General features: G+C 58.8%; 107 protein-coding genes and 5 pseudogenes (2 of these 112 only partly in view). 56 read left to right on the plus strand and 56 right to left on the minus strand.

What is annotated here, in order from left to right; translation table 11 throughout:
• The 5 genes from RHP74_RS11115 to RHP74_RS11135 form a co-directional block, all read left to right on the plus strand.
• Window positions 1-821: the 3' portion of a DUF3618 domain-containing protein gene (locus RHP74_RS11115; RefSeq protein ID WP_077748796.1), read on the plus strand. 4 nt of this gene lie to the left of the window's left edge; the window shows 821 of its 825 coding nt (coding positions 5-825); its start codon lies beyond the left edge, outside the window; the stop codon is at window positions 819-821.
• A 328-nt stretch (window positions 822-1,149) separates the two neighbouring features.
• Window positions 1,150-2,034 carry a manganese catalase family protein gene (locus RHP74_RS11120; protein WP_154911596.1) on the plus strand — a complete coding sequence of 295 codons (885 nt, stop codon included), beginning with the start codon at window positions 1,150-1,152 and terminating at the stop codon, window positions 2,032-2,034.
• Between the two features lie 65 nt (window positions 2,035-2,099).
• Complete coding sequence (locus tag RHP74_RS11125; RefSeq protein WP_154504182.1) at window positions 2,100-2,270, plus strand: hypothetical protein; 171 nt, start codon at window positions 2,100-2,102, stop codon at window positions 2,268-2,270.
• Entirely contained in the window at window positions 2,270-3,199 is a 930-nt protein-coding gene (locus RHP74_RS11130) for a ZIP family metal transporter (protein WP_311099387.1), read from the plus strand. Before RHP74_RS11125 ends, RHP74_RS11130 begins: the two co-directional genes overlap by 1 nt.
• Window positions 3,200-3,232: 33 nt before the next feature.
• The gene (locus RHP74_RS11135; RefSeq protein ID WP_077748800.1) at window positions 3,233-4,384 is read left to right on the plus strand and encodes a carboxylate-amine ligase; all 1,152 of its coding nucleotides are present in this window, start codon (window positions 3,233-3,235) and stop codon (window positions 4,382-4,384) included.
• A 285-nt stretch (window positions 4,385-4,669) separates the two neighbouring features.
• Here RHP74_RS11135 and RHP74_RS11140 read toward each other — a convergent pair whose 3' ends face one another.
• Window positions 4,670-6,376: an amidase gene (locus RHP74_RS11140; protein ID WP_010459085.1), complete on the minus strand. Its 1,707-nt coding sequence runs from the start codon at window positions 6,374-6,376 to the stop codon at window positions 4,670-4,672.
• A gap of 261 nt (window positions 6,377-6,637) precedes the next feature.
• Between RHP74_RS11140 and RHP74_RS11145 the strand changes: the two genes are divergently transcribed.
• Window positions 6,638-7,030: a GFA family protein gene (locus RHP74_RS11145; protein ID WP_010459086.1), complete on the plus strand. Its 393-nt coding sequence runs from the start codon at window positions 6,638-6,640 to the stop codon at window positions 7,028-7,030.
• Window positions 7,031-7,048: 18 nt separating this feature from the next.
• Here RHP74_RS11145 and phnE read toward each other — a convergent pair whose 3' ends face one another.
• Genes phnE through RHP74_RS11165 form a run of 4 tightly spaced genes read right to left on the minus strand, consistent with a single transcriptional unit; the run spans window position 7,049 to window position 10,279 of the window.
• Window positions 7,049-7,816 carry a phosphonate ABC transporter, permease protein PhnE gene (phnE, locus tag RHP74_RS11150; RefSeq protein WP_154911600.1) on the minus strand — a complete coding sequence of 256 codons (768 nt, stop codon included), beginning with the start codon at window positions 7,814-7,816 and terminating at the stop codon, window positions 7,049-7,051.
• Window positions 7,813-8,640: an ABC transporter permease gene (locus tag RHP74_RS11155; RefSeq protein WP_172790662.1), complete on the minus strand. Its 828-nt coding sequence runs from the start codon at window positions 8,638-8,640 to the stop codon at window positions 7,813-7,815. The genes phnE and RHP74_RS11155 overlap by 4 nt, the downstream gene beginning before the upstream one ends.
• Window positions 8,634-9,431 carry a phosphonate ABC transporter ATP-binding protein gene (locus RHP74_RS11160; protein WP_077748804.1) on the minus strand — a complete coding sequence of 266 codons (798 nt, stop codon included), beginning with the start codon at window positions 9,429-9,431 and terminating at the stop codon, window positions 8,634-8,636. The genes RHP74_RS11155 and RHP74_RS11160 overlap by 7 nt, the downstream gene beginning before the upstream one ends.
• Window positions 9,428-10,279, minus strand: coding sequence for a putative selenate ABC transporter substrate-binding protein (locus tag RHP74_RS11165; protein WP_010459090.1), 852 nt, complete (start codon window positions 10,277-10,279; stop codon window positions 9,428-9,430). Before RHP74_RS11165 ends, RHP74_RS11160 begins: the two co-directional genes overlap by 4 nt.
• A 640-nt stretch (window positions 10,280-10,919) precedes the next feature.
• On the opposite strand from RHP74_RS11165, the gene RHP74_RS11170 reads away from it, so the two are divergent.
• On the plus strand, window positions 10,920-11,282 hold the full coding sequence (locus RHP74_RS11170; RefSeq protein WP_010459091.1) for a DUF6124 family protein: 363 nt from the start codon (window positions 10,920-10,922) through the stop codon (window positions 11,280-11,282).
• 444 nt (window positions 11,283-11,726) lie between these two features.
• A complete protein-coding gene (locus tag RHP74_RS11175) occupies window positions 11,727-12,134 on the plus strand; it encodes a hypothetical protein (protein ID WP_155953754.1) in 408 nt (135 codons plus the stop codon).
• A gap of 79 nt (window positions 12,135-12,213) precedes the next feature.
• Here the strand turns inward: RHP74_RS11175 and RHP74_RS11180 are convergent, their stop codons facing one another.
• The 3 genes from RHP74_RS11180 to RHP74_RS11190 form a co-directional block, all read right to left on the minus strand.
• Window positions 12,214-12,810, minus strand: coding sequence for a hypothetical protein (locus tag RHP74_RS11180; protein ID WP_311099397.1), 597 nt, complete (start codon window positions 12,808-12,810; stop codon window positions 12,214-12,216).
• Between the two features lie 438 nt (window positions 12,811-13,248).
• A complete protein-coding gene (locus RHP74_RS11185) occupies window positions 13,249-14,382 on the minus strand; it encodes an aminotransferase class V-fold PLP-dependent enzyme (RefSeq protein ID WP_311099399.1) in 1,134 nt (377 codons plus the stop codon).
• A 416-nt stretch (window positions 14,383-14,798) separates the two neighbouring features.
• Complete coding sequence (locus tag RHP74_RS11190; RefSeq protein ID WP_311099401.1) at window positions 14,799-16,067, minus strand: outer membrane protein transport protein; 1,269 nt, start codon at window positions 16,065-16,067, stop codon at window positions 14,799-14,801.
• A 219-nt stretch (window positions 16,068-16,286) separates the two neighbouring features.
• Here RHP74_RS11190 and RHP74_RS11195 point away from each other — a divergent pair, with 219 nt between their 5' ends.
• Window positions 16,287-17,081, plus strand: a complete 795-nt coding sequence (locus RHP74_RS11195) for a transporter (RefSeq protein ID WP_229801855.1) — start codon at window positions 16,287-16,289, stop codon at window positions 17,079-17,081.
• A 109-nt stretch (window positions 17,082-17,190) separates the two neighbouring features.
• Here the strand turns inward: RHP74_RS11195 and RHP74_RS11200 are convergent, their stop codons facing one another.
• Both RHP74_RS11200 and RHP74_RS11205 read right to left on the minus strand, forming a co-directional pair.
• Window positions 17,191-18,849, minus strand: coding sequence for an arylsulfatase (locus RHP74_RS11200; RefSeq protein WP_311099403.1), 1,659 nt, complete (start codon window positions 18,847-18,849; stop codon window positions 17,191-17,193).
• A 313-nt stretch (window positions 18,850-19,162) separates the two neighbouring features.
• Window positions 19,163-19,611, minus strand: a pseudogene (locus tag RHP74_RS11205) (hypothetical protein).
• Window positions 19,612-20,160: 549 nt separating this feature from the next.
• On the opposite strand from RHP74_RS11205, the gene RHP74_RS11210 reads away from it, so the two are divergent.
• A complete protein-coding gene (locus RHP74_RS11210; protein ID WP_311099404.1) occupies window positions 20,161-20,649 on the plus strand; it encodes a hypothetical protein in 489 nt (162 codons plus the stop codon).
• Between the two features lie 135 nt (window positions 20,650-20,784).
• On the opposite strand, the gene RHP74_RS11215 is transcribed toward RHP74_RS11210, so the two are convergent.
• Window positions 20,785-21,033 carry a hypothetical protein gene (locus RHP74_RS11215; protein WP_077750078.1) on the minus strand — a complete coding sequence of 83 codons (249 nt, stop codon included), beginning with the start codon at window positions 21,031-21,033 and terminating at the stop codon, window positions 20,785-20,787.
• Window positions 21,034-21,240: 207 nt separating this feature from the next.
• Between RHP74_RS11215 and RHP74_RS11220 the strand changes: the two genes are divergently transcribed.
• The 6 genes from RHP74_RS11220 (at window position 21,241) to RHP74_RS11245 (ending at window position 25,722) form a co-directional block, all read left to right on the plus strand.
• Window positions 21,241-21,582, plus strand: coding sequence for a hypothetical protein (locus tag RHP74_RS11220; protein WP_010459105.1), 342 nt, complete (start codon window positions 21,241-21,243; stop codon window positions 21,580-21,582).
• A gap of 247 nt (window positions 21,583-21,829) precedes the next feature.
• Window positions 21,830-22,828, plus strand: coding sequence for an acyltransferase (locus RHP74_RS11225; protein ID WP_145310877.1), 999 nt, complete (start codon window positions 21,830-21,832; stop codon window positions 22,826-22,828).
• A 198-nt stretch (window positions 22,829-23,026) separates the two neighbouring features.
• Entirely contained in the window at window positions 23,027-24,016 is a 990-nt protein-coding gene (locus tag RHP74_RS11230) for an MBL fold metallo-hydrolase (protein WP_311099406.1), read from the plus strand.
• A 382-nt stretch (window positions 24,017-24,398) separates the two neighbouring features.
• The gene (locus tag RHP74_RS11235) at window positions 24,399-24,563 is read left to right on the plus strand and encodes a DUF2986 domain-containing protein (protein ID WP_311099408.1); all 165 of its coding nucleotides are present in this window, start codon (window positions 24,399-24,401) and stop codon (window positions 24,561-24,563) included.
• 90 nt (window positions 24,564-24,653) lie between these two features.
• A complete protein-coding gene (locus RHP74_RS11240; RefSeq protein WP_311099410.1) occupies window positions 24,654-25,244 on the plus strand; it encodes a DUF4157 domain-containing protein in 591 nt (196 codons plus the stop codon).
• Between the two features lie 19 nt (window positions 25,245-25,263).
• The gene (locus tag RHP74_RS11245) at window positions 25,264-25,722 is read left to right on the plus strand and encodes a metallophosphoesterase family protein (protein WP_311099411.1); all 459 of its coding nucleotides are present in this window, start codon (window positions 25,264-25,266) and stop codon (window positions 25,720-25,722) included.
• A gap of 93 nt (window positions 25,723-25,815) precedes the next feature.
• Here RHP74_RS11245 and RHP74_RS11250 read toward each other — a convergent pair whose 3' ends face one another.
• Window positions 25,816-26,880 (minus strand): alpha/beta fold hydrolase, encoded by a 1,065-nt coding sequence (locus RHP74_RS11250; protein ID WP_042932165.1) that lies wholly within the window; start codon window positions 26,878-26,880, stop codon window positions 25,816-25,818.
• Between the two features lie 281 nt (window positions 26,881-27,161).
• Between RHP74_RS11250 and RHP74_RS11255 the strand changes: the two genes are divergently transcribed.
• The 6 genes from RHP74_RS11255 (at window position 27,162) to RHP74_RS11280 (ending at window position 32,717) form a co-directional block, all read left to right on the plus strand.
• Window positions 27,162-28,097 (plus strand): Ppx/GppA family phosphatase, encoded by a 936-nt coding sequence (locus tag RHP74_RS11255; protein WP_311099413.1) that lies wholly within the window; start codon window positions 27,162-27,164, stop codon window positions 28,095-28,097.
• Window positions 28,098-28,227: 130 nt separating this feature from the next.
• Window positions 28,228-28,656: a DUF1801 domain-containing protein gene (locus tag RHP74_RS11260; RefSeq protein WP_311099415.1), complete on the plus strand. Its 429-nt coding sequence runs from the start codon at window positions 28,228-28,230 to the stop codon at window positions 28,654-28,656.
• A gap of 304 nt (window positions 28,657-28,960) precedes the next feature.
• The gene (locus RHP74_RS11265; protein WP_311099417.1) at window positions 28,961-29,965 is read left to right on the plus strand and encodes a 4-hydroxythreonine-4-phosphate dehydrogenase PdxA; all 1,005 of its coding nucleotides are present in this window, start codon (window positions 28,961-28,963) and stop codon (window positions 29,963-29,965) included.
• Window positions 29,966-30,006: 41 nt separating this feature from the next.
• Complete coding sequence (locus RHP74_RS11270) at window positions 30,007-30,885, plus strand: alpha/beta fold hydrolase (protein ID WP_010459117.1); 879 nt, start codon at window positions 30,007-30,009, stop codon at window positions 30,883-30,885.
• A 63-nt stretch (window positions 30,886-30,948) separates the two neighbouring features.
• A complete protein-coding gene (locus RHP74_RS11275; protein WP_311099419.1) occupies window positions 30,949-32,229 on the plus strand; it encodes an MFS transporter in 1,281 nt (426 codons plus the stop codon).
• Between the two features lie 152 nt (window positions 32,230-32,381).
• Entirely contained in the window at window positions 32,382-32,717 is a 336-nt protein-coding gene (locus RHP74_RS11280; RefSeq protein WP_010459119.1) for a hypothetical protein, read from the plus strand.
• A 141-nt stretch (window positions 32,718-32,858) separates the two neighbouring features.
• On the opposite strand, the gene RHP74_RS11285 is transcribed toward RHP74_RS11280, so the two are convergent.
• On the minus strand, window positions 32,859-34,544 hold the full coding sequence (locus RHP74_RS11285) for a diguanylate cyclase (RefSeq protein ID WP_311099421.1): 1,686 nt from the start codon (window positions 34,542-34,544) through the stop codon (window positions 32,859-32,861).
• A gap of 144 nt (window positions 34,545-34,688) precedes the next feature.
• Window positions 34,689-35,582, minus strand: a complete 894-nt coding sequence (locus tag RHP74_RS11290; RefSeq protein ID WP_145310866.1) for an AraC family transcriptional regulator — start codon at window positions 35,580-35,582, stop codon at window positions 34,689-34,691.
• Window positions 35,583-35,720: 138 nt separating this feature from the next.
• On the opposite strand from RHP74_RS11290, the gene RHP74_RS11295 reads away from it, so the two are divergent.
• Genes RHP74_RS11295 through RHP74_RS11305 form a run of 3 tightly spaced genes read left to right on the plus strand, consistent with a single transcriptional unit; the run spans window position 35,721 to window position 37,849 of the window.
• Window positions 35,721-36,464, plus strand: a complete 744-nt coding sequence (locus RHP74_RS11295) for an SDR family NAD(P)-dependent oxidoreductase (RefSeq protein ID WP_304818360.1) — start codon at window positions 35,721-35,723, stop codon at window positions 36,462-36,464.
• An 18-nt stretch (window positions 36,465-36,482) separates the two neighbouring features.
• Window positions 36,483-36,884, plus strand: coding sequence for a VOC family protein (locus tag RHP74_RS11300; protein WP_077750092.1), 402 nt, complete (start codon window positions 36,483-36,485; stop codon window positions 36,882-36,884).
• Complete coding sequence (locus tag RHP74_RS11305) at window positions 36,881-37,849, plus strand: saccharopine dehydrogenase NADP-binding domain-containing protein (protein WP_311099425.1); 969 nt, start codon at window positions 36,881-36,883, stop codon at window positions 37,847-37,849. The genes RHP74_RS11300 and RHP74_RS11305 overlap by 4 nt, the downstream gene beginning before the upstream one ends.
• Here the strand turns inward: RHP74_RS11305 and RHP74_RS11310 are convergent.
• A complete protein-coding gene (locus RHP74_RS11310; protein ID WP_010459128.1) occupies window positions 37,846-38,151 on the minus strand; it encodes a hypothetical protein in 306 nt (101 codons plus the stop codon). The genes RHP74_RS11305 and RHP74_RS11310 overlap by 4 nt on opposite strands.
• Window positions 38,152-38,323: 172 nt before the next feature.
• Here RHP74_RS11310 and RHP74_RS11315 point away from each other — a divergent pair, with 172 nt between their 5' ends.
• The 4 genes and pseudogenes from RHP74_RS11315 to RHP74_RS11330 all read left to right on the plus strand — a co-directional run bounded on the left by RHP74_RS11315 (window position 38,324) and on the right by RHP74_RS11330 (window position 41,389).
• Complete coding sequence (locus RHP74_RS11315) at window positions 38,324-38,704, plus strand: cytochrome c family protein (protein WP_077750094.1); 381 nt, start codon at window positions 38,324-38,326, stop codon at window positions 38,702-38,704.
• A gap of 629 nt (window positions 38,705-39,333) precedes the next feature.
• Complete coding sequence (locus tag RHP74_RS11320) at window positions 39,334-39,513, plus strand: hypothetical protein (protein ID WP_311099426.1); 180 nt, start codon at window positions 39,334-39,336, stop codon at window positions 39,511-39,513.
• 69 nt (window positions 39,514-39,582) lie between these two features.
• Window positions 39,583-40,791 carry an MFS transporter gene (locus RHP74_RS11325; protein ID WP_311099428.1) on the plus strand — a complete coding sequence of 403 codons (1,209 nt, stop codon included), beginning with the start codon at window positions 39,583-39,585 and terminating at the stop codon, window positions 40,789-40,791.
• Between the two features lie 118 nt (window positions 40,792-40,909).
• Window positions 40,910-41,389: pseudogene (locus tag RHP74_RS11330) on the plus strand (VOC family protein).
• 25 nt (window positions 41,390-41,414) lie between these two features.
• On the opposite strand, the gene RHP74_RS11335 reads toward RHP74_RS11330, so the two are convergent.
• The 8 genes from RHP74_RS11335 to RHP74_RS11370 form a co-directional block, all read right to left on the minus strand.
• The gene (locus RHP74_RS11335; RefSeq protein ID WP_077750097.1) at window positions 41,415-42,278 is read right to left on the minus strand and encodes a hypothetical protein; all 864 of its coding nucleotides are present in this window, start codon (window positions 42,276-42,278) and stop codon (window positions 41,415-41,417) included.
• On the minus strand, window positions 42,275-43,249 hold the full coding sequence (locus RHP74_RS11340) for an alginate O-acetyltransferase AlgX-related protein (protein ID WP_311099431.1): 975 nt from the start codon (window positions 43,247-43,249) through the stop codon (window positions 42,275-42,277). The genes RHP74_RS11335 and RHP74_RS11340 overlap by 4 nt, the downstream gene beginning before the upstream one ends.
• Window positions 43,246-43,899 (minus strand): alginate O-acetyltransferase AlgF, encoded by a 654-nt coding sequence (locus RHP74_RS11345; protein ID WP_172790682.1) that lies wholly within the window; start codon window positions 43,897-43,899, stop codon window positions 43,246-43,248. Before RHP74_RS11345 ends, RHP74_RS11340 begins: the two co-directional genes overlap by 4 nt.
• A gap of 8 nt (window positions 43,900-43,907) precedes the next feature.
• Complete coding sequence (locus RHP74_RS11350) at window positions 43,908-46,451, minus strand: NfrA family protein (RefSeq protein WP_311099433.1); 2,544 nt, start codon at window positions 46,449-46,451, stop codon at window positions 43,908-43,910.
• A complete protein-coding gene (locus RHP74_RS11355; protein ID WP_083377094.1) occupies window positions 46,448-48,562 on the minus strand; it encodes a glycosyl transferase family protein in 2,115 nt (704 codons plus the stop codon). Before RHP74_RS11355 ends, RHP74_RS11350 begins: the two co-directional genes overlap by 4 nt.
• A 12-nt stretch (window positions 48,563-48,574) precedes the next feature.
• Window positions 48,575-50,788 (minus strand): hypothetical protein, encoded by a 2,214-nt coding sequence (locus RHP74_RS11360; protein WP_311099434.1) that lies wholly within the window; start codon window positions 50,786-50,788, stop codon window positions 48,575-48,577.
• Between the two features lie 41 nt (window positions 50,789-50,829).
• On the minus strand, window positions 50,830-52,068 hold the full coding sequence (gene wecB, locus RHP74_RS11365; RefSeq protein ID WP_256664570.1) for a non-hydrolyzing UDP-N-acetylglucosamine 2-epimerase: 1,239 nt from the start codon (window positions 52,066-52,068) through the stop codon (window positions 50,830-50,832).
• Between the two features lie 606 nt (window positions 52,069-52,674).
• Window positions 52,675-53,562, minus strand: a complete 888-nt coding sequence (locus RHP74_RS11370; RefSeq protein WP_145310844.1) for a LysR substrate-binding domain-containing protein — start codon at window positions 53,560-53,562, stop codon at window positions 52,675-52,677.
• A 134-nt stretch (window positions 53,563-53,696) separates the two neighbouring features.
• Between RHP74_RS11370 and RHP74_RS11375 the strand changes: the two genes are divergently transcribed.
• From RHP74_RS11375 to RHP74_RS11390, 4 genes are read left to right on the plus strand one after another with little or no spacing between them, the layout of a single operon-like run.
• Entirely contained in the window at window positions 53,697-54,749 is a 1,053-nt protein-coding gene (locus RHP74_RS11375) for an agmatine deiminase family protein (protein ID WP_311099437.1), read from the plus strand.
• A 4-nt stretch (window positions 54,750-54,753) separates the two neighbouring features.
• Window positions 54,754-55,662 carry an N-carbamoylputrescine amidase gene (gene aguB, locus RHP74_RS11380; RefSeq protein WP_077750105.1) on the plus strand — a complete coding sequence of 303 codons (909 nt, stop codon included), beginning with the start codon at window positions 54,754-54,756 and terminating at the stop codon, window positions 55,660-55,662.
• 1 nt (window position 55,663) lies between these two features.
• Window positions 55,664-56,761, plus strand: a complete 1,098-nt coding sequence (locus tag RHP74_RS11385; protein ID WP_311099442.1) for an extracellular solute-binding protein — start codon at window positions 55,664-55,666, stop codon at window positions 56,759-56,761.
• Between the two features lie 23 nt (window positions 56,762-56,784).
• On the plus strand, window positions 56,785-57,903 hold the full coding sequence (locus RHP74_RS11390) for an agmatine deiminase family protein (protein ID WP_311100462.1): 1,119 nt from the start codon (window positions 56,785-56,787) through the stop codon (window positions 57,901-57,903).
• Window positions 57,904-57,952: 49 nt separating this feature from the next.
• Here RHP74_RS11390 and RHP74_RS11395 read toward each other — a convergent pair whose 3' ends face one another.
• Window positions 57,953-58,903 (minus strand): AraC family transcriptional regulator, encoded by a 951-nt coding sequence (locus RHP74_RS11395; RefSeq protein ID WP_311099444.1) that lies wholly within the window; start codon window positions 58,901-58,903, stop codon window positions 57,953-57,955.
• A 294-nt stretch (window positions 58,904-59,197) separates the two neighbouring features.
• Between RHP74_RS11395 and RHP74_RS11400 the strand changes: the two genes are divergently transcribed.
• The 6 genes from RHP74_RS11400 to RHP74_RS11425 all read left to right on the plus strand — a co-directional run bounded on the left by RHP74_RS11400 (window position 59,198) and on the right by RHP74_RS11425 (window position 64,455).
• On the plus strand, window positions 59,198-60,505 hold the full coding sequence (locus RHP74_RS11400; RefSeq protein ID WP_311099446.1) for a sugar ABC transporter substrate-binding protein: 1,308 nt from the start codon (window positions 59,198-59,200) through the stop codon (window positions 60,503-60,505).
• 196 nt (window positions 60,506-60,701) lie between these two features.
• A complete protein-coding gene (locus RHP74_RS11405) occupies window positions 60,702-61,475 on the plus strand; it encodes an L-iditol 2-dehydrogenase (RefSeq protein WP_304817203.1) in 774 nt (257 codons plus the stop codon).
• Between the two features lie 227 nt (window positions 61,476-61,702).
• Window positions 61,703-62,629 carry a Gfo/Idh/MocA family oxidoreductase gene (locus RHP74_RS11410; protein WP_311099449.1) on the plus strand — a complete coding sequence of 309 codons (927 nt, stop codon included), beginning with the start codon at window positions 61,703-61,705 and terminating at the stop codon, window positions 62,627-62,629.
• Between the two features lie 91 nt (window positions 62,630-62,720).
• Window positions 62,721-63,023, plus strand: coding sequence for a helix-turn-helix transcriptional regulator (locus tag RHP74_RS11415; RefSeq protein ID WP_010459152.1), 303 nt, complete (start codon window positions 62,721-62,723; stop codon window positions 63,021-63,023).
• 64 nt (window positions 63,024-63,087) lie between these two features.
• The gene (locus tag RHP74_RS11420; RefSeq protein ID WP_172790690.1) at window positions 63,088-64,071 is read left to right on the plus strand and encodes a zinc-dependent alcohol dehydrogenase family protein; all 984 of its coding nucleotides are present in this window, start codon (window positions 63,088-63,090) and stop codon (window positions 64,069-64,071) included.
• A 33-nt stretch (window positions 64,072-64,104) separates the two neighbouring features.
• Window positions 64,105-64,455 (plus strand): antibiotic biosynthesis monooxygenase, encoded by a 351-nt coding sequence (locus RHP74_RS11425; protein WP_172790691.1) that lies wholly within the window; start codon window positions 64,105-64,107, stop codon window positions 64,453-64,455.
• Window positions 64,456-64,514: 59 nt separating this feature from the next.
• Here RHP74_RS11425 and RHP74_RS11430 read toward each other — a convergent pair whose 3' ends face one another.
• On the minus strand, window positions 64,515-65,210 hold the full coding sequence (locus RHP74_RS11430; protein WP_186353611.1) for a tRNA (adenine(22)-N(1))-methyltransferase TrmK: 696 nt from the start codon (window positions 65,208-65,210) through the stop codon (window positions 64,515-64,517).
• A gap of 276 nt (window positions 65,211-65,486) precedes the next feature.
• On the opposite strand from RHP74_RS11430, the gene RHP74_RS11435 reads away from it, so the two are divergent.
• The 3 genes from RHP74_RS11435 to RHP74_RS11445 all read left to right on the plus strand — a co-directional run bounded on the left by RHP74_RS11435 (window position 65,487) and on the right by RHP74_RS11445 (window position 68,812).
• Window positions 65,487-67,346 carry an ABC transporter ATP-binding protein gene (locus tag RHP74_RS11435; RefSeq protein WP_304817207.1) on the plus strand — a complete coding sequence of 620 codons (1,860 nt, stop codon included), beginning with the start codon at window positions 65,487-65,489 and terminating at the stop codon, window positions 67,344-67,346.
• Between the two features lie 255 nt (window positions 67,347-67,601).
• Window positions 67,602-68,096 carry a cupin domain-containing protein gene (locus RHP74_RS11440; RefSeq protein ID WP_311099453.1) on the plus strand — a complete coding sequence of 165 codons (495 nt, stop codon included), beginning with the start codon at window positions 67,602-67,604 and terminating at the stop codon, window positions 68,094-68,096.
• Window positions 68,097-68,353: 257 nt separating this feature from the next.
• Window positions 68,354-68,812, plus strand: a complete 459-nt coding sequence (locus RHP74_RS11445) for a MarR family transcriptional regulator (protein WP_311099454.1) — start codon at window positions 68,354-68,356, stop codon at window positions 68,810-68,812.
• 14 nt (window positions 68,813-68,826) lie between these two features.
• On the opposite strand, the gene RHP74_RS11450 is transcribed toward RHP74_RS11445, so the two are convergent.
• The 4 genes from RHP74_RS11450 to RHP74_RS11465 all read right to left on the minus strand — a co-directional run bounded on the left by RHP74_RS11450 (window position 68,827) and on the right by RHP74_RS11465 (window position 71,199).
• Window positions 68,827-69,279 (minus strand): hypothetical protein, encoded by a 453-nt coding sequence (locus RHP74_RS11450; RefSeq protein ID WP_311099456.1) that lies wholly within the window; start codon window positions 69,277-69,279, stop codon window positions 68,827-68,829.
• Between the two features lie 109 nt (window positions 69,280-69,388).
• Window positions 69,389-69,817: a nuclear transport factor 2 family protein gene (locus RHP74_RS11455; protein ID WP_010459164.1), complete on the minus strand. Its 429-nt coding sequence runs from the start codon at window positions 69,815-69,817 to the stop codon at window positions 69,389-69,391.
• Between the two features lie 198 nt (window positions 69,818-70,015).
• Entirely contained in the window at window positions 70,016-70,495 is a 480-nt protein-coding gene (locus RHP74_RS11460; RefSeq protein ID WP_083377083.1) for a phage infection protein, read from the minus strand.
• Window positions 70,496-70,626: 131 nt separating this feature from the next.
• Window positions 70,627-71,199, minus strand: a complete 573-nt coding sequence (locus tag RHP74_RS11465) for a chorismate mutase (RefSeq protein ID WP_311099460.1) — start codon at window positions 71,197-71,199, stop codon at window positions 70,627-70,629.
• A 391-nt stretch (window positions 71,200-71,590) separates the two neighbouring features.
• On the opposite strand from RHP74_RS11465, the gene RHP74_RS11470 reads away from it, so the two are divergent.
• Window positions 71,591-72,436, plus strand: a complete 846-nt coding sequence (locus tag RHP74_RS11470) for an AraC family transcriptional regulator (RefSeq protein WP_311099463.1) — start codon at window positions 71,591-71,593, stop codon at window positions 72,434-72,436.
• 46 nt (window positions 72,437-72,482) lie between these two features.
• Here the strand turns inward: RHP74_RS11470 and RHP74_RS11475 are convergent, their stop codons facing one another.
• The 3 genes and pseudogenes from RHP74_RS11475 to RHP74_RS11485 all read right to left on the minus strand — a co-directional run bounded on the left by RHP74_RS11475 (window position 72,483) and on the right by RHP74_RS11485 (window position 74,706).
• The gene (locus tag RHP74_RS11475; protein WP_077750358.1) at window positions 72,483-72,992 is read right to left on the minus strand and encodes a YkgB family protein; all 510 of its coding nucleotides are present in this window, start codon (window positions 72,990-72,992) and stop codon (window positions 72,483-72,485) included.
• A gap of 363 nt (window positions 72,993-73,355) precedes the next feature.
• Window positions 73,356-73,526 (minus strand): annotated as a pseudogene (locus RHP74_RS11480) (LysR family transcriptional regulator); the annotation flags it as partial.
• 205 nt (window positions 73,527-73,731) lie between these two features.
• A complete protein-coding gene (locus tag RHP74_RS11485; RefSeq protein ID WP_311099465.1) occupies window positions 73,732-74,706 on the minus strand; it encodes a TerC family protein in 975 nt (324 codons plus the stop codon).
• A gap of 386 nt (window positions 74,707-75,092) precedes the next feature.
• On the opposite strand from RHP74_RS11485, the gene RHP74_RS11490 reads away from it, so the two are divergent.
• The gene (locus tag RHP74_RS11490; protein WP_311099467.1) at window positions 75,093-75,995 is read left to right on the plus strand and encodes a universal stress protein; all 903 of its coding nucleotides are present in this window, start codon (window positions 75,093-75,095) and stop codon (window positions 75,993-75,995) included.
• Between the two features lie 492 nt (window positions 75,996-76,487).
• On the opposite strand, the gene RHP74_RS11495 is transcribed toward RHP74_RS11490, so the two are convergent.
• Both RHP74_RS11495 and nhaA read right to left on the minus strand, forming a co-directional pair.
• Window positions 76,488-77,942 carry a TrkH family potassium uptake protein gene (locus RHP74_RS11495; protein WP_311099469.1) on the minus strand — a complete coding sequence of 485 codons (1,455 nt, stop codon included), beginning with the start codon at window positions 77,940-77,942 and terminating at the stop codon, window positions 76,488-76,490.
• A 364-nt stretch (window positions 77,943-78,306) separates the two neighbouring features.
• Window positions 78,307-79,503 (minus strand): Na+/H+ antiporter NhaA, encoded by a 1,197-nt coding sequence (nhaA, locus tag RHP74_RS11500; protein WP_145311107.1) that lies wholly within the window; start codon window positions 79,501-79,503, stop codon window positions 78,307-78,309.
• Window positions 79,504-79,751: 248 nt separating this feature from the next.
• On the opposite strand from nhaA, the pseudogene RHP74_RS11505 reads away from it, so the two are divergent.
• From RHP74_RS11505 to RHP74_RS11515, 3 genes and pseudogenes are all read left to right on the plus strand, one after another.
• Window positions 79,752-80,630 (plus strand): annotated as a pseudogene (locus RHP74_RS11505) (LTA synthase family protein); the annotation flags it as partial.
• Window positions 80,631-81,029: 399 nt separating this feature from the next.
• Window positions 81,030-83,762: a cation-transporting P-type ATPase gene (locus RHP74_RS11510; protein ID WP_311099471.1), complete on the plus strand. Its 2,733-nt coding sequence runs from the start codon at window positions 81,030-81,032 to the stop codon at window positions 83,760-83,762.
• Window positions 83,763-83,829: 67 nt separating this feature from the next.
• Complete coding sequence (locus RHP74_RS11515) at window positions 83,830-84,264, plus strand: universal stress protein (protein ID WP_311099473.1); 435 nt, start codon at window positions 83,830-83,832, stop codon at window positions 84,262-84,264.
• A 529-nt stretch (window positions 84,265-84,793) separates the two neighbouring features.
• On the opposite strand, the pseudogene RHP74_RS11520 reads toward RHP74_RS11515, so the two are convergent.
• Window positions 84,794-84,892, minus strand: a pseudogene (locus RHP74_RS11520) (LysR family transcriptional regulator); the annotation flags it as partial.
• Window positions 84,893-85,034: 142 nt separating this feature from the next.
• Between RHP74_RS11520 and RHP74_RS11525 the strand changes: the two are divergent.
• Complete coding sequence (locus RHP74_RS11525) at window positions 85,035-85,436, plus strand: RidA family protein (RefSeq protein WP_010459176.1); 402 nt, start codon at window positions 85,035-85,037, stop codon at window positions 85,434-85,436.
• Between the two features lie 86 nt (window positions 85,437-85,522).
• On the opposite strand, the gene RHP74_RS11530 is transcribed toward RHP74_RS11525, so the two are convergent.
• Entirely contained in the window at window positions 85,523-85,927 is a 405-nt protein-coding gene (locus RHP74_RS11530) for a DUF6632 domain-containing protein (protein ID WP_172790698.1), read from the minus strand.
• 397 nt (window positions 85,928-86,324) lie between these two features.
• On the opposite strand from RHP74_RS11530, the gene RHP74_RS11535 reads away from it, so the two are divergent.
• Window positions 86,325-86,867: a DinB family protein gene (locus RHP74_RS11535; protein ID WP_311099477.1), complete on the plus strand. Its 543-nt coding sequence runs from the start codon at window positions 86,325-86,327 to the stop codon at window positions 86,865-86,867.
• 181 nt (window positions 86,868-87,048) lie between these two features.
• Here RHP74_RS11535 and RHP74_RS11540 read toward each other — a convergent pair whose 3' ends face one another.
• Window positions 87,049-87,924, minus strand: a complete 876-nt coding sequence (locus RHP74_RS11540; protein ID WP_172790700.1) for a DMT family transporter — start codon at window positions 87,922-87,924, stop codon at window positions 87,049-87,051.
• 134 nt (window positions 87,925-88,058) lie between these two features.
• Here RHP74_RS11540 and RHP74_RS11545 point away from each other — a divergent pair, with 134 nt between their 5' ends.
• Window positions 88,059-88,913, plus strand: coding sequence for a LysR substrate-binding domain-containing protein (locus RHP74_RS11545; protein ID WP_311099479.1), 855 nt, complete (start codon window positions 88,059-88,061; stop codon window positions 88,911-88,913).
• A gap of 203 nt (window positions 88,914-89,116) precedes the next feature.
• Here the strand turns inward: RHP74_RS11545 and RHP74_RS11550 are convergent, their stop codons facing one another.
• From RHP74_RS11550 to RHP74_RS11570, 5 genes are all read right to left on the minus strand, one after another.
• Entirely contained in the window at window positions 89,117-89,416 is a 300-nt protein-coding gene (locus RHP74_RS11550) for a hypothetical protein (protein ID WP_077750366.1), read from the minus strand.
• A gap of 92 nt (window positions 89,417-89,508) precedes the next feature.
• Entirely contained in the window at window positions 89,509-90,228 is a 720-nt protein-coding gene (locus RHP74_RS11555; protein WP_311099482.1) for an NAD(P)-binding domain-containing protein, read from the minus strand.
• A gap of 343 nt (window positions 90,229-90,571) precedes the next feature.
• Window positions 90,572-91,132, minus strand: a complete 561-nt coding sequence (locus tag RHP74_RS11560; protein WP_311099484.1) for a hypothetical protein — start codon at window positions 91,130-91,132, stop codon at window positions 90,572-90,574.
• Between the two features lie 60 nt (window positions 91,133-91,192).
• Window positions 91,193-91,687, minus strand: coding sequence for a PaaI family thioesterase (locus RHP74_RS11565; protein WP_311099485.1), 495 nt, complete (start codon window positions 91,685-91,687; stop codon window positions 91,193-91,195).
• A gap of 80 nt (window positions 91,688-91,767) precedes the next feature.
• Window positions 91,768-92,772 (minus strand): LacI family DNA-binding transcriptional regulator, encoded by a 1,005-nt coding sequence (locus RHP74_RS11570; protein ID WP_083377072.1) that lies wholly within the window; start codon window positions 92,770-92,772, stop codon window positions 91,768-91,770.
• Between the two features lie 227 nt (window positions 92,773-92,999).
• Here RHP74_RS11570 and RHP74_RS11575 point away from each other — a divergent pair, with 227 nt between their 5' ends.
• The 3 genes from RHP74_RS11575 to RHP74_RS11585 are packed head-to-tail and all read left to right on the plus strand — an operon-like array spanning window position 93,000 to window position 96,522.
• Window positions 93,000-94,139, plus strand: coding sequence for a Gfo/Idh/MocA family oxidoreductase (locus RHP74_RS11575; protein WP_311100464.1), 1,140 nt, complete (start codon window positions 93,000-93,002; stop codon window positions 94,137-94,139).
• Window positions 94,136-95,233 carry a sugar phosphate isomerase/epimerase gene (locus RHP74_RS11580; protein WP_172792525.1) on the plus strand — a complete coding sequence of 366 codons (1,098 nt, stop codon included), beginning with the start codon at window positions 94,136-94,138 and terminating at the stop codon, window positions 95,231-95,233. The genes RHP74_RS11575 and RHP74_RS11580 overlap by 4 nt, the downstream gene beginning before the upstream one ends.
• Before the next feature lie 56 nt (window positions 95,234-95,289).
• Window positions 95,290-96,522: a nucleoside permease gene (locus RHP74_RS11585; protein ID WP_077750373.1), complete on the plus strand. Its 1,233-nt coding sequence runs from the start codon at window positions 95,290-95,292 to the stop codon at window positions 96,520-96,522.
• On the opposite strand, the gene RHP74_RS11590 is transcribed toward RHP74_RS11585, so the two are convergent.
• From RHP74_RS11590 to RHP74_RS11605, 4 genes are all read right to left on the minus strand, one after another.
• The gene (locus RHP74_RS11590; RefSeq protein ID WP_083377069.1) at window positions 96,507-97,199 is read right to left on the minus strand and encodes a bifunctional 2-polyprenyl-6-hydroxyphenol methylase/3-demethylubiquinol 3-O-methyltransferase UbiG; all 693 of its coding nucleotides are present in this window, start codon (window positions 97,197-97,199) and stop codon (window positions 96,507-96,509) included. The two genes, RHP74_RS11585 and RHP74_RS11590, sit on opposite strands and share 16 nt — an antisense overlap.
• 86 nt (window positions 97,200-97,285) lie before the next feature.
• Window positions 97,286-97,816, minus strand: a complete 531-nt coding sequence (locus tag RHP74_RS11595) for a glyoxalase superfamily protein (protein ID WP_311099486.1) — start codon at window positions 97,814-97,816, stop codon at window positions 97,286-97,288.
• A 314-nt stretch (window positions 97,817-98,130) separates the two neighbouring features.
• Window positions 98,131-100,386, minus strand: coding sequence for a TonB-dependent siderophore receptor (locus RHP74_RS11600; protein WP_311099487.1), 2,256 nt, complete (start codon window positions 100,384-100,386; stop codon window positions 98,131-98,133).
• A gap of 269 nt (window positions 100,387-100,655) precedes the next feature.
• Window positions 100,656-101,081: a hypothetical protein gene (locus RHP74_RS11605; protein ID WP_311099489.1), complete on the minus strand. Its 426-nt coding sequence runs from the start codon at window positions 101,079-101,081 to the stop codon at window positions 100,656-100,658.
• A gap of 154 nt (window positions 101,082-101,235) precedes the next feature.
• On the opposite strand from RHP74_RS11605, the gene RHP74_RS11610 reads away from it, so the two are divergent.
• On the plus strand, window positions 101,236-101,910 hold the full coding sequence (locus tag RHP74_RS11610) for a TetR/AcrR family transcriptional regulator (protein WP_311099491.1): 675 nt from the start codon (window positions 101,236-101,238) through the stop codon (window positions 101,908-101,910).
• A gap of 662 nt (window positions 101,911-102,572) precedes the next feature.
• Here the strand turns inward: RHP74_RS11610 and RHP74_RS11615 are convergent.
• Window positions 102,573-103,265, minus strand: a complete 693-nt coding sequence (locus RHP74_RS11615) for an RES family NAD+ phosphorylase (RefSeq protein WP_010459214.1) — start codon at window positions 103,263-103,265, stop codon at window positions 102,573-102,575.
• Window positions 103,259-103,663, minus strand: coding sequence for an antitoxin Xre-like helix-turn-helix domain-containing protein (locus tag RHP74_RS11620; protein ID WP_077750379.1), 405 nt, complete (start codon window positions 103,661-103,663; stop codon window positions 103,259-103,261). Before RHP74_RS11620 ends, RHP74_RS11615 begins: the two co-directional genes overlap by 7 nt.
• 195 nt (window positions 103,664-103,858) lie before the next feature.
• Between RHP74_RS11620 and RHP74_RS11625 the strand changes: the two genes are divergently transcribed.
• Window positions 103,859-104,329: an anti-virulence regulator CigR family protein gene (locus RHP74_RS11625; protein WP_145309503.1), complete on the plus strand. Its 471-nt coding sequence runs from the start codon at window positions 103,859-103,861 to the stop codon at window positions 104,327-104,329.
• A gap of 29 nt (window positions 104,330-104,358) precedes the next feature.
• Here the strand turns inward: RHP74_RS11625 and RHP74_RS11630 are convergent, their stop codons facing one another.
• Window positions 104,359-104,793, minus strand: a complete 435-nt coding sequence (locus RHP74_RS11630) for a GFA family protein (RefSeq protein ID WP_311099495.1) — start codon at window positions 104,791-104,793, stop codon at window positions 104,359-104,361.
• Window positions 104,794-104,839: 46 nt separating this feature from the next.
• Window positions 104,840-105,781: a carbon-nitrogen hydrolase family protein gene (locus RHP74_RS11635; RefSeq protein ID WP_077750451.1), complete on the minus strand. Its 942-nt coding sequence runs from the start codon at window positions 105,779-105,781 to the stop codon at window positions 104,840-104,842.
• Window positions 105,782-105,885: 104 nt separating this feature from the next.
• On the opposite strand from RHP74_RS11635, the gene RHP74_RS11640 reads away from it, so the two are divergent.
• A complete protein-coding gene (locus RHP74_RS11640) occupies window positions 105,886-106,575 on the plus strand; it encodes a helix-turn-helix domain-containing protein (RefSeq protein WP_010459223.1) in 690 nt (229 codons plus the stop codon).
• A 109-nt stretch (window positions 106,576-106,684) separates the two neighbouring features.
• On the opposite strand, the gene RHP74_RS11645 is transcribed toward RHP74_RS11640, so the two are convergent.
• The 6 genes from RHP74_RS11645 to RHP74_RS11665 all read right to left on the minus strand — a co-directional run.
• On the minus strand, window positions 106,685-106,972 hold the full coding sequence (locus tag RHP74_RS11645) for a cyd operon YbgE family protein (protein WP_010459225.1): 288 nt from the start codon (window positions 106,970-106,972) through the stop codon (window positions 106,685-106,687).
• On the minus strand, window positions 106,969-107,091 hold the full coding sequence (gene cydX, locus RHP74_RS11650) for a cytochrome bd-I oxidase subunit CydX (RefSeq protein ID WP_010459227.1): 123 nt from the start codon (window positions 107,089-107,091) through the stop codon (window positions 106,969-106,971). Before cydX ends, RHP74_RS11645 begins: the two co-directional genes overlap by 4 nt.
• Window positions 107,092-107,113: 22 nt before the next feature.
• Window positions 107,114-108,250 carry a cytochrome d ubiquinol oxidase subunit II gene (cydB, locus tag RHP74_RS11655; protein ID WP_311099499.1) on the minus strand — a complete coding sequence of 379 codons (1,137 nt, stop codon included), beginning with the start codon at window positions 108,248-108,250 and terminating at the stop codon, window positions 107,114-107,116.
• A complete protein-coding gene (locus RHP74_RS11660; RefSeq protein ID WP_311099501.1) occupies window positions 108,243-109,814 on the minus strand; it encodes a cytochrome ubiquinol oxidase subunit I in 1,572 nt (523 codons plus the stop codon). Before RHP74_RS11660 ends, cydB begins: the two co-directional genes overlap by 8 nt.
• Window positions 109,811-110,011: a cytochrome oxidase putative small subunit CydP gene (cydP, locus tag RHP74_RS31390; protein WP_331460111.1), complete on the minus strand. Its 201-nt coding sequence runs from the start codon at window positions 110,009-110,011 to the stop codon at window positions 109,811-109,813. The genes RHP74_RS11660 and cydP overlap by 4 nt, the downstream gene beginning before the upstream one ends.
• A 148-nt stretch (window positions 110,012-110,159) precedes the next feature.
• Window positions 110,160-111,427, minus strand: partial view of a sigma 54-interacting transcriptional regulator gene (locus tag RHP74_RS11665; RefSeq protein ID WP_311099503.1) — the 3' portion only. 58 nt of this gene lie beyond the right edge of the window; 1,268 of the gene's 1,326 nt are visible here — the last part of the coding sequence; the start codon falls outside the window, past its right edge; it ends in the stop codon at window positions 110,160-110,162.

The raw sequence follows: 111,427 nt of genomic DNA on the forward strand, positions 1-111,427 counted from the left end.
ACAGTGAATTCGACATCGAAGCGGCAAAAAGCCCTGAAGCCATCGAGCGTGAAATCGATGCTCAGCGGGCGAGTATCGGCAACATCGTCGATGCGCTGGAAAGCAAGTTCACCCCTGGGCAGATGTTCGATCAGGCGCTGACGATGATGCAAAGCAACGGCACGACATTCCTGACTAACCTGGGCACCAGCGTTCGCAACAATCCGGTTCCCGCCGTCCTGACATCCGTCGGTTTGCTGTGGTTGATGATGAGTCAGAATCGCCCGCCGTCACCCCGTCCAGGCTATCGCGTGGGTCCGGATCAAAACAAAGTCGGCGAGTGGGCCGACGGTCTGGCTGATGGCATCGACAGTGCCCGTGACCATTTGCACCAGACGACTGACACGCTCAAGGACGGTTATCAGACCATCAAGGGCAAGGCCGCTCACATGGGCGACAACCTGGGTGCTGCTACCGACACCATCAGTCATGCCGTGCATGATGCCAGTGACCGATTGGTCCGCAGTTCGCAGGTGCTGGGGACTCAATTCAGTCAGTTGTTGAAGGAGCAACCCCTGATGGTCGCCGCCGCGGGCATCGCGTTAGGTGCCATGCTGGGCGCGGCATTGCCTTCGACAGCGACCGAGCAACGCTACATGGGCAAAACCAGCGCCGGCCTGGCCGATAAGGTAAAGCAACAGGCGAGGGAGGGGTTCGAGGCTGTGCGCGACACCGTGACCAAAACCACCGATCACTCGGACGTAGAAACGAAACCGCAAGGGGAATACCACGCGGCCTCCGATACGCCAGCCGATCTGTCACGAGGTTTGGGCACCTCGTAATCCGGCGCTTCATAAAGGGCTGCAAAAAACAGCGGGAGGCCTGACACAGACCTCCCGTTTTTTTCCGCTTCTCAAGCGCCGTCGAACGATGAAAAACAGGTGTGACAGCGGTGGAGATCTGGCGACCGATAAAAGTTTGAATCGATTGATTGATCGCCGACGACTGGTGACAAACGCATGCCAAAACCCGCCGCCAATGCCGCCTGTCGCGAGTGGCCAATCTTTTTAAAATTTTCTCAGGCGCGGCACTTTCAGATAACTGTGGGCGGCGCATTTGGTCATTTGCCGGATGGATATCGACGCCCCTTCAGGCCTGAGGAGATTCGTCATGTTTCTACATAACAAACGACTTCAATACACCGTGCGTGTCGCCCAACCCAACCCGGGGTTGGCGAACCTTTTGCTCGAACAATTCGGCGGCGCCCAAGGCGAACTGGCGGCGGCGTCCCGCTACTTCACCCAGGCTTTGGCCGAGGATGATCCGGGAAGAAAGGATCTGCTAATGGACATTGCCACCGAAGAGCTCAGTCACCTGGAGGTCGTCGGATCGATCATCGTGATGCTCAACAAGGGCGCCAAGGGTCAACTGGCAGAAGGGGTGGACGAAGAAGGCGAGCTGTACCGCGCGATCAATGGAGCGGGCAATGACTCGCACATTACCAGCCTGTTGTACGGCGCCGGGGCACCGCTGACCAATTCGGCCGGAGTGCCGTGGTCGGCCGCGTATGTCGACACCATCGGTGAGCCAACCGCTGACTTTCGCTCCAACATCGCCGCCGAGGCTCGCGCCAAAATCGTCTACGAGCGCTTGATGAACATCACGGATGATCCCGGGGTGAAAGAGGCGCTGGGGTTTCTGATGACGCGCGAGATCGCCCATCAACTCTCCTTTGAAAAAGCCCTGCACGCGATCCAGCCGAACTTTCCGCAGGGCAAGCTTCCCGGCATGCCGGAATTCACCAACGTCTATTTCAACCTGTCTCAAGGCGAAGGCAGCACTCGCGGGCCATGGAACCAGGGCGAGGACTGGAATTACGTGGACGATCCACAGCCGGCAGTCGATGGCGGGGACGGCACGGCAAGTGTCCAGCTCAGCGCCGAAGACGAGGAGCTGTTGCTGGCCATGAAAGTCCGCACGATGTCTGACCCTGAAAGCGATCCGATCACGGGTGCTGACTTGGGGGCGGGCCTCTACGGAAAACCCGATGCGTGACGAGGGTCACCGCACGCCACCCGGCGTGCGGTTTTTTGTGGTGCTGGAGAGTTGAGGTGAACCCCATGAATTCCAATCCAGACGCTTTTTCCGCAGAGGCTACACAGGACTTTTATCGGCTGTTCAATACCACTGCAATGGCGTTCGAACGAGACGCTTTGCGGATATCAAAACAGATCCGGATGGCTGCGCCTGAAGCGACCCGTAAGCGCTCCAACGGAAAACAGGTGTCCTGATGTCGGACCATTCTTCGCCTGCAAGAGGCCCTTGGCGCGCCTGGTTTGCCCCAGGAAAAAGCGGCAGTTGGCTGAGCATTCTGTTCTGGTCAACTCTGGTGGGTGTCACCGCTCTGCTGCTGGTCAGCGGCTACAGCGCCTTGACCGGGGCGGATCGAGTCAACTTGCGGTATGCATTCCTGGGCGGCGTCTCGGGTTTCGGCGCGACCGCACTTGGCGCCGTTTTGGCCGTGGTCTTGCGTGACATTGCCGCACGGACTCAGGACATCATGCTGGGTTTCGCCGCGGGCATGATGCTCGCGGCCAGCTCGTTCTCTCTCATTCTTCCTGGTATCGCGGCGGCGCAGGCCATTTGCGGCAATAAGATGCTGGCGGCGTGTGTCGTGGTCTTTGGGTTGGGTTTGGGCGTGGCTCTGATGATCGGGCTGGATCGCTTTGTCCCACATGAGCATCAGAAGATTGGTCGCAAGGGCCCGCACGCACAGCGCATCAATCGAGTGTGGCTGTTCGTGTTGGCTATCACGCTACATAACTTGCCGGAAGGCATGGCCATCGGCGTCAGTTTTGCCAACGGGGACATGAAGGTGGGTCTGCCATTGACCACCGCGATTGCCATCCAGGACATCCCCGAAGGACTGGCCATTGCACTGGCGCTGCGAGTGACGGGTGTGTCGACGTTGCGGGCGGCGCTGATCGCGGTCGGCTCAGGGCTGATGGAGCCATTGGGCGCTGTCGTGGGACTGGGCATTTCCACCGGCTTCGCGCTGGGTTACCCGGTTGCCCTGGGCCTGGCGGCGGGCGCGATGATTTTCGTCGTCTCCCACGAGGTGATTCCCGAGACACACCGCAATGGCCACGAAACCCCGGCGACGCTGGGCCTGATGCTAGGGTTCGGGCTCATGATGTTTCTCGATACGGCGTTAGGCTAGGCTTGATTCAAGGGCAAGGTGAGGGGTGAGGCGATGGACAGGCACCTGAAGTTTGGCATTGAAGAGGAATACTTCATTACGGACCTGGCCACCCGGCGTATGGCCGAGAATCCTCCCGACGTATCGATTGAAGCGTGTCAGGGGGTGCTCGGCGATTGTTTCGCCCATGAAATGTTCAAGGGGCAGATCGAAGTCGCGTCCCCCATCTTCACCAGCGTCGCGCAAGCAGCGCAGTACCTGTTTTCTGCGCGCTCAAGGTTGCGGGGGACGCTCGAACGTCACGGTCTGGGACTGCTCAGTGCCGGCAGCCACCCGTTGAGCGATTGGCGTTTGCAGCACGCCACCGACCATCCTCATTTTGTTCAACTGTTTGAAGACTACCAGCGCGTGGCAAGGCGCAGCGTGCTGTCCGGCCTGCACGTGCATGTTGAAGTGCCAGGGCACGTGGACCGTATTCAAGTGATGAACGAGGTCTTGCCGTGGTTGCCGCTGTTGTTGGCACTGAGCACATCGTCACCTTTTTGGGACGGCGCCGACAGCGGCTTCATGAGCTACCGTCAAACGGCGTGTGATGAATGGCCGCGGATGGGCATTCCTGAATTCTTCGAAGATCAAAGCGCCTATGAAGCCTACGTCGCCATGCTGATCCGCACCGGCACGATCAAGCAGGCGGGCGATTGCTGGTGGGGCTTACGACCTGCCGCGAAATACCCAACGCTGGAGATGCGCATGACGGATGCCTGTCCGCGCCTGGATGACGTCTTGTGCATCGCCTCTTTGTTTCGCTTGCTGGTGGCCCATGCCATTGACCAACCTCGCCCGGGATTGAGTTATTCGCAAGTGTCACAATGGATCCTCAAGGAAAATCGCTGGCGGGCGAAACGGTCCGGCATCCACGCAGCCTTCATCGTTGAAGGCTACGATCGACCGTTCTCTGCGGCGCAATGGCTGTTCAGGGCGCAACAGATTCTTGGAGACACGGCGCAGAAGATGGGCGTGGAGGATGTGTTCGCCCAGGCCCGCCGGATTCTCCGGGACGGCACCAGTGCGGACCGGCAGCGGAGAGTGTATGCGCGAGCCTTGCGTGGGGGAGGGGATGTTGACGCCGCGTTGTCGCAAGTCGTGGATCAACTGCTGATGGAAACGTCGCAGGCGCCGTGCATCAGTGAAACGGCGCTCACCTAAGACCGAAGATAATCTCCAGCCGAACAAGCCCCCTGTGGCGAGTAATGCTGTTCACTTAAACGCAACGTCGTATCTGTGGCGAGGGAGCTTGCTCCCGTTGGACTGCGCAGCAGGCCCTTTTTGGGGGCGCTTCGCGACCCAGCGGGAGCAAGCTCCCTCGCCACAGGGTTCTTGTTCGACTGGAGATTGTCTTGGATCAGTGAAGGTTTGAGTTTTGGAGTCCGGGTGAATTGATGACAAGGCGGGATTGGAGCCTGCACTGGCCCAATCCCGCGCGCAGCTATTTCAGCCCTGCAACGGCGGTGTCCGAGGCGGGATCATTCGTTTGCTGCCGGCCGACTCAAACGCCGAAGCAAAGCGCAGCAGCGCTGAGTCGTCATAGGCACGACCGGCAAAGGTCAGCCCGACCGGCATGCCGATGTCCGGCATGACGCCCATCGGCACCGTGACCGTCGGCACACCGAGGTGGCGGATGGCGAGGTTGCCGTTGGCGACCCACACACCGTTACTCCACGCGATGTCCGCCGACTGCGGATCGACATCGGCATTTGCCGGCCCGACGTCGGCCACTGTCGGAAACAGCACCGCATCGAGCTTCAGCCGGTCCATCCAGTCTTCAAGGTCGATTCGACGTGTTTCTTCAAGCCCGCGCAGGCCGTCCGGCAGCGTGGTGATCTGATCCCACGGCGTGATGCCACGCTCGGCCATCTTCACGTATTCGTCCATGCCGGCGGCAAGGTCGTCTTCGCGATTGGGCAGGGTGCCCGGGTCATGCGGGAAGATCAGCGGCCCGTCGACATCGGCCAGGCGATTCAGTTTCGGATCACCGTTGGCCCGCAGAAAATCATCGAACGCCCAGGCCGACAGGTCCCACAACTCATGGTGCAGGAACTCCTTGGACACCAGGCCGCGGGTGAACACGGTCGGTGCGCCCGGACGATCGCCTTCGCAATTCGATACCAGCGGGAAGTCGACTTCGACCACCTCTGCACCAGCGGCTTCGAGTGCCCGCCGGGCGTCTTCCCAGAGACCGATCACGCTAGGGCGGGTATTGATTTTCTGCCCCGTCGGGCCACCGATGCCCGGCGCCTCGCTGGTGCCCGCGTCAGGGTCCGCGTTGATGTACATGCGCGGCACGCCGAAGCGTTTTCCAGCGAGCGCATCGGTGGTCGCGGCCAGCCCGGCGTAGGACGCGGGGCGCACCGACGCGACGCTCGGTATCGGCACCCAGGGTTGCAGCCGCCACAGATCGCCGCGTGTATCCGGGTCTTGCGCCACCACCACGTCGAGCACTTCAAGCAGGTCGGCCATGGTTCGCGCGTAGGGCACAACCACGTCCATCGTCGGCGTCAGCGGCCAGTTGCCGCGCACCGAAATCACCCCGCGCGAAGGGGTATAGGCGCACAAGCCATTGTTCGAGGCCGGACCGCGTCCGCTCGACCAGGTTTCTTCGGCAAGGCCGAAGGCCGCGAAACTGGCGGCGGTGGCCGTCCCGGCGCCGTTCGATGAGCCCGATGCGAAAGGCGCCGTCAGGTAGTCAGCGTTGTACGGGCTCTCGGCCCGGCCATAGACCCCGCGCTGCATGCCGCCATTGGCCATCGGCGGCATGTTGGTCTTGCCCAGGCAGATGGCCCCGGCGGCGCGCAGCCGTTCGATGGTGAAGGCATCGCGATAGGCAATCAGGTTTTTGAAGGCCGGACTGCCAGAGGCCGCGGTGAGGCCTTTCACCAGATAACTGTCCTTGGCCGTGTAGGGAATGCCATCCAGCGGGCCGAGCGTTTCGCCCTTGGCCCGACGGGCATCGGACGCTTGCGCTTCGTTGAGCGCCTCGGGGTTGCGAACCACTACCGCGTTGAGCGCGGTTGGCGTGTCGGGGCCGTCGTAGGCGTCGATCCTGGCAAGGTAGGCCTGGACCAGTTCAACTGCCGTGGTCTGGCCAGACTCCAGCGCCGCTCGCAATCGGGCAATGGACACTTCGGTGACTTCGATCATGCTGTTACCACTGACGGCTGATGGGGAAGGAGGTGGCGGTTGGCCTCTTGCCAGGTCTTGGGCTCAGGGGTATCACTTGTCTGAAAATGGGTGTTCATATCGATTTCTCGTTTCACGGCAATACACGACAGGGTCTGGACTTGAAACCTGGGCTGCCTATTTAGCACCAAGGAAGGCACGGAGGGAAACGGTGCAGCGGATTGTGCCGGTTACGACACCTTCTGTTCCATCCCGTCGTGTTTGATTCAGAGGAGATGCAACATGGACCGATTCACCGGTGGCTGCGTGTGCGGCAATGTTCGAATCGAGGCATCAGGACGGCCCTACCGGGTCGGCCTTTGCCACTGCCTCGATTGTCGCAAGCATCATGGGGCCCTTTTCAATGCCAGCGCGATCTTCCCTCAGGAGGCGGTGACGATCGAGGGCGAAACACGCGACTACGCCGGGCGGCATTTTTGTCCGCGCTGTGGATCGTCCGTTTTCGCACGCACCGCCGATGAAATCGAAGTGAACCTAGGGTCTCTCGATGCCCCTGATCAACTGACGCCAACCTACGAAAGCTGGATCGTGCGTCGCGAGTCCTGGTTGCCGGCGTTTGCGCTCATCAGGCACTACGAACACGACCGTGAGGGTACGGGGCGTTTGGAGGAGTAGGGCGTTCTGCGAAAGCAGTCAAGCCTTGACCCAGCGTTGACGGCTCCAGCTGCTCAATGAATCGACGGCGATCACCAGTAGCAACATGGCCAGGATTACCGTGCTGGCTTGAGCTTCCTGGAACAGGCTGAGGCTGACATACAGCATTTGCCCCAAACCACCGGCGCCGACGAATCCGAGCACACTGGCCATGCGAATGTTGTTTTCCCAGCGGTACAGGATGTACGCCAGCAGCTGCGGCAACAGGTTGGGCAGGGTGCCGTAACAGAACGCCGAGATGGCATTGCCGCCCTGCAGGCGGATGGCGTCGGCCGGTTCGGGCGGGGTGTTTTCCAGTGCTTCGGCAAACAGCCGGCCGAGTACGCCGGTGGTGTGCAAGGCCAAGGCGAGGGTGCCTGCATTGGGGCCGAGTCCAGCGGCCAGCACCATCAGCGCCGCCCATACCAGTTCCGGGACCGCGCGCAAGGCATTGAGGACCAGGCGCGATGCACTCTGCAACGGCCAGCCGAAACGCCCGGCCGCGGGCAATGCCAACAGTAGCCCGAAGACCGCCGCGAGCAGGGTGCCCAAGGCGGACATGGCAATGGTTTCCAGCGCGCCGTGACCGATGGCTTGCAGATGACCCGCGCTCAGGTCCGGGCTGAGGAAACGCTGCACATAGGCAGCCATCTGCTTCAGGTTGCCGGCGCTGCCGAGTTCGCCGAGGTCGATGCTTAGGTAGATGAACGAGGCGACTGCCGCAGCGCCAATGCTCAGGAGCAGCACCAGATTGATCAGGCGATTCATGTCAGCCTCCAGCGCAGCAGACGGCTGAGTTGATCGGCCAGCAGCACCAGGACGAGGAACGTCAGTAACAAACTGGCCACTTCACCTCCGGCGAACATGCGTAGCGACAGATCCATTTGCTGACCCAGACCGCCGGCACCGACAAAGCCCATCACCACCGAGGCGCGGATCGCGCACTCCCAGCGGTACACCGTGTACGACAGCAGCTCCGCCGCGACATTGGGCAAAATCCCGTAGCAAAACGCTGCCAGTCGACCGCTGCCTGAACGCAGTAATGCATGGGCCGGTCGCTGATCGACCGACTCGAAAATTTCTGCGTAGACCTTGCCCAACATGCCGCTGTAGGTAATCGCAATAGCCAATACCCCGGCGGTCGGGCCGAGGCCGACGGCGCGCACGAACAGCAGGGCCCAGACGATTTCCGGCACGCTGCGCAGGAAGATCAACAAACCGCGTACCGGCCAACGCAGCAGTTGGCCGCCGAAGCTTGGGTGACCGGCACGGGATGCGGCCGACAGCGACAGGGCGCGACTGGCCAGCAGGCTGGCAGGGACGGCCAATAGCAACGCCAGGGCCATACCGGCCGTGGCGATGGCCAGGGTCTGCAGAGTGGCTTGCAACAGCAGTTCGATGAACTCGGCGTCATGGGCCGGAGGCCAGAAGGCGGAAACAAACCGGCCCATCTCGCTCTGACTGTCACTCGCCACTAAAACGCCGAGGTCCAATTCGCTGAAGTGGATGCCCGGCCACAACAGGGCGAGCGCCAGCAGGGTGAGGAGCAAACGGGGCAGGGCGGCGGGATCGCGCGAGGCAGACGTCAGCATCGGGGAATCTGCACACTCAAGGACACTGGAGGCACCGGTGAGGTGTGCAATTGCTCATTGGCGTAGAGCGTGTCGAGCAGCTCGCGGTCGACGTCGCCGGCCGCAAGGTCGAACAGGATCTGCCCGTCACGCAGGCCGATGATCCGCGAAAAGTGCGCCAGGGCCAGCTCCACCGCATGCAGGCTGGCGATCAGGGTGACGTTGTGCTCCCGGGCGTGGCGGCAGAGCACCGAAAGCGTGTGTTCGGCCAGCACCGGGTCCATTGCCGAAACCGGCTCATCGGCCAGCAGCACCTCGGGCGCTTGATACAACACGCGGGCAATGCCCACGCGCTGTAGCTGGCCGCCGGACAGTTGCTGGCAGTGTGCGAACAGTTTATCGCCCAGGTCCAGCCTGGCCAGCGCCGCGCGGGCGCCCGGAATATCCAGAGGATGCATCAGGTTCAGCAGGCTCTTGCCCAGGCCCCATTGACCCAACTTTCCGGCCAGCACCGCGGTGACCACACGCTGGCGCGGTGGCAGGGGCGGCGATTGATGGATCAGCCCGATGCGTGCGCGCAAACGCTGGCGCTGCCGGGCAGACAGCTGCCACGCTCGCTCGCCGAGCACCTGCAACTCGCCGTTGTCCGGTCGCAACGCGGTGGCCAGCAAGTTGAGCAGGCTCGACTTGCCAGCGCCGGACGGGCCGATGACGGCAACCTGCTCGCCTGCACCGATGTGCAGGTTCACCTCTCGCAATGCCTTGACGCCGTTGGCATGGGTCAGGCTGGCCTGGGTCAGACGCAAGGTCATTTCAGCAGGTCGGCAGCGCGTGCGGCTTCCTCGATGCCTTTGTAATTGTCAGGGCTGGTTTCGATGAACCGGCTGGCCGCCTGCAAATCGAGAATTTCCTTGTCCTTCGGGTTCGCCGGATCGAGTGCCAGGAAGGCCGCCTTGATCTTCGCCGCCAGCGCCGGGTCGAGGGTCCCGCGCACTGTCCAGTTGTAGTCGAAGTAGGCCGGGGTGGTCGCGAACACTTTGACTTTGGCGGTGTCGACCTTGCCGGCAGCGACCAGTTTTTCCCACACGCTGGCGTTCAGCACCCCGGCGTCCACCTTGCCGGCCTGGACCCAGGCGACGGTGGCGTCATGGGCGCCCGAGTAGCCGACGCGGCTGAAGTAGGTTTCTGGCTTGATGCCATCCTTGAGCATGAAATAGCGCGGCATGAGACTGCCCGACGTGGAGGACACCGAGCCGAACGCGAAGGTCTTGCCTTTCAGGTCGGCGAGGGATTTGACGTTCGGGTCGGCGGTGATGAATTTGCTGGTGAACTGGGCATCCTGTTCGCGCTGCACCAGCGGAATGGCATTACCGGTTTTCAGGCGTGCCTGCACAAACGTGAAGCCGCCCAGCCAGGCCAGGTCGATGCGGTCGGTGGCCAGCGCTTCGACCACGGCCGGATAGTCGCTCACCGGCACGAACTCAACCTTCATGCCCAGCTTTTGCTCCAGATAAACGCCCAGCGGCTTGAACTTGCGCAGCAGTTCAGTAGGGGCTTCATCGGGAATCGCGCTGACTTTCAAGGTGTCGGCGGCCTGCGCCAACAGGCTGCCAAATGTCAGGGTAAGGCCGACGGCCAATGCCAGGGTACGCTTGAGCATGGAAGCTCTCCGGTGAATGAACTGAAAAATGATCGATGCGCCTGACGCAAGCTGAACTTGCTTGGCGCTTTGTGAGGGTAGACGAAGCGGGGGCATATTAACCGGTTTTGACCTAGTCAATATGTGTCGTGATGGACTGCACAACCATTGCTCGAACTGAACCTTGACCACGCCGTTGGCATTTAACCGGCATTTTAATCGCTCTCATTGTTTTCTGACGCAAACAGGCCTGCGTGTACGCTTTTGGGCGAGCGCTACGCGTCCCTGTTTTTTGAGTGCTTTAAACATGTTTGGGCGCGCGCGTTTAAAGACACTCGGCGTTACGTCCTAACGGCTACAACGCCTTGCGTCGTTGCCTACGCGTGCGCCAGAATCCGCCGGCTTGTGCGTCTAGGGCGTGGGTTCTATCGTGGTCTCGTCACTAAAAACAGTGATGGGTTTGGTAGACCCTCAGCATCGACGCATTGCGTCACCTTCAGCGGTCCTTTCTCAGGACTGCGATTTTATGGTGGCCATGCGTAGGGCTCCTTCGGGGGCGCCGGTTCCGATGCCCGGTCTACCAACCTCCGTATGGCCGCCACCCTCCGTTTGGTAGCGAGAGGGCGATGGCTCCTTTTTAAGTAGCATCGGAGTGTCATCCATGATCAAACCAACACCCAACCCACCGGACACCAATCCGGCATCCCCCTACGAATCCCTCGATTCCAGAAAACTCCACGAAGCCGCCGAACGCGCCCTCGACCACTACCTCAATCCGGGCGCCCACATCATGGCCAGCAACCACGAACCCGAACCGATGTTCCTCGCCAACCCGGCATACGACACCGAGTCCCTGCTGGCCAACGCCAGTGAATCACTGGGCTCGGCCACTACTATGCTCAGCAATTTTGCGGCGTTATTGGATAACTCACATCGCAAGACGCTGTTGGGGATTACCCAAGTGGTGATGTTGGGGGAGTTGGCGGTGAATCAGGCGTTGGATAAGGTTGAGGTGAAAGAGTAAGGGTGCACCCTCTGTGACGGTGGGTTAACCCGTCGTCACAGAGGGGAGGTGACTGTATCAGAATCAAAGGTCCGAACCGGAGGGCATTCGGTTATGAAAGATTTGCACAAAGTTGCCCAGCCTATTGCTCAGGTGTGTTCGTCCCTCTTCCTTCCCGTTCGAAGAACCGTTGCACTGGCGGGATGAGCGGGGCCGCATCGCCCCCTGACGCGAGGCCCCTGCAAAAAGTAACGACGAATTTGCCTCGACACATCCGGCGCTTTGGGTCGACTGCGGCTTTTCGTGACTGACTGCAGTCGGCCAATAGCTGACCTTGCAGATCGGCTGCCAGAAAGCCACTTTTCCACTGCTATGCTAACAACGTCTGTTTCTACGCCAGAGACGAGCACATGGCAGCACAAGGCATTTTTTATTCATTGCACATCGTCAGAGGAACGCCCCGCGATGCGACACTCACTTAAGCATTCGAGACTTCGTTTTGGCTTTTTGCTGACTGTTATCTCAATGGGGCTAACTGCTTGTTCCAGTAACGACAATATCAATACACCTGCCAAAGCCATTGCTCGACCACCGATCGATGATAGCGAGACGTCTTCTGTACGTGTCACTACCAGTTGGATACAACACTCGCTTAGTCAAGCTGAATGCCTGAAGCACGCTCAATCAGCGCTTACAAAAGCGAGATATTTTGTTGATGCCGGAGACAGGTCCGTTTTTGGGTTTCGTCAAGGGATGACTTTTTCGATCCGCTGCGACTACGAAGGCGTTGCATTTTTAGCAGTGGCTTATCGCCACAGACCCAGTGTTGAAACGCAGGATCGGATTTTGAATGAAATAACCAGGTTATTTTAAGGACTGGTGACAGGCAGCAAACGGCCAGGAGCAGCCAGTCAGATGTGTTTGGATAATCTGGAGTGATCCGGAGTACCGATTAATGCTTGCATGGGTTGAATGCCTCCAACTCCCCACGGGGAAGAGGTACTCCGATGTCCCATGGGGCATAGTTGTTCGGCAAGGGGACATTGGAAGACCAGTTTCCGGTTGCACGAACAAACAAGCCGTCTTGTACGGTAAGCAACGGTATGTGTTGGGACTGTAAATACCGAACTACTTGCGCCCTTTTTTTCACGTCCATTGCTCCTACAGTTTCGCCTAGGCTCAACGCGTAAAAATGCTCCGCCTCGAATAGGTGCACAGGCATCGTGTCCTGCTCCCCCCTCCAGATGTAACCGCATTGCACCTTGGGCGCGCGAAGTTCGCCAGCTTGCCGGTAGTGCTTATTGTCGAAAATTACCAAACGTAAACCACTACGCTCCGAGACAAGCAGCCCTTTTGTCGGTTCAGCTGGTTTCGTAACTCCATAGGGAACAGACATCCAGTTTGCCGGCACAACAAGTTCCGGCACTCCATCAAGTGCAAGGTCGCTCACCAGTTGAGAGGTAGCCTCTGGAGTTCCATAGGGCGCCTGGTACGCACATCCAGCAATCAGCGAGGTGGCAAAGGCCAGAGCAAACAAAACCTTCTTCATACGACCCTTCCTGAAAAGGCTCGTATTCAACACCAATTTCCCGTCTATCACCACTCGCCTATTTTGCAGAGCGCGGCAGCCACATCCGCATAAATGTCTCTAGTCAGAAGCCGCAATCGTTGGATTCAGATCAGTCGTCACATGCAGAAATTGGCCGTTAGCGACCTTGCGCGAAAGGCAGCTATGGGTCAATCCAAGTCATTCAGCCGCCAATCATCCACCCCGCGTAAGGCTTCGTTGGAACCCTTTTCTGAGAGCGCTGAAGAGTGCACGTGTCAGTAAGACGCGTGCACGGGCGTTCCCTTGTGGTTCTAACATGACGTCCGGGCGACTAGCGTCAAATTTGTCGAAGATTAGCGCCATGGGCCGGCAGTGCCCGGGGCAGGATGCCTTCCTGGAATTCACAAGTCCGGCAGTTGCTGCGGGCACGATGAGGGCTTAGTTAACCAACACCTCGTCCAATGCCTGCTCGAGGGTGCTGACCGTGCGCTCGATATTGTGCAGCTTTTCGAGTCCGAACAGACCGATGCGGAAGGTCTGGAAGTCGGCCGGCTCGTCGCATTGCAACGGCACTCCGGCGGCGATCTGCAGGCCGTGGTTGGCAAATTTCTTGCCGCTCTTGATGTCGGCATCATCGGTGTAGCTCACCACTACGCCAGGCGCCTGAAAGCCCGCTGCGGCCACGCTCTTGATGCCTTTGCCGGTCAACATTGCCCGCACCCGATCGCCCAGGGCCTGTTGTTCGTCGCGGACCTTGTCGAAACCGTAGGCTTGCGTCTCTTTCATCACTTCGTTAAATCGCGCGAGGGAATCGCTGGGCATGGTCGCATGGTAGGCATATCCGCCCTGTTCGTAGGCCTGCATGATCTGAAGCCACTTTTTCAGGTCGCAGGCGAAGCTGCTGCTTTGCGTCCGCTCGATGCGCTCGAGGGCCAACGAACTGAGCATCACCAGTGCGCAGCAAGGGGAGGCGCTCCAGCCTTTCTGCGGTGCGCTGATCAGCAGGTCGACTGCGCATTGCTGCATATCAACCCAAAGCGTGCCTGAGGCGATGCAGTCCAGCACGAACAGGCCACCCACCGCGTGCACGGCGTCGCCGACGGCCCGCAGGTACTCGTCGGGCAGGATAATCCCTGATGAGGTTTCAACGTGGGGGGCGAAGACAATCTGCGGCTTCTGCGCCTGAATGGCTGCCAGCACTTCGTCCAGAGGGGGCGGGGCGTAGGCCGCCTGGCGACCAGTCTCGACAGGTCGGGCTTTCAGCACCGTGGTGGCCGCCGGGATGTTGCCCATCTCAAGGATCTGGCTCCAGCGATAACTGAACCAGCCATTGCGTATCACCAGGCATTGCTGGTCGGTGGCAAACTGGCGCGCCACCGCTTCCATGCCAAATGTGCCGCTGCCCGGAACCACCGCAACAGCCTGGGCGTTGTAGACCTGTTTCAAGGTCCTGGAAATGTTCTTCATCACGTCTTGAAATGACTGCGACATGTGGTTGAGCGAGCGGTCGGTGTAGACCACTGAGTACTCGACCAACCCCTCGGGATCGATACTGGGATATACCTTTGACATGGGGTGACTCCTTTGGCAGAGATGTCAGTGGTATCGACCCTGCCCTAAGCCTTGGCAAATGACAAGATTACTCGGGATCGAATTGCGACTTCTGTCGAGCGGTTGGTATCACCTGTGGGCGGCAACGGGTTCTAACTGCGTAGATTGCGCACATGAAATACAACGGTAAAAAGCAGGCAATTACCGATAACGAGTAAAACGGTGCTACTGCCCCCAGTCCGGTTGGTCGACAACGATGGTGCAACGCGGCAATCAGGTTACAACCAGTCTGTCCACTGACTGCTTATGACCGATTACAGCCTGTCGCGAAGGGCAGCAACCGACCCATTGCAAACATTCATGTCTGCCTCTACAGAGGAATTTAGGGCTCAAAATGCGATTCATGGATTGAGTCATCATTTTTCGATAGCGGAACTTCAGAAACGCCACGTCATGTTGCCGGTCAGGGCTTGAATCCAGGCATCGTCGAACTGACCGGAGACTCGGTTGCCCGAGATCGACTTGGTCTGGTCCACCGGCATGTCGCCGAGCCAGACCATGGCCCAACTGACGTTGATGTCGGTGTCTTGGTTCAGAGCATAGGTGGCGCCTGTGGCGATGCGCCAGGACTCGCCCATAGGTACGATCACGCTGCGTTTGCTATCGGAGACAGCGCTGCTGTCGTAGGCCACGCCGACATTCCACAGCCATTGCTCGGTGGCCTGGTACTGCGCGCCAAGGGACAGGTGCCAGGTGTCCTTGAAACTGGCATCGACCGATTTCGACTGCGCGCCAAACGCCGTGGTGTCGACCTGTACGCCGATCTCACCGAATTCCGACCAGTCCTGCCAGTTGGCCGAGGCCAGCAAGGCCCATTGCCGGTCCAGTTGCTGGAACAGGCTGAGGGTCACGGTCTGCGGCACGGTGGTGTCGAGTTTGGTGTTGGTGTCGCTGATGCGTTCCAGCAAACGGCCGTCGCCTTTTACATCCAGCCGGTCTTCGAAGTCCAGGTCGACTTTGCTGGTGTAGGCCAGGCCAATGCGGGTGCCGGATTGCGGGGCATAGATCACCCCGACGTTGGCGCCATAACCCCAGGCACCATCCTTGTACTTGTACTGACCGTCAGCGCGATCGGTGAAACCGAAGGGAGAGCGGTCGATGGCGGTTTGCGCCTGCAACATGCCGTACATGGCCTTGACGCCAACGCCCACCGACCATTGCTCGTTGAAGCGATACGCCACGCTGGGCACCAGGGACAGACCCAGCAGGCTGGAGTTCTGCGCGAAGTAGCGGCCGGACCAATCGTTGTCGTAGTTGACCGCCAAGCCGAAGTCGCCGTACTGGCCGAAGCCGACGCTCCAATGTTCATCCAGTTCATGGCTGATGAAGAAACTGCCACCGGGGATCGGTTCGAGGGCATTGCCACTGCCGCTGCCGGCCACATTGCTGCCGGCGTCGCGATCGAAGCTCAGGTCGCCATACAGCACTTGCAAGCCGCCGGTGATCTGCGTGCCCGGCAGGTAACTCATACCCGCCGGGTTACTGGCGATGGTCGCTGGGCCTTGGGCCCGGGCGGCGGCACCGGCGTTGGCCAGGCCAGCGTTATCGGTGCCGATTTCGTAGAGCATGATGCCGCCGGCCCAGGCTTGCTGGCAGCACAGCGCGAGGAGCGTACAAGCAGGCAGGGCAGTGGTTTTGGTTGGCATGGTTAACCTCTATCCATTATCGAATTAACGTAGCGCACGCACACATGTCCATGGAGTAACAGCAGGCGTCCCACGCGCCTTCTCAAGTCGAATTGATACTAGTCGAGAAAACCTGAACTAAGCTCTCCGGGTCGCTTCGCATCGAGGCGGTACACCGCAGTGGTAGTGCATATTCTCGTTATCGAGAAGGAGCTACTGATGAGCAAAGTCGTCCACCTCATGCCTGTCATTGCCCTGGTAATTATCTGGCCCGATACCGGCAAAACTGCCGATAGCCAGGCCGAGCTGGCCAAACAATCACTGAACCCGGTTGCTGCGCTGTACAGCGTGCCGATTCAGTACAACTGGAACCAGAAACTCGGCCCCAGTGGCGAGGGCTACCAAAGCGTCACCAATATCCAGCCGGTGCTGCCCTTCACCCTCAATGACGAGTGGAACCTTATTTCCCGAACCATCCTGCCAGTTATCGATCAACACGGTCTGGTACCGGGTGGGCAGGCGGACAAGTCCGGGGTCGGTGATGTGACCCAGAGCTTCTTTTTTTCACCCAAACACCCGACCGCGAGCGGCTGGATTTGGGGGGCAGGACCGGTAATCCTGGTGCCAACCGGCAGTGATGAGCTGTTGAGTGGTGAGCAGTGGGGGGCGGGTCCTACCGTGGTTGCCCTCAAGCAAAGTAACGGCTGGACCCGCGGTATCCTGGCCAATCACATTTGGTCGCTGGACCAAAGCCCTCCCGATGACAAAGACAAAATCAACCAGACCTTCCTGCAACCGTTCTTCAGCTACACCACCCCTACCTACACCACCTTCGGCATCAACACTGAGTCCACCTACGACTGGCAAACCCGCGAATGGTCAGTGCCAATCAACCTGTTCGTGACCCAGCTGTTCAAAGTGGGTCATCAACCCATGAGCTTGCAAGTGGGCCCTCGGTATTGGGCTGAAAGTCCGAAAGATGGCGCACAAGGCTGGGGGTTTCGGGTGGCGTATACGCTGTTGTTTCCAAAATGATTCCAGCTCCGCTGATGCATCTGTAGGCGTCACGAGTGGTCGCTGCTCGCAAACGTCAAAATGGCGAAGTGGCGACCTCTGATGAAGCCGCCATGTTTCTCCTGTCTGATCAGTTACCTGCTGGCATCGGCAGGTTGATGCCTTCCTTTTTCAAGGTGTCACGCACGGATTGGAATTTCTGGTATTGCGACAGCTCGATCGGCCCGTCATAACCCATGCTTTGCAGTTTGCGTGGTGGGTAATCGACGTAGGTTTTCATTAGCTTCATGATCGCGCCTGTGATCGGCACCATCGTCCAGGTACGCTCAGTAAAGTTGTTCATGAACAGGTCATAGCGCTCTTGCGGGTCTTGCCACAAGTCAAAGACCTGCGGCACGGTAGCTACATATTTTTCTGCGCCTTTCCATCCCAGGTTAGTGTCCACCGCCAGGCCGCCAGTTTGCGCGCCATCATCGCCGCGCAGGTTGAATACGGCCTTGTAGTTTCCGACACGCGCCGCACCCGGGGACAGTTCGTTCTCGGTGAAGTAGAACCACTCCTTGCGCGGAGAAGGGCCACTGCCGGTGAGTACAGGGGTCATGTCGTAACTGTCGAAGATGATTGGCTGACCTTCGCGATCTTTTTCCGGCAGCTTCACGCCAGCGACAGAGGCGAAGGTCGCCATCAAATCCAGGCCACCGAGCAGCTCGTGGTTTTTTGTGTCGGGCTTGATCTTGTCTGGCCAGACGGCAATGGCGGGTACCCGGTTACCGCCCTCACGCACTGTGCCCTTGGTCCCGCGGAACGGGGTGTAGCCGGCGTCCGGATAAACATCCTGCCAGGCACCGTTGTCAGTGGTGTAAACCACAAGCGTGTTCTTATCCAGGCCCAGTGCCTTGAGCTTGTCCAAAATGCGGCCGATGTGGGTATCGAGTTCGACCACCGAGTCGGCGTACTTGGACTTAGACATGGATTTATGCACGAACTCCGGTGCAGGCATGTTCGGCTGGTGCACTTTCATGAAATTGACGTTGATGAAAAACGGCTTGTCCGATTTGGCTGCCGTGTCGAGAAACTCCAGGGCAGCTTTTTCGACATAGTTGTCAAAGAACGGAATGCCGACCACGCCGGGTTTTCCATCCACGACAGGCGTGTCCACGTACTGGCCGTTGACCTTGAATTCTTCTATCGGTTTTTCCCCGGCCTTGCCGGACAATGCGCCCTTGGTCACCCGTTGGAACATGGCGCGGGTTTCCGGGTCCATGTCCGGGAACCAGGTCGGATCGGCGTAGGTGTAAGCGTTGAGGTGATACAGGCCGACGTATTTCATCACGTCATAACCTTGCGCATTGGGTAGCGCATAATCGGCTTCGCCCAAATGCCATTTGCCGGTGAAATAGGTGTCGTAGCCACCGGTTTTCAGCACCGATGCCAGCGTCCACTCGGCTGCTGGCAGGCCACCGCCCTGGCCCTGGAAGGCCACGGTGGTCATGCCGCTACGATTAGGAATACGCCCGGTTTGCATGGCTGCCCGACCCGGTGTGCAGCTTGGCTGGGCATAAAAAGAGTAAAAAGTGACCCCTTCCGCCGCCAGCTCATCGATGCTGGGCGTCGGCATGCCTCGACCGACCCCACCGCCGTAAGGACCCAGGTCGCCATAGCCGGTATCGTCGGAGACGATAAACAGAATATTGGTCTTTTCCGTCTGAGCCGCATGGGCAAGTCCGTTCAGTGACAAAAGCGCAGCAAACACTATTGATAGTTTGAAACGATCCGATAGCTGTTCCATACCAGGATTCCTCGTTGTTTCATGGTGCTGGCAACCGGTGATGGTGCACATCAACATTGACCCATGGTGCATTGACCACCGAGTAATTAGCCTAGGTACTGCGTACAGAATCATTTCCCCCTGTGGCATGACCATGCACGGGTTAAGGCGCAGGAAGGAGTCTAGTGCGTTTTTTTTCAAATGAACGGGGCGATAGCCGTGTTTTGTTGGTGTATGTAACGCCAGGATTACAAACTGACTAGATACCAACCATGAACGCGGTAAACACAATCGCCACAAAGCGCGACTCGACTTAAAAATGACTACCGACGGTTCATCGAGTCGCGTGTGCAATATCGCCGCAGAAAATATCGGCGCTGCCATCCTCGGGTGAAGTACGCACGACAACGGCGTACTTGCCGGAAAGCAGGTCTGGCATTGTAATGGGCGCGCTTCTGTAAAAGGTCCATCCACCGGTGCCTGCATTGGGTTCGTGTTGACCTTATCGTTCATTGCGTACGCGACTGGCCCGGGTTGCTGGCAACTGCCTTTGTTGATGAAGGTGTAGATGCGCGGCGGCAGGATGGTCCCGTTTGGAACGCCGGTAATGTAGAAGTCAAAGTTGGTTTGATTGCCTTCGCCAGTCAATGTAGTCGTGGCGGTATGACCAGGGTTTTTATGGGTCGCTGCCAACGGAAGATTCATTGATTGGTGTGAGGAGCTGGTGCAGCCGAAGAGACTTGCGGTAGTCAATAGCACTGATAGGGGGAGACGGAGTTTCATTGCCAACCTCCAATATTGGAAGTAGTGCGGTGGGGGGACTATTGGGTATAGCTCAATAACGTCGCTGTGCGTTCTTGAACGTCTACTTTTATAGCCCGTTAAATCCCTGAATCCCCCCGGTTTATCAATCAGACGTTGTGAGCTCGCATGCTCACACGCTTGAGCACCTGCAAGTAGGTGGGTGGTTGCGGCACGATGCCGCGCTGGCGCTAAAGTGCATGCAATTTAGGCAAGCGGAAATAGGGCGCTGACGCCATCAGATGATGCTCAATATGAAAATTGACCCGGATCGGCGCCACGCAAGCGCGGGCGATCCAACACGGACTGTGTGGTTCAGGTACTGAGCAGTACGTCCGGGCTTGATTCCAGGCAGGCATGCTCCGCCATGGAGCGAATGTTTCTCACTGATCGAACAGACCTGCTGGCAATTGGCGGCTGCGAAGGACTCTGCGTCGAATTGCGTCCAGAAGGCCTTCAGCCACAACGTGACCATCCCGCGTAACCCGCAATCCGGTCAGCCAACCGGCTAGAAAGAAGAAAGGGACAGATTTGTTTTCTGTACTTTTGACCGGCAGCTTCTGGCCGAGAGTGTGTAAAAACGTCAGATTTGGTTTTCTATATCGACGCCAGGAGACCGTGCTGACATTTCGCAAACTGATCAAGTCCGTGACGTTTCCAGGAACAGTTAAAACCGCTCAGCAAGCTCTTAAAGCCCTTTGGATGGGGCAAAAAAGACCGGTTTTTACGCCGTTAACGCTTTCATCAAGCCAGTGGTGCATATGGGGCGAGAGCGCACCGTCCTTCTTTGTTCTGATATCGGCGAACGACGCACCTGCCAGCGTCGGTAATGGGGTGACCATCAGTTTCGAAGCGCCGCCCCGTGCCGCCATCGACGCGTTCCATGCAGCCGCCTTGGCCGCTGGCGGTACCTGTGAATGCCTGCCGCGACCGCGTGGCTGGGCACCGAATGCCTACGCTGCCTATGCCCGTGATCTGGACGGCAACAAGAGGGCGGCCTATTGCTTCAGTCCCGATTAAAACCCGGTTCGCCTTGATTTTCGCCACCATGATCCTGTTGGACATACCCAGCAGGGCGTAGCGCAATTACTCCACTAGATGATCCACCAATGGGTGAACCGTCTCATCGACCGAGACCGGTGGCTGGACCCGCTGTCATTGGTCGGGCGCTAGCCACGTATCCACCACCCGCCGATCCAGTTCCTCCCAATCAGCCATGCCCAACACCCGCGTGGTGTTCAGCCCGCGCAAATAACCACGCAGCTGGTTGGCGGTGGCACGGGTTAACTCCCGGTCGTGCGGGTTTTCGCACAGCAGTACAGTTTCGTACTGGATCAAGTACTCGGCCACCCGGTCACGGAACTCGGGCAGGACGGCGTCGCGGATCAGGTCAAACGTTCTCAAGGAGAGGCCTCATCAATGTATTTCGGTTGTGATTGAGTGTGTACGAGTCTGCACGGCGCGCAACTATTGCGTGAAGTAATAGTGACAATCACGAAAGACAAGTTCTGCTTTGTCAGTAATCACCGGAAAATCGCCCCCATCGAACACAGCCCGTGACGCTGACCCGTCACGCGATGAACCGGACTTTTTATTTTCAGGATGACATCCATGCGCCCTTTATTTGTGCCTGCCATGGCGTTTGCCTCTTTATTGCTCGCCGGTTGCGCCTCTGCGCCGAACGACCCGACGCTGACCCTGCAGACCAGTAAGACACCTGCGCAATACGCCGACTGCGTCGTACCGAAATTGCAGGGCAGTGCGTTGAGCCCGACCGTCTCGCAGACCCAGCGCAGCTACCGGATCGTGGTGCCGAGCAAAGTCTCTGCGGACAACGTGCTGGAAGCCTACAAGTCCGGCAGTGGCGGCAAGGTGTTCATCTACGAGCGGCACTTGCTGGCCTCGAACTTCCTGCCGTCGAGTTTCGGACGCGCCGCCCAGGATTGCATCTGACCCCGGCCCGTAAACGTTTTTCAAGCGCTCCTTTGGTTGGCCGCAACCAACCAATTTTTTGCCCCGCACCGCCTTTCGGTCGCGGGGCTTTTTTTTGTCAGGGCCAACTCGAATCGCCATACGGCATCGATTGCCGGTCGATCTCACATGAATGAAAACAGGTTCCCGCGGCACGAAATAATCCTGTTCTCAGGACGCAAAGCATCGTAGTTTACGCGCCATAAATACAAGGACGTCAGGAGTGTAAGTGGGCGCTTATCGTTTGCTGTTGGCTATTCTTGTAGCCGTTTCTCATATGGGCAAAACGTTCGCGGGGCTTAACCCTGGCGTGGTTGCCGTGATTTCCTTTCTGATCATCAGCGGCTTTGTAATGACCTCGCTCATTGAGCGCAATTACAAGGCGCCGCAGAAAATCGGGCTGTTCTACATGGACAGGGCCTTGAGGCTTTACCCTCAATTCCTGTTCTACTTCCTGGCATCGTGCGCGGTGATTTATTGCCTGCTGCCCGGCACGCCTCAAGCCGCCGAGCTGACGCTCGGGAACATCGCGGCGAGCCTCACGATGGTGCCCCTCGGCTTCTACATGTTCGGGCTCGCCGGGCCGCTGATTCTGCCGCCGGCCTGGTCTCTGGGGCTGGAGATGTGTTTCTACCTGGTGATTCCATTCCTGTTGATCTACAAGGTGAGGGGCGTTGCGTTTGTCTTGTCTGTCGCCGTATTTATGACCGCGTGTCTTGGTTTCCTCAACACCGATGTGTACGGCTATCGCCTGTTGCCGGGCGTCTTGTTCATGTTCCTGTGCGGCAGCTACCTGTACAAACCGCAGGCGAAGGGTTTAGCGATCGCTGCCGGCACTGCCGTGGTGGCTGCCTTGATGTTTGCGGCCATCGAAGCGGGACTGATTGAGCGTCGGCCGTTTAACGCGGAGGTGACGGCGGGCATCGCCTTAGGCATCCCGGCCGTGTACGTGCTGACGAAACTCAAGTTTCACCGGGTTGACGAATTCCTCGGGGACATCAGCTATGGCGTGTTTTTGAATCACTTTGTGGTGATGTACTTCCTGCGTGCTTTCTGGCCCGTGGCCTACGACGCGCACATCGTTGCCGCCGTTCTGATCCTGTCGTTCGGGTTGAGCTGCGTTTCGTACTACAGCATCGAACGGCCGGCGCTGAAACTCCGCCATGCGCTTCGGGCGGGCGCGAGGTTCAGCGTGGGTAAACGGCGAGGCGGCGAAAAGGTGGCTTAGTGCGTGTGACTTCGTAGAGCCCGTCTCCACACTTTTGCATGAAACGATCACGCTAAGGTGCAAGCTCACCATACCCAGGTATGGTAGCTGGCGTGGTGCGTCGCGATGCAGACTCGATTCCTGAACGATCAGTCCCTTTCACCTCGAGAGAGTGGCTTTCGCTTAAGACCCCTTGAGTCAGGCAATCGGAGAATAACCATGACGACGCATCTGAACATCCCCACCCCAAAGGATGGAGCATCTCAGCCAGTGAGCGGTCAGCCGGACTCCGGCTTAAGCTTGTACACCACCTCGAATTTCGGCGGAACGGGGGCGCAAGAGATGGTTTCTTCGCGCTATGCCCTGCGAGTCGGCGAGATTGACGTACTGGTGATCAGCGATGGGGTGCTGCCGCTGCCGACGTCGACGATGTCCACCAATGTCGACCCCGCCGATCGCGAGGCCTGGTTCAAGGATCAATACCTGGGGCCGGACGCATTCGATTGGCCGCTCAACGTTCTGGTGCTGCGCAGCGGCGACCAGATCATCCTGGTCGACGCTGGGCTGGGTGGGCAATTCCCCGGCTTTCCGCGGGCCGGGCAGTTCCCCAAGCGTCTGGAGTCGGCCGGCATTGACCTGGCGTCGGTGACCGACGTGGTGATCACCCACATGCACATGGACCATATCGGCGGGCTGCTCGTCGATGAGGTGAAGAACCGGTTGCGTCCTGATGTGCGAATTCACGTTTCGGCGACCGAGGTCGATTTCTGGGCGACTCCCGACTTCACCCAAACCACCATGCCGACGCCGGTGCCCGACGTTTTGCGGTCCACGGCCCAGCAGTTCATGGATGCCTTCCACAACCAGCTGAAGACGTTCGAAGACGAATATGAGGTGGCACCGGGCGTGGTCGTCAAGCTGACCGGCGGCCACACTCCGGGGCACAGTGTGGTCTACGTGAACTCCGGCGGTGAGCGGTTGACGTTCGCAGGCGACGCGCTGTTCCCGGTCGCCTTCGAGCACCCTGAATGGCACAACGGCTTTGAACATGACCCGGAGGAAGCGTATCGCGTGCGCGTTCGCCTGATGCGTGAGGCGGCGGCGAGCGGCGAGCTGTTTGTCGCCACACACCTGCCGTTCCCCTCCGTTGGTCGAGTGGCCATCGACGGTGATGCCTTTCGCTGGATCGCGGCCATCTGGGACTATTGATCGCTCGCCGGAGCCGGATCTCCGTTCAGGCCAAGGCCGCCCGCTGGTGCGGGAAAAGCCGGCTTGGCGGGGGGGGGCGCACCCTTTGCCGGGCCAGCACTAAGCTGGCCCAAGGCGTATCAACACGGCGCAATGCCGGGCACACGGTCTCTCGATGCGATCTCGAACGACGGCATCGCCTATCAGCCTACGGAACCACCATTGCTCGACCCTCACCTTCTGAGAGAGGTCAACACTGCGCTTCTCCAGATCACAGGCGCATTGCGGGTCGTTCAGCAGCACCTGTCTATTTCCGCGTTGTGCACCCTGTGCGCCCCCCGGGGATCGGGTCCGGCCATTTAAGCTGATATCATTCGGGCGCTGACACACCGAGTGGAAAACCATGAATCGTCAAAAAAAAATCAAGCAGCTATTAAAGGCGCATGCCAAAAAAGCCAGTGCCAAACTGGCACCGGCAAGCAAGTCTAAATACATCAGCAAGGCTGATCGATTGAAGCTCGCGGCTGAATCCACTCTCGACCCCATCACGTCCTCTGAGAGCGAGTGAGTTGCAGGAAACAGTGGTCTGTGGTGTACAGCGATGTTTTGCCGACACGCCGATTCACTGTTAGCGCCGCATCCGTCCCTGGAGCGTCCAATGCCGCCCATCATCACGCGCCTGGTGGCGCTTGTTGTTCTTTGCCTGACGCTTGAAGTGTTCGCCCAGACCGGCGCCTGCCCGGCTGGCGAGAAGCAAGTGTGCCTGGACGGCTGCATCTGCCTGCCAGACATGGGACTGACGGATGACCTTTACCAGATCGCCGCGCCAGCCTTGGCGCTGTGGCTGACCCAAGCCCGCGCCGACGCCGCCGTCACCGGCCTGCAACCCATTCCACCGCACATCCGGGAGCAACTGCTGCGCTGGTACGATCCCGTCGTCCTCGATGCCGCGCGCTACAAAGTCAGCGATAGCGGCCAGTTCAACGCCGCCACTGCCATGCTGCAAAACCCCGATGTCGGTGCTGTGACGCTGATCGACATCATCCTCTTCCGGGATGCTGAAACCGCAGAACAGAACATCGTGCTCTGGGCGCACGAGCTCAAGCATGTGCAGCAGTTCCAGGAATGGGGGGTAGAAGGATTTGCCCAGCGGTATACACAAGATTTCAATGCGGTAGAGGCGCCGGCTTATGCCATACAGGCTGAGGTCAGGCGGACGTTGCGGGACGGAGCTGTCACTCATCCTTGAACCTGATCTGGAGCGGCGCATGAAAGTTGGTGTGATTTCCGATACTCACGGCTTGCTCCGTGCCGAAGCCCTGGCTGCCCTGGCGGGTTGTGAGCGGATCATTCACGCGGGTGACATCGGCAACGCCGACATTCTCGATCAACTCAAGGCTATCGCTGCGCTGTACGTTGTCCGTGGGAATAATGACCTGGACGCCCTGTGGGCAGAAAAACTTCCTGACCTTCTTCGTTTTGATCTCGACGGATGGGAAACGCTGCTGGTGCATGACATCGCCGATGTCCCGGCCGCGCTCGACTCAGCCATCAAGCTGGTGATCACCGGTCATTCGCACAAGCCACGGATAGAGTGGCGTGGCGACCGGCTTTACCTCAATCCCGGCAGTGCGGGGCGGCGGCGTTTCAAGCTGCCGGTGACGCTGGCGCTGCTGGATGTGTTCGAAACGTCCCTGGAACCGCGTCTGGTGTCTTTGCTGGAATGATGTTCAGAACTGGGTCGGCGGAATTTTTTCCAACATAAAACGGCTCGTTGATCAAACGAGCCGTCGTTGTGAAAGGACTATTTCAGATCGGCCTCAAAGGTGATCCGCATCAATCACCGCCTTGGCGAACGCCTGTGGATCTTCCTGCGGCAAGTTGTGACCGATGCCACCGCTGATCAGCCGGAATTCGTATTTGCCGGTGAAGCGCTTGGCGTAATCCTCGGGGGCTGGGTGCGGCGCACCGTTGGCATCGCCTTCAAGGGTGATGGTCGGCACGCTGATGGACGGCGCCGTGGCCAGTTTCTGTTCGAGCGCCTCGTATTGAGGCTCGCCCTGGACCATGCCCAGGCGCCAGCGGTAATTGAAGACGGTGATCTCGACGTGGTCGGGGTTGTCCAGGGCCTTGGCGCTGCGGTCAAACGTGGCGTCATCGAACGCCCATTTTGGCGAGGCCAGTTGCCAGATCAACTTGGCAAAATCATGAGTGTTTTTCTCGTACCCGGCACGACCACGGTCGGTGGCGAAGTAAAACTGGTACCACCACTGCAATTCGGCCTTGGGTGGCAGCGGGTTCTTGCCGGCCGCCTGATTACCGATCAGGTAGCCGCTGACCGAAACCAGCGCCTTGACCCGCTCTGGCCACAGCGCCGAGACGATGCCGGCGGAACGTGCGCCCCAGTCATAGCCACCGAGCACCGCTTGTTTGATCTTCAGCGCATCCATGAAATCAATGACGTCACTGGCCAATGCGGCCGGTTGGCCGTTGCGAAGGGTTTTATCGGACAGGAAATGCGTATCGCCATAACCACGCGCATACGGCATCAGCACGCGATAGCCCTTCGCCGCAAGCAGCGGGGCGACTTCGTCATAGCTGTGAATGTCATACGGCCAGCCGTGCAGAAGGATCACCACCGGACCATCAGCCGGGCCTGTTTCGGCGTAGGCCACGTTCAGCAGTCCAGCCTTGATGTGCTTCAGCGGGCCGAACGGGGAGGGTGTGGCCTGAGCGGCGTCGGCCTTGATCGCCGCCGGCTGCACGGTGGCGCTCGTTTGTGCGTGGGCCGCACCGAGCGCGCCGAACAGGGCGAATGCCAGGATCGACGAGCTGACCAGGTGGCGACGAGTCATGCCGGTTTTGTTCTGCATTGCCATCTTCATGGTGATGTCTCCGTTACAAGGCGTTGGCCAGGGGGTCTGGCTGAGCCCCTTGAAACCTTGAAAACATTTGAACGCGGCGACGTATCTGGCCTGTGTCGAAACGCAGGCCCGGTGAAAACGCATGTATCAAGAGGGTAGCCGTACACACTGTGATACACAGCGACGCAGGGGGGGGCGGTGTCATCTTGGTGTCACCTAAGGCATGGCAGGATCATCACAAACCATCTTCAGTACCCAGCGCACCCGCCCACGGGCTGATGAATCTGCCAGGAATCCCCACCATGAAAGGGAACGCCTCTCTGTTTGCGGCCATCGACCTGGGCTCCAACGCGTTTCGCCTGATGATTGGCCAGTCGGTCAGACGCAACCAGCAGATCGTGATCCAGGAAGTCAAAACCCTGCGCGAGCCCGTCCGTTTGGCGGAAGGATTCCAGGGCGGCGCGCTGGATGAGTTGGCGTTGGATCGAGGGTGGCAGGCGCTCGCGCGATTCGGCAAAAAACTGCGCGGCTTTGAGGCCGGACGGGTGCGGGCCGTGGCGACCAGCGCGGTGCGCGAAGCCGACAATGCCCAGTTGTTTTTGACCAGCGCCGAGCGTCACCTGGGTTTTCGGATTGACGTGATCTCCGGGCATGAAGAAGCCCGGCTGGTGTATGCCGGGGTTGCCCACACGACACCGAGTGCCGCGAGTATGCGGCTCGTGGTGGACATTGGCGGCGGCTCCACCGAGTTGATTCTGGGGCAGGGCGCACAGCCCCTATTGACCGAAAGCATTGCCATTGGTAGCCGCACTTTTGGCACGCGTTATTTCCACGGAGGCTGCATTACGGCTCAGGGCCTGCTGGAAGCCGAGCGCGTCGCCACGGTGCAGTTTGAAAAGGTCGCACGTCGTTACCGGGCGCTGGGTTGGCAGCAGGCCATCGGCTCTTCAGGCACCGCGCGGATGCTCGCCAAAGTCCTCAAGGCCAACGGCTTGAACGATGATGACCAAGACGGAATCACCTACAGCGGCCTGCTGCGCCTGTCGTTGCGCCTGCTTGAAGCGAGGCAGGTCAATCAACTCAGGCTGGCGGGTTTGCAACCCCATCGCCTGAATAGCTTGCCTGGCGGACTGGTGGTCATGCTGGCCGCGTTCAAGGTCTTTGGCCTGTCGCAAATGACGCCTTCGGAAGCGGGTTTAAGGGTCGGGGTGTTACATGGATTGATGGCCAGGCATTGACTGGACTCTGATAACTGACTGCAGTCATTAACGGTCAGGGACGCAAGCCGTCAGTCAGCGCGCCTCAAAGGCGGGTGAACGCCATCTATCATGAACCGGGCGAAACCATCCTGAAGGAGGCGGTTATCTCATGAACAAGGAACCCATCGGCTCAAAGAACGCAGAGGACGAAGACGCCTCTGCGCTGATAGACGCGAGAATCAAAGAGCTGAGTGACTGGCGGGGCGAAACGCTCGCCAGGATTCGAACGATCATCCAGCACGCCGACCCCGATGTGGTCGAGGAATGGAAATGGCGGGGCGTTCCAGTGTGGTCACACGCGGGCATCATCTGCACCGGCGAGACGTACAAGAACGCCGTGAAAATGACCTTCGCCAAGGGCGCTTCGCTGGAGGATCCTTCGGGACTTTTCAATGCCAGTCTTGAAGGCAATACCCGACGGGCGATTGATGTGCATGAGGGCGATGAGATTGATGAGAGTGCGTTGAAGGCGTTGATCGTTGCCGCCGTCGTCCTCAACAGTTCGCGAAAAACCGCGGGTGCCAAAACGGCGAAATGAGAGCAAGGGAGGTGGGGGTATTCATCATGATCCCATTGCGCGTGCTCGTTTGCTTCTCAAGCTCTTGTAGGGCACTTCGTCGGTATCCGTAGATACCGTCCGAATATCTTGCTTCACCACCTCCGGCTACACCCCTCTCAAACCACATTCTGTGAACCCCCACCCCACGTTTTGCACCTTGAAGGCCCGGCCCGTCGGCCTAGGATGGGCCTCAGTGGTTGCACCGGACTTCTGGCCTGCGTTCCGCCATCGGCGCTGCCCATAACAATAAAAGACACACCTTGCCTGGACTGGAGAAGAACTGATGAAACCCCTGATTGGACTTATGCTGGGCGATGTCACCGGCATTGGCCCTGAGTTGGTCGTCAAGCTGTTGTCGACGCCTGAAGCACGTGAGCGGGCGGATGTGGTGATCATTGGTGACGAGCGAGTGCTCGAGCTCGGCATGCGTGACGCCGGGCAGCGCATTCCTTACCAGAAGATTGTGCACCTGCGCGAGGCCGACCACTCCCAGGGTGCCGTGCCCTTGATCGATTTACATAACGTGGATCCTGCGTTGTATGAGCGCGGTCTGGTCAACGCGGAGTCGGGTCGTCTGACCGGCGAAACCCTCAAGATCATGACCGACATGGCCCTGGCCGGTGAGCTCGATGGCATTTGCTTCGCGCCGCTCAACAAGGCCGGGCTGCATCGCGGTGGCTGGAAGTACCACGACGAACACCAGATGTTTGCCGCCTGGACCGAACACGTCGGTTACTTCGGCGAAGTGAACATCATCCCGCAGTTTTCGACCTTCCGCGTGACCTCCCATGTAGCGCTGCGCAAAGCCGTCGACATGGTGCAACCGGACCGCATCGAAGGGGCGCTGCAACTGGCCCATGACACGTTGCGTGCGCTGGGCAACAACGCGCCGCGTATCGGCGTCGCGGCACTCAATCCCCATGGCGGCGAGAACGGCCTGTTTGGTGATGAAGAGATCACGATCATCCGCCCGACGCTCGAAGCCTTGCGCCTCAAAGGCCTGGCCTGCGAGGGGCCGTTCCCATCGGACACGGTGTTTATCAAGGCGCGCAACGGTGATTTCGACGCAGTGGTGATCATGTATCACGACCAGGGCCAGATCGCGACCAAGCTGCTGGGCTTCTCGTCCGGCGTGACCCTGACCGGCGGCCTGAAGACTGTTTACGCAACTCCGGCACACGGCGTGGCTTATGACATCGTCGGTAAAGGCATTGCAGACGTCGGCGCGATGGCGGCTGCGTTCCGGGTCGCCGCTGACAACGCTGCCGCGCGTAAATCCAAGCGCTAAACACCCGCCAAGTGATCGAGAAGAAAATCGAGGCTGACACCATGTTCGAGCATTTCACCAAGACCATTACCAAAACCAGCGGTGCCGAGATTGTCACCGTCGTGGGCGGCGAAGGCCCACCGTTGCTGCTGATGCACGGCAACCCGTTCAATCACCTGTCCTGGCACAAGATCGCGCCGCGCCTGGCCAGGGATTTCACCGTGGTCTGCACCGACTTGCGCGGTTACGGCGACAGCTCCAAGCCCGAGGGCGGTGGCGATCATTCGGCCTATTCCTTCCGTGCCATGGCCCAGGACCAGGTTGAAGTCATGCAATCGCTGGGTTTCGAGCAGTTCTACGCCGCCGGTCACGACCGTGGCGCGCGGGTCCTGCATCGCATGTGCCTGGATCACGGCGACAAGGTGCTCAAGGCCGGTTTCGTCGACATGCTGCCGCAGCATTATTTGTTGAATAACGTGACACGCCAGTGGGGCAAGTTTTCCTGGCACTGGTTCTTCATGACCCAGGACGCCCCGACGCCAGAGCGAATGATGGACGCCGATCCGGAGTTCTTCATCCGCCGCAAGCTGTCGAAGACCGATCAGGGCACCAGTTTCTTTGGGCCCGAAGCGCTGGCCGATTACATCCGCTGCATCAAGAATCCGGCCACCACCCACGCCATGTGCGAAGACTATCGCGCCACCTTCGGCATCGACCTGGACATGGACACCGCCGATTTCGACGCGGGCCGGCGGATCGACAATCCGGCACTGATTCTCTGGGGCGAAAAGGGTGGCGTCGGGCGCAACCATAACGCCGCGGAAATCTGGAGCCGCTACGCCACCAACATCGTGCAGACCGCCACCGTGCCCTCAGGCCACTACCTGCAGGAAGAATGCCCGGACGAGACCTACGAGGTGTTGCACGGCTTCTTCAAGTAACGCAATGACAGGCGGTCCGGGATGACCGCCTGCCCACTAGAACTATAAAAAAAGGTGGAAAAAATGATTCCGACTACGCTCGCGCAAAAACGCAGGGCAACGCTGACGTTCGTGTTGCTTTGCATCATGGCGTTCATCATGTACGTGGACCGCACCAACCTGGCCGTCGCCGCCCCGACGATCAGCAAGGAGCTGGGTTTCAGCAACACCAACCTGGGCATGATGTTTTCCGCCTTCGCCATCGCCTACAGCTGCTTCATGATTCCCGGCGGCTGGTTCAGTGACCGTATCGGCTCGCGCAAGGCGATGTTGCTGTACGGCATAATCTGGTCGGCCGCGACCATTGCCACAGGGCTGGTCAGTGGTCTGGTGGTCTTGGTGATTGCGCGTTTCGTGGTCGGCATCGGCGAAGCGCCGATTTACCCGACAGCGGCGCGCATGATTGCCCGCGCCATCCCTATCACCCAACGCGGCACGGCCCAGGGCATGATGCATGCGTCGGGACGCCTGGCCAATGCACTGGCGCCGTTGATCGTGACGTTCATGATCATTCAGTTTTCGTGGCGACTGACCTTCGTCATTCTTGGCGTGGTGACGCTGATCTACATGTTCGTCATGTATTTCAGCCTGAGCGAATCGAAGAAACTGCTCGAAACCGCCGCCGTGCCGCTACCACCCGTGGCGGCCAAACCGGTGAATTGGCCGCAGATGCTGCGCAAAGTGTGGCCGGCCGCTGCCACTTGTTTCTGTCACGGTTGGGTGCTGTGGTTCTTCCTCAACTGGATTCCATCGTTCTTCACCCAGCGCTACGGCATGGACCTGACCCACACCGCGTTGTTTTCGACCTTTGTGCTGCTCGGCGGGACCGTCGGCACCGCGGTCGGCGGCATGCTCTCGGACTGGCGCTTCAAAGTCACCGGCAACCGTCTGCGCTCACGCCGTGACTTGATCATCTTTGGCTTCCTGGCCTCGATCATCGGCTTGATTCCGCTGATGTTCACCCACGACCTGATCATCTGCGCCTGCGGCCTGAGCTTCTCGTTCTTCTGCTCGGAACTGGCCGACTCGCCGCTCTGGGTCATTGGCACCGAGGTGTCCCACGAACATTCGGCGACTTCCAGCGCGTGCACCTTCACCGGCATGGCCCTGGCGGGCGCCGTGTCACCGGTGGTGATCGGCTGGTTGCTGGACATCACGGGGAACAACTGGGCCGTGGCGTTCGGCGCTTCCATCGCCGTGGTGCTGATGGGGCCGGTGCTGGCGATGTTTATCAAGCTGGACGACGAGACTGCTCCCGAGCCTGTTTCATCAGCGCGTTCACCGGCTGCGATAACTCAGAGCTGAGGCGCGACGTTTCACTCTCTCGAACAAAAGCCGCCGCCAACCAAGGGGCGGCCAATCACCTGCTTTAGCTGATACCAATTGGCCACCTCATCCGTTAGAGTGTGCGCCGCCCGAGAGATGGATCCCGGGCAATATCTCATGGAGCTTTTTCAGTGAAGTACGTTAGTAAAGTTGTCGCAGTAGCCCTGTTCGGTCTGGTTCTGGCGGGTTGCACCGGCACGCCGATGAACACCCAGCATTATGAAAGCAGTCAATACACCGTCCTGGGCCACAGTGAAGCGAGCGCCACGGGCCTGCTGCTGTTCGGCGTGATCCCGATCCAGCAGAACAACCGTTTTGTTCGCGCTCAGAACGCGGCGATCAAAGCCAAGGGCGGTGACGCGATGATCAACACCCAGGTGCAGGAAAACTGGTTCTGGGCGTGGGTCCTGACCGGCTACACCACCAAGATCTCCGGTGATGTGGTCAAGCTGAAAAACGTTCAGTAAGCCCAATACCCGGTCTTGATTGCGGATGCGCAGTTGTGGCGAGGGGATAAGTCCCCTCGCCACAGGTTGTCGCTCAGTTGAAGATGTTCTTAAGTGAATAGCCTTGCGGTTTAACCGGGTTTACATCAGTGGAAGCTGAGGTCAGTGGCGTTCAGTCACGCGAGCCTGCGGAGCCACCCGATTCCTTCCCGACCACTTCGCCTGATAAAGCTGCTGATCGGCACGTTTGATCAGCGCGGTGGTATTGCTGTCCGATATCTCGGCCAGGCCAATGCCGATGCTGACCGTGACGTGCCCGACCGTAGCAAAAATGGCTGCGGCAATCGCGGCGCGAATCTTCTCGGCAACGACCTCGGGGCTCTCGGGTTCCTCGACTTCCGGTAACAGCACCGCAAACTCCTCACCACCGTAACGGGCCACGAAGTCAGTGGCGCGGGTGTTGTCCTGGATCAGCCGGGCGAGTTGGTGCAGCACCTCATCGCCGATCGCGTGGCCGTGGGTGTCATTGATTTGCTTGAAGTGGTCGGCGTCGATGAACAGCAACGCAAAGGGCCGTCCGGTGCGTTGAAACAGCAGGTTGCACTCATTCAGTTTCTCGTCGAATCGGCGCCGGTTGTACACGCCGGTCAAAGCGTCGTGGGTGGCCAGTTTCAACAGATCGGCGTTGGCCTGGGTGAGGGCGGCGGTGCGTTGCGCGACCGTGGCTTCCAGCGACGCATTGGCTTCCTGCAACTCGCGCTCCTTGCCGAGCAAGGACTCCGTCATGCCCTGGAGGGATTGGCCCAGCTGGGCAATTTCTCGCACCGAATGGTCCCGCGGAAACGTCACCCCCGGTTGTTGGTTTTGTACCCGTTTGGCTGACTTTGCCAGCTGTTCGATCGGGCGGCTGAGGTACAGCGCCAGGTAGTACGCCACCAGAGCAAACACGATGGCGGCAATGACCCCCAATACCAGCAATTTGTAAAACAGGATACGTGCGGGTTGAAGCGCGATATCCAGTGGCTGGCGGACCGCGATGTACCACGTCAGGTCCGTGCTCGAGGGCGTGGGCACCGCGACCACGCTGGTCAGGTAACCGTCGCCGACTGACCAGCCGGCGGTATCGGAATGGTTTTCCCGGACGACCGGCATGTTCGCCACACGTTGCCCCATGAGCGCTTCGGGATAGAGCACTTTGCCGTCGTGGTCGACGATCAGCGCCTCCACCTCGGGCGTCATGTCCTTGCGCAGCACGGCCGCGTCGACAATCCGCGTCGCCCAGCTCCAATGGGCATGGGCGCCCATCACACCGATCACCTGGCCCTCGGCATTGCGGATCGGCGCGGCGAAATCGATGAAGCGCAAAGGCTCGCCACTGGCGGTTCCGGGCAGCAGTTTAGCCAGCAGGACCGCTTCATGAGGATCGCCGGTATAAGCACCGCGCAACCCGGCCTGGAACCAGGGGCGCTCTTTCACCGATTGATTGACCAGAAGACCGTTCACGGCTTGCCGTACACGCCCGTTGGCGTCAGCCACGCCCATCCAGGCGTACTCGGCGCGAGATTGCGAACGCAGCTCCATCGACGACAAGATATCCGGATCGCCCAGGTCTCCGTGCTTGAATAACGGCGCTCGACTGAGCAGAGACACTTCGAGCTGACGCTCATGCAGTTGTGCGCCCAATAGCTCGGCCGCCGACCTTGCCGTACTCAACAACGCATTGCCGCTGGCCTGCTTCATTTGCTCGGTGGCGATGTGGCCCACGTAGAAACCCACACTCCCCAGCGTGAGCAACGACAGACCGGCAAACCAGAGTGTCAGGTGGCTTCGCAAGCTGGCTTTGATCATGGAAGACACCTGACGGTTTGAAGTCGCAGCATGGTATGCGCAATGGTCGGGTGGGGGCCAGTGGCGGCGCTTTCATGGCATCGATCGGTACACGCATTCGCCAACGCGATGACAAGAAACAGAGTCAGTCGGACCGAGGCGCCCTCAGTCGGCACGTCCGCGCAGTTGCGCGAGAATCCGCGCGGCATCCCGGGCCGGAGGCAAACCGAAGACGCGGGCGTAGTCCCGGCTGAATTGGGTAGCGCTTTCATAGCCGACATCGAACGCGGCGCTGGTGACGCTTTTAGCGTTCGCCACCAACAAAGTCCGCGCCTGAAGCAGCCGCACGCGTTTTTGATACTGCAAGGGGCTGAGCGTGGTGACGGCTTTGAAATGGCGGTGGAACGCTGACACGCTCATCGACGCTGTGCGGGCCATGTCCTCGACCCGCAGCGGCTCGGCGAAGGCGCGGCGAATCCACTGGATCGCGAGGCTGACACGGGCCATGGCCGTATCGGGCGCGGCAATCTCGCGCAGCATCCAGCCGTGCGGTCCTTGCAAAACCCGATAGAGAATCTCCCGCTCGTACACCGGGCTCAGGGCCGCGATGTCCGCCGGCCGGTCCATCAATCGCAGCATGCGCACCCAGGCGTCCATCAGCTCGGGTGTGACCGCGGCCACTGAGAAGCCGGCCTCCTGTTCTGACGGTGCGACAGGTTTTGGCAGGTCTGTCAGTAACGTTGCCAGTACGGCAGGGTCCAGCGTCAAGGCGACGGCGAGGTACGGCTCGCCGGACGTGGCCGGGTGCACACTGCCGACCGCCGGCAGCTCAATCGACATCACGAAATAGGTCGCCGGGTCATACCTCAGTGTGCGATCGCCGACGGTGATGGTCTTACTGCCTTGCAGGATCAGGTTGATCATCGGCTCGTAGACAGCTGCCAACTGATGTTCGGGAATCGCACCCTGGACCATGGCCACGCGCGGAATGCCCGTCTCTGTACGCCTGTTTTCGGCCCTGGCGGCAAGGGTTCTGAGTTCATGCAGTTGGTTTTCCATGGGGAGACATCTGACCGCAGGGGGACGCACGGCGCAAGCGAAAAGCAGAAACAGGCAGGATTGGAGTAGTAACGGCTGCGCTCGCCCGAGGGTCTATGGTTACCGTGGTTGCTCATCTGATTGACAGTGGAGCAAGCCATGAGCGTTATCGTCATTACCGGCGGCAGTCGAGGCATTGGTGCCAGCGCCGCAGTGCACTGTGCCCGGCGTGGAATGGGCGTCATCCTGACCTACAAGAGCAACGTGCAAGCGGCGGATTCGGTGGTTCAGCGCATCAAGTCCGAAGGTGGTCATGCCGTCGCCCTTGAACTGGATGTCTGCCATGCCGGGCGCTTTGGCGTGTTCGTCGATGCGGTACGACAGACGCTGCAATCGAACTGGCAAACCACCACCCTGGGTGGTCTGGTCAACAATGCCGGCCACGGCCTGTTCAATCCGCTTGAGGCGGTCACCGAGGCGCAGTTCGACGACCTCATGAACGTTCACCTCAAGGGCCCGTTCTTCCTGACCCAGGCCTTGCTGCCGCTGATGGAGGAGGGCGCAAGCATCGTCAACCTGACCAGCGCGACGACACGGGTGGTCACGCCAGGCGTGGCGCCTTATGCCGCTTTCAAGGGCGGACTGGAAGTACTGACTCGCTACATGGCCAAGGAGTTTGGTGAGCGGCGCATCCGTGCCAATGCCGTCTCGCCCGGCGCCATTCGCACCGAACTGGGCGGCGGCTTGAGCGAAGAATTCGAGACGCTGCTGGCCTCACAAACGGCGCTCGGTCGCATCGGCGAACCGGACGACGTCGGTCGAGTGATCGCCACGCTGCTGTCCGAAGAAAGTGCCTGGATCAACGCGCAATCCATTGAGGTTTCCGGCGGTTACATCATCTGAACCAGCGAGGCGCATTCCATGCTTGATCATGTGTTTATCTCAGTCAGCGACACCCAACGTTCCGTCAATTTCTATACCGCGGCGCTCACACCGCTCCGCATCACTCACTCGCTCGATTTCGACGGCAAGGATGGCCCACCGGGCCACCCGGACCTCAAGGGTTTCGGTGCGCAAGGCCGGGTGTTTTTCTGGCTGCGTGAAGGGGTGGTGGAGGGGCGGGCTGCGCATGTCGGGTTCGTTGCGAACAGCAGGGGCGAGGTCGATGCGGCCTATGCCGCTGCGATGAAAGCAGGCGCTACCGATAACGGCGCTCCCGGCGCACGGTTGCATTACGACCCGAATTATTACGCGGCTAACGTCCTGGACCCAGATGGCTACAGCCTCGAATTCGTCTATAAAAACTGGCAGCACCCACAATGAGCAAACTTCTGATTTATGGCGCAACCGGGTACACCGGCCGAATGGTCGCGGCACAAGCGAAGGCCGCCGGGCTGGACTTCGAAGTCGCTGGACGTGACGCGACAAGGGTGGCTGCGCTTGCCCGGAAGCTGAGCGTGCCTTATCGCACCTTCACGGCCGACGCTCAAACGGCGCAAGCGCTGAGCGGCGTCACGGTCTTGTTGAACTGCGCCGGTCCTTTTGTGATGACTGCAGAACCGTTGATGCGGGCCTGCATCGAGGCCGGGGTCGACTATCTCGACATCACTGCCGAAATCAACGTTTACCGGCTGGCGGAGCGGTTGGGCGAGGATGCCGGAGTGATGCTATTGCCAGGCGTCGGCTGGGACGTTGTCCCCACGGACTGCCTCGCCCTGCACATTGCCCGTCGTGTCGAACATCCGCAATCGCTACGGATCGCGCTGCAGGTTGCAGGCTCCATGTCCCGTGGATCGGCCAACAGCGTTGGCGAGATCATCGGTGCAGGATTGATGGCGCGGGTCGACGGCGTACTCGTTCCTGCGCCGGATGCGCAACCGCGTCACTTCGACTTCGGCGCCGGGCCTGTGCTCTGCGCGCCGCTGTCGTTCGGTGATCTGGTCACGGGTGGGCGCTCGACGAGTATCCCCAACATCGCGATGTTCGTGCACATCAGCGGTGACGCATTCCCCGAGGGCGACTTGTCCCGACTTCCCGATGGCCCCAGCGAGCAAGAGCGCCTGTCGCATCGGGCCTATGCGGTTGCTGAGGTGACGGGGGCAGATGGGCAGGTTGCGCGGTCGGTGATTGAGACTATCAACGGCTACTCCTACACACCGTTGGCCGCGGTGGAAGCGGCGCGACGCGTGTTGGCCGGGGAGCGGCGTTCCGGGTTCGAGACACCGGGTCGTCTGTTCGGAGTCGAATTCGCCGTGAGCATTGCCGGGACGGTGATCGTTGATCTCTAAGGCTGGCGCTGAAGGCATAGCAAGCGCTCGATCTGCGCTAACTCCCAGGTGCTGAGCAAACTGACCGGGTCGGTGCCGTAACGTTGCCAGCGGTCGAGTTCACCCTCGCGGCCGTCCGGGGCCTGGCAACGTTGGCAATGCAGCAGACGGGCGCCGTCGACACCGAGGCTCAGGCGCCAGCCTTCGATATCGACGTGCACGTGGCCGGGCTCGGGTTGTCTGGCGAGGCGCGATAGAGGCCGGAGTTCCAGCGCGGCGTCGCGCAACTGCTGGTAAACCTCGCGGGCGGTCAAGGGTGGCACAGGGCATCTCCGGTGGAATCGCAGGGTTGCACAGGATAGAGTCTGCGCTTGCCGCTGTCAGCGGACAGCGGGGTCGTTATTCCACCCGTCTGCCGGCGACTTATTGGAAGTAGGTTCAACCGGGTGCGAGCTGATTTACGTGCGCTTGGCCACAAATGATTTGGAGCAGGACATGAATAAAGCCGCAGCCCTCATGGTGCTTATTGCGGGGGTGTTCGGCGCGCAAGTCCAGGCGGCCGGCGATGCTGAAGCCGGCGCGACACTGTTTAAACGGATATGCGGCGGCTGCCATCAAGTGGGGGAGTCGGCGCGGGGTTCGTTCGGGCCGCAACTCAATGGCATTTTTGGACGCCCGTCAGGTAGCACGACGGATTATCAATACTCCGACGCCATGAAATCGGCCGGCATTGTCTGGACCCGCGAGACCCTGATCGCGTACCTCGAAGATCCAAAGGAAGTAGTGCCCGGTACCCGGATGATTTTCTGGGGGCTCAGCGATCCGGAGAAGATTGAAAACCTGTTGGCGTATCTTCAGACCTTTCAGCCGCAGTAGGGCACCCTGCATTGACGCAGTGCGGCTTTCGATCAAACGCTCGGACCCACCCTCAGCAAGGTGACGTGCGGACCATGACGATCTATAGGTAGGAAGGCACCTACAAAAACTCACGAAACCATGATTTTTCACACTCATAATCGAACTGGATAACCGCCCGATGGGGCGGTTTTACTTCGTTAGGATGTGTCAGTTTCCTCCCGGTATTGACTTCGATGTTTCAGGGGGAGAGTCTTGGCGTCGCTGGAACCCGTAGCTGAAACCGGATAGAAATGCTCTTGCCAAATAGACTCGAAGATCATCGTGTCTCTAGTGCAGAAACAAAACATTCTGGTTTTCTGGCCGTGAATGTTGTTTTTCATGCGCCATGAATACACCGTGTTTGTTAGCTGCGAGCTGCCTGGGATGGGCGTTTTAGGTGGCATTGGTTACATGTGATAACACGGGTAAGAGGGGTTGGCGGATATGCCTGCCCTAAATAGTTAGTTCTAATGATCGACGCGTTGCCATTGGATAGTTTGCGGCAGATGGCAGGTTGGATTGATTAGATAATATTCCAATGACTGCACTTGCATGATGTAAGTGCGAACAATCGATAGAAGTGAGTTTGTTCACTTCTGGAGGCAAGGATGCACGACCAAGTTACGTCTGATTTTTCTGTTCATCTGTGTATTCATCAACTATTCGAAGCCCAGGTTGCACGCAGTCCTGAAGCCACGGCGCTGGTCTTTGAGGGTGAGACGCTCAGCTATGGTGAACAACTGCCTCGCTTGCTTGCTGGTTCACCTGTGCCATTGAGTCGCCGATAAACCGCCCGCAACAGTTTGCGGGCGTGCAGCGGGGTACCCATCGGCGAAGCATTATAAAAAGGAGAAATCATGGCAAATCCCTACCGCGAACTGCTCACTACCCCGGGCGTCATGGGGTTGGTGATCGCGAGTTCCATTGCCCGTCTGCCGCAGGCAATGATCGGCATCGGCATCATTACCATGTTGGTGCAGCAGACGGGACTTTATTGGCTGGCTGGCTCGGTCGCCGGTACCTTTACCCTGGCCAATGCGCTGGTCGGCCCGCAGGTGTCGAAACTCGTCGATCAGCGGGGGCAGAGTCGGGTGCTGCCCTTAGTCACCACCTTCAGCATTGGCATGTTGCTGGCGCTGATCGTTGCCGTCTCTATGAGGGCGCCGACCCCGCTGTTGTTTATTCTTGCGGCACTGGCGGGAACGATGCCCAGCATGCCCGCGATGATAAGAGCACGCTGGACACAGCTTTTCCGTGGCAAGCCGCAGTTGCACACGGCTTTCTCCTTGGACACGGTGCTGACTGAGCTCGCTTTCATTATCGGTCCACCCCTGGCCATCGGTCTGAGCGTCAGTTTTTTTGCCGAAGCCGGACCGCTTGTCGCGGTCTTGCTGCTGGTCATCGGCGTGAGCGCTTTTCTTCTGCAAAAGCAGACAGAACCGAAGGTCGTCGTGGGCACCAGGAAGAGCACCGGCTCTACCTTGCTGATTCCCGGCGTTCGCACCATCGTTCTGGCACTCCTGGCGATGGGGGTGATTGGCGGATCAATCGATGTGGCGGTGGTGGCCTTCGCCAACGCACAAGACTGGCCAGCGTCCGCCAGCTTCATCCTCGCAGCCTATGCGCTCGGCTCAATGATCGCGGGCCTGACGTTCGGCGCGTTGAGGGTCTCCTTGTCGATTGAAAAGCAATTCTTCGTTGGCGTTCTGATCACGGCAGTTACAGCCGTCTTGCCCATTTTCTCACCGGACGTCTACATCCTTTCCGGGATGCTGTTTGTGGCAGGCATGTCATTCGCACCAACGATGGTCGTCGTCATGAACCTTGGTACGATCATCGTTCCACCGTCCAGGATCACCGAAGGCCTGACGTGGATGACGACGGGCATCAGCATCGGCGTGGCGCTCGGTGGCGTACTCGCGGGGCTGGTCATCGACGCCTATGGCGCACGGGCAGGGTTCGGCGTCGCCATCGGCGCGGGGCTGGTCATGGTGGTGATCGTGCTGTTGGGGCTGCGGACACTTCGCGCCACATCAGCGGTTTGCGCCGAGCCGAGTTTCCAGTAATCAGCACGCTGGACCTCGTCACAGCATTGATCTGCCGACAAGGGGCATGGCCCTCTTCGTGGTCCAACTGGTCGCTCAGCTAGAATGATCATTCATTCCCCATTGATGGAGAACCAGAATGGTCAGCAAAAACACGATTTGCCTCTGGTACGACGGCGCCGCGCTGGACGCCGCGACGTTCTACGCCAAGACGTTTCCCGACAGCGCGGTGGGCACCATCCTTCGCGCGCCTGGCGACTATCCTGCGGGCAAGCAGGGCGATGTATTGACGGTCGAATTCACGGTGATGGGCATTCCGTGTCTCGGCCTGAACGGGGGCTCGGGGGTCAAGCACAACGAGGCGTTCTCGTTCCAGGTGGCGACTGACGACCAGGCCGAAACCGATCGCTTGTGGAGCGCGATTGTCGGAAACGGCGGCCAGGAAAACGTCTGTGGCTGGTGCTAGGACAAATGGGGATTGTCGTGGCAGATCACGCCCCGCGTCCTGACGGATGCCATCAATAATCCCGATCAAGCAGCGGCCAAGCGCGCGTTCAACGCGATGATGCAGATGGGCAAAATCGATGTCGCGGCGATAGAAGCGGCGGTCAAGGGTTAGCCCGGTCTGACGCTGATGATCTACGTTATCGCGCCAGTTGCTCCACCAGCTCAGGCGTCACGTAGTGCGGTCCGTCGAACAGGTACAGCGGATAACCGTCATAGGCCGCCAATTGCGGCTTGAGCTCGGCGGCGGTGGCGGAGCGAAATCCGCCGCCGAAGTTGGGGCGAAAGGCTTCGACGATGATGCGCACCCGGTCTTTGCCCAGACGCTCGCGCAACGCGTCGGCGTAGGTCCTGGCGACCGGTGCGGTGCGGGCGTAGACACCGACGCCGTCCTGGAAGAACACGCCAATGTCATTCGGCAGCCACTGCTTGAGCCATTCGGCCGTGGCGACAGGGCCGATGTTCGCACCGTCATACACGCTGATCCATAACGGTCGTGGCAGCTTGGCCAGCAGGGCGGGCAGTTCTTTGGCGCGGGTCCAGCTGGGGTCGACTTCGGCGGGGAAATACCAGCCGGTGACGTGCAAGGGCGTCGGCAATTTGGCGATGCGTGCCGAGACTGCCGCCAGTTGCTCGATGTTGTCCCGTGAGCGGTTTTCGCTGAAATAGCCGGCCAGTCCAAGGATGACGTCTTGCGCCCACGGGGCCTTGGCAATGCGTGCCCAATCGGGCAGAACCGGCACGCTGGGCAGGCCGGAACCGGCAACGAATGCCTGATCGTCGACGACAGTCCATTGCACCAGCAGCTCGCGGGCCCCCAGCTTTTCCCAGTGGCCATTGATGCCGACGGTCTTGTTGTCCGGCTGCCAGACGATGCCGACGATCCCTGGGGTCTGGGCCTTTTTGTCCGTCACGTAGAGCACGCCGGTCCCGGTGCCGAGAATGGCGGCAAACAACAGACCCGCAATGGTCGCGCGACTGGCGGTGTAACCAAGAATGTTCAAGGAAGCGCCTTATTGATGCGCTGATGCCATTGGCTCAGCGAGGTGACGCCTTTGGCGTTCCAGTTAGCTGCGGCATCGGGGCCGAGGTGGAACTGGCCCTCGTTGAATTGCCAGACGATCACTTGCGGTTTGTGTTGGGCGAAATCCGCAGACTCCAGGTATTGCAGCAGCGTAGCCCATGGGCCGACATCGCCAGGATTCCAGGTCAGCGCGACGGGACGGTCCAGGGCATTGGAAAGCTTTTGCGTAAAGCCCAGGTAAGGTTGGACAAAGCTGTTGCCGATCACCTGAACCGGTGCCGGTGCGTCATCGATCAGCAAGTCGTTCTGGGCCTGATGGCGAACGGTGTAGATGTCGCGACCAATCGATTTACGTTTGATCGCCGGCAGGAAATTGCTCGCCAGATCGCCGAACGCGCGTCGGTCGAACCACTCGCCCAGCGCCGCGCCACCGCCGGGTTCGCCTTGCAGGCGGTAACGCTCGGTAATCAGTTGCGCCGTGGCGTCGGCGGTGTTTTCCGCGCTCCAGGCGGTCCAGTGGTAGTCGGCGCGATAAAACGCGGTCTGTTTGCCGTGTTCAGTGCGTTGCAGGACGGGCTTGATGTTCAGCGTGGTCAGGCCTGCCTGAGTCAGCTCGCTCTGTAAGTGGTCGTAGCGCTGCATCACGGCCGGGCTCAAGGGCTGATTGGCGGGCAGGCGCGAGGCATAAAACGGCGCTTTCATCGGCACTACCAATACGACCAGACTGATGTGTTCCCGCGCAAGGTTCTGCTGGAGTTGTTTCACCAGCGCAATGTTGCGAGTCGTGCCGGGATTATCGACCTTGCTCAGGCTTTCCCAGGCCGGGAACAGCCAGCCACCTTCGCCGGTAATGACCGCCGAGGCCGCTTCAACGCCGGTGCCCGACAGGCTCAACAAGACACCGGCGATCAGGGCGGAAACCGGCCAGCGAGATTTCCAATGAAGGGTCATGGCGCGGTCTGGTCGACAAGGCCGATCAGGCGTGGAGCCTGCCGGGAGCCGACCAGGAACAGGCTGTAACGATCGCCGGCCTTGAAGGGCGTCAGCTTGAACGGCAGGCTGATGTTCTGCTCGCAATTGGCAACCAGCGTTGCTTGCACCGGGTTAATCGTGCGCTGGGCCTGACCGTTGAACGGCACTTGATTGAACACCGGGGCATGGTTAGCCAGTTTTACCCCGGCCTTTTCGCAACCGCTGGCCAGGTTGTAGAGGTTGAGTTCGGCACGCAAGTCTTTGCCGCGCAGCGGCGGGTCGATGACCAGGCGGGGTGCCCGCGCCGGGTCACTGTCGAGAATCAGCGTGACCCACGCACTTTTCGGTGCGCTCAGGCCTTTTATTTCGCGACCGTTGACGGTCACTTGCAGCGGTTGTCGCGAGTCTACGACCTGAAAAGGACTGGCCACCGTCGCCTGGGTCGAAAGGGCGAAACTCGCGCCCTGGCCCACCTGGACCTGCATGGCAGTGTCGGAGGGGTTGACCACCCGCACCCAGGCCGAACCCTCCGGCAGTTTTGGCGCGTACAACTGGGCAATTTCAGGGGCGGCGTTTGCCCCCATCGGGATCAGGCCAAGTCCCAACCACAAACAGAATCGAATCTTCATGCAAGTCCTCAATAGGAATAAGTCAGGCGACCGAAGACACCTTGAGCGCGATCATCGCCCAGCACCTTGACGCGGTACTGCAGGGAGAAGTCGAGATAGGAGCGGGGCGCGTTGTACGCATCTTCGCGGAACCAGTAGCGCACGTTGTTGCCGACACCGATGCCACCGGCCTTGCCGGACGATGAGTCCGATTTGCCATCGGAGTCGGTGCCACTGTTCATCTTCGAGTCGTAATCGAACGCGGCCACCACATGGGGGAACGTCACCCAGCGTGAGCCCGCGCCACCGATGGCATAGCTGCGGCCGACCTGCCATTCGCTGTTGAAATAGTCCCGCGAGTCGTTGACGTAATGTCCGGCTTCAGCGAACAACTGCGAAGTCCACCAGCTGGAGGCATCGACCCGCAGATCGGTCCCGACGCTTGCGCCATAGCCCAGACGCAGCAGCCAGTCACCGTCGACGTCCGACGATCCCAAGGGGAATGTGCGCTCGACGGCGGCCATCACGTTCAGCGACGTGAAGGGTTTGACCCGTACACCCACCGCGCCTTGCAGCGCATCGAAACCGGTGTCCGAATCGCTGTTCTTGCTCCACAGCGTGTCGGTGACGCGTCCGTAGAGTTCGACAAAGCGTGCATTGCGATAGCCCAGCGGGCGCCAGGACAATTCGGTGCTGTTTTGCAGGCTGTCATTGCTGCTATTGCCGCCGCTCGGCGCTGAGCTCAGGCCGCTGCTGGTGCTGTTGCCGCGGTAACTGGTGGTGTTGGTCAAACCCCAGGTGCGCGACACATCGGCCACGGCGCGACGGGTGTCGAACAGCTGCTGCGGGGACAGGTCCGGTTCACCGGCATTGTTTGCGTCGATGACGCGCTTGAAGTAGCTGACGGCTTGTTCGTCATCATTGACCCGCATCGCGTTATAGGCCGCGTCCTGAGTGGCTGTCGGCGTCAGTCGCGTCTCGGCATCTGCCTTGCGGAACGATGCGTGGGCACCGTCATCGTCGCCGGCCTGGACCGATAAGTATGCGATCTGCAGGTCGCTCATCGATTCCAGTTCACCCGTGTCCCGCGCCTGTTGCAGCCGTTCGCGCGCGGTTCGGCGCTGGCCGATGGCGCTGTACAGACTGGCTTCTTCATAGGCAGGCAGGCTCCCCAGCGCCAAGGCCCGGGTAAAGTCTTCGCGGGCCCCGGCGTCGTCACCCGATTGCTGGCGCAGACGACCGCGTTGGGCCAGCAGTCGGGCGTCATCGCCACTGAGCTTGAGGCCCTCGCTGGCTGCTGCGATGGCTTCGGGCACTCGTTTCTGATCACTCAAGGCGCTGACGAGCAACCGTCGATACGCTGGATTCTGCGGCGCACGGGCAATGGCTTCGTTGGCCAGGACGACGGCCGAGGCGGGGTCCTTGCTGGCGAGTGCGGCATAAGCCTGACCGGCCTTGTCGGTTCCGCCGTCGCGCTGGTTGCCCGGCCAGATATCGCAGACCAGGCCAAAAGCGGTTTCCTGACAGTTCAGGGCCGGGGCCGGAAACTGGGCGACAGCGTTCAACCCGTTGTTTTTTTGCCTGAGGGCCATTCGGGCGGCTGTGCGTCGACGGGCCACTTCGCCGCCTTCGTCATCGGCCAAAGGTTGCAGCTGATCAAGTGCCCGCTGGGGCTCGCCATGGGCCAGCGCAGCGTCGGCGGCGAAGAAGCGAATGTCGCGGGTTTCGGTTTCCAGCAGGCCATCGATGGACAGGGCGTGATTCAGGTCAGCCTCGGCTGCCGCTGTTTTACCCTGACGATCAAGGGCGTAGCTGCGCAGGATCCACGGTGCGATTTCGCCATCGTCCTGAGCCAGTGCGCCAGACGCGGCCAGCTCGGCCCCTCGGTAATCCTTGGCTGCGAGCAGGGCGCTGATCAGCAGTTGCTGATTGGCGCCGATTTCCGGTGCCCAGGCGACGGCTTTCCGGGCCTTATCCACGGCCAACGGCACCTGGCCTTGCTCCAGGGCGCGATAACTCTCGACGGCCAGCGGTGCGGCCAATTGCCGACGAATCGCTTCGCGGCGCATCAGCAACGTATCGTCGTCCGGGAACACGGCCAATGCCTGAGTGGTGGCCTGATCCGCTTCTTGAAGATGTTGTTGACGTTGCAACGACTCGATCAGCAGCAGTCGATAATTCATGCGTTTGGGTGCCTGAGCGATGGCTTTGCGTGACGCTTGTGCCGCCGCGCCGAAATCATCGCGATCATAGGCCTTGAAGGCCTGGGCGGCGGCGCTGAAGCCTGGAGCCTGACGTGACTGTGGGTAGCGCTTGGGATGATCACGCAGATCCTTGTCCCGTTGAGCCAGCACGATCAGCCTGTTCAAACGGGTGATGTCGGCGCGCTGACGCAACGCTTCGCGGGCCTTGGCGATGGCCAGGTCGTAGTCTTTGCGCTCGTAGGCGCTGTAGGCCTCGTTGGCAGTGACGTAGGCTGGACCGGTCAACGGTAATGGCAGTGTTTCGGCATGAGCCAGCGCAGGTATCAGGCTCAGCCCCGTGGCCATGAGGGTCAGCAAGGGGCGATTCATGCCGGAAGCTCCGCAGGGTAGTGGCTGTGCTGACGTGCCACGGCCTTTTCGATGGTGGCGCGGGGCAGCACGCCGCTGTCGACCAGATAGTCGCCGATGCGTCCGTGACGCTGCGGGCGGTACTGCAACATGGTGCGGTTGAACACGTCGCGATCCAGCAGGCCCATTTCGATCAACAGGTCACCCAACAGTGGCGCGCGGGCATCTGGTACCGACTGGCCTTCGCGCACATTCATCAGGCGCAACTGCGCAACGATTTCGCTTTCACGGGCAATCAGCTGCACCGGCTCGCTGCCCAACACCTCGCTGACTTGTTGCAGACCTTCGGCCGGCAACGGACTGGCCACGGCCAATTGCACTCGGCCGTCGGCGTTCAAGCCCACCGGCACAACACGCCAGCGCAGGGCGAATTCATCATCCAGGGTAAGGGTCGACGCCTGCGCCTTGTGGGCCACATCGAACACTCGCGGCAGGTCATTCTGGAAGGCGATGGCTTCGGCCAGCGTCTCGTCGTCCAGCCAGCCATTGCTGAGCAAAATCCGCCCCAATGGCATGTGCCGGGTTTTCTGTTCGGCGAGGGCGCTTTGCAGGTCGGTTTCGTTGATCGCCTGCCAGGACAGCAACACGCTGCCCAGCTTGCGCGGTGCGGCGGCGACCAGGTCAGTGGACGGGAAGTCGTGCATGGTCTTGTCCCACACCAGTTTGCGGTTCATGACCTTGCCGACCAGGAACATGCGCCAGGCCCGTGACGCGGCCATGAAGTTGACGAAGTTGCCCACCACCATGCGCGGGATCGACAGCAAACCGTGCTGCCAGCCGTACAGCACGGTGGTGAAGTAACAGCGATGCGCGATGCGCCAGGCCAGCGCAACACCGTTGGCCAGCAGCAAGTATTTGATGAAGCCGTTGGTTTCGAACGGCGTGGGGAAACTCACGTCCCACAGGCCGCTCTGGCGCAGGATGATCAGGCCTAACAGCTGCACCAGAATCACGTAGGCGATGATGCTGACAAACGCCGTCACCACGCCTTTGCGGTCACGGAACAACAGATATCGATTGGCCAGCGAACCGTTCCAGCCCATTTGCTCCCAGCCTTGCAGGCCGATGCCCAGTGTCCAGCGGGCCTTCTGCCGGAACGCGGTGCGGAAGGTGTCGGGAAAGAACTCGCGCACGCACAACGGCATCTTCAGCGTCGATTCGTAAGGCTTGCGAAACCAGGATTTGCGCAGCACACGAAACTGCACCGGGAAGCGCACGAAGATCGCGTTCATGCCGACCTTGGCCAGGCGTGCGCCGACGTCGTAGTCCTCGGTGAGGCTGTCAGTGTTAAACGGCTGGTTCTGGGTTTCCCCGGCCAGCACACGCAGGGCGCGATGGGAAAAACAGGTGCCGACGCCGGCAGACGGCACCGTGTCGGTCATGCTTTCACGCACCACCAGGTCCTTGCCGTGCCATTCGGCGAACTCGTCCATGTAGGTGCCGGCCACCCATTCGTACCAGTTGCGTTCCAGCGAAACCACGGGCAACTGGATCATGTCCTTGCGCGGCAGCAAGTAGTTGAACAGGCGCAATTCCATCGGGTGCAGCACGTCTTCGCTGTCGTGCAACACGACGCCGGCGAAGGTCATGCCGTGGGTTTTCTCATGCAGGAAGATCGCCTGGATCACCCAGTTCAGGCAGTCGGCCTTGCAGGTCGGCCCGGCATGCGGGACTTCCACGCGGTGCAACTGCTTGTAGCGCCGACGCATGCGCTCCACTTCGTCAATCGTGCGCTGATCGTTGATGTAGGTGCCGACGAAAACCACATAGTTCTGGTAATCGAGGGTCGACACCATGTTTTCGATCATCGGCGCGATGACGTCATATTCCAGCCAGGCCGGGACCATGATTGCCAGCGGCTGTTCGTCCCGGGCCATCAACTGCTCGGCGGTCAGCGGTCGGTATTTGCGGTCCGCGGTGAACTTGCGAAACAGGCGGCGCGACCAGTACCACAGGTCAATGAACAGGTCGTCCAGGCTGGAAATCAGGATCAGCACCGCGACCACGATGGTCGAGATCTCCAGAAAGCTGTAGTAGTGAGCCAGCCAATAGGGCCAATAAAGCGACGTCATCGAAGGGTTCCGTTACTGGCGATTGCGACGGGCGTTACGGCCAGCCAGCAACAGGATGAGAACCAACAGGATGCCACCCGGAATCAGCCACAACAGCGACGGCGTACGCCAGGCGTCGAGGCCCTTGGGTTCTTCGTTGTCGATCAATTGGCTGCCGCTTGGATCCTGGGTGTCGAAGGTGGTCAGTGCACCGTCGTTGCCGAGGATGGCCACATCGCCGCGGGTCAGCAGAATCTGTTTGGCGAAGCGTGGCGAGTCATTGCCCAATGCGCGATAGACCATACCGTGCTGGCCGCCGGCATCGACCACTTGCAACGAGGCAAGGTGATTGAGCGGATGCACGTCAAGCAACACTTGATCCTTGTGATTGATGCGCAGGCGCCCCTGCTCATCGACCTGCACGGACTCCTTGCTGTCTTTGATCGGCAGCTCGAAGGCGAGGAAGGCCTTGTCCAGCGTGACCGAGGCTTTCGGATCTGTGATGACCTTCAATTGCGCACGCAGCGGCGAGACCCCGGCGGCATCGGCGACTGAAATCACTTGCGGCAAGCTGCTCGCCGGATGATCGAGGTAGGCCTGAGGCACCAGGAGTTGGGTGTCCACGGCAAAGCGCGCGGCCATGCCGGAGAAGTCATCACCCAGCGCGGTTTTTTCCAGCACGATGTGGCTGGTCGGCAGCACGGAAACCGGGAAGGCTTGCGGCGTTTCCAGGCAACGATCACTCACGGGCTGACGCTGGAACGACACGCGCAACACGTTGGTCGCGCCCACGGCGTAACGCGGGATGCGCGCTTCGATGCGTTGTTTTTCACCGTTGGCCACCAGCTGCTGCGCGCCAATCAGGTAGTCATTGAGAAACAGCGAGGCCACCGGCGCAGTGTCTGAAGCGCCGGGCGCGGCAGACACGTCGACCACAGCCTTTACCGGCAAGCGACCGTCGTAAGCCACGCTGCCCAGAGGGAATGACGTGCTCCAGTCAGACTTGGCCAGCACGTCGATGGCGCCGGGATTGCCGCCCAGGCGAGACAGGGCGACACGGCCGTCGGTGCTCAAGGGCAACTGCGCTTCGCTGACGGTCAATTGGCGACTGCGTGCCAGTTTGTTCCAGGCGGTACTGAACAAGGCCAGCGCCTTGCCGGTGGCATGCGGCGCAATCATCAGAACCGGGCGCGTGCCCACCAGGGCCAGGCGCACATTGTCAGTGCCATCGGCGGCAAGGCCGGCATTGATATGCGTCTCACGCCATTGCGTGAACGCGTTGGCCGCCGTGGCATCGAAGCCCTGGATCTGGCTCTGCAGCGCGTCGAGGGACGCATTGATCGCTGTGAGCAGTTGCGGGTCGTTGACCGCCAGATCCGCCTGGACGTTCGGCGTCTGGCCCAATACCAGCAACGCGCCGATCTCCGCCGGGTTTGCCAACGTGTGCGGACCTTTGCCGTTGAGGCTGGCGAACGCTGGAATACCTTGCAGTTCGGCCGGAATGCGCAGGCCGCTCAGGTCGACGCTGTCTTGTACGGCAGGGAAGGGCAGGATTTGACTGCGCTTGCCAATCCGCTCCAGTGCCACGCCCAGACGCCATGCCGAATCGTAGCTTTCAGCGGATAAGGTGCCGGGCGCGACCATGATCCCCGGTTTGCCAGGCAAGGCCATCCACGCAGCGCCGACGTCGCGCAACTGGCTGGCGTCATAGCTGTAAGTCAGGCGGGTGTCGGGTTCGATACGTAGAACATTGCCGATGGCGCGTTCGTCTTCGCACAGCACACGGGACACGATCGACGACCAGGCGATGCCCAGGCGCAGCGAGCCGCTGTCCCGCGCTTTTTTGTCCACGCCCAGCGTGACGCTGGCGTCACCCTGGGGTTCGCTGAGCCCTTCGGCACGCACCGGATAACCGTCCAGCGACAGCAGCAGCGTGTTGCGGCCGCCTTCGCCATTGAGGTAACTGGCGTCGAAATTCAACGTCGCATCCGTCAGCGGAACACCTGCCGGCACCGGCAGATACAGTTCGCGGCGGGCATCGGTGGAGCCGAGGATGATCGGTGCATCGATCCCCAGATCGCTCAAGCGCACCTCACGCTCTTGTCGGGTGTCGGCGTTGAGCCGGTTGATCGCCTGGGTGAGCGGACTGTCCGCGGCCAAGGCAAAGGTCGGCATGAGCGCGAGCAGGCTCACACCACAGGCAAGGGCGCTGAGGGCACCCGTATGGATGGCAACGGAAGACTTCATTCAGGTAGATCTCGAGCTGATAAGGGGAGAAACGGTTTGGTTTATCGAGAGGTAAAAGCGGGGTAATGCTTCTCGGGCGCAGGCTGTGCAGACGGGTATTGCAGGAACTTGGGCAAGGACTGGCCGGCCACGATGAAATCGTCCACCGGACGGCCCATCAGGGCATCGACGATGCGCGCACTGGCCTTGCCGTCGCCGTAAGGGTTGGCCGCCTGGGAGCAGCGGCGCCACAACAGGTCGTCATCGAACAGCGCGTTAACGCCAGCGATGATCGAGCCCGGCGAGGTACCGACCAGGCGCACAGTGCCCGCCGCCACAGCTTCCGGGCGTTCGGTCACATCGCGCATGACCAGCACCGGTTTGCCCAGGGACGGCGCTTCTTCCTGCACGCCACCGGAATCGGTGAGGATCACATGGGCCCGTTGCATCAGGCGCACGAAGGCCAGGTAGTCCAGCGGCTGGATCAGGTGCACGTTGGGCAGATCGCCCAGATGCTCGGTGACCGGGCCCATGACATTGGGGTTCAAGTGCACCGGGTAAACGATCTGGATATCCGAACGCCGAGCCAGATGGCTCAGGGCCTTACAGATATCCAGGAAGCCTTCACCGAAATTTTCCCGACGATGCCCGGTCACCAACAGGACCTTACGGCCGGTCTGCAGGAACGAAAACTGCCGGTCCAGGCTTGCGCGCAGGTCGGCATCCTGCTCAATGCGCCGTGCAGTCATCTGCAGCGCGTCGATCACCGTATTGCCGGTGACGAAGGTGCGACCCTGTAGGCGTTCGTCGAGCAGGTTCTGGCGCGACTCGTGGGTGGGCGCAAACAGCATGTCCGCCCCCAGGTCGATGCAGCGACGGTTCATTTCTTCCGGCCATGGGCTGTAGATATCACCGGTTCGCAGCCCGGCTTCTACATGGCCGACCGGGATCCGTCGATGGAACGCCGCCATCGCGGCCACCATGGCCGAGGTCGTGTCGCCGTGCACCAGCACCCGGTCCGGGCAGGTCATTTCCAGCACCGGGTCGATCGCCCCGTAAAGCGCCGCCGTCAGGGAGTTGAGCGTTTGCTGCGGGGTCATGACATCGAGGGTGTAATCGGCCTTGAGGTCGAACAGGTCCAGCACCTGTTTGAGCATGCTTTGGTGTTGGCCAGTGATGCATATCTGCGAATCAATGCCGGGTTCCGCAGCGAGGGCTTTGACTAACGGCGCCATCTTGATGGCTTCTGGACGGGTACCGAAGATCGAAAGGATTTTAATCCTTGAATGATGACGAGCGATGATGCCTTCCTCGCGCAGTTTCAGTGCGCAGCACAATGCAGGCCCAAGTTTTATTGAACTTGAGCAAGCCGGTGTTATTTGAATTTGATTAATGCCGGGGATCAGCGTTGATGCTGATATTCACTTCGTGTGAGGGGGAGAGCGCCTGTAAGCCCGGAAGCGGCGGAATTATTAGCATTGAAGAGAGATGTTTTAAAGCGCTACATGGAATTTATTATTTATTAAATGAGTTTGAAACTTTTATAACTGATCCCTGTCTTTTTTTGGTTTTGTGTTTTTCTGGCGGGGTTTTGTTTTAGTTGGTAATAGAATATTAAGTTGTTGTTTTTAAAGGGTTTAAATATCTAAAGTCCATTCGTCGGTGTGTTTGAATTTTTGAATGATTGTTGCAGTCTCGGTCGGCGGCATTAGCGAGTGGTTTTTGTGAAATACAAGTCACTTAAATGGCGCCTGAATAATGTCATGGCGCACTGGAAGTTCTTTTGAACTAATTAAGTTTTTTGTAAGCGACTTCTCTCAATAGCACTAGGCTGAGTGTTCTGTTGTTCAATATGAACTTCATCAGCGGACTTGGCTGATGATACTGGCCATTAGCCGAGTCCCCTTTCATATTGCAAGTGCGGGAGACGTCTGGCTCGTTGCGTCCAGGTTACTTAACAGCCACTCGACGAAGCTTCGCGCCAGCGGATTGTTCTCGCTGTCACGATGGGTCAGCAAGGCCCAGTTCGGGCCGCGAATGGTGTCTTCCACCAAGGGCTGCAACAGTCCGCTGTCACGTGCCGGCCGACTCAGCAACTGACTGACCAGGGCGATGCCGAGCCCCGCGCAGGCGGCGTCCAGCAGCAGGCCGGGGTCGGAGAAATTCAGCCCCTGATCCTTCTGCCCGACATCAATCCCGGCCTCCACCGCCCAATGACTCCAGTCCATCTCCCGCTCTCCGTGAAGGGTGGTGCGCTGCTCGACGGGCACCGTCAACACGTCTGGATGACACGCCGGGTACAGGCGGTCGGCGTGCAACACCTTGAAGCTGCACTCGGCCTGGGAACTGATGTCGTCACGCACCGCGAGGTCGATGGTCTGGGTGGTCATGTCCGGGACTTCATCGGTGCTGAAAATCCACAGGTCGACCTCCGGGTGCCGACGACGAAAATCCCCCAGACGCGGCAGCAACCAATGACGGGCGAATGTCGGCGTGGTGTTGAGCACCAGTTGGTTGGGTTTCTGGTATTGCCCGAGGCGACGAATGCCGACCGCCAGTTGCTGCAATAACGCCTGGGTGGTGCTGAGCAGATCGTGGCCGGCATCGGTCAGGCTGACGCTGCGTCCACTGCGAAAAAACAACGGCTGCTCAAGGTACGCCTCAAGCGTGCGGATCTGCTGGCTGATGGCCGACTGGGTCAGGTGCAACTCGTCGGCCGCCTTGTGAAAACTGCCCAGGCGGGCGGCGGCTTCAAAGCCGCGAAGGGTGTTGAGCGGGGGCCAGTGCTTGAGCATATCGATAAGTTCCTCTAATCACTTTTCTACAAAATCCATCGTTTGTTGGCCTTGTTTTACGGCCGTAGCACGCATGCCAAGACCGCGAAGGCAGTTTTCATTGAACACAATGACTTAACTCAAGGGTGCTTGTCATGCAGCAGAACGAACTTCAGAACAGTGGCTGGTGGATGCCGGCAGAGTGGGTGAAGCACGCCGCGACCTGGATGGTCTGGCCACACAACCAGGCGCTTTGGGAGTCGGGCTGGGGCGTCACCTTGCCGTTGGTGCAAGAGGATTTTGCCCGGGTGGCGAACGCCATTGCCCGGTTCGAGCCGGTGAAAATGGTGGTCGACCCGTCGGCTATCGCAAGTGCCAAAGCGCTGTGTGGACCCAACATCGAACTGATCCCGTTGGCGGTCAACGACAGTTGGTGCCGCGACTCCGGCCCGAGCTTCGTCTGCCATCCGCAACACGGTCTGGGCGGGGTGAGCTGGCGCTTCAATGCCTGGGGCGGCAAGTCGCTGCATAACCTCGACGAAAACCTGGCGCGCCGCGCACTCAATCGCCTCGGCGTGCCGTACTTTGGCACCCCGCTGAGCAACGAAGGCGGTGCGATTCATGTCGACGGCGAGGGCACGCTGATCACCACCGAATCGGTGTTGCTCAACCCCAATCGCAACCCGGGCATGACCAAGGCCGAGATCGAGGAAATCTTCACCCGTCTGCTGGGGGTGAAAAAAACCATCTGGTTGCCGGGTGACCCGGACTACGTGACGGGCGACATGACCGACGGCCACGTCGATGGCGTCTGCGCCTTCGCCCGCCCCGGCGTGTTGCTGGTGGATGCCACCCACGACAAAGATTCGGTGTACGCCGAGGTTGCACGGGAAAACCGTCGCGCACTGGAGCTGGCCACCGATGCCCACGGGCGCACGTTCGAGCTGATCGAACTCTATGAAGCCACCGATGCCGTGGACACCGAAGCCGAAGTGTTCTGTGCCTCGTACACCAACTTCTACATCGCCAACCACGCGATCATCATGCCGGCCTATGGCATCGACGCCGACTATGCGGCGGCCGAAGTGTTGGCCCGGGCGTTCCCGGAGCGCGAGGTGGTGCCGGTGCGGATCAATCACTTGGCCCATGGTGGCGGCGGGGTGCATTGCATCACCCAGCAGCAGCCCGCCTGGCCAGTGCAGGGGTGAAACCATGACGCTACTGACGATTGCTACCACCCAGATGCCGTGCACCTGGGACTTGCCGAACAATCTCGATCAGGCCGAGCGACTGATCCGTGAGGCGGCCGCGAAGGGCGCCCAGGTCATCCTGTTACAGGAGCTGTTCGCTACGCCGTATTTCTGCATCGAGCAAAGCCATAAACATTTGGCGTTGGCCGAAGAGTATCGATACAGCGGCGTACTCAAGCGCTTTGCTGCGCTGGCCAAGGAGTTGGGGGTGGTGTTGCCGCTGAGCTGGTTCGAGAAGGCTGGCAATGCCTACTTCAATTCCCTGAGCGTGGCCGACGCTGACGGGCGCTTGCTGGGGGTGTATCGCAAGACCCACATCCCCAACGCCATCGGTTACCAGGAGAAGGAGTACTTCAGCCCCGGCGACACCGGTTTCCGTGTCTGGGATACGGCGTTCGGGCGCCTCGGCGTCGGGATCTGCTGGGATCAGTGGTTCCCCGAGACCGCCCGCTGCCTGGCGTTGATGGGCGCCGAAGTCTTGCTGTTTCCCACCGCCATCGGCTCTGAGCCGGGGTGTGCAGCGCTGGATTCCCGTGACCACTGGCAGATGACCATGCGTGGCCATGCCGCTGCGAACATCCTGCCGGTGGTGGCGGCCAATCGCGTCGGTCGTGAGGTGGCGACCACCGATGCGGCCTTGCAAATGAGCTTCTACGGCTCGTCGTTTATCTGCAACCACAAGGGCAAGTTGCTCGCCGAGGCTGATCGCGACAGCAGCGGCGTGCTGGTCCACAGCCTGGACTTGCACGCCATGCGCGAAGAACGCCTGAGCTGGGGCATTTACCGCGACCGTCGCCCGGACATGTACGGGGCGTTGCTGAGTCAGGACGGTCGTCACCTTCATGCACGCTGGAACACTCAAGGAGTTTGATATGCGCATTCCCCGCAAGCTGTTGCTCGGCGCCTTGGGATGGGCAATCGCCTCGTCGCCGCTGCACGCCGAAGAGAAGACCCTGCGGCTCTACAACTGGGCCGATTACTTCGCCGAAGACACCCTCGCCAGATTCACTGCCGAAACCGGGATCAAAGTGATCTACGACGTCATGGACGGCAGCGAAACCCTGGAGGCCAAGATGCTCGCCGGCGGCAGTGGTTATGACCTGATCTTCCCCGGCGACACCGTCGCCGAACGCTTGATGCGCGCCGGCAGCCTGCTGCCGCTGGATCGCTCAAAACTCACCGCTGTGGACGACATCGAACCCGGTTTGCAGAAGCTGCGCAGGCAGTACGAAACGTCGAGCCAGGCCACCGTCCCCTACACCTGGGGCACCATCGGCCTGACCTACAATGACGAACAGGTCAAACAGCGTTCGCACGACGCCCCGGTCAACAGCCTGGACATGCTGTTCAAACCGGAACTGGCGGCGAAATTTGCCGATTGCGGCATCTCGATAATCGACTCGCCGGACGAAGTGCTGGCGGTGGTGCTCAACTACCTCGGGCGTGAACCGCGCAGCGCCAAGCCTGAAGACCTGGCCGCAGCGAGTGAGTTGCTGATGAAGCTGCGACCGCACATTCGCAAGTTTCAGTCGCAACCCGTGACCGATCTGGTCAACGGCAACCTGTGCCTGTCCCTCGGTTACAGCGGTGACATGACCCAGGCACAACGCACCTCGGACAGCGCCGGCAAGCACACCCGATTTGAGTACCGCATTCCCCGCGAAGGCACGACCGTGTGGATGGACACCATGGCCATTCCAGTCGACGCCAGACATCCGGAGTACGCCTACGCGTTCATCAACTTCGTCATGCGCCCGCAGAACATGGCGGCCATCAGCAATTTCACCGGCTACCCGACATCCAACGCCAAGGCCCGCCCGGACGTCGATGCGACGATGCGCAACAACCCGGATATTTACCTCGATGAGGCCACCTATGCGCGGCTGATTCCGGGCAAGGACATACCCCAATCCGACATGCGGGCGCGGATGCGCACCTGGACCAAATTCAAGACGGCGACAGCGAAATGAGTGCTTCAGACAAGGATCAATACATGCCGACACGTCGGGATTTCATCAAGCAGGTGTCGGTGATTGCCGGTCTCGGTGCCGCAGCTTCCCTCGGCTTCAGCTTTGCGCCCGTGCACGCAGCGACACAAGGTCGTTGGCGCATGCCGGACGAGGGCGACCGACACGAACGGGCCTTCATCGCGTTTGGCGCACAGAGCGCCATCTGGGAGGATTTCACGCCCGAAGTGCAAGCGACCATGGGCCTGATCGCCCGCACCATCGCCCGCTATGAGCCGGTCACCGTGTTCTGCCGCCAGGGCGAGCGGCGTCTGGCCGAACGACAGTGCGGCACGGCCAATATCACCTACGTCACCACTGAGCTTGACGACATCTGGATGCGCGATATCAGCGCCAATTTTGTCATCGATGGCGAAGGCGGACTCGGCGCCGTTGATTTCAACTTCAACGGCTGGGGCAACAAACAGCAGCATGACGAGGATGCGCAAGTGGCCGCTTTGGTGGCCGAGACTACGCAGGCACGTTATCTGCGCAGCGAACTGGTGGGCGAGGGCGGCGGTATCGAAGTGGATGGCCACGGCACAGGGATCATGACCGAAAGCAGCTGGATCAACCGCAACCGCAACCCCGACTGGACCAAAGCCGAGGTCGAGCAGGAACTGAAAGACCGTTTGGGGTTGCGCAAAATCATCTGGTTGCCGGGCATCAAGGGCAAGGACATCACCGACGCTCACGTTGATTTCTACGCGCGGTTCGTCAAGCCGGGCGTGGTGGTCGCCAACCTCGACAACGACCCCGATTCATACGACCGGAAAGTGACATTGGCGCACCTGGATATCCTCAAAAACGCCACCGATGCGGATGGCCGCAAGCTGCAGGTGCATACCTTGTCGCCACCGCTCAATCCGCGCAAAAGTCAGTTCACCCGCAACAACCCGGACTTTGCTGCCGGATACATCAACTACTTTCTGGTGAATGGCGCGGTCATTGCGCCCGAGTTTGGTGACAAAGCGGCGGATACGAAGGCCTTTGAACTGTTGTCGCAGCTGTACCCGGACCGGGAGGTGGTACAGCTCAATATCGACGCCGTCGCGGCGGGTGGCGGAGGGATTCACTGTGTGACCAGTCATCAGCCGGCGGTTTGAGCGCAATGGAAGCGAGTCCAGGCTGAACCGCCTGGCCCGCATCGCTCATTCAATGGGCTTTGGTGAACGGCAGGGAGGCGTGGGGACCGTTGCGATTGAACTGGGTCATCGCCGAACCGCGACGGTATTCACTCGGGGTCTGGTCCATTTCGATACGGAAGTGCCGATTGAAGTTGGACAGGTTTTCATAGCCCACTTCAAAACAGATGCCCGCCACTGACATCTCGGTTTGCAACAGTAGCCGGCAGGCACGCTGAACCCTGAGCTTGCGCATCAGGTCGATGAAACCGTGGCCGGTGACTCGCTTGAAGAAGCGCGAAAAACCGGGCTCGCTCATGTTCAGGCGCTGGGCAATCACCGATAGGCGAATGTCGCCTGTGAGCTCGGTCAACAAGTAGTCAAAGGCCTTGTGGATGCGCTCGGAGCTTTGGGCATCCAGGGATGGCGCGTAGTAAGCGCTGGCGAGCACATGGACGTCTTGGGAGGGCGCTTTCATCAGTGCATTGATCAGTTGCAGAAACAGAATCAGGCGTTCGAGCCCCTGAGCGGGGCCAATGTCTTCCAGCAGATGTGCGGCCTGCACAGCCGTTGCGCCGCAGAACTCCAGGCCCCGGCGTGCACGTTCAAACAGGTGCTGAAGCTCGCCCAGTTCGGGCATCGTTTCACGCAAGGCCAGAATCGCGGCACCGTCGAATTGCAGAACCACATCGCGTCCTGCCAGGAACTCGCCGGGTGCCAGATCGCCTATCCAGTCATGGGGCAGATCAGGGCCGATCAGCGCCACATGTCCGGCACCGAATGCGCCGATGTAATCGCCCGCAACCAGCTTGCCGCTGCCTTGGCGGATCAGATGGATTTCGAATTCCGGGTGGTGATTCCAGCGAGCCAGGGAGTAGGGGTAGTCGTGTTCATACCAGCGAAAACAATGATCGGGCTCGGGAAGAATGACCTCCAGTTCGGCGGGGCGCTGTTCAAACAGCGCGGCTCGGCTATCAGGCATGGCAGGTCTCTTTCTTTGTTATTTGTTGTTCGTATGCAGGCAACATACGCCTTCCTGCCTGGCGCTTGCTAGCTCGGGGATTGCTTGGCACTGATACTTTTTTGATCGCCAGGCTGTGTCCCGGGGACGGTAAAAAAAGTATCGGGTTGCCGTCCTCTGTGCGTTTGTCCGGGGTTTTCCAAGCTGGTGTAATCAAGCCGTCCACCATGGCTGCGCAGCTGTATTTGCCCGGCAATGGTTAACAACAAAAATAATAGCTTCCGTCGTCCAGGGCGCGAAGCGGAGAGCACTACGATGACCATCCCGAACGCACTGTACATTTTTGCCGGCCTGTCTTTTGCCCTCGTCAGTCATGCAGCCGAAACGGTCACCATCGCCACTGTGAACAATGGCGATATGATCCGGATGCAGCGGCTCTCCAAGATCTTTGAACAGCAGCACCCCGACGTGAAGCTCAACTGGGTGGTGCTGGAGGAAAACGTCCTGCGTCAGCGCCTGACCACCGATATCGCGACTCAGGGCGGGCAGTTCGACGTGCTGACAATTGGTACTTATGAAACACCGCTGTGGGGTGCCAAGCATTGGCTTGAGCCGATCACGGCACTGCCGCCGGCCTACGATCTGCAAGACATCTTCCCCTCGGTACGCCAGGGCTTGTCGGTCGACAACACGCTCTATGCCTTGCCTTTCTATGGTGAAAGCACGATCACTTATTACCGCACCGACCTGTTCAAGGGCGCCGGGTTGACCATGCCGGAGCATCCGACCTGGACGCAGCTCGGCGAGTTCGCCTCCAGGCTGCACGAACCCGATAAAGGACAGTACGGCATGTGCCTGCGGGGCAAGGCAGGGTGGGGTGAGAACATTGCGTTGTTGAGCACCATGGCCAATGCCTTTGGCGCCCGCTGGTTCGATGAGCAATGGCAGCCGGAGCTGGCCAGCCAGGAGTGGACCGCCGCGGCGCACTTCTACGTCGACACCCTGAAAAAGTATGGGCCTCCCGGTGTGTCGAGCAATGGCTTCAACGAGAGCCTCGCACTGTTCAACAGCGGCAAGTGCGCGATCTGGGTGGATGCCAGCGTGGCGGGATCTTTCACGACGGACAAGGAACAGAGCAACGTCGTCGACCGCGTTGGCTTTGCCCCGGCACCGACGCAGGTCACCGACAAGGGGTCGTCGTGGCTGTATGCGTGGTCGCTGGCGATACCGGCCACCTCCAAGCATAAACAGACAGCCAAGGCGTTCATCACCTGGGCCACGTCGAAAGAATACATTCAGCTGGTCGCTGAAAAAGACGGCATCGCCAATGTTCCGCCAGGCACGCGTCAATCCACGTACAACGAGGCCTATCTGCAAGCGGCGCCTTTCGCGCAAGTGACCTTGCAGATGATGCAGCACGCGGACCCTGCACACCCCTCGATCAAGCCGGTTCCTTACGTCGGCATCCAGTACGTCACGATTCCTGAGTTCCAGGCGATAGGCACCTCCGTGGGGAAACTGTTTTCCGCTGCGCTGACGGGGCAAATGTCGGTCGATCAGGCACTCGCTGCCGCACAGACCTCCACCGAACGTGAAATGAAACGCGCCGGTTATCCCAAGTAGCCAACGGTGCATCGGGGCCACTGTCCTGGTTTGTCTGGACACCGAGTGGCCTCCATCGCGGACAAGCCACGCGCCCACAGGATTGCGCAATTAATGTGGGAGCGGGTCTGTCCTGATGCGTCTCGCTGCCTGAACGCAACACCCCGCCTGCCCTTGATCGGGCTTACCCGAATGTTAGAAAACGGATGAACCATCAATGAAACGACTCGAAGGAAAAAGCGCGCTTGTCACAGGGGCTGCCCGAGGCATTGGACGTTCCTTTGCCCAGGCTTACATTCGCGAGGGAGCGACCGTCGCTATCGCGGACATCAACCTGGAGCGTGCCCAAGCCACGGCCACCGAGCTGGGGCCTGACGCATACGCTGTCGAGATGGACGTTACCCGCCAGTCGTCCATCGATGCGGCCATCGCCGCTGTCATCGCGCAGACCGGCAAGCTGGATATCTTGATCAACAACGCCGCACTGTTCGACCTTGCACCCATTGTCGATATCACTCGCGACAGCTTCGAGCGTCTGTTTTCGATCAATGTGGCAGGAACGCTTTTCACCCTGCAGGCAGCGGCCCGTCAGATGATCATTCAGGGGCATGGCGGCAAGATCATCAACATGGCCAGCCAGGCGGGACGAAGAGGGGAGGCCCTCGTGGGGGTGTATTGCGCGACCAAAGCGGCGGTGATCAGCCTTACCCAATCCGCAGGGCTGGACCTGATCAAGCATGGGATCAATGTGAATGCCATCGCCCCAGGTGTCGTCGATGGCGAGCATTGGGACGGCGTCGATGCAATGTTTGCCCGCTATGAGAACCGGCCATTGGGTGAAAAGAAAAAGCGCGTGGGGCAGGAAGTGCCTTTTGGGCGGATGGGCACCGCTGAGGACCTGACGGGCATGGCGATTTTCCTCGCGTCGTCCGAGAGCGAATATGTGGTGGCTCAGACCTACAATGTCGACGGCGGTAACTGGATGAGCTGACCTGTTTTTGCGCTGGCGTGGCGGCGGGGCAATGCCTTCGCCACGCCGGGTTCAGGGGGGCGTCGGTGGCGGGCCGCTATTGACCCGCAGCGTCCGTTGGCAGGGATAGCATCGCTCCAGCTCGCGTGCCAGATGAAACGTCAGCACATCATCAATGACTTCCCCGCCACACAAACGTAATCTTGCCGATTCGCGTATCAAGAAAAACAAAAAAACAGGAGTCATTGATGCAACCGATCCGTCTCGGTCTGGTGGGCTACGGCAAGATTGCCCAGGATCAACACGTCCCCGCTATCAACGCCAACCCCGCGTTCCAGTTGGTTTCTGTCGCCACGCAAGGCCAGCCCTGCGCCGGGGTCGAGAACTTTCGGTCCCTGGGCGAGTTGCTCGACAAGGGCCCGCAGGTCGATGCGATTGCGTTTTGCACACCGCCACAAGGCCGCTTCGCGCTGGTGCAACAAGCGTTGTCCGCCGGCAAACACGTGCTGGTCGAAAAACCGCCGTGCGCCACGCTGGGTGAAGCCATGGCATTGGTGAGCCAGGTGCAGGAGCAAGGCGTCAGCGGTTTGTTCGCCTGGCATTCACGCTACGCGCCCGGTATCGAAGCCGCACGTGCCTGGCTGGCCACCCGCACCCTGCACAGCGTGCAGATCGACTGGAAGGAAGATGTGCGCAAATGGCACCCCGGTCAGGCCTGGATCTGGCAACCCGGCGGCTTGGGCGTCTTTGATCCCGGTATCAATGCGTTGTCGATTGCAACCCATCTGTTGGCGCTGCCGCTGTTTGTCGAGTCTGCTGAACTGCGAGTCCCCAATAACTGCCAGTCGCCGATTGCCGCTTCGATCAAAATGTCTGACGCGCGTCACCTCGACGTGCGCGCAGAGTTCGATTTCGACCACGGTCATGACGAACTCTGGAGCATTGAGATTCGCTGCACCGAAGGCACCCTGCGCCTGGATAACGGTGGCGCATTGTTGAGTATCGATGGCGTGCGTCAAGCCGTCTCGGAGGAGGGCGAGTACGCGGCGGTGTACCGACATTTCCAACAACTGATTGGCGACAAAACCAGTGACCTGGACCTCCAGCCGCTGCGACTGGTGGCTGACAGCTTTTTTGTCGGCAGTCGGGTATCGGTTGAGCCGTTCTACGATTAACGGCTGCTCGGTCAAAGGGTGAGGCAAGCGTCAGCCGCTTGCTCTCGTATTAATGTATTGACATATCGGTAAATGTCGATATCTTCGAGTTATGGAATTACTCGAAATATTCAAAGCCCTCTCAAACCGTACACGCCTTGAAATCTTGAAAGGTTTGAAGGATCCAGCCAAGAACTTCCCTCCGCAGGATGAAGGTGACGTTCATACGGTGGGCGTCTGCGTCAGTAGTATTCAAGAAGGCGTCGGCCTGTCGCAGTCGACGGTGTCTGATTATCTGGCAACGCTGCAACGAGTGGGCCTGGTCGAGGTCAGGCGCATCGGTCAGTGGACCTATTACAAGCGCAATGAAGCAACCATCAGTGCTCTTGTCGAGCTCATGGGGAAAGAGCTGTAGCTTTTTTTTACCGTAAGATATCGAGAAATCCCGATATCCCTTTTTGTCGAAACGAGGATTGACCATGAAAGCGCTCATACTCAAATCATTTGGCGGCCCGGAATCGTTCGAACTTCGTGACGTGCCCAAGCCAGTACCGCACACAGGACAGGTCCTGGTCCGGGTACACGCAACCTCCATCAATCCGCTGGATTACCAGGTACGACGTGGCGATTATCCCGATCTGGTGCAACTGCCATCCATTACCGGACACGACGTATCTGGCGTTGTCGAAGCCGTTGGGCCGGGTGTGACGACCTTCGCCCCGGGAGACGAAGTCTGGTACACCCCGCAAATATTCGACGGGCCAGGCAGTTATGCCGAGTACCACGTTGCTGCCGAAAGCATTGTCGGGAAGAAGCCTCCCTCGATCAGCCATCTTGAGGCGGCAAGCCTGAGTCTGGTCGGAGGAACGGCGTGGGAAGCACTGGCTGTGCGTGCTGAGCTCCGAGTGGGGGAAAGCATCTTGGTCCACGGCGGCGCGGGAGGCGTCGGTCATGTGGCGATCCAGCTGGCAAAAGCCATGGGCGCAAGGGTGTTCACGACTGTGCGCGAAGCAAACGTTGAGTTCGCTCGAAGTATGGGTGCCGACGTGATCATCGATTACGAAAAGGAGGATTACGTCGACGCCATCATCCGGGAAACCGGTGGTCGCGGAGTCGATGTCGTGTTCGACACCATCGGCGGCAACACACTGTCGCGTAGCCCCGACGTGCTCGCACAACTGGGCCGCGTTGTCTCGATTGTGGACATTGCCCAGCCACAAAACGTCGTTCAGGCCTGGGGCAAGAACGCGAGTTATCACTTCGTTTTCACAAGACAAAACCGCGGCAAGCTTGATGAGTTGAGCGCATTGATAGAACGCGGTCAGCTGCGGCCGCACGTTGGCGCTGTCTATTCGCTTGCCGACATTGCGCTCGCCCATGCCCTTCTGGAGAGGCCCAACAACGGTGTTCAAGGAAAAATCGCGATTGCAGTAGGGCCGTCGTCCCATCTCGTCAGTGCGTAATTTTGACCGTTGAACTCACTTTAAGGGAACGCCATGATTTACGAGATCGCTCTGCTACCCGTGCACAAAGAACACATTGAAACGTTCAGGCGTGCATTTGCCGAGGTCGCTCCTTTGCTCAGCCGCGCAAAGGGTTACCGCGGTCACTTGCTCGCACAAGGGATCGAAACTCCCCAGCTATTCAACCTGATCGTGCGATGGCAATCACTCGAGGATCACACGCCGGGCTTCGAGGCGAGTGAAGACCATCGGATATTCATGATGGGCTTGGAGGAATATTTTTCGGAGGAACCGACGGTCTATCACCTCGAGGGTGGACCCTTTGCTACAGGCGAATATGATGATCCGAACAGCGCCGCCGGCATGGGGAATGCTGTTGCCTGAGGTGTTTTTAGCTTTGCCGGATCACCGCTCTGCACTGTTCGCGTAAGCCCTGCACAATCTCAAGCCAGCAGCTCAGTGATCCATCGGGCCTGCCGGGCGATCTCTTGCAGCTTCGCCTCGGGCACGGCCTGCCGCGCACGGGCGAAGTGGGTCAGGGTCTGCTGCTTGTGGCGCAAGATGCGCTGCCACTTGAGCAGGAACGCCGGGCTGCGTGCCTGCATCTGCAGCGGGCCGAAGTACAACTCCTCGGCGGTGTACGTCACCGCAGAGGCGCGCTCGGCGACGATGATTTCGTAGTCAAAGCGGTTTTCCCGCAGCAGTTCCTCGCAGAGGATGCGGTAGCCGTTGTCCATCAGCCATTGGCGCAACGGCTGCTCGCCGCCGTTGGGTTGCAGGATCAGGCGTTCCTGGCCGCTCAGGTGCGCCTTGCCGCTGTCGAGGATGTCGCGGATCGTCTCGCCGCCCATGCCGCAGATGCTGATCGCCGTGATCCCGTCTTCCGGCTCGATGGCCGCCAGGCCATTGGCCAGGCGCACGGTGATTCGCAGGTCTTGACCGCTCTCGCGCACGGTGCGTTCAGCCGAGTGGAACGGCGTCAATGCCACCTCACCGGCCACCGCCGATGCGATGACGCCCCGGCGCATCAACGCCACCGGCAGGTAGCCGTGATCCGAGCCGATATCGGCGAGGCGCGCACCGGCTGGCACATGCGCCGCCACGCGTTCCAGGCGCATGGACAATGTCTGTTCGTTCAACCGCAACCCCTTTTCACCACAAACGACCGGCGCTTTGGCCGGATCGGGGCGCCATTCTGTCGAGCAACGCCGTGCATTTCAAATTCCTGCGACCGGGGCCATGGATCGCCCGGTGCCTTGGCGCTCGAAGCGAACATGAATCCGAGCACTTTCTGTCATTGCTGAGTCAGTTCGGCGGTGCAATCGGCCAGCAGCGCCCTACCTCAATTTCACAAAACCCTCAAAGCAACCGTTCAATGGCAGAATCTCCCCCACTTGATCGTTTTGGAGAACACCATGCTTCGTGCGTTTGAACGAAGACTCGACCCTTTTCCTCCTGACGAGGTACCACCACCACCCGCCGGTCTGGCTCGTTTCCTGTGGGCCTGTACCCGGGGCGCCCGCGGTTACATCCTTGCGCTTGCGTTGCTCAGTGCCTGTGTATCGATCTACGAAGCCTGGCTGTTTTCCTTCCTCGGTCAGGTCGTGGACCTGCTCTCGACCTGGCAGGCGGGCGGTGAAGCGGCGGCGCAGGAAAGTCGCGTGTTGTGGGGCATGGGCATCGTCATGGTGACCAGTGTCGGGCTGGTGGCGTTGCGCACCATGGTGCAGCACCAGATATTGGCGATTAACTTGCCGTTGCGGCTGCGTTGGGACTTCCATCGCCTGATGCTGCGGCAAAGCCTTTCGTTTTTCTCCGATGAGTTTTCCGGCCGAGTCACTACCAAGGTGATGCAGACGGCGCTAGCGGTGCGCGACGTGCTCTTCACCCTGATCGAGATCGCACCCGGGATCGGGGTGTATTTCATCGCGATCATCGCACTGGCCGGCGGCTTCGCGCTGAAACTGATGCTGCCGTTCGTTGCCTGGGTCGTGTTGTTCGGTCTGGCCATGCTGTACTTCGTACCCCGTCTGGGGAAAGTCGGGCAGGAACAGGCCAATGCGCGGTCGATGATGACCGGGCGTATCTCGGACGCCTACACCAACATCACGACGGTCAAACTGTTCTCCCACTCCAATCGTGAAGCGCACTTCGCGCGTGCCGCGATGGAGGATTTCAAGCAAACCGGCTTTCGCCAGATGCGTCTGGTCAGCCAGTTCGAGATCGTCAACCAGGCATTGGTGGTGGCGTTGATCATGGCAGCCGGTGGTTATGCCCTGTGGCTATGGCACCTGGGTGAGGTTGGCGCGGGTGCCGTGGCGGCAATCACCGCCATGGCGTTGCGGATCAATGGCATGTCGCACTGGATCATGTGGCAAATGACCTCGCTGTTCGAGAGCATCGGCACCGTACAGGACGGCATGGCAACACTGACCCTGGGCGCCAAGGTGCAGGATGCACCGGGCGCGGGCGCGCTGGTGACCTCTGGCGGCGCAGTCACCTTCGATAAGGTGAGCTTCAACTACAATGGCGAACGCCAGGTGCTCGATGGCCTGAGCCTGAGCATTCGCGCGGGCGAAAAAATCGGCCTGGTCGGCCGCTCTGGCGCTGGCAAATCCACGCTGATCAACCTGCTGCTGCGCTTCTACGACGTCGACAGCGGGGAGATTCGCATTGACGGCCAAAACATCGCACACGTGACGCAAGAAAGCCTGCGCGGCTCCATCGGCATGGTCACGCAGGACACCTCCCTGCTGCACCGTTCTATTCGCGACAACATCGCTTACGGCCGTCCCGATGCGACCGAGGCGCAAATTCGCAGCGCCGCGGCCAATGCCCAGGCCGATGGGTTCATTAGCCAACTGAGCGACCGGCAAGGCCGTACCGGCTACGACACCCTTGTGGGTGAGCGCGGCATCAAGCTGTCGGGCGGCCAGCGCCAACGCGTCGCGATTGCCCGTGTGATGCTCAAGAACGCCCCGATCCTGCTGCTTGACGAGGCCACCAGCGCCCTGGACTCGGAAGTCGAAGTCGCCATTCAGGAAAGCCTCGATGACATGATGCAGGGCAAGACTGTGATCGCTATCGCCCATAGGCTGTCCACGATTGCGGCCATGGACCGACTCATCGTCATGGATGACGGACGCATCATTGAACAGGGCACTCACAGCGAATTGCTTGGGAAGAACGGCGTCTATGCGCGGCTGTGGCAGCACCAAAGCGGCGGGTTCCTGGGTGAGGACAAGGGTGTGTTCGAGGCGATGGATCAGGTGTGAGGGGGGAGGGTGAGCGTCCGAGCGAACTGTTGATTGGCAAGAGCCCGGACTGAATTCATCCCTCCGTTGGAGGTTGTGTCAGCGCAGACGCTCGCGAAGTGAAAGGGCTGGCCATCGCCGTGAGTCGGGGGGCTGTTATGACACCTGTTATTGAATTGATTACATTACGTATCAACTGAAATACGCATCAGCGGCATTATCACAGGCGATCGCCACCCCTACAGTAGAGAGGACATTTTTTCTCAGGGGCCTCCCATGATTCAGAGCATTATGAAAACTGCTTGCCTGACTACGTTTCTTGCCCTGTGTACAACCCTGTCGGTGGTTCAAGCACAACCATTGCCGCTCGGTAAAACCGGTGCTTTGTATAACGAAGACGTGGAATGGCGTAGCTTTCCAGCGTTTCCGCAAGAAGTAAAACTGGCTGTACTGGTCGGTGATCCTGCCAAGCCAGGCCCCTACGTCGTGCGAGTCAAAGTACCGAATGGCACGAAGTTAATGCCCCACACCCATCCTGAAGACCGTATATACACCGTCATGTCCGGTGTGTTTTACATTGGTTTTGGGTCTGTGTTTGATCCGGACAAGTTGGTCGCTTATGGCCCGGGCAGTGTCGTGGTGCTCCCGGCTAATACGCCGCATTTTCACTGGGCCAGATCGGGGGAATATGTTTCTCAGGTGTACGGAACAGGTCCGCTTGGGCTTGAGTACATTGACCGTCGTGACGATCCTCGTCATGCGTCAAAGTGAATAAGAGAGGCGGGGCAGGCTCCCCCTTTGGCCCGGTGACGCAAGCGCGAGTATGAAATCAGCATGCTGGTCAGTTCCTGCGTGAAAGTGATCTGAACCGCGCGATCAAGGGGCGTTCCCGTTGGACCGGTCGTCGGCCTTCAAAGGCCTGATCGACCTGAAAGCGCCGGCCGTAGCAGTGAGCACTTCCGATGCCATCGCATGCGACGTATAGTCTGACCTTGCAGTCCATCCGTCTTTGGCCACAGAGAACGCTCATGAAATCCACCGAAAAGACAGCCGCCCTCGACCTGAAGCTTTCCGACTTCCTGTGCTTTGCTGTCTATTCCTCTAACCTCGCTTTCGGCAAGGCATACAAGCCAATGCTTGAACGGCTCGGACTTACCTACACGCAATACATCACCCTTGTGGTGCTGTGGGAAGAAGACAACCAGACCGTTGGCAGCCTCGGCGAAAAGCTGTTCCTCGAATCCAACACCCTCACGCCGATCCTGAAGAAACTGGAGGCGATGGGTTATCTGCTGCGCCAGCGCGACCCGGAAGACGAGCGGCAGGTTCGCATCCGCCTCACAAGCGAGGGGCGAAAACTGCGTGAAGGCCTCACGGAAGAAGGCTTCCCGCAAACCGGTCTTGATCCCGACGAATTCGTGCAAATGCAGAAAGCCATTGTGAAATTACGGGACAACCTCATCCGTACTACGAGAGACAGGGAATAAGCCGTTTCGAATGGCTACTTCACTGCGCCTCCCTGCTTGATGTCACCGCAAAAAATATCGACGTTGCCACTCTCCGGAGCCGTTCGCACGACGATGGAATACTCGCTGGAAAGCAGGTCTTGCAGGGCGATCGGTGCACTTCTTGAGAACGACCAGCCGCGTACAGGTTCGCGCTGGGTGTTGACCTTGTCGTTCATTGCAAAGGCCACTGGCCCGGGCTGCTGGCAGGTGCCTTTATGGATGAAGCTATAGAGACGCAAGGGCAAAGTCGCTCCGCTGGGAGCTCCCGAGATGAAGAAGCTGAGTCCGGTCTGTTTTTCCCAGCTTGTCAGCGTGACGTTGCCGATCTGCCCGGTGTTCTGTCGGGTGGCGACCAAGGGGACAGACACGCCATGGTCTGTTGAAGTGGCGCAGCCGAAGAGGCTTACGCTGATCATTAGGGTTGCAAGTGAGCGTCTGAGGTTCATTGCCAACTCCTGCGTAAGAACTGCAATGGGTGATTAGCCGGTATAGAGCGAGGTGCTCGGGTTGCCTGTCGGCCCCCTGCAGCACCGCGCCCCAACCGATGCTTTGCAATCAGGCTTTGCTGGCGGCCAGAAAAGCGCCAAGGCGTTGTCCCATTTGCTCGCCCAAGGCTTGCAAGGCACTGAATGGGCGAACCATCACCTCGAATTCGACGATTTTTCCGTGTTCATTGAAGCGGATCATGTCGATACCCTTTAACTCTTTACCGTTCACTTTGGCGCTGAACTCCAGGACGACGCTCAAGCCGTCGGCCGTCGACAGTTCCCGGTGATAGGCAAAATCCTCAAATACGTTGACTACCGTGTTGAGAATCATCGATACCACGGCCGCTCCCGGGTAGGGCGTGTGGGCCATCGGTGAGCGGAATACTGCCTGTGGGTCCAACAACTCGGGCAGGGCGCTCAAGTCACCCTTGCGGATCATGTCGTGCCATTGCTTCAGGGAGTGCGCGGCGTTGGGGTGCAGGTTCAGCTCAGACATTTTCAACTCCTGTATTTTTGTTGTTCTGTAGAACGTTTCAGTGTTGCACATGCAGTGTCGCCCGATGGCTTGCTGCAAGACCCTGATAGTGCCGCCAAGATCGACTGGCGGCTATGCGAATGTACTAAAAGTAGCTCACGAAAAAGCCCGGCGGGTCAGGCCGGGCTTTTTGATGGGTACCGCTGTGAAGCCATTCATTCAGGCAACGCGGTTTTCGATCAGACGGTCGGAACCACCTTCGGCGACGCGGTTCTCGATCAGACGGTCGGAACCACCTTCGGCGACGCGGTTTTCGATCAGACGGTCGGAACCACCTTCGGCAACGCGGTTCTCGATCAGACGGTCGGAACCACCTTCGGCGACGCGGTTCTCGATCAGACGGTCGGAACCACCTTCGGCGACGCGGTTTTCGATCAGACGGTCGGAACCACCTTCGGCGACGCGGTTCTCGATCAGACGGTCGGAACCACCTTCGGCGACGCGGTTCTCGATCAGACGGTCGGAACCACCTTCGGCGACGCGGTTTTCAATCAGACGATCCGAACCACCCTCAGCCACACGACTTTCAATCAGACGATCCGAGCCGCCTTCAGCGACAACCGGGTGAGCAGAGGTAGCGGCGAAAGCGTTAACTGCAAAAACCGAGAAAGCAATGCTGAGAAGGATTTGGCGTTTCATGATGGTGTGCTCCGGGGTGTAGTTGTTTGGTATGGAGGCGATGTTACGCCCCGGAGTTTTTAAGAGAACTTCATTGAGTTAATGGTGACTATTGATGCAGTCAATGGCTGCCCGAGACTACCGTCGGCCTGTCACTGATCGGCGACACACAGCTCCCCGGTCGCGCGTATCAATGCCTGACCATGCAGTTGGTCCTTGATCAGGCCGGCGCGTGCCTCGCCCAGCCAGTTGGGGCAGTTCGGGTCTTTGCGATAGGGCGCGAACTCAGCGTATTGCTGCAACAGCCGGTTTTGCAGCTCATCCAGTTGGGGCCTGATCTGTTTGGCAAGGTCCGGCCGCGGTGTGTCAGGCGCCTTGCCGGCCGCCCGCCAATTGGCGAGCAGTCCGTACTGCACGAGCTTGTTGGCTTCGATCTGTGCGGCGATCAACTCGGCGACCTGTTCCGGGTCCAGTTTGCGTTTAACCGCCATCTTCCTGGCGTTAGCGATCACTTGCGCTTCTCGGGCACTGTCCTGGATGGGTTTGCCGCTGTCCCACTTGGCCAACGCCACCAAATCACCAATGTTCAGTCGCTCATTCATCGTCACCAGCAGCGGTTGCAAACTCTCGGGCGCTGGGGAGGGCGTGCTCGCCTGTGCGCCGCCAGCGAAAAAACCGATCAGGACGCAGGCCAGCAGTTGCGGGATGCGTGGGGAGTGGGGCATAAGCAAAACCTCGTCAGAACTCAGGACTCACACAATCAGGTGTTGTGTATCACACAGGTGCGCCAAGCATACAACGCCTGGAGCGCCCGCTGAGTCAGACTGGAACTCAGAACAAACATACTGATTTCAGTCTGCACTGTGCAGACTCATGGACAGTCAGGCTGCATGTTCATTTTTTGTAAGTGTTGTTGAAACAGGCTCTTTCAGTCGGGCCGCAGACCCACTGGCGCGCGAGGTCAAAAGCGCAAGCGGGTGGACACCTGAGGTCGATGCGCCGGTCTCATTCGCCAATTGCCTGCTGATACCCGCCGCGTGGGGAAAGGACCTAATCGGACCGCAACCCCCTCGGTGATATGCTCTTTCGTGTCTACACTTCGCCCAGAGATCGCCCATGGATCGCTTGTCTACACTGTTGTCGCAGTTCGGCGTGCGCGCCAACCTCTTTTACAACGGCAAGCTTTGCGGCATGGCGTCTTACGATGGTGCTGACACGCGGGGTCATATTCACCTGCTTCAGGCCGGTGCCCTCACGTTGCAGGGGCTCGATCGCAAGGACTTGCTGCTGACTCGGCCCAGTCTGATTTTTCTGCCCCGACCACGCCGGCATCAACTGTTCGCCAATGAGCCCGAAGGGGCTCAACTCCTGTGCGCATCAATGGAGTTCGAGGGTGGGGTCGATAACCCGCTGTCGGCTTCGTTACCCGATTTGCTGGTGCTGCCCCTGGATGAGCTACCGATGCTGGCCGACACGTTGAGATGGATGTTCGTTGAGGCGGCGGGCGGACATTGCGGCAGGGAGACTGCGCTGGATCGCTTGTTCGAATTGCTGATCATCCTGTTGTTTCGGCATCTGCTCGACCACCACCAGTTGCACACCGGAATGATGGCCGGGCTGGCCGATTCACGATTGGCGCGCTCCCTGGTCCAGATTCAAAACGCACCGCATCGTCCCTGGTCGATTGCCGAGCTTGCGAGCGAGTCAAATATGTCGCGCGCGGCCTATGCCGTGCATTTCCGGGCCGTCATCGGGCAGACACCGGCCGATTATCTGTTGAGTTGGCGTATCAGCCTGGCGCAGAAGCGTCTGCGTGAAGGGCGACCGATCACGCTGATCGCCGCCGAGGTCGGTTATGAAAGTCCTTCGGCGCTTGCCCGCGCTTTTCGTCGCAAGACGGGCTACAGCCCCCGGGACTGGATGAAGGATTCGGCAGGAGAGGCTGATGGGGAAATGGCCTGAAAACCTCGAGCGGTTTCAGGCCGTTCATGGAGGACAAATCATCGGTTCAACGCGATTCCAGTGCAGTCAGAGAATGGCCGGCCACGAAAACCGAAGCGGCAAGCAAGCCGATATCCTTCAGGAGAAACTGACCAGGTGCAACCGAAATGGCCGGGAAACCGAGGCCGGGTTCAATCACGCCAGGTGTCGACAACATGAAGCTCAAGGTCGTGAAAAACAATCCGGCGGACAACGCACCCCCGATCAATGAAAGCTTGGGTGACAGCAGGCGCCCCGCAATAAGAAGACCGATCGAGACTTCCAGGATACCGAGCAGACTGGAGAACGTATCCACACTGAAAATGTTGTAGACCCAACCGAGGAAAGGGCTGTTGCTTACCAACGGGACCAGGCCCTCGGCTTCATAGTGCGTGAACTTCATGCCGCCGAACCAGAAGTAAATGATGGCCAGAGCAACGTAAGCACCGTAGGTGCCGATCGCCGTGGTTCTAACCCCGAGCGATGCTTTCTGAGTGACGCCGGTCGTTCTGCAGTTCTCATTGTTCAAGGTAGTCATGATTCAGGCTTCCAATAATGTGGGGATTCAAACCCAGCGCGGTTTACGTTGGGAGTGGACACAGTGTTGCCTTTGACTCCACGCTCTTGGCTTCTGAACGTATTGAGAACTGTGCAGATCGTCTTGACTCACTTCAGGTCTTGAAAAGAGGAGGGCGGCTGGACCATCGCGTCCCGGCGCCTGCCCATGACACTGGCCAGCCTGTTGCTGTCCCTGGAAATGATCTTCGCGACCTGCCTGGGGCTGCTGTTGTATTTACCAGGGCCCTCGGTGCCGGAGGTGCATCGCACTGATTGTGGTGGGAGCCGTCACAGCGATCATTTGGACAAAGCGACCGCCATGGCGAATTCCCCAACGCTGTATTCACGAGTCATGTCCGTCGCTGACCGGCGCATGGTGTGCGATCAGCTCAGCAACCCAATCGATAAACACGCGCAGTGTGATACTGATATGCCGATTTGGTGGAAATGCCACGTAGATGGGCATCGGATCGAGTCTCCAGTTCTCGAACAGGGGCACTCACTCGCCGCGCGCTTCTAACCCTGCGTAACTGTCCGCTTTTGGCCGTTTTCAGCCGGTTACGACTGGCTGAAATCGCCTAAAACGGTCATTCACTAGATCCGTGACGAGGCGGTTTGTGAAGACACGCATAAGACCATCGATTACCAAGTATTCGGGTAGGTCATTGATTTCCAGTAGCCTGGGTCAAAACCGCATCAGCGCCAACATCTCTGATTCATCATTGCTCTCCCATAACCCGTGTTTTGCTCTTCGTTAAAGTCAGGCTCAACAGGACGGAAACCAAGATGATGCCGCCGACTGTGGTCAGCGACCATTGAATCGGCACGTGCCACCACGGCGCGACCAGCATCTTGCCGCCGATGAACACCAGTACGATGGCCAGGCCATATTTGAGCAAGTGAAAGCGGTCGGCCATGTCGGCAAGCAGAAAATACAGTGCGCGCAGGCCCATGATGGCGAAGATGTTGGAGGTGAACACGATGAAGGGGTCGGTGGTGACGGCGAAGATAGCCGGGATGCTATCCACCGCGAACACCAGGTCGCTGGCCTCGATCAGTACCAGCACCAGGAACATCGGCGTCGCCCAGCGCAGGCCGTTCTGGCGCACGAAGAAGCGCTCGCCGTGAAAGCCGTCGGTGATGCGAAGATGGCTACGCAGCCAGCGCAGCAAAGGGTTCTTTTCGAGGTCTGGTTGCTGGTTGGCAAAGATCAGCATCTTGATGCCGGTGATGACGAGGAAAGCACCGAAGACATAGAGCAGCCAGGCAAACTCCTGCACCAGCCAGACACCGGCGAAAATCATACCGGCACGCATGACGATGGCGCCAAGCACGCCATAGAGCAGGACTCGGCGCTGCAACTCTGGCGGCACGGCGAAGTAGCCGAAGATCATGACGAAAACGAACATGTTGTCGATCGACAGCGACTGCTCGATCAGGTAGCCGGTGAGAAATTCGAGCGTTGTACGCTGGGCCACTTCGGCACCGACATGGCTGTGCAGATACCACCAGAGCAGAGCGGCGAAGACCAGTGCCAGGCTGGCCCAGGCGATGACCCAGGCTAGCGCTTCGCGGACCGAAACACGATGCGCCTTGCGCCCGCCGAAGACGAACAGATCGAGCGCCAGCATGGCAAGGACGAACACGATGAAGGCGGCCCACATCCAGGATTGGCCGACGCTGATGGCGGTCATTTACTGTCTCCGCATGAAGCAGCAATAGGCTGGAGGAGTCATGCTAGCGAGCCTGTTACCACAACAAAAATCGTTTATTCGTTGGGGATAGTTCGATTTTTACGAAGTATTGATTCAAGTGCTCAACTACCAGCAACCGCATTGGTTATGCCCCGTGGTCAAGGCGGGTGGCGTGGCACGCGTTTCCTGCAGTCCCGTCTCCTGCTCGATCGTGATGAAAAGGTCTGCTACCCCCTTCGACAGTCATGGCAACTGGTAAGCCGGTGAAGCAGGCGTATATTGATAGTGTCGATCCAGATAGTTGAGGCGATCAAAGATCGCCAATGGTGGGACAAGCGAGAGTGCTGGGGGCGCTAGCGGATAACCCGGAACGTTGGAGGTGTCACATGAGGCTGTATCAACGACTCTTTCTGATCGCAGGTCCCACCATGCGTCACTCGCCGGCGATGGAACGGGCAATCGCACTGGCCGACGCTACAGGCGCAGCGCTGCATATCGCTGTGTTCATCGAAGACTTCGACCTTATGCGGTTAATGAGCAACAGCGAACAACTTCGTGAGAGTTGCCGGCAGGAGAACCTGCAGTGGTTGACGGATGAGGCCGAACTCATGCGCAGGAAGGGCATCAATGTGACCACCGAAGTTGCTTTGACCCGCGACCCGCTGCAAGCGATCCTTGAGCATGTGGCTGAAATGCAGCCGGACCTGATTATCAAGGGCGTACATCATGAATCAGCGCTCAAACGCTTATTCGTCACGCCTTTGGATTGGCAATTGTTGCGCGAATGTCCGACCCCCATACATCTGGTCAGCGAAGTCAGGTGTCCGCTTCCTCGGGTGATTGTGGCGGCGGTTGATCCATCGCATCCAGAGGGTCAGATCAGCGGAATCAACGACAGCGTCATTCAGGCGGCGAAGGAACTGGCGACGCAATGTGATGCTGAATTGCACATGCTGTATGCTTACGAACTGACACACACACATTTCTCTGATGCAGGTGCTGGCGCCGTGACGATGCCAGGCTTCAGCAACGACGTGCGCCGGTCACTTGAAAAGTGCTTCATTGCCTTGGCTGGACGCCACTGCGTGCCACCTGAGCGACAACACTTCATTGCAGGGCCGCCAACCAAAGCGATGGCCGAGTTTGCCATTCATACTCGAGCCGATGTCTTCGTAATGGGAAATACCCATCACAAAGGGGTGGACAAGCTGATTGGCAGTACCACGGAGCATGTTCTGTATCAGGTGCCCTGCAGCGTTCTGGCCATCAAGGGAGAAGCGGATCATTGAACGGAAAAAACGCCACTATCGCAGCCGGCTGTTGGAGCTGATCTGGTTTTGACCCAGGCTGCTGACTTCAGCTGACCCTTAGGCGGTCTATGAAGACACGCATATGACCCCTCGATTACCAAGTATTCAGGTAGGCCAACTTATATACCCTCTTATTCAGCATCGATGAGCATGAGCTAAGTAGATGCCCTGCTGATGGTGCGATCGATGATGAGATTGTCATCGGTATAGATGACTCTTAAAACCGCTAACCCTTAGCGCAATCGTCTCAAACATTAATTGTAAGATAGTGTTTCTAGAGGCAATGCCTTATTACGTACAAGATTTCTAACTACATTCAGCCATCCATATTGAGCCAAACGAGACGTGGGAAACTTTCCTTAAGGTTTTGGGCTGCGCGGAATGCACATTCCTCATGCTAAGCGATGATTAGATTTTCGTCACCCACACCACATGGGAGACTTTCCCGGTCTCAAAATCACGATAGGTAGGCTAATACCTCCAAAAGACCGGCGTAATAAGTACCAGCACAGTCAGGATTTCCAACCGCCCCAGTAACATGCCGATGGTCAGTAACCATTTTGCTGCATCAGGTAGTGATGAGAAGTTACCGGCAGGCCCGATGATCGTGCCCAGGCCTGGTCCAACGTTGCATACTGCAGTAGCGGCGCCACTTAAAGCAGTCGTCCAGTCCAGCCCGATCAGAGCCAGCCCTAAGGCGATTATGGCAATGGTGATGGTGAAGAAAAACGAGAAGGTTAAAAGTGAGCGCAAGATCTCCTCGTCAATCGGATGACCGTTGTACTTCTTCTGAATTACGGCTCGAGGATGGATCAACTGCTTCAAACTACTCACGAGTAGGGCGGCAGCAACTTGGAAGCGGAAGATTTTCAGTCCGCCAGCCGTGGAGCCTGAGCATCCACCGACAAACGTCAGATAGAAGAACAACAGAACGGCAAAACTACCCCATAGTGTGTAATCACCAACTGCAACTCCTGTGGTCGTGACGACCGAGGTCACGTTGACCGCCACAATACGAAATGCATCCCACCAAACGTAGTCGCTGTGAAAGTATAGCCATGTCGCCACAGCCAGCCAGGTCACAATCAAGAATCCAAGAAATCCGCGTACCTGGTGATCCTTCAGCAGCGCACGCCGATGGCCGCGCAATGTCGCGACGTACAAGGTAAACGGCAGACTACCCAGAATCATGATGACCACCGCTACCCAGTGAATCGCTGGCTGCGTCCAATGCCCCAGTGAGGCGTCCGAAGTAGAGAATCCGCCAGTTGAGATCAAGGACATGGCGTGGTTGACCGCTTCAAACGGCGTCATCCCAGCGATCCAGAGAGCTAGTGCTCCGGCGCCAGTGAGTACCAGATAGAGAAAGAGGATGTATTTGGCGGCCACATGGGAACGTGGCGTCACTTTCTCCGACCAGTCTGAGGACTCTGTCTGGAAAAGACGCATGCCACCCACTCGCAACAGTGGAAGGATCGCCACAGCCATGCCGATGAAGCCGATACCACCCAGCCAGTGCAGCATCGAGCGCCAGATTAACAATCCTGGTGAAGCGGTATCCAAACCACTCAGGACAGTTGAGCCCGTGGTTGTGATGCCGGACATCGTTTCGAAGAAAGCGTCGGTGTAACTGATGTGACTGATGAACACCATTGGCAACGCCGCGAAGGTACACACCACCACCCAACTGCCAGTCGTCAACAGGTACATATCCCTCGGACGGAGCTGGCCAGTATCAGGGCGCCCACGCACGATCAAAAGAAGACCGCTGATTAAGGTAATCAAACTTGACCAGAGAAAGGCCGACAGATCGTCGCTACGCTCATAGGCGACCAGCGTAATCATGGGAATAACCATGCTTACGGCCAGCGTGATCAGAAAAATGCCTAGGATGAAGCCGATGAGCCGCATTGCTGCGAGGGACATAGATAGTAGCCTGCTAAATTAGCGCCGCGTAGTATCGAATGCTCAATTTTAAAGCTCCGTAAATTTTGCGTAAAATTTCTACGGGCAATCAGTCAAACAAGGATCGGTTGTTAAGTGGCAGAACCTAGCTCGCCTTCATGAGCTCAAAAAATTCCTCGCATTTCATTGAGAAACATTTAGCTGGCGAATAAAAAAACCGGCACTTGGCCGGGCTTTTATGGGCATCCAACCGTTTCTGGTGGATAACACGACTAAGACAGTGCTTCTAATAGCTAGCATGCCTGTCTTGTTGCTTCGCTGACGCAGGTTTCTAAACCACAGTATTTCTAGGCTTCGAGAAATACTGTGGTCGTATCAAGAGAGATTATTTGGCTACGGCAGCACTCGTTAGGACGCTGCTGCGGCGAAGGACTATAACGCCGCCCAACGCTGCCAGAATCGATCCGATCAATACACCGACCTTGACCTCATCAATCAAAAGAGCTGATCCGGCGAACGCCAGATTGCCAATGAATAGGCTCATAGTGAAACCAATGCCGCACAACAGTGCTACGCCATAGAGTTGAATCCAGGTACTCCCTTCCGGCAGCTTGGCCAGGCCCATACGAATGGCCAGAGCAGCCAATAGGAAAATACCGACCTGTTTGCCCACCAACAGCCCCAGAGCTACACCCAGCGGAACCGGATCGACCAGGTTCTCCATCGAAATACCGGCCAATGAAACACCTGCGTTGGCGAAACCAAAAATCGGCACCACAGCGAACGCTACCCACATGTGCAGCTTCTCTTCCAGGAAAAGCAGCGGAGACCGGGCTTCCTCTTCTGGCTTGCCCATGGGGATGCACAGCGCCACAGCGACACCCGCCAGCGTGGCATGTACACCCGATTGCAGCACGAAGAACCACAGCACACCACCGATCAGGAGATACGGGAACAATCGCCTTACGCCCAATCGATTCATTGCGATCAGAATGACGAGGGTCGCAAGCGAGGCCAGTAACATCGGCATGGAAAGGCCCGACGTATAGAAAAAGGCGATGATCACCACCGCGCCCAGATCGTCAATGATCGCTAAGGCAGCCAGAAACACTTTCAGCGAAGTCGGGACTCGCTTGCCCAGTAACGACAAAACACCTAAAGCGAATGCGATGTCAGTAGCGGCCGGGATCGCCCATCCCCCCAAGGTCTCAGGATTACCCCAGTTTATTGCGATGTAGATCAGCGCTGGAACAACCATGCCGCCCAAAGCACCAAATCCAGGTAAGGCGCGCTGCCCCCAAGTGGAAAGCCCACCGGCCAGCACCTCTCGTTTGATTTCGAGCCCGACCATCAGGAAGAAGATCGCCATCAGACCATCATTCACCCAATGCTCGACAGACATGCCCATCCAAACGCTGTGCAAGGTTGCAAAGTAACTCTGGGATAGAGGCGAGTTAGCAACAATCAGAGCGGCCAGAGCGGCACCCATCAACATGAGACCGCCAGCGGATTCCGACGATAGGAAGCGAGCCAGAATCGCGGCTGCTCTAGGGGTTTCGGCTTTAGCTTGATGCTTGGTCATCAACGTCCTTGGGATCACTTAAAAAGGTAATATATTAACATCTGGCCTACACGAACATGGCGGCGTTAAACAGCCTGAAACAGTTAATGTTCAAGGCCATAACCAAGCATTAATACTTTTCATTCAGTGCTCTGGAATGGGGTTTTAGACCAGAACCTATTGGCACGCGGAACAATATCCATGCCGTCCATCGCTTCCATACCCCTTGCCCTTTTTGAATATCCAGATCAGTCTTCCCATCGCTTGACTTGAAAGACACCCTGGTGGTAATCACCTCGGACGAGTCCCACGGCATAGATGGTGTGCGCCTGGCTTCCTCATGGGGCTTCAACCTAATGCTAGCGCCCGAGCAGGATCAGTTGCCCAGGGTGAAGGCTGGCGTCTACGGGCATGTCGATCCGAGTGCCTCGATACTCGACTACTTCGCCTTGCCCGTCCCCTCAGCCTTGAGCGGTCGTTCCCTGTTTCGTGATTATGAAACGGGCCGCGAAATCAAGTCATTCACCAACGACAAGCTGCGCTATCACGATGGCCAAGGCACCTTGACCGAGTGTGACTTTCAACAGCGCTGTCGGTATTACGCCAGCGCCGGCTTCATTGCCGAGCGTGCGACCTTGACTGGTCAGTATGGAGGCAAACGCGCCCGCCAGATCGCAGCCAGAGCGACGTCACTGGATCACTCTCTGCTCCGGACACCGTTGAACCAGCACTACCAGTTCGGCAGTCCCGCCATCATACCGCTTCAGGCGCAGATCAAGGATGACTGGGCCGATAACCTTATCGGTGCTCAGTACCTGGAAATGCCCAAGGGCTCACATACTCGCGTGCGTCTGACCGTGCGCTCGGTAGATCCACAACAGAACGCCTACATACTGCTCAAGGCCAAGGAGCTGGAACAGGATGTCCAACTGGGCCTGCCAGCCGAAATGGTCGTCACTGCAGACCAGCCACTGGAGATGGACTTTAGTTTTGACAATCCGCAGTCGCGTAAGGCGTTTTCGTTCCACTTGTTGGGCTATGGATTGGGTGCCGTTGAGGTGAGCGACTTCAGCGTGATTACCGAGTTACCAGAAGCACTAGAAGTGCTGGATGAGAATCCGGTCGACAGCGGTGCTCAATCAAGCTAGGTACCCCGTATGGTTGCACTCTGACGTCGAGTGCAACCAATAGGCGGACTGTAACGTAATGATTTATCAACGTATTGCAGTAACGGTATTCAAAAGGCTTACAGATCGAACTTACTAAACAATAATATCAGGGAGCTGACACCCTTAATCACCAGAAACTTAGATCGAAGAAGAGCTTGCTCAGTAAAATATCTTGTCACACTACCGACTGCCAACAATTTGATTTAAGTCAATAATCATCAAGCGATTGGTTGCATGTATCTTTTAGTTCGTATCAGCTAGATGACATAGAGAATGTAAGAACGACGAACGATTTTTCAGCATTCTGATATAGCCACGCTCGCTCATGACCACCTCAGCCCGATTCAGTTGAGCTGTGCGCACAGGAGATAATTATTGATGAATCAGGTGGTCGATGCAGCAGTTGAGCAAACACCAATCCCTCCGCATTCCGTGGCCTGGCACTCCCTGCCTGCAGAGCAGGTGACGAACCTACTTGAGGTCAATGAGCATGTTGGGCTGGAGGCCGCCGAAGTTCAAGCCAGGCTTGCCCGCACTGGTTTCAACAGGCTACCAGAAGCAGCACGTCGACCTGCGTGGCTCAGATTCCTGCTGCAATTTCACAACATTCTGATTTACGTGCTTCTAGGATCCGCTGCGATTACCGCGATGCTGCAACATCTGTGGGATACGGTGGTGATTCTGGCGGTGGTCATTGCAAACGCAATCATTGGCTACGTCCAGGAAGGCAAAGCGGAAAAAGCCATGGACGCTATCCGGCAGATGCTGGCACCGCACGCCGCCGTGATCCGCGCAGGCCAACGCTTAAGTATTGTGGGCGAGGAGCTGGTACCGGGCGATATCGTATTGCTGGAGGCGGGAGACAAAGTCCCTGCTGATTTACGCCTGCTGCATGCGAACAGACTACAGATTCAAGAAGCCATTCTTACCGGTGAATCCGTACCAGTAGAGAAACATACCCTACCAGTGGGCCTCGAATCAGCCTTGGGTGATCGTACTTGCATGGCGTTCAGCGGCACACTCGTGACTTGCGGGCAAGCAACAGGGGTTGTCGTTGCGACTGCAGCAGCTGCTGAAATCGGACGCATCAGCACGCTGCTTGCTGGAGTAGAAACGCTGACCACTCCGCTGGTGCAGCAAATGAACGTATTTGCGCGCTGGCTGACAATCTTGATCTTGTTAGTGGGCGGGTTGTTGCTCGTGTTCGGCCATTATGTCGGGCACTACGCGTTCACCGATATCTTCATGGTCGTGGTCGGGATGTCAGTAGCGGCGATACCTGAAGGGCTGCCTGCCGTCCTTACCATTACGCTGGCTGTCGGAGTTAGGGCAATGGCTCGTCGCAACGCCATTGTGCGTCGCCTGCCAGCCATCGAAACGCTAGGTTCGGTATCCGTCATCTGCACTGACAAGACTGGCACACTCACCCGCAACGAAATGATGGTGGCATCGGTCGTAACCAACGATCTCATCTTCACGGTCGATGGCGCAGGTTATCAGCCAGCGGGAAGCATTAGCCTTGCAAATCGGCTTGTCGACTTACCGACTCACCCTGCGTTGACAGAATTGGGGCGAGCCGCCGGCCTTTGCAACGATGCTGTACTGCGCTTGCACGAAGACTTATGGAAAGTGGAGGGAGACCCGATGGAGGGCGCCTTGCTGGCATTTTCCGGAAAGACCGGTATCGATAGTGATGAAGATCATCGGGCCTGGCCCCGCACCGATGCCATTCCGTTTGACGCGAAACACCGCTTCATGGCGACACTGCATCACAACCATGATCGACATGCATCTATCTATGTGAAGGGCGCTCCAGAGCAAATACTGGCCATGAGCACGCAGCAGCTCGTAAACGCTGGCGGGACTGAACCGCTCAATGCGGACTACTGGCACGAACAGGCAAACGCCATTGCGGCCAAGGGGCAGCGTGTATTGGCGTTTGCAGTTAGATCAGTTCCTCCCGAGCACACCGTGTTGGAGTTTGGGGACGTACAAGGAAGGTTAACCCTGCTAGGCATGGTCGGACTGATTGACCCGCCTAGACCCGAGACGATAAAAGCAGTTCAACAATGCCAAGCAGCAGGCATTGTCGTAAAAATGATCACTGGCGATCACGGCGGTACCGCCGCCGCTATCGGTCGCCAGATTGGCCTGCAAAATCCCGACAGTGTGTTGACCGGCGTAGACCTCGACACCATGAACGATGTCGCTCTGAAGGAGGCGGTAAAGCACGTTAATATTTTTGCGCGCACCAGCCCAGAACATAAGCTCAGACTGGTAATGCTGCTGCAATCGAATGGCATGACAGTGGCCATGACCGGCGATGGAGTGAACGATGCACCAGCGCTAAAGCGCGCCGATGCCGGTATCGCCATGGGTGGAAAAGGCAGTGAAGCCGCCAAGGAAGCCGCAGACCTTGTGCTGGCCGATGACAACTTCGCGTCCATCGTCGCTGCGGTTCGCGAAGGCCGGACGGTCTACGACAACATCAAGAAAGTGCTGAGCTGGACGCTGCCTACCAACGCGGGCGAGACCATGACCATCATCGTGGCCCTGCTACTCGGCCTTACGCTGCCGGTGACGCCAATACAGATTCTGTGGATCAATCTGATTACCGCAGTGACACTTGGCATTGCACTGGCGTTCGAACCTACCGAAGAAAACACCATGCGCAGACCACCTCGTTCACGCAAGGAACCACTCATAAGCGGAGCCTTAGTCTGGCATATGGTGCTTGTTTCCATTCTGTTCCTCTGCGGCGTTTACGGTATTTTTTCGTATGCGCTCGACCGTGGCTACTCCGTGGAGTTGGCCCGAACCATCGCGGTGAACACGTTAGTCGTGATGGAAATATTCCATCTGTTCTTCATTCGTAATCTCTACAGCACGTCGCTTACCTGGAAGGGTATTCGCGGCACCAAGGTCGTATGGATGACCGTCACAGTGATTACCTTCGCTCAGTTCGCCATCACGTATGCGCCACCGCTGCAAAAGGTGTTTGCAACAGAGGCAGTCCCCTTCCTTGATGGCCTGCTGATCATCGGGGTTGGTGTTGCGCTGTTTGCGGTAATCGAGATAGAAAAACAGATTCGAATCCGCTTGTCCGAGTAGAACGGGTTGCATGCTGGGCATACCCTAAACGACAAGCATCTTCATGCCACTGAAAGAGGATTTTGAAATGCATAAAATACTTGTAGCGGTCGATGGTTCCGAGCATTCGGAGCGCGCGGTGCGTTACCTTATTGGGCTGATCCAAGATGGCGGATTACTGGGAGGTAGTGTTGAGGTACATCTGGTGAATGTGCAGCCACTTTTACCAACTCGAATCGCACTCGACATGAGCGAGGATGAGCGTGATCGTTACTATGGGGATAAAAGTGCTGAGGATTCACAAAAAGCTGAGGTGCTTCTGAAGCATGAAGGGATTGCATTCGCGCTCCATACCTTACAAGGCGATGCAGCCAGCCAAATTGTGGCGTGTTCGCATTCCCTTGGATGTGACAGCATCATCCTAGGTTCGCATGGCAATGGTTTTTTGGCGGGGATTTTTCTGGGCTCTGTCGCGGCAAAGGTGATTCAGCTCTCGAATTTACCAATCACCTTAGTCAAATAAGAGATCGTGAATGGTTTGATTTCACGGCACCCATAACTGGATTGTCAAAGGCAGTTGTTTTGGAGCGGTTTTGATTGAGCCTTGCCCTTTCGCCGACCATGAAGCCCTATGACGAGCGGGGTGTTGATATTTTTTGAATCAAATGCCTTCTCGACAATGACGTGATATCGATTAGCCTAAGATTGCTCCCCAACAGAAGACCCTCGGCGAATCCAATATTGTTTAGGGCCTTTGTGACAATGTTATCGCGTTGCCTGCGTAATGGGCGGGGTCGCGTCGGCACCCGAAAGGGTGGTCGGCCCTCGTGGTTGGCACTCCAACCTTCGCGGCTTTGCCCACCACTCATTATAGTGATATCGCGCTCAATCAAGCAGAGGCATCATGCTTGGAAATGCTTAAAGCGCATTTGCTTACTCATGCCCCCCTAATGAAAATACCTGTGACTCGTTTAGAGTCAACGAGCCTATTGCTGTGTCATCAGCAGCTGTTCCATCATGAAGTCTCTATCTTTCACTCGTTCCGGCACGCACACAGTGGTCTTGCTCATGTGCAGTGTTTCGGCTGCCTTGGTGAAGCTGCCCGCTTCCACCACTCGAGCAAATGCCTGCATTGCATCAAAACGGTCCATTGCTGCCCCGGCTATCGATCAGATTGTTTGGATTTCACAAACAGTGATAGCTACGGTTGCTTGTTTATCGCCCAGGCACAAGTCCTTACAGTCTCGACATCGTTTGTTCCGGGTCTGATTAGACCCATTGATGGAGGCACCTATGACACAGCGTGATGTTGTTTTTCCACCCGGACGCCAGGCGCTTTATGAGCGCAATCGCTATTCGCCGGCTATCAAGTCCAATGGTTTCCTATTCGTGTCGGGACAAGTCGGCAGTAACGAAGACGGCTCGCCCGAACCCGATCTGGAGGCCCAGGTTCGACTCGCGTTCAACAATTTGAATGCAATCCTGGGCGCTGCCGGTTGCACCTTCGACGATGTGATTGACGTCACCGTCTTCATCGTCGATCCCGAATCAAAGTTCGAGACGATCTGGAAGGTTCTGCCAGAGTTCTGGGGTAACGCGCCGCACCCGACGCTGACCGGCGTCGGCGTCACGTGGCTCTACGGTTACCAGTTCGAGATCAAGGTGATCGCCAAGCTTCCAGAAACCACGGGATGACCTTAGATCTGACGTATCGACAGCTCGCCCGTGGTTGCTTTACTGAAACGCAATTTTCGTCCCGATCCTGACAGTCAAACCTGCTCTTAGGCCCCATTGTGTGTCCGGGGCTGAGCAGCCAATTGCGAGCGGGGCGTCAAGATGGCCAAGGCAACCGCCACGATGAAAAGCGCCGGCACGTCACCTGCCAAGTGCCCCATTTGCCCCGGCTGGGTGAGCGCCTGGACGGTCATGATTCCTCCGTGAACGGCGCTAGACCATACGGTGAACCAGATTAGGCTCAGATTGGCTAATGGGTCGCGTGCGGCCAGGATCAAGAACACCCCAAGTGTGGCGTAGATGCCAACGATCATCATCGGGTAGTCCGAGTGACCGACGTGCCAGGCCCAGCCGGACGGCCAGAACAACATCAGTGGGTAGAGAGCAAGGCACGCGAGGCCAGCCAAAACTAGAACGACGCGCAAATACCTGAGGCGATCGACTACGGTCATGGCGGACTCCTCTTTGGGCCTAACTCTAAGTTGACCTCAAGTGGGGTGATAACACCTTCACGGGCTTGGTCGACTACATTCCTTGCTCTGTCATCTTGCCTGGCTAGACCGGGCATTGTGACTGTCGGGCGACCGCTGAAGGGGGTTATACACCATGGTCGAAAAGCCCATCTGCTCAATCAGTTCCGGCAGTAGACCAAGCATAGCTATTCATTAGCTATCGGTTCGTTCACCGGCTGTTTTTGGCCGATAGTTGCCTGTCGCGAAGTGCAGCAACCGACCCGATGTAGCCGGTCACGTGTCTACGAAATCAAGGGCGATTCAAAAAGCCTTGCTCTAGAATGGCCCGAGATGAGCGTGGAACGCTTGTCTAGTATTCACTCAAAGGATGAACACGATGGGCCGCACCGACCATATCTGCCTGATGGCTATCTATAACGATTGGATGAACGCAAAGGTTTATGAGGCGGCCAGAAGTCTGACAGATGAAGAGCTATCAGTGGATAGGAAAGCATTCTTTGGTTCTATTCTCGGGACGTTGAATCACCTGGTGGCCGGGGACACTATCTGGCTAAAGCGATTTGCCAGGCACCCGGCGAATCACTTGGCTCTGGAGCCGATTCGACAGCTCCCGGCCCCCAAAAGCCTCGACCAGTTACTGCTCTCAAATATTCGAGAACTTTCGGCACATCGCGTTTGGCTCGATCAGGTGATTGTCGAGTGGTCTCGCTCGATTACAGAGGCGGATTTAGATTACACCCTCAATTACACAAGCATGAAAGGAACCCCCGCTGACAGGAGCTTTTATGGCTTGGTCATGCATTTCTTCAACCACCAGACTCATCACCGAGGCCAAGTTACTACTCTGCTGTCACAAGCGGGTGTCGACGTAGGCGATACTGATCTGGTCCTCCTCATTCCTTCCGAGTCGCGCACATAATCTAAAAACCAGCGCTAGACCGGGATTTTCATGTCATACCGGGCTGGTAAACCAGCGTGGCCATCTGCAACACTCCTTCTGCTTACACAGAATTTAGATGTGTTGCATCGACCGGTTGAATCCACAGCCGATTGCAGTCTGTCGGCAAGAGCAACTTCTGCCCCGAAACATCCATCAGCTTTTACCGCCGAGCCTGCCGAGCCTCCGACCGAACCACCATCCAGATGCCGACCCCGGACACTGCCATGCCTGACACCATCTGCCATGACAACGGTTCGTTGAACATGGCCCAGGCCCAAAGCATCGTGACGGGCGGGCTCAGGTACAAGACGCTGGCCACTCGTGTGGCTGTCGCCCGGCGCAGGCAGACCCAATAAAGCCCGTAGCCGCCTAACGTAGACAATCCCACCGTCCACAGTACGCTCAGCGCAAACCCCATGCCGGGTATCGGCGCCAGGCTACCTTGCGTGCCCTCGATCAGGGCGAATGCAAAACTCGACACGCAACATTGCAGCCACAGGTTGGGCAGCAGGTCCAGCGATTCAGAGGCGTGCAGATGCTTCTGCCAGAGTGTCGCGATGGCGAGCGAAAGCGTACCGAGCACCGGCAGGCCATACGCCCAGAGGGGCGCGCTACCCCAGGCCAGCGCGCCAAGCGTCACCACCACAACCCCAACCAGGCCGATGCCCAGCCCTGCCCAGACTTGCCAGGCCAGTTTTTGCCCCAGCACGCCAGCGGCCAGCAATGCGACCGCCATCGGCAGCAGGTTGGCGAACACCGCGGCAAGGCCCGCCGGTACGCCCAGGGCTATGCCTTGTATGACGCCGGCCAGATAGCCGGCCATGGCCAGAAGACCGATGCCGGCGTTTTTCAGCAACACGGCAGGGGAGGTTTGCCGCAATTGCCTGGCGACGAAAGGAAACAGGATCAGCGTGACCACGACGCAGCGCCAAAATACCACCAACAAGGGGGGCGCATAGTCCATCGAGAATCGCGCGCCGACGAATCCGGAACTCCAGGTCAGAATCAAAGCCGCCTCGAGCAGCGGCAGCGGCATCTTCTGGCGCCAGTGGGGGATGACTTGCTGCTGACAGGAGATCGGTGTGGGCTGGTTCATTGCCACAGGCTACGAAATCGGCCTAATCTAATAAATCAAAATAAAGTGCAGCAGTCATTCACGAAGATTAAATCATGACGGCGATACTCGATATCGAGCTGGTACGTACATTTCATGCGGTGGCGCGGATTGGCAAATTCAGTGCGGCGGCCGAGCAGCTGCATAAAAGCCCGGCGGCGGTGAGCGTGCATATCCAGCGGCTTGAGGCAGTCGCCGGGGGGCGCTTGCTGAATCGCGATAATCAGTCCGTCTCCCTGACCGCACTGGGCAAGCGTTTGCTTTTGTCGACGACAGAACTGCTGAGCACCCATGACCGGGTGCTGGCCGACCTGCATGGAAGCCACCTGGCAGGACGCATTACCCTGGGTGTCCCCGACGAATACGCCGCCCATGTCATCCGCGACATCCTGCCGACATTCGCCGCTGCCTGGCCCAACGTGGTGCTGGAGTTGAAGACAGCCCCCAGTGATTCGCTGCGTGACCAGGTCCAGCGTGGAAAGCTTCAGGCCGCGGTGATTGCCCAAGCCAGGGGGCAGCTGACCATGCAGGCGCAATTTCTCGTCGCCACCACGCCGATCTGGGTGGGGCCGGCAAACAAGTCGCTGGCCTCGATGGATCCGCTGCCACTGGCCGTGCATGCGGCGCAATGCCCTTATCGGCAAGCCATGGTGGCATCACTCAAACAAAGCGGCCGCCGGTGGCGCGTGGTGTTGGACAGTCCGTCCAACCAGGCCGTCAGGGCCTGCGTGGAGGCCGGGTTGGCGATCAGTCTGATAGACCGCGCCCGGGTGACGGAAAGTATGCAGATTCTCGACGGTTTGCCCGTCATACCGGAGCATGAGGTCGTGTTTATCCGATCGCCGTCTTCAGATGGGGATGAAGCGGTGGATTTGCTCTCCCAAGCCATGCAGCAGCATTTTCGGCTCTAGTCCGCGAGCAAGGGAAACTGTCAGGCTCGACCGTCCCATGCTGAATGGCATTGCGAGCAAAGCTGCACTACCGTGTAGGTGTAAGCCTTCGTGCCGCAGTCTATTCTGGTTGAGAGGTGGGTTTCATGAACAACATCATCTACATCGTCGGGTTAGTGGTGGTCGTCGTGGTAATCCTGTCGTTCCTCGGCTTTGCATAGGTTTCAATGCCTGCACTCCGCCAACACCACTTGGCAAGTAGTCGGCGTGCCACCGGATCGGCCGGCATAGCGGATGCAATTATCCATGGATTTTTTACGCGCCATGCTCAAGGTGGAGCCCCAAGCCAGGCCACCCTCGCCAGCGGTGGGAAGCGCTTTTGCATAGCAGGCTGAGCCCACGCTTGAAGTTGCATAGCGAGCGGTGGACGCTTTGCCGGAACATCCCGCGATCAGCGCCAGGTTGATGGCGAGCAGGGAGGGTATGACCCATGACGAGCATTGGCGCGCTGTTCTATTGGCCATCCCGTTTCCCCTGTATCAAGAGGCGAGCCGTGTGGGGTTGTGCTTCATTGAGATTAGACGGTGTTGGACCTGACCCTCTATCGATTTCAACACTAGCGAGCTTCAGCGCAGGTCGCCTCGACATTCTGACAAAGCTCACCGACGCCCCGTCGTTGCTTGAGTTCGGCCTCACGCCAGACGCCGCTGAGCGGGCCGCCCGGCAACCCTTCATTGGCGCGCGCCAGCGGGAACAGCACCGGTACAAATCCGGCATCACGCACTAACCGGACGCCGATATCCCGGGCCTGGGCATCGTCGGCGAAAACAGGAATCGCCTTGTTTTTGCCGGAAAGGCCTTTCATTGAGGCGAAGCCAATGGCGTTGAACGCCCGCACCAGGTGCACCCCGGGCAGATACTGCTGATCCGCCAGGGCCACGCCCATGTCCAGCGCCTTGCGCCCGACATCTGCGTCACGGCCGCCGAATGGATTACTGGTGCTGAATATCACTTTGCCGTCCAGTTTGCCCTTCAACTGTTCGGACAGCGCCGGCATGGCGCCATAGGGAACACTCAACACGATCACATCGCCCCAGGCCGCGGCCTCGGTGACCGATCCGGCCCGCGCGTTGGGGCCGGCCTCCTTGACCAGGTCCGCCAGCGCCTCGGGGTGGCGTGATGAAAACATCACTGAGTGCCCGGCCTTAACCCAGAGCGTGCCAAGCGTACCGCCGACCTTGCCGGCGCCGATCACGCCGATCTTGAGGGTGTCTGCCATCGCCTGGCTGGTGTACAGAACCAGGCCGGCGAGCATCAGAGAGAAGATTCTGGACATGCACTGGGCTCCTCGGTTGGACAGCGGTCTTGGAATCACCGTAGTTGAGCTTACGTCTAAACGAAAGCTGCCGAGGGAGGCGGCGGACGAGCAGGGGTATTTGATGAGCGGCGTGAGGCGTGTTCAGCAAGGGAAGCTATTGTCTATGTGTTCGCCTCGCCAGTTGCCGTCCAACCAGCTCGTCCCTGAGGCGGCTGGCGAGGTGGACCCTCTTGGCCGATTGCTGCCTTTTGATTTCGCTTGTACTGGATGGGACAGCTGCCACGCCGACTCTCGCCAACTGCGAAGATGGTCTATTCACCCTCCAGGGTTGCGGCCACCCGCGCCACTTTCCACGACCCGCCTAGCTGGTTAGTGTAATGGCGACGTCCAGGGCAGAAATGGGCACATAAATCAGGGTGATCGTCGAATACGTTTTGCGCGATTTGGCCCTGAATGCGCAGACCGGGAGAATAATCATGACGACATCCAGCGCCCCCCAAAGCGCCATCGGCGATACCTGAAAGAAGAGGACGTTCACGATGAGGCCGAGCACGAGGTAGGTCGAAAACGATAGAAGTGCGTAGCGCCCATCCTGTTCGAAGTAAACGCGAAGCCCGCTTTGCTCGTCCTCACTTCGACTGGGCAGCAGTAACGCGGCAGAGACAAAAAGCGAGAGCGCCAGGAGCACCAGCAATAAAAACTCGGCAAACGAAAAGGTCGCTTTGATCGTCGGCAACGCGTTGACCGCCCACCAAAAATCCAGCTGGGACGTGAAAAGCATGACCGCCCAGACCAGCGCCACCCAATCAGGCGCGGCGACGCGGCGGATGCGGAACACCGTCAACGCACCCATCAGCAGGCGAGTGACGGAGAGCCCCAATATCATCGCGAGTACCGTGGCCACGATGGGGAAGTTGCTCATGACACCTCCTTGTAAATTACGCGACCCACACGCAGGATCGATTCCGCTTTCGGGTAGGTCCTACCGACTGTGCGCCGCCGCCGCCAATTGATCGGTATCCACGCGGACAAAAACGGAATCGCCAACCGCCGTGAGTACGTCCCCGGCATAGACCTCGCAGATGACACGGGTTTTGCGTCCGACATCGCCTTCCACTCTGGCACGCAGGGTCAATGGCACACCCATCGGCGTCGGTTTGATGAACTTGATGCCAAGGTTGCCGGTGACGCAATTGATCCGGGGCAGGCTGGCGACTTCGCGGTTTTCCTCACGGTAGTGATAAGCCATCGCCGTCCAGTTGGAATGACAATCCACCAGCATCGCGATCAACCCGCCGTACACCAACTCCGGCCAGCCGCAATACATGGGATCAGGTACGTGCTCGGCCATGACATGCACGCCGTCCGCATGCCAGAAGCTCTTGATGTGCAGCCCGTGCGGATTGCTGCTGCCGCAGCCGTAACAGACGCCGTCAGGCGCGGCGGTGTCTTGCAGAGAGTTGTCGAAACTGGACATGACAGGCGCTTCCTCATACGAATGAACTCAACCGTCGGATTCTAACGCTGGTATCGGGGTGCGGTCACTTTGGTCATCCGTTAGCGCGCCCTGACAACTGCGGTGCTGTTGCGCAACGTCAACTTGAACGGCAACACCACATGCCGCTGTTCGATCGGTTTCCTCTCGATCAGCGCGATCAACATCTCGACGGCTTTCTGACCGAATGTTTCGGCGGGTTGCGAGATGGTCGTCAGCGGCGGGTCGCAGTACGCCGCGAAGGGGATGTCGTCGAAGCCCACCAATGAAATGTCCTCAGGAACGCGCAGGCCTTGTTGCTTGATGCGTTTCAACGCGCCGATGGCCATTTCATCGTTTTCGCAAAACAACGCCGTGGGACGGTCGGGCAATTCCAGCATCGCGGCGGCGCCGTCATGTCCGGCCTTCAGACTGAAATCGCCATGGCAGATCAGCGCGGCATCCGACGTGATACCGGCCTGTTGCAAGGCGTCCTGATAACCGGCCACGCGATCGCGGGTCAGCGGGCTGCTTTTAGGGCCTTTGATCAGGCCGATCCGGCGGTGGCCCAGTTCGATCAAATGTTCGGTCATGGCCTTGGCAGCCGCGCGGTTGTCGAGGCTGATGGTGGGATGACGGCCGCCCTGAATCACCTCGCAGGCATTGACGATCGGCGGTAAATCGGCGCTGGGGAAGGGCGCTTCGAAAGGGTCGTAGGCGCGCAACTGGATCACGCCATCGGCCTGATGGGCGTAGACCAATTCGGCAAACTCCCGTTCCACTTCCTCGCGGCCCTGGGTGTCGCACAGCAACAGCCGATACCCGGCGAGCTGGGCGGCTTGCTGCGCGCCGCTGATCACCTTGGCGAAAAACGTGTTGGCGATGGTCGGCACCAGAATCACCAGGTTGCCGGTTCTGCGCGAGCGAAATTGCACCGCCATCTGGTTCGGTCGATAACCGGCTTTTTCCACGGCGGCGTTGACCTTGTCGCGCGTGTCGGGGAGCACGCGTTCAGGCGACTTCAGCGTCCTGGACACCGTGGCGACGGAGACGCCGGCCAGCCTGGCTACTTCGCGGATATTGGACAAGACCACCTCGTTATCGAACTGTGCAGGGGCGAGCTTAACGCAGGTAAGCCCACCCCTGAAATTTTCCTGGAGATTCATCCGGGGTTTGACACCTCGTCAAACAGGGCCTAGATTTCCGTCACGATGTAACCGGTTACATCGGCTTTCGGGTGCATTCCTGAAAAGCCGCCGGAAACCGCCTCAAACAGAGAAACGTTGCGATGAGTGTTGCCGTGAAAAAAATAAGAATGGGTTTTGTCGGTGGTGGGGAGGGCGCCTTCATCGGTCAGGCCCACCGTCAGGCCGCCGGGCTCGATGGCCGTTTTGAGTTGGTGTGTGGCGCGTTCAGTCGCGACGCCCGCAACAATCAGGACACCGGCGCCGCGCTGGGATTGTGCGCTTCGCGTTGTTACAGCGACTGGCGGCGGATGCTGGAAGCCGAGCGCGCGCTGCCGGTCGATCAGCGCATGGAGCTGCTGATCATTGTCACCCCCAATCACCTGCACGCGCCGATTGCCAGCCAGGCGCTGAGTGCGGGATTTCATGTGTTCAGTGAGAAACCGGCGGCGTTGAATCTGGCCGAGTTGCTGCCGCTCAAGGCTGTGCTTGAACGCAGCGATCGCCTCTATGGCCTGGCCCACACGTACCTGGGCTATCCGATGGTCTGGCAGGCGCGGCAGATGGTTCGCGACGGGGTGATCGGCTCCGTGCGCAAGGTGATTGTCGAGTACCCCCAAGGCTGGCTGAGCGAGGATGTGGCGGGGCAGGGCAACAAGCAGGCCGGCTGGCGCGACCTGCCTGAGCAGTCCGGGTTGGGCGGCTGCATCGGCGATATCGGCACCCATGCCTTTTCATTGGCCGAATTCGTGGCGGACCAGCCCATCCAGCACCTGTGCGCGATGTTGAATACCCACGTTGACAGCCGGCAACTGGACGACGATGCCGCGATGCTGTTCAAGATGGCTGACGGCGCGAGTGGTGTGTTGATTGCCAGCCAGGTCTGCGCGGGTGAAGAGAACCCGTTGAAAATCCGCATCTACGGCGACAAGGGCGGCCTGGAGTGGCGCCAGGAAGAGCCGTCGAGCCTGATCCATCGTTCCCTTGACCAACCAATGCGCGTGCTGCGTTCCGGTGTCGGCCAACCCTGGTTGTGCGACGCCGCGACCCGGCGCATGCGTCTGCCGGCCGGACATCCCGAAGGCTATCTGGAAGCCATGGCCAACCTCTACGGCGATTTCGCCACGGCGATTCGCAGCAACGTCGACGGCAACGTGGCCCCCGGCGTGCCGGGCATCGACGTCGGGCTGCGCGGCATGGCCTTCATCGAAACCGTAATCGCCAGTCATCGTGGCGATACGAAATGGACCGAACTGGTCTGCCCTCAATGAACCCGGAGCACTCGCCCGTGAACCCTACTTCTCAAGCAGGCCTGCGCGGCCCGGGGATCTTCCTCGCGCAGTTCATGTCCGCCGAAGCGCCCTTCGACACCCTGGCCAATATTGCCCAGTGGGCGGCGTCGCAAGGCTACAAGGCCATTCAGTTGCCGACCTTGGGCACGCAATACATCGACCTGACGCGCGCCGCTGAAAGCCAGGAATACTGCGACGAATTGAAAGCTGTCTGCGCTAAAGCAGGCGTCGAGATCAGCGAGTTGTCGACGCACCTGCAAGGCCAACTGGTGGCGGTGCATCCGGCGTTCGACGCCCTGTTCGACGACTTTGCCCCGGCGCATCTACGCGGCCAGCCGCAAGCACGCACCGAATGGGCCATCGAGCAGTTGAAGCTCGCAGCCCGGGCCAGTCAGCGCTTGGGACTGAAGGCCCACGCAACCTTTTCCGGTGCGCTGCTGTGGCCGTATGTCTACCCCTGGCCGCAACGCCCAAGCGGATTGGTCGAACAGGGTTTTGCCGAACTGGCCAAACGCTGGTTGCCGATTCTTGATTGCTTCGAGGAGGCCGGTGTCGACCTGTGCTACGAAATCCACCCCGGTGAAGACCTGCACGACGGCGCCTCGTTCGAGCGTTTTCTGGAAGCGGTGGATCACCATCCACGCGCCGCGATTTTGTATGACCCCAGCCATCTGCTGCTCCAGCAAATGGACTACCTGGGCTTCATCGATCGCTACCACGCGCGCATCCGCATGTTCCACGTCAAAGACGCCGAGTTCCGCCCCGATGCGCGTTCGGGCGTCTACGGCGGTTACCAGGGCTGGGTTGAGCGGCCAGGACGTTTCCGTTCCCTGGGCGATGGCCAGATCGACTTCAAATCGATCTTCAGCAAACTGACCCAATACGACTTCAGCGGTTGGGCCGTGCTTGAGTGGGAGTGTTGCCTGAAGGACTCCGCCCAGGGTGCCGCAGAAGGGGCGGCGTTCATCGAGCGGCACATGATCAGCAAGACGCAGAAGGCCTTCGACGATTTCGCCAGCGTGCAGTCGGACGCAGGTTTCAATCGACGATTGCTGGGGTTGCCCGAGGCCTGATCAAAAAGTTATTCGCTTCTCTCTCCAACAAGAAAAACAATAAGACGGTGACTGTTATGTCCACGATGACCGCGCGCCTGAGCGCCATGATGTTCCTGCAATTCTTTATCTGGGGCGGATGGTTCGTCACCCTCGGTACGTTCCTCGCCAGTAACCTGGGCGCCAGCGGCGGGCAGATCGGCATGGCATTCTCTACCCAGTCCTGGGGCGCGATCATCGCGCCCTTTGTGATCGGCTTGATCGCCGACCGCTTCTTCAATGCCGAACGCATCCTTGCGGTGCTGCACCTGGTGGGCGCCGTGTTGCTGTATCAGCTGTATCGAGCGCCGGACTTCAGTACGTTTTACCCTTACGTGCTGGCGTACATGATGATCTACATGCCGACCCTGGCACTGGTGAATTCAGTGGCGTTCCGGCAGATGAGCGACCCGGCCCTCGAGTTCTCCCGCATCCGCGTGTGGGGCACCATCGGCTGGATTGTGGCCGGCGTGGTCATCAGCTTTGTGTTTGCCTGGGACTCCCAGGCCCTGATTTCGTCAGGCGGGCTGCGCAACACCTTTCTGATGTCGGCGATTGCGTCTCTGGTGCTCGGCCTCTACAGCTTCACCTTGCCGCGCACCGCGCCACTGAAACCTGAGGTGGGCCGCAGCGGCCTCAAGCAAATGCTCGGGCTGGATGCGTTGAGTTTGCTGAAGGACCGCAGTTACCTGGTGTTCTTCATCGCCTCCATTCTGATCTGCATTCCGTTGGCGTTTTATTACCAGAATGCCAATCCGTTTCTGGCGGAAATCGGCGTGACCAATCCGACGGCGAAAATGGCCATCGGGCAGGTTTCCGAAGTGCTGTTCATGCTGCTTCTGCCGCTGTTCATTCACCGCTTCGGGATCAAGATTGCGCTTTTGGTGGGGATGTTGGCGTGGGCCTTGCGCTACTTGCTGTTCGCCTACGGTAACAATGGCGACCTGGCGTTCATGTTGTTTACCGGCATCGCCTTGCACGGCATCTGCTACGACTTTTTCTTCGTGTCCGGCCAGATCTACACCGACGCCAAAGCGCCGGAGCGTTTCAGAAGCTCGGCCCAAGGGCTCATTACTTTGGCGACCTATGGCCTGGGCATGCTGATCGGCTTCTGGGTCGCAGGGCAGGTGACCGACCACTATGCGCTGACGGGCAGCCATGACTGGAAGAGCATCTGGTTGTTTCCGGCGGGGTTCGCCCTGGCGATCTTTTTCTGCTTTGCGCTGGCGTTCAAGGGGCGGCAGGCCGCGGTTGTTCAATCGACCGTCTGAACAACGCCTTGCCCGCTTTCGGCCACCAACAGCAACGACTGCGGCACCGGACTTTGCGGGTGCTGCGGCTCTTGCAGGACGGCCAGCCGAAAGCCGGCCATGTCCAGCGCATTCAGCCAGCTGGACAAGGTGCGGAAGTACCACGGCATGGGCTGCCACTGGCCCTTGAACCCGGCAAAGGTTTCTTCCCGCCAGCCATCCTGATAGTCGCCTGCCGCGACAGCCCACGGGTGCAGTGTCTGGATCACCAGTGCACCACCAGGGCGGAGCAGGGCGTTCATGGCGGCGAGCAGCGGAATGATGTCCTGGTGCAACAGGGCGAAGTTGGCGCAGATCAGGTCGTAGTCGCGGCCGATGTCCACCTTGGCCTCCACCAATTCTTCATAGCTCGCCACATGCACCTGCGATGACCCCGACGCCCGCGCCGCGTCGACCAGCGTCGCATCGCCATCCACACCGACGGCCGTGATGCCCCGTTGAGCCAGCGCGCGCAGTAACCAGCCCTCGCCGCATCCGAGGTCGAGCACGCGCTCGGGTTGGCGGCCCAGCACGGCCAGCAGGATGGCCTGGTCGGTCACCGTGAGGCGGCTTTCGATGGCGCCGCTGCGGATGGCTGTGATCCAGGCATGGGCGTTGTGGTGCCAGCTGTCGAGGAGGGTGGATTCGGAGGCGGGCATGTTGGCGTCTGGCGTGGTGGGTTGGTTAGAAGGATAGGACACGTATCAAGGAAACGGGCTGGGTCACCCCAGCCCGCCAGGCAGGATCAGCTTTGGCAGAATCGAATGCGATTGCCAAAGGGGTCATGGACTTCCAACACTTGCCCCCAACCTTGCTGAACGATATCTGGCCGTCCGTATCCGTAGCGTTTGCCCTGTAATTCGTCACGCAACAGTTCGATATTGTGCATCGGGACAAATATCGTCGATCCCGGGCTCGCATCGCCATGATGTTCGGAAAGATGGAGCTGCAGACCGTTTCGGCTGATGCCCAGGTACAGCGGCAGATCTGCTTCGAAGCGGTGCTCGAATTCGACGCTGAAGCCTAGAAAATCAAGGTAGAACTCGCGCGCCTTGGTTTCGTCAAACATCCGCAGTATCGGGATGGCTCTGTCGAAGGTAATGGCGGGTTGATCAGGTTCCTGGGGAAGCATCGCAGACGCTGTGTTCCAGTCCTTGTAACCCATTTGATGCGCGACCAGCTCAAGCGCGGTTGAGTGAGACGTCGCTTGATTGCGCCCCTCAAGCGAGGCACGCAGCCTCTTGGCCATCTGCTTGGCTTGTTCGATTGAAAACATCGTTCCTCCTGTAGCCAAGGCATTCTGGTGCTCGCGTTGCCAAACCTCGGCTCTCAAGAGATACGACAGGATTTGGGGGAGAAGCAATGCTTTCACCTTTCCCTTCGGGAGCGAGCGGCGGGCAGCATCGGCCCGGGACTGATGATACACAGCGGTCAATGAGTGCGGAAGTCAGGAGCAGGTGAACGAGAGAATGGGCTATTTATTCGACATGAGGCGAGGACGCTTTCGTATTTGTCTGTCGTCAAAAAGCACAACACCGGCGCAAGGCCGGTGTTGTGTTAGCAGAGTCCAGCGCCACCCGATCGGGTGCCTTAGAAGCGGTACTTCGCCGAAGCCGTAATGCTACGCGGTGCACCGTATGTCAGGGCGCCGTAGGCATCGAAGATGTCGAAGTACTTCTCGTCGGTGACGTTGTTGGCATTCACCTGGCCCGAGAGGTTTTCGGTGAACTCGTAGCGAGCCATCAGGTTGACCAGGGCATAGGCATCCTGCTGGATTTTTTCGGAGTTGCCGGCCGGGTTGACGGCGTAGGTGTAGATCGAATCCTGCCAGTTAACCCCGCCGCCAATGGTCAGCTTGTTGAACGCCCCTGGCAGACGGTAGGTGGTAAAGGTGCGCAGCAACTTGGTCGGGTACAGCGTGTTGACGTCGTCGCCGTTGGCATCTTCGGCCGTGAACTGGGTGTAACCCACCGATGCATTCCAGTCCGTTGCGAGCTCGCCGGAAACTTCCAGCTCGAAACCCTTGCTGGTCGCGCCTTCACTCGCCTCGTAGGCGAAGCCGCCGACCGGGTTTGAAGGATCGATCAGCGCGCCAGTGTTCTGGCCCAGGTTGTCTTGTTTGATCTGGAAAACCGCTGCGGAGGCGTTCAAGCGGCCGCCGAAGTACTCACCCTTCAGGCCCAATTCAGTGCTCTCGCCAACGATCGGTTCCAATGCCTGGCCACTGCGGTCGCGTACCGATTGCGGCAGGAAAATTTCTGTGTAGCTGGCATAAGCCGAAAGGTTGTCGGTGAGGTCGTAGACAATACCTGCATAGGGTGTCAGCTCATGATCGACATCGATCTTGCTGACTTCCGAGAAGACGTCATCACTGGTCTTCTCGTACCAGCTTTCACGCGCGCCAAGGATCACTTTCAAATCGTCGGTCACGTTCAGGCGAGTTGCCGCGTACAGGCCCTTCTGGCGGGTCTCGCTGTAACCGTAGTCGGTCCTCGGGCCCCATACCGGTTCTGCGAAATTACCGTTGTAGGAATCGAAATCGGCGACACCGCCAAAGCCTGTTTGCGCGTCGAGTGAATCGGCGTCGAACTTCTGCTTGCTGTCCACATAGCCGAAGGCCAATTCGTGCTCGCGCCCCAGGAACGAGAACGGGCCATTGAAGCGGATGCCGTAGTCGTCCTGGGTGGTCTCGGTCTTGTAGGTCGCCGGGAACGAAGACATCGCGGAGCTGCCGTTTCTGCCTGGATTGCCGGACAGGTACAGCAGGGAAGAGTCGCCGGTGCGTTCGCCACGGTTGTAGCTCAGATTGACTTGCCAGTCGTTGGCAAAGGTGTGATCAAGATTGACGAAGTAAGTCTCGTAGGTCGTGTCCCACTTGCTCCATTTGGCGGAGGTCGACTTCGAGCGGCTCCAGTTCGTGCGGCCGCCGTCTGCGTACCAGACTGGCAGGCCACCCCACATCGGCGAGTCGGCGTTGCTTTCTTGCCGGCTCAAGCCGAACCAGAGCGTGGTGTCGGGCGTCAGGTCGATATCCATCGTGCCGTAGAGGGTCTGGCGCTTGTTCGAGTTCATATCGATCCACGTGTCGCCCTCGTTGGTCTCCCCGACCAGCCGCGCGCGAATGGTGCCTTCCTCGTTCAGCGCCGTGGACACATCAGCCTCGACGCCGTAGGTGTCCCAGGTGCCGGCGCTCAGCTCTACAGAACCCTTCAGGTCCTTACTGTTGGCGCGCTTGCGCACCATGTTGATGGAGGCGGATGGATCGCCGGCACCGGTCATCAGACCGTTGGCGCCGCGTACTACTTCGACGCGGTCATACATGGCCAGGCTGCTGAAAATTTCCCCCGAACTCCATGGCTGCTCGTAGATGGTGGGCACGCCATCGATCATCAGCGAGTTGAGCTCAAAACCTCGGGCGTTGAACTGCGCCCGGCTGGTCTCATAGCGGTTGACCGACACACCGGTGGCATTGTTGACCACGTCGAGGATCGTATGCAGATCCTGGTCCTGTATGCGTTGCTGGGTGATGACGCTGACCGACTGCGGCGTCTCCCGCAGCGACATGCTCAACGGCGTGGCCGTGCGTGCAGCCTCCGTCGTGTAAGAGTTGGTGTCTTCGGTGACGGCACTGCGTTCGCGAATGGCCGTCTCAGTGATCGCGATAGGGGCCAAGGTCACAGAGCTTCCAGTCTCCGTCTGCTCAGTCTGTTCCGCTGCCTGCAAGGAGGGCGCAGTGATGGCGATACCGGCTGCCAGCATGTGCACTGCGAGCGCCAGGGGGCGCAGGGTCGAAGGCATGCGCGGCGTCACGGAGGTTTGTGTACACAGGGAGATGGGGGCGGTCATGCGAACACTCATTTGATTTTGCTGTTATTGAGAATCCGTATCATACGCAATGGAAATTGATTCTGGAATAGGATTTATACTCATTTGAGATGGTTTATCAAATGGGGTGTGTCCAGCGCATTGCGTGCACGCCTGGAGCGAGGCTGCATCGGCCGTTGACACAGGCTTGATCGCAGCGCAGCCGGATCATGTCGGAGGCAGCAATCGATCCGAGGCAGAGTCACCCCGGACCGATACGCTGCCCAAAAAGCGGGGACGTGTTTGGCGCGTCAAGACAGGCGCGATTCGCCTGTCGGGCTGCTCAGGTACACAGTTTTCACACCGATGCGCGAGAACACCAGCCACACAAACAGCAGCACACTGCAACCGATGAGGAGCGAGGCGACGCCAATCAACGGCTCGACTGACGGGAAGCCCTTGAGCCGTAGCGTCAGCGCGCCGAGCATCAGCGGGACGCCAACGTTGTATATCCAGAACTGCGCTGCGGCCACGCGCCCTTCGGTGATGGACGGGTGGGCTGTGCCGATGATGCCGAACAGGGCCATCGACACCCATCCCAACAGATTGATATGGGCATGTACCGCGAAGAGCGAATGATCGCCGGAAGCGCCCATCGCCACGCCCAGCATCACGCCAATGGCAAAGTAGAGGGCAGCGAGCCGAAACCAGGTCCGCGAACGGGGGTTGTGATTCATGGCATTCACCTCATGCGCCCTGGGGCGCGTTCAGTTGCTCAAACAATTGATTTGAAGTCGTCAGGCGCTCCTGCGGGCGACTTCTTGTGGGTTGGATATCGAGTGTCTATTATGAGACTCGTGTCTCACGACAAGACAGGATCTCATTTACTCCATGCCAATTTCCAAGTCAAGCCCGTCCAGCGGAGACGGCGATCAGGGCCGCGACAACCAGAAGCGCCGCACGCGTCAGGCGCTGATCGATGCCGCCATCGCCTTGCGCGACGAGGGCCATAACCCGACGGTTGCGCAAGTGGCCGAGCGGGCGATGGTGTCGCGCGCCACGGCGTATCGCTACTTTCCCTCGACGGAGGCGTTGATCAGCGAGACGGCGGCAGACCGAGACATGACGCCGCTGGAGCAGATCTGGCGGCCGGGGGACGATCCGGTAAAGGGCATTGGTCTGGCGGCGAACGCGCTGAACAAACTGTTGATCGACGACGAGATCGGCCTGCACGTGATGGAGCGTTCGTTCATGACGGTGTGGCTCGAAAACGAATCCCGTGAGGCACTGCGACCAGGCCGACGCATGAGCTACATCGAGCCGATTGTCGACTCGCTGAAGGACGTGCTCTCACCTCGGGCGCGAGAGCGATTGAAGCAGGCGCTGTCGATCGTCATGGGCACCGAGGCGTTGATCGCCGTGCGCGATATCAGCCGCGCGAGCGTCGCAGAATCACTCGACGCCGCCGCCTGGGCGGCTCGGGCGCTGGTGCGTCAGGCACTGGCGGAGGATGAAGAGGCGCGACGAAAACGCAACGCTTCGAGCGCGCGGTCTTCGGCTCCTTGACACCGCATATCCCTAAACTGCCTGTAATCCGGGCCGATACCGATCAAGCGTAAAGACGGCGGCGTCTCGCTGGTCAATAGAAAACCGCAACCATAATTCGCCACAGCCTCCAAGGACGGTACTTTGAATCACATCAACACCTGCGCGTCTCAAACATCCACCATCGTGTCGCCCTTGGTTTGGTTGTCGGTATTGGCAAGCGTGCTCATCGCCGGCTGTTCCAGTCCGCCTCCACCGGTCACCCCGGTCTACCGCGATCTCTGCCTGGAGGCTGGCCCTGTCAACAGCGCGGTCTAAGATACGTGTGTGCAAGATCGGGAACTCGACAAAGCCTTGGCATACAAAGCACTTTTCGAAGATCTCGGGCCCTCTTTCCGGCACAGACACCCGAAGCACCGATGCTTTCATCGCTCGGGCACACGCCGCCTTGGCACCGACCGGGCCATACCCTGTCGGGTTGAGCGCAGGCAAAGAACCCGCGTGGCACGTCGACGAGCTCACGGGAGATAACCTGCATCGGGAAATCCGGAACACGCCAAAACGGTGCGTGGAGTGATGTAAACCTGGGTGCAAACCGGTGGTAACGCCCGCCCAATACGACAATGGGCAGGCCCGTGCAACGCAGCTTCAGCGTAATTCGATCAGGCGATCAGGCGATCGTTTCAAGCCTCGCTGATCTTGCTGACACTGGTGACCTGACCATTCCAGACCATCTCGTAATGCGCTGTTTGAATGATTGATAGAACCGGCTTGGGCGTCATCAGCGCCCAGCAATAACTGCCTTGCATCCGCACCGAGTGGTAACGAATCCCTGGACAGCGCGCCTCTTTGACGGACCTGCCCAAGCGCCGCGAATGCGTGTAGTCGTCAGGGTCATAAACCGGATCAGTCAGCGCAATGGCAGCAGCGTCTTTCATTGCCACATCCACGAAGGCGCAGGACAACCCCCGAAACACAAACCGCTCATAATTGAGGCTCGGCACATTTGACCAATAAAGACTCTGGTGATGCCGAACCTCGGCCAATGCCGTGTCCATGGAGTCCGCCAGGTACAACACCCCAAAACGACCATCGCTGAACCGCGAACCCGCCGGGTTGACGTGGGTAAACGGCGCCGTCGCATAAGAGCAGCCAGGGATGCCGAACGGGATCTGATCCCGCGCAATCAACTCAAGATGACCCACTTCATTTTTCAACCGGGGATTGGTCAGCGCCTGAATCTGATACAGCACCTCGAACTCGTCCGCATCCGCCACGTCATCAAACATCGCAATGGGTGGAAACTTCGAATTGACCAGTCGATAAGCCTGCAATTGCTCACCGGCCAGTTCTGCCAGTTCGCTCACCGTCACCATTGCGCGCCACGCAGCACGTCAATGCGCTTGAAGGTTTCATACAAGGAAATCATGTCGCCCTGAGCCATGATCTCCAGCGGACTGCGCCCATTGAAAAACTCGTTGTGGTTGGCCATCGACGGGAAGCCGTAGACGTTGTCCGGGTTGTCGAAGACCAGGCGCAATGCGGCGTGGATGTTGAGCACGAAGCTGATGCGCTGCATCTGGTCCGAATCGAGCGTCACGGACCATGCGGGATCGCGCTGCCGGGCGCGGGTGTAGGTGCTGCGGGAAATGCGCAGGATGCGACAGGCCTGATCGCTGGAGGCGCTCCACTTTTCGAGGATGCCGACGGCAGCACGCAGGCCTGTTACGCATTGGGCTTTGGTAAAGGCTTGCTCCTGGAGGGGGACTGCCATATTCAATAGCTCTTTCTGAATCTGTAGATTCGAAGATAGGTTTAATGAATCTATAGAGCAAGTCTGCTTCGACCAATGGACATTGAAGTCATTGTTATCGGTTAAATACTTTTGGCGACGCGAAGGGAACCAATCTCCTCAATAACGACTAAATTTTAACGAGGGATATTTCCCCCTTACTGAAGGAACGACCCAATGTTCACATCACGCTCATTGATTGCCGCTGTTACAAGTCTTGCACTGGTCTGCGGCTCGGCAACGGCATTGGCCGATCCAGGTAATGGAAAGGGCCAGGGGAACGGCAAGGGAAACCCGCAAAACGGCCAGGCCCATGGCAACCAGGGAGGCCAGGCCGGCCAAGGAAAAAACGCCGGGGGCGGCGAATGGGGTCATGGCCCGAGTATCAATCACAACAGTATTCTGGGGATTGTCGGCGGCTATCGGGACTACTGGAGCCCCGGCCCTGCGTTACCACCCGGCATCCAAAAGAACCTCGCGCGCGGGAAGCCGCTGCCACCTGGCATTGCCAAAAAGCTGGATGGCCGCCTGGTTGGCAGGCTGCCTCATTACGACGGATACGAATGGCAGCAAGCGGGGACCGATTTGATCTTGGTGGCGCTGGCCACCGGGCTGATTTATGAAGTGTTGAACGGTGCGTTTGATTAACGCTTGAATCAGCGTTCAGCCTCGCTGTGCTATTCCTCCACGCTGATACCCGATCCGCCTGCCTCGCCGGGGAGATCCTTTAACTTGGGCAATCCATCCTTGAGCCGCAGCACCGTCTCCTGATAGTGCACGTGGACAGCCGGCGAGTACGCGAGATCCGGAATGACCGCGGCATACACGTCAATCAGCCCCATCTCGGGGTGGTCCGTAAAGAGGTGCCCGCCACACGTCTTGCACCACTTGCGGTAGCTGCGCGGTGTCTTGTTGTAGGTGCCGATGTTGTCGGCACCCCGAGTCACTTGCACCGCGTCGGGTTTCCACAGCGTGAAGGCATTGACCGGTCCTGCTGACCAATGCCGACACGACTCGCAATGGCAATAGCCCATTGCGGCCGGTTCGCCGCTGACGGTGAACTCGACTGCACCGCAGAAACAACTGCCTTTGTACGACCGTTCAATGCTCATGGCATGACTCCTTTATCAATGGCCGATACAGCACGGATGCCTGTCTTCACTCGTCGATGTAGTGAACCGGTATCGCTGGCGAGCGCCGCACGTGCAGTTCGAAAATGTCAGGGCGCGCGTAATGCCCGGTGACGTCGAGCGCCCGTCGCGCCGGCGCCACGAGTGCGACGTCAATGTCGGCATACAGAATGCCGGCCTCCCGATGCAAGGGGCCGGCCACAATCCGGCCTTGAGGACTGACCACCACCGAGTCGCCATCGTTGATCCATTCGTCCGGATCGGCAAACAGTTGCATACGCGCTGGAAAGTCCTCGGGAATGTCACTGCCGCGCAGCGCGGTGCCGCTGCCGAGCACCCAACAGCGGCCTTCAAGTGCAATGTGCCGCATCGTGCTGATCCAGCCTTCGCCGGTGTCGTAGGTGGGCGCGATATAGATCTCCACCCCCTGGGCATACAGGGAATAGCGCGCCAGCGGCATGTAGTTTTCCCAGCAGATCAGCGCACCGACGCGGCCGACCGGTGTATCGACCGCACGCAACCCGGACGCATCACCGAAGCCATGCACCATGCGTTCCGGATTGGTCGGCATCAGCTTGCGATGGCGGTTGAGCACTGCGCCATCCGCACCGATAACGACTACGCTGTTATAGAGCGTGCCGCCTCCCGTAGATCGGTCGCATTCATTGATGCCGCACACAATCGTCACGGCGTGAACCCTGGCGGCTTCGCATAGTTCGCCCAGATCACCGTTGGCGATATCGACCGCGTTGGCCAGCAGCCGCGTGTGCAACTGGCCCATGACAGCCCCGTCCTTGCCCGCCGCCAGTCGCCAGATCCACGACGGGTAACCGGGAATGAACGATTCGGGCAAAACGATCAGCGAGGCGCCTGCTGCCGCCGCCTCGGCGACCGATTGCACGGCCCGGGCGATCGTCGCGCTGCGATCGAGCAGCACGGGCGGGCGCTGAATGATGGCTACCTTGGTCATGGCGTTCTCCATTGGCTTTTGGCTTTCGAAGGCTTGAGCGTGCGCGTGGCGAAGGGGCCGGGCTAGTTCAAAAAGTGAAGCGTTGCAGTTGCGGAGACCAGGCAATGGAAGAGAGCTACGGCCAGTTCTGCACAGTCGCCCGCGGTGCTGAAGCCCTGTGCGAGCGCTGGACACCGTTGGTGGTGCGCGAGCTGCTGTGCGGCAGCAAACGCTTTAACGAACTGCACCGTGGCGTCCCCCGAATGTCCACCAATCTGCTGGCACAACGGCTACGCCATCTGGAAGACATCGGCGTCGTACACCGCACGGCCACCGGCAAAGTCTGGGAGTACAGCCTGACCGCGGCGGGCGAGGAACTGCGCCCCATCATCATGGCGCTGGGGCACTGGGGAGCGCGCTGGATCGGCAGTCGCCTGCGCGATGACCAACTCGACGCCGGCCTGCTGATGTGGGATGTGCGGCGGTTCGTGCGCATTGAGACGTTTCCGTCGCGACCGGTGGTCATCCAGTTCACGTTCCGCGACGCGCGGCCCGGCGAGCAAGCGTGGTGGCTGGTGGTGGAGCAGGGCGTGGCGGATCTATGCCGCGATGACCCGGGCCGTGAGCTGACGCTGGTCGTGGACTCCAGCGTGCGCGCGTTGACCGAAGTATGGGCGGGCGACCGCACACCGCGGGAGGTGCTTGAGTCGCAAGAGCTGCGTGTGGATGGCGCGGTGAAGGACGCGGAAAACCTGTGGCGCTGGCTGGGGACGAGTGCGTTTGCGGGGACCAGGAGGGCGGCAGTCACTCGTTAGCTTGGCGAAATAACCATCAGTGAGCGAGCGGCGCTGGCCGATCTGAGCATGATCTGACTGGCCTCAGTTCCTTATGTTGAAGAGTCAGATCAAATCGTGTCGTCAGTCCTCACTGTAGAAACTTTACCCAGCCAGCAACGGCAAGTAACACGAAACAAGTCCAGCCTGAGAGAAGCCAGCGCCAGACGAGCATCCGCGGGACAAAACCCACACCTTTCACAAAGGCCACGCTCATGGCTGCGAATAATGCTGTAGCCAGCGCGTGGTCAGGCTTCCCGTCAGGAGCGGCCATCATGGGAGGATAGAGCGTACAAGCGAGCATGATTGCTAAAGCGATCACCAAACTCGGCAAATGAAGGTGTGAGGTTGGTTGAGGGTTAGCGACGCGCGGCATCATGACAGCGTCTCGTCGTTGTCGCTCAAGGCTCGGCCAACTTCGTTCTCGCCCCACATCGCGTTCAATATAGCCAGTAGCAATGCAAAACCGACCCCCAGCATCCAGGCGAAATACCACATGTTCATTACTCCTTTGCCGGCACTAATAGGCAGAATGTTCGTTGGCTTTGATCTGTGCAACGGTGACCTTGCCCCGCATGACGCGATAAGCCCACGAGGTATAAAGCACAATCAGTGGCATGAAGATCAACGCGGCCCAGAACATGATGGCCAGGCTTAAGTGACTGGCGACGCTGTCCCACACGGTAAGACTTGCCGCAGGCATCGTTGATGACGGCATGACGAACGGAAACATCGATACGCCGGCCGTGCAGATAACACCGATGACTGAAAGCGATGACGCAATAAACGCTGAAAGTGTACGGCGCGCCATCAACAGCACGGCGGCACCTGCTGCGCCGATCAATCCCAGTGCGGGCAGCAGCCACAGCAAAGGATAATGGCCATAGTTGGCCATCCAGGCTCCCGCTTCGCGCACCACGGACTTGCTGAGAATGTCAGGCAGTCCTGCCGTATCAACTACCGATGTAATGCGATAGCCATCAATCCATTGCAGCCAGATGCCGGCAACGATAAATGAACTCACGAGCACGATCGCTGCACCCACCCCGCCTTTGATTGCCCTCGCCTGGATAACCCCTTCAGTGCGATGTGCCAGATAAGCACCACCTTGCAGGGTGATCATTGCGCTGCTTACAACGCCGGTGAGTAACGCGAAGGGGTTGAGCAGTTGCCAGAAGCTGCCGGTGTAGGTCGAAACCAGCAGGTCGTTAAAGTGGAACGGCACACCTTGCAGCAGGTTGCCAAACGCAATCCCGAACACCAGAGGCGGCACTGCTCCACCCACAAAGAGTCCCCAATCCCAAGTACTGCGCCAGGTGGAGTTGTGGATCTTGCTGCGATAGTCAAAACCCACCGGGCGGAAGAACAGCGCCCAGAGGACCAGAATCATCGCCCAGTAGAATCCGCTGAATGCGGTGGCATACACCACAGGCCACGCCGCAAACAATGCGCCACCCGCAGTAATGAACCAGACCTGATTACCATCCCAATGCGGACCGACGGTATTGATAACGACGCGCCGCTCCATGTCATTGCGGCCGACAAAGGGCAGCAGCGTGCCGACCCCCATGTCGTGGCCATCCATGATGGCGAAGCCGATCAGCAATACACCGACCAGCACCCACCAGATAATTTTCAGGGTGAAGTAATCAAGCATGGTGGAGTTCCTTCAAATGGGCATCGTGTACATAACGGCCAGTTCCGAGGCTGCCAGGACCTTGACGGGCAAACTTGACCATCAGGAACATTTCAATCACCAGCAGCACGGTGTAGAAAACGATGAATCCCGCCAGCGAGCCATAGAGGTTGTTGACGCTAAGCGTGGATACGCTCATGTGGGTCGGCAGCACGCCGTAAATGGTCCAGGGCTGGCGGCCGTATTCAGCGACGAACCAGCCCAGCTCGCAGGCAATCCATGGCGCAGGCAGCATGCAGAGCGCCCAACGCAGTAACCAGCGGCGTCGTGTGCAGGTCGACTTCAAGGTGCTCCAAAAGGCAAGTCCGAAGAGCACAAGCATGGCAAAACCTAGCGCGACCATGATCCGGAACCCCCAGAACATAGGTGTCACGCGCGGCACGGTATCGTTTACGGCCTTTTCGATAATGGCCGGCGTGGCCTGGTTGACGTCCTCGACATACTTCTTGAGCAACAGGCCAAAGCCCAGATCGGTTTTGTATTCATCGAATGTCTTCAGAGCTGCCGAATCGGTGCGATTGGCTCTGACGGCTTCAAGGGCATTGACGGCGGTAATACCTCGGAGAATTCGAGCGCGGTTCTTTTCTTTGATCTCATGAATGCCTGGAATCTGCTTGCTGACTGATCGTGTGCCAATCAGGCCCATCAGCCACGGCACTTCAACTTCCCAGTTATTTTTGGACTCGGCTTCATTAATACTGGCCACCAATGTCAGGCCAGCCGGAGCAGGCTTCGTTTCCCACATGGCCTCCATGGCTGCCATCTTGGTTTGCTGCGCCTCACCCACCGTGTAACCCGACTCGTCACCCAACACGATCACGCTCAGCACTGATGCGAGACCAAAGGCCGCCGCCACCCGGAAACTGCGTTTGGCAAACTCGACATCACGATTCTTGAGCAAGTACCAACTGGAAATCGACAGCACAAACATCGAACCGGTGACGTAGCCGGCTGAGACGGTGTGCACAAACTTGGCCTGTGCTACCGGATTGAAAACCACTGCCCAAAAATCAACCATCTCCATGCGCATGGTGATGTAACTGAATTCTGAACCTACCGGGTTCTGCATCCAGCCATTGGCGATCAGAATCCACAAGGCTGAAAGGTTTGTACCAATCGCCATCAGCAGAGTGACCAGCAAGTGGTGCTCTTTCTTCAGACGATCCCAACCAAAAAAGAACAGGCCGATCATGGTCGATTCAAGAAAGAACGCCATCATGCCCTCGATCGCCAGTGGGGCTCCGAAGATGTCGCCGACGTAATGCGAGTAATACGCCCAGTTGGTACCGAACTGGAATTCCAGGGTGATGCCCGTAGTCACCCCCAGGGCGAAGTTGATGCCGAACAACTTGCCCCAGAAGCGCGTCATGTCTTTCCAGATAACATTACCGGTCATCACATAGACACTTTCCATGATGACCAGCAGCCAGACCATGCCAACCGTGAGCGGTACAAAAAGAAAGTGATAAAGCGCAGTGGCTGCAAACTGCAGCCGAGACAAATCCACCAGGTGTTCTGAAATCACTTGCTTGCCCCTTGAGTCGAGGTGGGTACACCGAAACGGTTTCCGATGGTGTTCGAGTCGACACTGACGTGCGAATCCCGGATGAACAGCCACCACAGCACTGTCAGCACCAGTAGCTTGATCACTACTGCTGTGAGCAGATGGCGTCGCAGTCGTTTGTCGGAAATGGTCATGACTATGCAGTTAGCACACGGCATGCCAAGGGGGAGAGGTAAGTTTTTATCGTTTTAAAACAGGCGGTTAGATACTAATCCAGCGATGCGCGGAATGTGTTGGCAGGTCAGTGCGCTGCCAATCTGCCAGGATTGGCAGTCATTGGCAGTCTTACGGCGCGAGCACTCACTACTAGGCCAAACCTTGTTCTTTCAATCGTCTGTACAAAGTACGTTCGCTAATTCCAAGGTGCTTGGCCAGTTCAGCGCGGGTACCTTTGAAAGTAGCCAGTTCCTGTACCAGCGAGCTGCCATCGAAAGCAGTTGAAGTAGAGGCCTGAGCAGATGCCAACACGGATACCTGAGGCAAATGTATGGAGCGAATCACACCATCGTCAGCAAACAGACTGGCTCTTTCCAGAACATTGCGTAATTCACGGATATTGCCGGGCCAGGAAAACCGCTGCAATTGCGTCAGCGCATCAGCGTCTATTGTCAGTCGGCGCTTGCCTGAACCGGCGCGTTGCAGAAATGAATTCACCAGCAACCCAATGTCTTCAATTCGGTCGCGCAAGGGAGGTAACTGAATGGGAAAGGCGCTGATGCGGTAGTACAGGTCCTGCCTGAACTCACCTTTCTCCATCATTTTTTCCAGCGGCTTGTGGGTCGCCGCTATTAACCTGAAGTTAGCGTGAAGGGTCTCGACACCCCCGACACGGCGATAGGTGCCCGACTCGATCAGGCGCAACAGTTTCACCTGCATCGCCAGCGGAACATCGCCAATCTCATCGAGAAACAACGTGCCGCCCTGGGCCGTTTCAACCAGGCCAGGCTTACGCATGGTGGCACCGGTGAATGCTCCTTTTTCATGGCCGAACAGCTCGCTCTCAAATAACGTTTCAGTCAAGCCAGAGCAATCAACGACGACAAAGGGTCCAGTGGCCCGCTCGCTGGTTTCATGTACGGCGCGGGCGAACAGTTCTTTGCCCGTACCGGACTCGCCTAGTAGCAGCACCGGCAGCATCGATGGCGCCACCCGCTGCAGCTCCGACAGGGCCCGGTTAAAGGCGGGTGAACGGCCGACCAACCCTTCGTTGCTGGGCCGCGCTGATGCGCTGCGAACCAGTGTCAGACGCTCCACATAGGCAGTAATAACACCGTGCTCATCTAGAATCGGGCGCAATTCGACGTCGACATGCTCTGGGCCGCGAGGCGTGTGGTGAATGTGCAAAACACGATCCGGTCCGCGCATTTCCTGCGCCTTTTTCATCGGACAGTTCTCACCCGCCTGATCACAGGGGACATCGTAATGGTGTGAGATTTGATAACACTTATGGCCGATAAAGGGCTTGTCAGCGCTGCCAAACTGCCGCTGATAGGCCGTGTTGGCAGCCAGAATGTTGTAGTCCGGATCGAGCACGATCATCGGCTGGGGTTCGTACTCAAGAAACGAAACAAGTG

It is taken from the genome of Pseudomonas sp. SG20052, from assembly GCF_031766055.1.
Lineage (GTDB): Bacteria > Pseudomonadota > Gammaproteobacteria > Pseudomonadales > Pseudomonadaceae > Aquipseudomonas > Aquipseudomonas mandelii.

What these genes read in the sequence shown, in the direction of transcription:
- RHP74_RS11120 (WP_154911596.1), top strand. Translation starts at nt 1,150, where the DNA reads ATGTTTCTACATAACAAACGACTTCAATACACCGTGCGTGTCGCCCAA.
- RHP74_RS11125 (WP_154504182.1), top strand. Translation starts at nt 2,100, where the DNA reads ATGAATTCCAATCCAGACGCTTTTTCCGCAGAGGCTACACAGGACTTT.
- RHP74_RS11130 (WP_311099387.1), top strand. Translation starts at nt 2,270, where the DNA reads ATGTCGGACCATTCTTCGCCTGCAAGAGGCCCTTGGCGCGCCTGGTTT.
- RHP74_RS11135 (WP_077748800.1), top strand. Translation starts at nt 3,233, where the DNA reads ATGGACAGGCACCTGAAGTTTGGCATTGAAGAGGAATACTTCATTACG.
- RHP74_RS11140 (WP_010459085.1), bottom strand. Translation starts at nt 6,376, where the DNA reads ATGATCGAAGTCACCGAAGTGTCCATTGCCCGATTGCGAGCGGCGCTG.
- RHP74_RS11145 (WP_010459086.1), top strand. Translation starts at nt 6,638, where the DNA reads ATGGACCGATTCACCGGTGGCTGCGTGTGCGGCAATGTTCGAATCGAG.
- phnE (WP_154911600.1), bottom strand. Translation starts at nt 7,816, where the DNA reads ATGAATCGCCTGATCAATCTGGTGCTGCTCCTGAGCATTGGCGCTGCG.
- RHP74_RS11155 (WP_172790662.1), bottom strand. Translation starts at nt 8,640, where the DNA reads ATGCTGACGTCTGCCTCGCGCGATCCCGCCGCCCTGCCCCGTTTGCTC.
- RHP74_RS11160 (WP_077748804.1), bottom strand. Translation starts at nt 9,431, where the DNA reads ATGACCTTGCGTCTGACCCAGGCCAGCCTGACCCATGCCAACGGCGTC.
- RHP74_RS11165 (WP_010459090.1), bottom strand. Translation starts at nt 10,279, where the DNA reads ATGCTCAAGCGTACCCTGGCATTGGCCGTCGGCCTTACCCTGACATTT.
- RHP74_RS11170 (WP_010459091.1), top strand. Translation starts at nt 10,920, where the DNA reads ATGATCAAACCAACACCCAACCCACCGGACACCAATCCGGCATCCCCC.
- RHP74_RS11175 (WP_155953754.1), top strand. Translation starts at nt 11,727, where the DNA reads ATGCGACACTCACTTAAGCATTCGAGACTTCGTTTTGGCTTTTTGCTG.
- RHP74_RS11180 (WP_311099397.1), bottom strand. Translation starts at nt 12,810, where the DNA reads ATGAAGAAGGTTTTGTTTGCTCTGGCCTTTGCCACCTCGCTGATTGCT.
- RHP74_RS11185 (WP_311099399.1), bottom strand. Translation starts at nt 14,382, where the DNA reads ATGTCAAAGGTATATCCCAGTATCGATCCCGAGGGGTTGGTCGAGTAC.
- RHP74_RS11190 (WP_311099401.1), bottom strand. Translation starts at nt 16,067, where the DNA reads ATGCCAACCAAAACCACTGCCCTGCCTGCTTGTACGCTCCTCGCGCTG.
- RHP74_RS11195 (WP_229801855.1), top strand. Translation starts at nt 16,287, where the DNA reads ATGCCTGTCATTGCCCTGGTAATTATCTGGCCCGATACCGGCAAAACT.
- RHP74_RS11200 (WP_311099403.1), bottom strand. Translation starts at nt 18,849, where the DNA reads ATGGAACAGCTATCGGATCGTTTCAAACTATCAATAGTGTTTGCTGCG.
- RHP74_RS11220 (WP_010459105.1), top strand. Translation starts at nt 21,241, where the DNA reads ATGCGCCCTTTATTTGTGCCTGCCATGGCGTTTGCCTCTTTATTGCTC.
- RHP74_RS11230 (WP_311099406.1), top strand. Translation starts at nt 23,027, where the DNA reads ATGACGACGCATCTGAACATCCCCACCCCAAAGGATGGAGCATCTCAG.
- RHP74_RS11235 (WP_311099408.1), top strand. Translation starts at nt 24,399, where the DNA reads ATGAATCGTCAAAAAAAAATCAAGCAGCTATTAAAGGCGCATGCCAAA.
- RHP74_RS11240 (WP_311099410.1), top strand. Translation starts at nt 24,654, where the DNA reads ATGCCGCCCATCATCACGCGCCTGGTGGCGCTTGTTGTTCTTTGCCTG.
- RHP74_RS11245 (WP_311099411.1), top strand. Translation starts at nt 25,264, where the DNA reads ATGAAAGTTGGTGTGATTTCCGATACTCACGGCTTGCTCCGTGCCGAA.
- RHP74_RS11250 (WP_042932165.1), bottom strand. Translation starts at nt 26,880, where the DNA reads ATGAAGATGGCAATGCAGAACAAAACCGGCATGACTCGTCGCCACCTG.
- RHP74_RS11255 (WP_311099413.1), top strand. Translation starts at nt 27,162, where the DNA reads ATGAAAGGGAACGCCTCTCTGTTTGCGGCCATCGACCTGGGCTCCAAC.
- RHP74_RS11260 (WP_311099415.1), top strand. Translation starts at nt 28,228, where the DNA reads ATGAACAAGGAACCCATCGGCTCAAAGAACGCAGAGGACGAAGACGCC.
- RHP74_RS11265 (WP_311099417.1), top strand. Translation starts at nt 28,961, where the DNA reads ATGAAACCCCTGATTGGACTTATGCTGGGCGATGTCACCGGCATTGGC.
- RHP74_RS11270 (WP_010459117.1), top strand. Translation starts at nt 30,007, where the DNA reads ATGTTCGAGCATTTCACCAAGACCATTACCAAAACCAGCGGTGCCGAG.
- RHP74_RS11275 (WP_311099419.1), top strand. Translation starts at nt 30,949, where the DNA reads ATGATTCCGACTACGCTCGCGCAAAAACGCAGGGCAACGCTGACGTTC.
- RHP74_RS11285 (WP_311099421.1), bottom strand. Translation starts at nt 34,544, where the DNA reads ATGATCAAAGCCAGCTTGCGAAGCCACCTGACACTCTGGTTTGCCGGT.
- RHP74_RS11290 (WP_145310866.1), bottom strand. Translation starts at nt 35,582, where the DNA reads ATGGAAAACCAACTGCATGAACTCAGAACCCTTGCCGCCAGGGCCGAA.
- RHP74_RS11295 (WP_304818360.1), top strand. Translation starts at nt 35,721, where the DNA reads ATGAGCGTTATCGTCATTACCGGCGGCAGTCGAGGCATTGGTGCCAGC.
- RHP74_RS11300 (WP_077750092.1), top strand. Translation starts at nt 36,483, where the DNA reads ATGCTTGATCATGTGTTTATCTCAGTCAGCGACACCCAACGTTCCGTC.
- RHP74_RS11305 (WP_311099425.1), top strand. Translation starts at nt 36,881, where the DNA reads ATGAGCAAACTTCTGATTTATGGCGCAACCGGGTACACCGGCCGAATG.
- RHP74_RS11315 (WP_077750094.1), top strand. Translation starts at nt 38,324, where the DNA reads ATGAATAAAGCCGCAGCCCTCATGGTGCTTATTGCGGGGGTGTTCGGC.
- RHP74_RS11320 (WP_311099426.1), top strand. Translation starts at nt 39,334, where the DNA reads ATGCACGACCAAGTTACGTCTGATTTTTCTGTTCATCTGTGTATTCAT.
- RHP74_RS11325 (WP_311099428.1), top strand. Translation starts at nt 39,583, where the DNA reads ATGGCAAATCCCTACCGCGAACTGCTCACTACCCCGGGCGTCATGGGG.
- RHP74_RS11340 (WP_311099431.1), bottom strand. Translation starts at nt 43,249, where the DNA reads ATGACCCTTCATTGGAAATCTCGCTGGCCGGTTTCCGCCCTGATCGCC.
- RHP74_RS11345 (WP_172790682.1), bottom strand. Translation starts at nt 43,899, where the DNA reads ATGAAGATTCGATTCTGTTTGTGGTTGGGACTTGGCCTGATCCCGATG.
- RHP74_RS11350 (WP_311099433.1), bottom strand. Translation starts at nt 46,451, where the DNA reads ATGAATCGCCCCTTGCTGACCCTCATGGCCACGGGGCTGAGCCTGATA.
- RHP74_RS11355 (WP_083377094.1), bottom strand. Translation starts at nt 48,562, where the DNA reads ATGACGTCGCTTTATTGGCCCTATTGGCTGGCTCACTACTACAGCTTT.
- RHP74_RS11360 (WP_311099434.1), bottom strand. Translation starts at nt 50,788, where the DNA reads ATGAAGTCTTCCGTTGCCATCCATACGGGTGCCCTCAGCGCCCTTGCC.
- RHP74_RS11370 (WP_145310844.1), bottom strand. Translation starts at nt 53,562, where the DNA reads ATGCTCAAGCACTGGCCCCCGCTCAACACCCTTCGCGGCTTTGAAGCC.
- RHP74_RS11375 (WP_311099437.1), top strand. Translation starts at nt 53,697, where the DNA reads ATGCAGCAGAACGAACTTCAGAACAGTGGCTGGTGGATGCCGGCAGAG.
- aguB (WP_077750105.1), top strand. Translation starts at nt 54,754, where the DNA reads ATGACGCTACTGACGATTGCTACCACCCAGATGCCGTGCACCTGGGAC.
- RHP74_RS11385 (WP_311099442.1), top strand. Translation starts at nt 55,664, where the DNA reads ATGCGCATTCCCCGCAAGCTGTTGCTCGGCGCCTTGGGATGGGCAATC.
- RHP74_RS11390 (WP_311100462.1), top strand. Translation starts at nt 56,785, where the DNA reads ATGCCGACACGTCGGGATTTCATCAAGCAGGTGTCGGTGATTGCCGGT.
- RHP74_RS11395 (WP_311099444.1), bottom strand. Translation starts at nt 58,903, where the DNA reads ATGCCTGATAGCCGAGCCGCGCTGTTTGAACAGCGCCCCGCCGAACTG.
- RHP74_RS11400 (WP_311099446.1), top strand. Translation starts at nt 59,198, where the DNA reads ATGACCATCCCGAACGCACTGTACATTTTTGCCGGCCTGTCTTTTGCC.
- RHP74_RS11405 (WP_304817203.1), top strand. Translation starts at nt 60,702, where the DNA reads ATGAAACGACTCGAAGGAAAAAGCGCGCTTGTCACAGGGGCTGCCCGA.
- RHP74_RS11410 (WP_311099449.1), top strand. Translation starts at nt 61,703, where the DNA reads ATGCAACCGATCCGTCTCGGTCTGGTGGGCTACGGCAAGATTGCCCAG.
- RHP74_RS11415 (WP_010459152.1), top strand. Translation starts at nt 62,721, where the DNA reads ATGGAATTACTCGAAATATTCAAAGCCCTCTCAAACCGTACACGCCTT.
- RHP74_RS11420 (WP_172790690.1), top strand. Translation starts at nt 63,088, where the DNA reads ATGAAAGCGCTCATACTCAAATCATTTGGCGGCCCGGAATCGTTCGAA.
- RHP74_RS11425 (WP_172790691.1), top strand. Translation starts at nt 64,105, where the DNA reads ATGATTTACGAGATCGCTCTGCTACCCGTGCACAAAGAACACATTGAA.
- RHP74_RS11435 (WP_304817207.1), top strand. Translation starts at nt 65,487, where the DNA reads ATGCTTCGTGCGTTTGAACGAAGACTCGACCCTTTTCCTCCTGACGAG.
- RHP74_RS11440 (WP_311099453.1), top strand. Translation starts at nt 67,602, where the DNA reads ATGATTCAGAGCATTATGAAAACTGCTTGCCTGACTACGTTTCTTGCC.
- RHP74_RS11445 (WP_311099454.1), top strand. Translation starts at nt 68,354, where the DNA reads ATGAAATCCACCGAAAAGACAGCCGCCCTCGACCTGAAGCTTTCCGAC.
- RHP74_RS11450 (WP_311099456.1), bottom strand. Translation starts at nt 69,279, where the DNA reads ATGAACCTCAGACGCTCACTTGCAACCCTAATGATCAGCGTAAGCCTC.
- RHP74_RS11455 (WP_010459164.1), bottom strand. Translation starts at nt 69,817, where the DNA reads ATGTCTGAGCTGAACCTGCACCCCAACGCCGCGCACTCCCTGAAGCAA.
- RHP74_RS11460 (WP_083377083.1), bottom strand. Translation starts at nt 70,495, where the DNA reads ATGAAACGCCAAATCCTTCTCAGCATTGCTTTCTCGGTTTTTGCAGTT.
- RHP74_RS11465 (WP_311099460.1), bottom strand. Translation starts at nt 71,199, where the DNA reads ATGCCCCACTCCCCACGCATCCCGCAACTGCTGGCCTGCGTCCTGATC.
- RHP74_RS11470 (WP_311099463.1), top strand. Translation starts at nt 71,591, where the DNA reads ATGGATCGCTTGTCTACACTGTTGTCGCAGTTCGGCGTGCGCGCCAAC.
- RHP74_RS11475 (WP_077750358.1), bottom strand. Translation starts at nt 72,992, where the DNA reads ATGACTACCTTGAACAATGAGAACTGCAGAACGACCGGCGTCACTCAG.
- RHP74_RS11485 (WP_311099465.1), bottom strand. Translation starts at nt 74,706, where the DNA reads ATGACCGCCATCAGCGTCGGCCAATCCTGGATGTGGGCCGCCTTCATC.
- RHP74_RS11490 (WP_311099467.1), top strand. Translation starts at nt 75,093, where the DNA reads ATGAGGCTGTATCAACGACTCTTTCTGATCGCAGGTCCCACCATGCGT.
- RHP74_RS11495 (WP_311099469.1), bottom strand. Translation starts at nt 77,942, where the DNA reads ATGTCCCTCGCAGCAATGCGGCTCATCGGCTTCATCCTAGGCATTTTT.
- nhaA (WP_145311107.1), bottom strand. Translation starts at nt 79,503, where the DNA reads ATGACCAAGCATCAAGCTAAAGCCGAAACCCCTAGAGCAGCCGCGATT.
- RHP74_RS11510 (WP_311099471.1), top strand. Translation starts at nt 81,030, where the DNA reads ATGAATCAGGTGGTCGATGCAGCAGTTGAGCAAACACCAATCCCTCCG.
- RHP74_RS11515 (WP_311099473.1), top strand. Translation starts at nt 83,830, where the DNA reads ATGCATAAAATACTTGTAGCGGTCGATGGTTCCGAGCATTCGGAGCGC.
- RHP74_RS11525 (WP_010459176.1), top strand. Translation starts at nt 85,035, where the DNA reads ATGACACAGCGTGATGTTGTTTTTCCACCCGGACGCCAGGCGCTTTAT.
- RHP74_RS11530 (WP_172790698.1), bottom strand. Translation starts at nt 85,927, where the DNA reads ATGACCGTAGTCGATCGCCTCAGGTATTTGCGCGTCGTTCTAGTTTTG.
- RHP74_RS11535 (WP_311099477.1), top strand. Translation starts at nt 86,325, where the DNA reads ATGGGCCGCACCGACCATATCTGCCTGATGGCTATCTATAACGATTGG.
- RHP74_RS11540 (WP_172790700.1), bottom strand. Translation starts at nt 87,924, where the DNA reads ATGCCGCTGCCGCTGCTCGAGGCGGCTTTGATTCTGACCTGGAGTTCC.
- RHP74_RS11545 (WP_311099479.1), top strand. Translation starts at nt 88,059, where the DNA reads ATGACGGCGATACTCGATATCGAGCTGGTACGTACATTTCATGCGGTG.
- RHP74_RS11550 (WP_077750366.1), bottom strand. Translation starts at nt 89,416, where the DNA reads ATGGCCAATAGAACAGCGCGCCAATGCTCGTCATGGGTCATACCCTCC.
- RHP74_RS11555 (WP_311099482.1), bottom strand. Translation starts at nt 90,228, where the DNA reads ATGTCCAGAATCTTCTCTCTGATGCTCGCCGGCCTGGTTCTGTACACC.
- RHP74_RS11560 (WP_311099484.1), bottom strand. Translation starts at nt 91,132, where the DNA reads ATGAGCAACTTCCCCATCGTGGCCACGGTACTCGCGATGATATTGGGG.
- RHP74_RS11565 (WP_311099485.1), bottom strand. Translation starts at nt 91,687, where the DNA reads ATGTCCAGTTTCGACAACTCTCTGCAAGACACCGCCGCGCCTGACGGC.
- RHP74_RS11575 (WP_311100464.1), top strand. Translation starts at nt 93,000, where the DNA reads ATGGGTTTTGTCGGTGGTGGGGAGGGCGCCTTCATCGGTCAGGCCCAC.
- RHP74_RS11580 (WP_172792525.1), top strand. Translation starts at nt 94,136, where the DNA reads ATGAACCCGGAGCACTCGCCCGTGAACCCTACTTCTCAAGCAGGCCTG.
- RHP74_RS11585 (WP_077750373.1), top strand. Translation starts at nt 95,290, where the DNA reads ATGTCCACGATGACCGCGCGCCTGAGCGCCATGATGTTCCTGCAATTC.
- RHP74_RS11590 (WP_083377069.1), bottom strand. Translation starts at nt 97,199, where the DNA reads ATGCCCGCCTCCGAATCCACCCTCCTCGACAGCTGGCACCACAACGCC.
- RHP74_RS11595 (WP_311099486.1), bottom strand. Translation starts at nt 97,816, where the DNA reads ATGTTTTCAATCGAACAAGCCAAGCAGATGGCCAAGAGGCTGCGTGCC.
- RHP74_RS11600 (WP_311099487.1), bottom strand. Translation starts at nt 100,386, where the DNA reads ATGACCGCCCCCATCTCCCTGTGTACACAAACCTCCGTGACGCCGCGC.
- RHP74_RS11605 (WP_311099489.1), bottom strand. Translation starts at nt 101,081, where the DNA reads ATGAATCACAACCCCCGTTCGCGGACCTGGTTTCGGCTCGCTGCCCTC.
- RHP74_RS11610 (WP_311099491.1), top strand. Translation starts at nt 101,236, where the DNA reads ATGCCAATTTCCAAGTCAAGCCCGTCCAGCGGAGACGGCGATCAGGGC.
- RHP74_RS11615 (WP_010459214.1), bottom strand. Translation starts at nt 103,265, where the DNA reads ATGGTGACGGTGAGCGAACTGGCAGAACTGGCCGGTGAGCAATTGCAG.
- RHP74_RS11620 (WP_077750379.1), bottom strand. Translation starts at nt 103,663, where the DNA reads ATGGCAGTCCCCCTCCAGGAGCAAGCCTTTACCAAAGCCCAATGCGTA.
- RHP74_RS11625 (WP_145309503.1), top strand. Translation starts at nt 103,859, where the DNA reads ATGTTCACATCACGCTCATTGATTGCCGCTGTTACAAGTCTTGCACTG.
- RHP74_RS11630 (WP_311099495.1), bottom strand. Translation starts at nt 104,793, where the DNA reads ATGAGCATTGAACGGTCGTACAAAGGCAGTTGTTTCTGCGGTGCAGTC.
- RHP74_RS11635 (WP_077750451.1), bottom strand. Translation starts at nt 105,781, where the DNA reads ATGACCAAGGTAGCCATCATTCAGCGCCCGCCCGTGCTGCTCGATCGC.
- RHP74_RS11640 (WP_010459223.1), top strand. Translation starts at nt 105,886, where the DNA reads ATGGAAGAGAGCTACGGCCAGTTCTGCACAGTCGCCCGCGGTGCTGAA.
- RHP74_RS11645 (WP_010459225.1), bottom strand. Translation starts at nt 106,972, where the DNA reads ATGATGCCGCGCGTCGCTAACCCTCAACCAACCTCACACCTTCATTTG.
- cydX (WP_010459227.1), bottom strand. Translation starts at nt 107,091, where the DNA reads ATGTGGTATTTCGCCTGGATGCTGGGGGTCGGTTTTGCATTGCTACTG.
- cydB (WP_311099499.1), bottom strand. Translation starts at nt 108,250, where the DNA reads ATGCTTGATTACTTCACCCTGAAAATTATCTGGTGGGTGCTGGTCGGT.
- cydP (WP_331460111.1), bottom strand. Translation starts at nt 110,011, where the DNA reads ATGCCGTGTGCTAACTGCATAGTCATGACCATTTCCGACAAACGACTG.